74 protein-coding genes and 1 pseudogene are annotated in these 89630 nt (G+C 46.8%); 37 read left to right on the forward strand and 38 right to left on the reverse strand.

Features of this window, described 5'->3' with window-relative positions; all coding sequences use genetic code 11:
• Nucleotides 1-8: 8 nt before the first annotated feature.
• The 5 genes and pseudogenes from AACV78_RS28730 to AACV78_RS11295 form a co-directional block, all read left to right on the forward strand.
• Nucleotides 9-929, forward strand: a pseudogene (locus AACV78_RS28730) (DUF4347 domain-containing protein); the annotation flags it as partial.
• 28 nt (nucleotides 930-957) lie between these two features.
• A complete protein-coding gene (locus tag AACV78_RS28735; RefSeq protein ID WP_228042189.1) occupies nucleotides 958-1473 on the forward strand; it encodes a pentapeptide repeat-containing protein in 516 nt (171 codons plus the stop codon).
• On the forward strand, nucleotides 1395-3203 hold the full coding sequence (locus tag AACV78_RS28740; protein WP_255513782.1) for a calcium-binding protein: 1809 nt from the start codon (nucleotides 1395-1397) through the stop codon (nucleotides 3201-3203). Before AACV78_RS28735 ends, AACV78_RS28740 begins: the two co-directional genes overlap by 79 nt.
• A gap of 532 nt (nucleotides 3204-3735) precedes the next feature.
• Complete coding sequence (locus tag AACV78_RS11290) at nucleotides 3736-4494, forward strand: AMIN domain-containing protein (protein WP_194008305.1); 759 nt, start codon at nucleotides 3736-3738, stop codon at nucleotides 4492-4494.
• Nucleotides 4460-4615: a hypothetical protein gene (locus AACV78_RS11295; protein ID WP_194008306.1), complete on the forward strand. Its 156-nt coding sequence runs from the start codon at nucleotides 4460-4462 to the stop codon at nucleotides 4613-4615. Before AACV78_RS11290 ends, AACV78_RS11295 begins: the two co-directional genes overlap by 35 nt.
• 193 nt (nucleotides 4616-4808) lie before the next feature.
• On the opposite strand, the gene AACV78_RS11300 is transcribed toward AACV78_RS11295, so the two are convergent.
• A complete protein-coding gene (locus AACV78_RS11300) occupies nucleotides 4809-5387 on the reverse strand; it encodes a DUF3172 domain-containing protein (protein WP_194008307.1) in 579 nt (192 codons plus the stop codon).
• A gap of 292 nt (nucleotides 5388-5679) precedes the next feature.
• Between AACV78_RS11300 and clpS the strand changes: the two genes are divergently transcribed.
• The gene (gene clpS / locus AACV78_RS11305; protein WP_194008308.1) at nucleotides 5680-5961 is read left to right on the forward strand and encodes an ATP-dependent Clp protease adapter ClpS; all 282 of its coding nucleotides are present in this window, start codon (nucleotides 5680-5682) and stop codon (nucleotides 5959-5961) included.
• A 356-nt stretch (nucleotides 5962-6317) separates the two neighbouring features.
• On the opposite strand, the gene AACV78_RS11310 is transcribed toward clpS, so the two are convergent.
• Both AACV78_RS11310 and AACV78_RS11315 read right to left on the reverse strand, forming a co-directional pair.
• A complete protein-coding gene (locus AACV78_RS11310) occupies nucleotides 6318-6650 on the reverse strand; it encodes an RNA-binding regulator (protein WP_194008309.1) in 333 nt (110 codons plus the stop codon).
• A gap of 279 nt (nucleotides 6651-6929) precedes the next feature.
• Nucleotides 6930-8213 (reverse strand): hypothetical protein, encoded by a 1284-nt coding sequence (locus AACV78_RS11315; RefSeq protein WP_194008310.1) that lies wholly within the window; start codon nucleotides 8211-8213, stop codon nucleotides 6930-6932.
• A gap of 922 nt (nucleotides 8214-9135) precedes the next feature.
• Here AACV78_RS11315 and AACV78_RS11320 point away from each other — a divergent pair.
• On the forward strand, nucleotides 9136-10518 hold the full coding sequence (locus AACV78_RS11320) for a UDP-N-acetylmuramoyl-tripeptide--D-alanyl-D-alanine ligase (RefSeq protein ID WP_194008369.1): 1383 nt from the start codon (nucleotides 9136-9138) through the stop codon (nucleotides 10516-10518).
• A 264-nt stretch (nucleotides 10519-10782) separates the two neighbouring features.
• On the opposite strand, the gene AACV78_RS11325 is transcribed toward AACV78_RS11320, so the two are convergent.
• The 7 genes from AACV78_RS11325 to cobA form a co-directional block, all read right to left on the reverse strand.
• The gene (locus AACV78_RS11325) at nucleotides 10783-11427 is read right to left on the reverse strand and encodes a Uma2 family endonuclease (RefSeq protein ID WP_194008311.1); all 645 of its coding nucleotides are present in this window, start codon (nucleotides 11425-11427) and stop codon (nucleotides 10783-10785) included.
• A 350-nt stretch (nucleotides 11428-11777) separates the two neighbouring features.
• Nucleotides 11778-13862: an elongation factor G gene (fusA, locus tag AACV78_RS11330; protein WP_194008312.1), complete on the reverse strand. Its 2085-nt coding sequence runs from the start codon at nucleotides 13860-13862 to the stop codon at nucleotides 11778-11780.
• Between the two features lie 553 nt (nucleotides 13863-14415).
• Nucleotides 14416-14994 (reverse strand): Uma2 family endonuclease, encoded by a 579-nt coding sequence (locus AACV78_RS11335; protein WP_194008313.1) that lies wholly within the window; start codon nucleotides 14992-14994, stop codon nucleotides 14416-14418.
• Nucleotides 14995-15081: 87 nt separating this feature from the next.
• Nucleotides 15082-16272: a tetratricopeptide repeat-containing S1 family peptidase gene (locus AACV78_RS11340; protein WP_194008314.1), complete on the reverse strand. Its 1191-nt coding sequence runs from the start codon at nucleotides 16270-16272 to the stop codon at nucleotides 15082-15084.
• Between the two features lie 224 nt (nucleotides 16273-16496).
• Complete coding sequence (locus tag AACV78_RS11345; protein WP_194008315.1) at nucleotides 16497-16889, reverse strand: type II toxin-antitoxin system death-on-curing family toxin; 393 nt, start codon at nucleotides 16887-16889, stop codon at nucleotides 16497-16499.
• On the reverse strand, nucleotides 16876-17067 hold the full coding sequence (locus AACV78_RS11350; RefSeq protein ID WP_194008316.1) for a DUF2281 domain-containing protein: 192 nt from the start codon (nucleotides 17065-17067) through the stop codon (nucleotides 16876-16878). Before AACV78_RS11350 ends, AACV78_RS11345 begins: the two co-directional genes overlap by 14 nt.
• 130 nt (nucleotides 17068-17197) lie before the next feature.
• On the reverse strand, nucleotides 17198-18766 hold the full coding sequence (gene cobA, locus AACV78_RS11355) for a uroporphyrinogen-III C-methyltransferase (protein ID WP_194008317.1): 1569 nt from the start codon (nucleotides 18764-18766) through the stop codon (nucleotides 17198-17200).
• A 286-nt stretch (nucleotides 18767-19052) separates the two neighbouring features.
• On the opposite strand from cobA, the gene AACV78_RS11360 reads away from it, so the two are divergent.
• Nucleotides 19053-22244 (forward strand): glycosyltransferase, encoded by a 3192-nt coding sequence (locus AACV78_RS11360; RefSeq protein ID WP_194008318.1) that lies wholly within the window; start codon nucleotides 19053-19055, stop codon nucleotides 22242-22244.
• Between the two features lie 73 nt (nucleotides 22245-22317).
• Here the strand turns inward: AACV78_RS11360 and AACV78_RS11365 are convergent, their stop codons facing one another.
• The 4 genes from AACV78_RS11365 to AACV78_RS11380 form a co-directional block, all read right to left on the reverse strand.
• Nucleotides 22318-32103, reverse strand: coding sequence for a tetratricopeptide repeat protein (locus AACV78_RS11365; RefSeq protein WP_194008319.1), 9786 nt, complete (start codon nucleotides 32101-32103; stop codon nucleotides 22318-22320).
• 207 nt (nucleotides 32104-32310) lie between these two features.
• Nucleotides 32311-33312 carry a homogentisate phytyltransferase gene (locus AACV78_RS11370; RefSeq protein WP_228042184.1) on the reverse strand — a complete coding sequence of 334 codons (1002 nt, stop codon included), beginning with the start codon at nucleotides 33310-33312 and terminating at the stop codon, nucleotides 32311-32313.
• A gap of 57 nt (nucleotides 33313-33369) precedes the next feature.
• Nucleotides 33370-33501: a hypothetical protein gene (locus AACV78_RS11375; protein ID WP_255512910.1), complete on the reverse strand. Its 132-nt coding sequence runs from the start codon at nucleotides 33499-33501 to the stop codon at nucleotides 33370-33372.
• Entirely contained in the window at nucleotides 33486-34439 is a 954-nt protein-coding gene (locus AACV78_RS11380; RefSeq protein WP_194008320.1) for a methyltransferase domain-containing protein, read from the reverse strand. Before AACV78_RS11380 ends, AACV78_RS11375 begins: the two co-directional genes overlap by 16 nt.
• Here AACV78_RS11380 and AACV78_RS11385 point away from each other — a divergent pair.
• From AACV78_RS11385 to AACV78_RS11395, 3 genes are all read left to right on the forward strand, one after another.
• Nucleotides 34433-34570: a hypothetical protein gene (locus AACV78_RS11385; protein ID WP_194008321.1), complete on the forward strand. Its 138-nt coding sequence runs from the start codon at nucleotides 34433-34435 to the stop codon at nucleotides 34568-34570. The genes AACV78_RS11380 and AACV78_RS11385 overlap by 7 nt on opposite strands.
• Nucleotides 34571-34676: 106 nt before the next feature.
• Complete coding sequence (locus tag AACV78_RS11390; RefSeq protein WP_194008322.1) at nucleotides 34677-36011, forward strand: TrkH family potassium uptake protein; 1335 nt, start codon at nucleotides 34677-34679, stop codon at nucleotides 36009-36011.
• Nucleotides 36012-36150: 139 nt separating this feature from the next.
• Nucleotides 36151-36846 carry an NAD-binding protein gene (locus AACV78_RS11395; protein WP_194008323.1) on the forward strand — a complete coding sequence of 232 codons (696 nt, stop codon included), beginning with the start codon at nucleotides 36151-36153 and terminating at the stop codon, nucleotides 36844-36846.
• 243 nt (nucleotides 36847-37089) lie between these two features.
• Here AACV78_RS11395 and AACV78_RS11400 read toward each other — a convergent pair whose 3' ends face one another.
• On the reverse strand, nucleotides 37090-37323 hold the full coding sequence (locus tag AACV78_RS11400) for a hypothetical protein (protein ID WP_194008324.1): 234 nt from the start codon (nucleotides 37321-37323) through the stop codon (nucleotides 37090-37092).
• 393 nt (nucleotides 37324-37716) lie between these two features.
• Between AACV78_RS11400 and AACV78_RS11405 the strand changes: the two genes are divergently transcribed.
• Entirely contained in the window at nucleotides 37717-38316 is a 600-nt protein-coding gene (locus AACV78_RS11405; RefSeq protein ID WP_194008371.1) for a sulfite oxidase-like oxidoreductase, read from the forward strand.
• Between the two features lie 90 nt (nucleotides 38317-38406).
• On the opposite strand, the gene AACV78_RS11410 is transcribed toward AACV78_RS11405, so the two are convergent.
• Complete coding sequence (locus tag AACV78_RS11410; RefSeq protein ID WP_194008325.1) at nucleotides 38407-38586, reverse strand: hypothetical protein; 180 nt, start codon at nucleotides 38584-38586, stop codon at nucleotides 38407-38409.
• A 357-nt stretch (nucleotides 38587-38943) separates the two neighbouring features.
• Here AACV78_RS11410 and AACV78_RS11415 point away from each other — a divergent pair, with 357 nt between their 5' ends.
• The 4 genes from AACV78_RS11415 to AACV78_RS11430 all read left to right on the forward strand — a co-directional run bounded on the left by AACV78_RS11415 (nucleotide 38944) and on the right by AACV78_RS11430 (nucleotide 43273).
• On the forward strand, nucleotides 38944-39636 hold the full coding sequence (locus AACV78_RS11415; protein ID WP_194008326.1) for a PEP-CTERM sorting domain-containing protein: 693 nt from the start codon (nucleotides 38944-38946) through the stop codon (nucleotides 39634-39636).
• Between the two features lie 554 nt (nucleotides 39637-40190).
• Nucleotides 40191-40802 (forward strand): DedA family protein, encoded by a 612-nt coding sequence (locus AACV78_RS11420; RefSeq protein WP_194008327.1) that lies wholly within the window; start codon nucleotides 40191-40193, stop codon nucleotides 40800-40802.
• 271 nt (nucleotides 40803-41073) lie between these two features.
• Entirely contained in the window at nucleotides 41074-42351 is a 1278-nt protein-coding gene (ahcY, locus tag AACV78_RS11425) for an adenosylhomocysteinase (protein WP_194008328.1), read from the forward strand.
• A gap of 307 nt (nucleotides 42352-42658) precedes the next feature.
• Nucleotides 42659-43273 carry a DedA family protein gene (locus tag AACV78_RS11430; protein ID WP_194008329.1) on the forward strand — a complete coding sequence of 205 codons (615 nt, stop codon included), beginning with the start codon at nucleotides 42659-42661 and terminating at the stop codon, nucleotides 43271-43273.
• A gap of 160 nt (nucleotides 43274-43433) precedes the next feature.
• Here AACV78_RS11430 and AACV78_RS11435 read toward each other — a convergent pair whose 3' ends face one another.
• Nucleotides 43434-43604 carry a hypothetical protein gene (locus AACV78_RS11435; protein WP_194008330.1) on the reverse strand — a complete coding sequence of 57 codons (171 nt, stop codon included), beginning with the start codon at nucleotides 43602-43604 and terminating at the stop codon, nucleotides 43434-43436.
• A gap of 21 nt (nucleotides 43605-43625) precedes the next feature.
• On the opposite strand from AACV78_RS11435, the gene AACV78_RS11440 reads away from it, so the two are divergent.
• Nucleotides 43626-45050 (forward strand): NADP-dependent isocitrate dehydrogenase, encoded by a 1425-nt coding sequence (locus tag AACV78_RS11440; protein WP_194008331.1) that lies wholly within the window; start codon nucleotides 43626-43628, stop codon nucleotides 45048-45050.
• Nucleotides 45051-45143: 93 nt separating this feature from the next.
• Here AACV78_RS11440 and AACV78_RS11445 read toward each other — a convergent pair whose 3' ends face one another.
• Nucleotides 45144-45752, reverse strand: coding sequence for a glutathione S-transferase N-terminal domain-containing protein (locus tag AACV78_RS11445; RefSeq protein ID WP_194008332.1), 609 nt, complete (start codon nucleotides 45750-45752; stop codon nucleotides 45144-45146).
• Nucleotides 45753-45821: 69 nt separating this feature from the next.
• Here AACV78_RS11445 and AACV78_RS11450 point away from each other — a divergent pair, with 69 nt between their 5' ends.
• From AACV78_RS11450 to AACV78_RS11470, 5 genes are all read left to right on the forward strand, one after another.
• Nucleotides 45822-46214 (forward strand): C6orf136 family protein, encoded by a 393-nt coding sequence (locus tag AACV78_RS11450; protein ID WP_194008333.1) that lies wholly within the window; start codon nucleotides 45822-45824, stop codon nucleotides 46212-46214.
• Nucleotides 46215-46291: 77 nt separating this feature from the next.
• On the forward strand, nucleotides 46292-46486 hold the full coding sequence (locus tag AACV78_RS11455; RefSeq protein WP_194008334.1) for a hypothetical protein: 195 nt from the start codon (nucleotides 46292-46294) through the stop codon (nucleotides 46484-46486).
• 137 nt (nucleotides 46487-46623) lie between these two features.
• On the forward strand, nucleotides 46624-48432 hold the full coding sequence (locus AACV78_RS11460; protein WP_194008335.1) for a mechanosensitive ion channel family protein: 1809 nt from the start codon (nucleotides 46624-46626) through the stop codon (nucleotides 48430-48432).
• 37 nt (nucleotides 48433-48469) lie between these two features.
• Nucleotides 48470-48610 (forward strand): hypothetical protein, encoded by a 141-nt coding sequence (locus tag AACV78_RS11465; protein WP_194008336.1) that lies wholly within the window; start codon nucleotides 48470-48472, stop codon nucleotides 48608-48610.
• A 77-nt stretch (nucleotides 48611-48687) separates the two neighbouring features.
• Complete coding sequence (locus tag AACV78_RS11470) at nucleotides 48688-49860, forward strand: TRC40/GET3/ArsA family transport-energizing ATPase (protein ID WP_106148286.1); 1173 nt, start codon at nucleotides 48688-48690, stop codon at nucleotides 49858-49860.
• A gap of 106 nt (nucleotides 49861-49966) precedes the next feature.
• Here AACV78_RS11470 and AACV78_RS11475 read toward each other — a convergent pair whose 3' ends face one another.
• The 8 genes from AACV78_RS11475 to AACV78_RS11510 form a co-directional block, all read right to left on the reverse strand.
• Complete coding sequence (locus AACV78_RS11475) at nucleotides 49967-50506, reverse strand: type II toxin-antitoxin system VapC family toxin (protein WP_194008337.1); 540 nt, start codon at nucleotides 50504-50506, stop codon at nucleotides 49967-49969.
• A 17-nt stretch (nucleotides 50507-50523) separates the two neighbouring features.
• Nucleotides 50524-50736 (reverse strand): hypothetical protein, encoded by a 213-nt coding sequence (locus AACV78_RS11480; protein WP_194008338.1) that lies wholly within the window; start codon nucleotides 50734-50736, stop codon nucleotides 50524-50526.
• 283 nt (nucleotides 50737-51019) lie between these two features.
• Nucleotides 51020-51640, reverse strand: coding sequence for a transglutaminase-like domain-containing protein (locus AACV78_RS11485; RefSeq protein ID WP_228042187.1), 621 nt, complete (start codon nucleotides 51638-51640; stop codon nucleotides 51020-51022).
• Between the two features lie 138 nt (nucleotides 51641-51778).
• Nucleotides 51779-52036 (reverse strand): BrnA antitoxin family protein, encoded by a 258-nt coding sequence (locus AACV78_RS11490; RefSeq protein WP_194008339.1) that lies wholly within the window; start codon nucleotides 52034-52036, stop codon nucleotides 51779-51781.
• 2 nt (nucleotides 52037-52038) lie between these two features.
• A complete protein-coding gene (locus tag AACV78_RS11495; protein WP_194008340.1) occupies nucleotides 52039-52305 on the reverse strand; it encodes a BrnT family toxin in 267 nt (88 codons plus the stop codon).
• A 90-nt stretch (nucleotides 52306-52395) separates the two neighbouring features.
• Nucleotides 52396-54732 (reverse strand): DNA phosphorothioation-associated putative methyltransferase, encoded by a 2337-nt coding sequence (locus tag AACV78_RS11500; RefSeq protein WP_194008341.1) that lies wholly within the window; start codon nucleotides 54730-54732, stop codon nucleotides 52396-52398.
• A 163-nt stretch (nucleotides 54733-54895) separates the two neighbouring features.
• Nucleotides 54896-58312, reverse strand: a complete 3417-nt coding sequence (locus AACV78_RS11505) for a response regulator (protein ID WP_194008342.1) — start codon at nucleotides 58310-58312, stop codon at nucleotides 54896-54898.
• 119 nt (nucleotides 58313-58431) lie between these two features.
• Nucleotides 58432-58860, reverse strand: a complete 429-nt coding sequence (locus tag AACV78_RS11510) for a response regulator (RefSeq protein ID WP_194008343.1) — start codon at nucleotides 58858-58860, stop codon at nucleotides 58432-58434.
• Nucleotides 58861-59392: 532 nt separating this feature from the next.
• Here AACV78_RS11510 and purC point away from each other — a divergent pair.
• The 3 genes from purC to lpxC all read left to right on the forward strand — a co-directional run bounded on the left by purC (nucleotide 59393) and on the right by lpxC (nucleotide 64205).
• Nucleotides 59393-60121, forward strand: coding sequence for a phosphoribosylaminoimidazolesuccinocarboxamide synthase (gene purC, locus AACV78_RS11515; protein ID WP_194008344.1), 729 nt, complete (start codon nucleotides 59393-59395; stop codon nucleotides 60119-60121).
• A gap of 496 nt (nucleotides 60122-60617) precedes the next feature.
• Entirely contained in the window at nucleotides 60618-63053 is a 2436-nt protein-coding gene (locus AACV78_RS11520; protein WP_194008345.1) for a BamA/TamA family outer membrane protein, read from the forward strand.
• 294 nt (nucleotides 63054-63347) lie between these two features.
• Nucleotides 63348-64205, forward strand: coding sequence for a UDP-3-O-acyl-N-acetylglucosamine deacetylase (lpxC, locus tag AACV78_RS11525; RefSeq protein WP_194008346.1), 858 nt, complete (start codon nucleotides 63348-63350; stop codon nucleotides 64203-64205).
• A gap of 93 nt (nucleotides 64206-64298) precedes the next feature.
• Here the strand turns inward: lpxC and AACV78_RS11530 are convergent, their stop codons facing one another.
• Nucleotides 64299-64436: a hypothetical protein gene (locus AACV78_RS11530; protein WP_194008347.1), complete on the reverse strand. Its 138-nt coding sequence runs from the start codon at nucleotides 64434-64436 to the stop codon at nucleotides 64299-64301.
• A gap of 46 nt (nucleotides 64437-64482) precedes the next feature.
• Here AACV78_RS11530 and fabZ point away from each other — a divergent pair, with 46 nt between their 5' ends.
• From fabZ to AACV78_RS11565, 7 genes are all read left to right on the forward strand, one after another.
• On the forward strand, nucleotides 64483-65004 hold the full coding sequence (gene fabZ / locus AACV78_RS11535; protein ID WP_194008348.1) for a 3-hydroxyacyl-ACP dehydratase FabZ: 522 nt from the start codon (nucleotides 64483-64485) through the stop codon (nucleotides 65002-65004).
• A gap of 179 nt (nucleotides 65005-65183) precedes the next feature.
• Complete coding sequence (gene lpxA / locus AACV78_RS11540; protein WP_194008349.1) at nucleotides 65184-65978, forward strand: acyl-ACP--UDP-N-acetylglucosamine O-acyltransferase; 795 nt, start codon at nucleotides 65184-65186, stop codon at nucleotides 65976-65978.
• Nucleotides 65979-66019: 41 nt separating this feature from the next.
• Nucleotides 66020-66622 (forward strand): Uma2 family endonuclease, encoded by a 603-nt coding sequence (locus AACV78_RS11545; protein ID WP_194008350.1) that lies wholly within the window; start codon nucleotides 66020-66022, stop codon nucleotides 66620-66622.
• A 21-nt stretch (nucleotides 66623-66643) separates the two neighbouring features.
• The gene (lpxB, locus tag AACV78_RS11550; protein ID WP_194008351.1) at nucleotides 66644-67816 is read left to right on the forward strand and encodes a lipid-A-disaccharide synthase; all 1173 of its coding nucleotides are present in this window, start codon (nucleotides 66644-66646) and stop codon (nucleotides 67814-67816) included.
• Nucleotides 67817-67839: 23 nt separating this feature from the next.
• Nucleotides 67840-69108 carry a DNA cytosine methyltransferase gene (locus tag AACV78_RS11555; RefSeq protein ID WP_194008352.1) on the forward strand — a complete coding sequence of 423 codons (1269 nt, stop codon included), beginning with the start codon at nucleotides 67840-67842 and terminating at the stop codon, nucleotides 69106-69108.
• 327 nt (nucleotides 69109-69435) lie between these two features.
• A complete protein-coding gene (locus tag AACV78_RS11560; protein WP_194008353.1) occupies nucleotides 69436-69780 on the forward strand; it encodes a BON domain-containing protein in 345 nt (114 codons plus the stop codon).
• A gap of 237 nt (nucleotides 69781-70017) precedes the next feature.
• Nucleotides 70018-70386, forward strand: a complete 369-nt coding sequence (locus AACV78_RS11565; protein WP_194008354.1) for a DUF4278 domain-containing protein — start codon at nucleotides 70018-70020, stop codon at nucleotides 70384-70386.
• A gap of 291 nt (nucleotides 70387-70677) precedes the next feature.
• Here AACV78_RS11565 and AACV78_RS11570 read toward each other — a convergent pair whose 3' ends face one another.
• The 3 genes from AACV78_RS11570 to AACV78_RS11580 all read right to left on the reverse strand — a co-directional run bounded on the left by AACV78_RS11570 (nucleotide 70678) and on the right by AACV78_RS11580 (nucleotide 76557).
• The gene (locus tag AACV78_RS11570; protein WP_194008355.1) at nucleotides 70678-71859 is read right to left on the reverse strand and encodes an RtcB family protein; all 1182 of its coding nucleotides are present in this window, start codon (nucleotides 71857-71859) and stop codon (nucleotides 70678-70680) included.
• A gap of 223 nt (nucleotides 71860-72082) precedes the next feature.
• A complete protein-coding gene (locus AACV78_RS11575) occupies nucleotides 72083-75295 on the reverse strand; it encodes an efflux RND transporter permease subunit (protein WP_194008356.1) in 3213 nt (1070 codons plus the stop codon).
• A gap of 659 nt (nucleotides 75296-75954) precedes the next feature.
• Complete coding sequence (locus AACV78_RS11580) at nucleotides 75955-76557, reverse strand: thioredoxin family protein (RefSeq protein ID WP_194008357.1); 603 nt, start codon at nucleotides 76555-76557, stop codon at nucleotides 75955-75957.
• 173 nt (nucleotides 76558-76730) lie between these two features.
• Here AACV78_RS11580 and AACV78_RS11585 point away from each other — a divergent pair, with 173 nt between their 5' ends.
• Nucleotides 76731-77135, forward strand: coding sequence for an NIL domain-containing protein (locus tag AACV78_RS11585; protein WP_193976335.1), 405 nt, complete (start codon nucleotides 76731-76733; stop codon nucleotides 77133-77135).
• Between the two features lie 195 nt (nucleotides 77136-77330).
• Complete coding sequence (locus AACV78_RS11590) at nucleotides 77331-77774, forward strand: hypothetical protein (RefSeq protein ID WP_194008358.1); 444 nt, start codon at nucleotides 77331-77333, stop codon at nucleotides 77772-77774.
• A gap of 865 nt (nucleotides 77775-78639) precedes the next feature.
• On the opposite strand, the gene AACV78_RS11595 is transcribed toward AACV78_RS11590, so the two are convergent.
• A complete protein-coding gene (locus tag AACV78_RS11595) occupies nucleotides 78640-79191 on the reverse strand; it encodes a shikimate kinase (protein WP_194008359.1) in 552 nt (183 codons plus the stop codon).
• A 28-nt stretch (nucleotides 79192-79219) separates the two neighbouring features.
• On the reverse strand, nucleotides 79220-80092 hold the full coding sequence (locus tag AACV78_RS11600; protein WP_194008360.1) for a LapA family protein: 873 nt from the start codon (nucleotides 80090-80092) through the stop codon (nucleotides 79220-79222).
• Between the two features lie 80 nt (nucleotides 80093-80172).
• Here AACV78_RS11600 and AACV78_RS11605 point away from each other — a divergent pair, with 80 nt between their 5' ends.
• A complete protein-coding gene (locus AACV78_RS11605) occupies nucleotides 80173-80334 on the forward strand; it encodes a hypothetical protein (RefSeq protein WP_339383588.1) in 162 nt (53 codons plus the stop codon).
• A 63-nt stretch (nucleotides 80335-80397) separates the two neighbouring features.
• Here the strand turns inward: AACV78_RS11605 and AACV78_RS11610 are convergent, their stop codons facing one another.
• The 3 genes from AACV78_RS11610 to AACV78_RS11620 all read right to left on the reverse strand — a co-directional run bounded on the left by AACV78_RS11610 (nucleotide 80398) and on the right by AACV78_RS11620 (nucleotide 83784).
• The gene (locus AACV78_RS11610) at nucleotides 80398-81024 is read right to left on the reverse strand and encodes a flavin prenyltransferase UbiX (RefSeq protein WP_194008362.1); all 627 of its coding nucleotides are present in this window, start codon (nucleotides 81022-81024) and stop codon (nucleotides 80398-80400) included.
• 212 nt (nucleotides 81025-81236) lie between these two features.
• Nucleotides 81237-81416 (reverse strand): hypothetical protein, encoded by a 180-nt coding sequence (locus AACV78_RS11615; protein WP_194008363.1) that lies wholly within the window; start codon nucleotides 81414-81416, stop codon nucleotides 81237-81239.
• Entirely contained in the window at nucleotides 81403-83784 is a 2382-nt protein-coding gene (locus AACV78_RS11620) for a ribonuclease R family protein (RefSeq protein WP_194008364.1), read from the reverse strand. Before AACV78_RS11620 ends, AACV78_RS11615 begins: the two co-directional genes overlap by 14 nt.
• 189 nt (nucleotides 83785-83973) lie before the next feature.
• Here AACV78_RS11620 and AACV78_RS11625 point away from each other — a divergent pair, with 189 nt between their 5' ends.
• Nucleotides 83974-84099: a hypothetical protein gene (locus AACV78_RS11625; protein ID WP_255513781.1), complete on the forward strand. Its 126-nt coding sequence runs from the start codon at nucleotides 83974-83976 to the stop codon at nucleotides 84097-84099.
• 550 nt (nucleotides 84100-84649) lie between these two features.
• Complete coding sequence (locus AACV78_RS11630; protein ID WP_194008365.1) at nucleotides 84650-85615, forward strand: hypothetical protein; 966 nt, start codon at nucleotides 84650-84652, stop codon at nucleotides 85613-85615.
• A gap of 386 nt (nucleotides 85616-86001) precedes the next feature.
• On the opposite strand, the gene clpP is transcribed toward AACV78_RS11630, so the two are convergent.
• The 3 genes from clpP to AACV78_RS11645 form a co-directional block, all read right to left on the reverse strand.
• Nucleotides 86002-86610: an ATP-dependent Clp endopeptidase proteolytic subunit ClpP gene (gene clpP / locus AACV78_RS11635; protein WP_194008366.1), complete on the reverse strand. Its 609-nt coding sequence runs from the start codon at nucleotides 86608-86610 to the stop codon at nucleotides 86002-86004.
• A gap of 246 nt (nucleotides 86611-86856) precedes the next feature.
• Nucleotides 86857-87867, reverse strand: a complete 1011-nt coding sequence (locus tag AACV78_RS11640) for a poly(ADP-ribose) glycohydrolase (RefSeq protein WP_194008367.1) — start codon at nucleotides 87865-87867, stop codon at nucleotides 86857-86859.
• A 529-nt stretch (nucleotides 87868-88396) separates the two neighbouring features.
• A complete protein-coding gene (locus AACV78_RS11645; RefSeq protein WP_194008368.1) occupies nucleotides 88397-89530 on the reverse strand; it encodes an acyltransferase family protein in 1134 nt (377 codons plus the stop codon).
• Nucleotides 89531-89630 lie beyond the last annotated feature (100 nt).

Genomic DNA, 89630 nt, shown 5'->3' on the forward strand with positions numbered 1-89630 from the left:
ATGTCACGGTGTCCGACGGCGCAACCTACAACGAAACCACAGGGACGATCGATTTCCCGATCCCGACTTTAGCCAGCGGCAGCAGCCAGAGCCGCACGATCAGATTTGTACCGCCACCGACGCTGACGAGCATCCTCAACGTGGTTTCGAGTACATCGGACACTACAGATCCCAACCCAACCAACAACAACGGCTCGGTCATCGCAGCGCCCGGTGAGCCGGGGGGGCAAGTCATTACGGCGATCGGTGCAGTCGCCGATATTGTCACCCAAAAGACTGCTCCGGCAACCATCGAGGCGGGCGATACGCTGATTTATACCATTACTACTAGCAACAACGGCCCTAGTACCGCGACCAACGTAGTCATCACCGACAGCCTGATTCCCGGCTTAAAAAATGTCACGGTGTCCGACGGCGCAACCTACAACGAAACCACAGGGACGATCGATTTCCCGATCCCGACTTTAGCCAGCGGCAGCAGCCAGAGCCGCACGATCAGATTTGTACCGCCACCGACGCTGACAAGCATCCTCAACGTGGTTTCGAGTACATCGGACACTACAGACCCCAACCCAACCAACAACAACGGCTCGGTCATCGCAGCGCCCGGTGAGCCGGGGGGGCAAGTCATTACGGCGATCGGTGCAGTCGCCGATCTGGTTACAGTCAAGGACGGCTTCACATCGGCTCAGGCAGGCAGTTTGGTGACATATACTATCACTACCTCCAACAATGGGCCGAATGCTGCGGAAAATGTAGTGATTACAGACAGCATCATTCCCGGTTTAAAGATAGTCACCGCATCCAATGACGGCACTTACGATCCAGTGACAGGGATTGTCACCTTCCCAATAATTCCCAGCTTGGCTAGCGGCAGCAACACCGATCGCCAGGTAACATTAGTCGTTCCAGAAACGGGCAGCATCAAAAATACCTCCAAGAGCCGATCGACCACTTTTGACCCAGAACAGACCAACAACAACGGTTCCGAGTCTAGGGCCACTGTCATCACCACCGTCCTGGCGGGGCCAATACCGACTCCGGGGACTCCGACTCCGGGGACTCCGACTCCGGGGACTCCGGGGACTCCAAACCCGAATCCGGGGACTCCGACTCCGGGGACTCCGGGGACTCCGACTCCGGGGACTCCGATTCCGATTCCGACTCCGATTCCGATTCCGATTCCGATTCCGGGCGAGCCGACTCAGACTCCGGGCGCACCTACTCCGGGCGAGCCGACTCAGACTCCGGGGATGCCGACTCCGGGCGAGCCGACTCCGGGCGAGCCGACTCAGACTCCGGGGATGCCGACTCCGGGCGAGCCGACTCCGGGGATGCCGACTCCGGGCGAGCCGACTCCGGGCGCACCGACTCCGGGGATGCCGACTCCGGGGATGCCGACTCCGACTCCTATTTTCGCTGGAGTTCCCGAACCAGATACCGGTTGCGGTTGCGAACCCTTGCCCCTGCTGAGGCCGATCGCATTTGTCCAACCCCAGCCTTCCCCAATACTCAACTTCGAGTCAAGCGCCTCCGCGCTCATTGACATCGAAAACACTGTCTTGGGGACTCCCGGAAACGATTATTTAACAGGAAACGACACTAACGAACTGTTTGTCTCCTTTGAGGGCAACGACACGCTTTTAGGCGAAGGTGGCTCCGATATCTTCTTTGGAGACCAACAGCAAGACTTCATCGCTGCTGGCAGAAACAACGATATCGTTTACGCGGGCAAAGAAAATGATGTGGTGTTCGGAGGCAAACAAGACGATCGCATATTTGGCGATCGCAATTCCGACACATTGTACGGCGATCGCGGTTCCGATACGATCGTCGGGGACAACGGCAACAACATCAACTTGACTGGTAACGACGGCGATCTGATTTTCGGCGGTTCTTCCAGCGACGCCATTGATGGCACTCAAGGTAACGACACTGTTTACGGGGGCAAAGACGCAGACACCGTTTACGGCGGCAAAGAAAACGACCTGATTTGGGGCGACAAGGGCCAGGACAGCCTCTACGGTGACAGCGGAGACGACTCTCTGTTCGGCGGAGTCCAAAACTCCCTAGACGGCGACCCGGAGGGGCAAGATTTTCTGGTTGGAGGCAACGGCCAGGACTTGCTCAACGGCCAAGAGGGCGACGATACTTTGCTAGGCGGTAACGGTCGGGATGTGGTATTTGGAGGAAAAGGGGGCGATCGCATTTTTGGCGAAACCGGCTCGGATACTCTCTATGGCAATAAAGGTTCTGATACGATCGTTGGCGACTATGGCAATCCCCAAGGCAGCATAAATGTTAGCGATGAAGGCGACTTAATTTTCGGCAACGACACCGGCGACATCATTGGTAGCGGTAGCGGTAACGACAGCATTTTTGCCGGCAAAGGTAACGATTTAGCTTACGGTGGCAAAGATAACGACATAATTTGGGGCGAACTCGGTGCTGATACCATTGTCGGCGACGAGGGAGACGATTCCCTTTACGGCGGCGCGGCAAACCAGTTAGTCACCGATGTCAACGGCCGCGACTTGTTGTTTGGGGGAAGTGGTAACGACTATCTCAACGGCGGCGAGAGTTCCGATTCTCTCGGCGGTGGTTTTGGCAACGATACCATTGAGGGCGGCAAGGATGACGATTTAGCCCACGGAGATGCCGGCAGCGACTTGATTTATGGCGATGACGGCAACGATATTTTGTGCGGCGATGATGGCAACGATACCATTTTTGGCGATCGGGGAGAAAACGAGCTAGGCCCGGTGGGTGCAAACGGTCAGCAAGACTGCATCAACGGCGGCAGTGGCGACGACCTTCTCTACGGCAATGAAGGGCAAGATGCCCTTAATGGCAGTGACGGTAACGACACGATTCATGGAGGGAAAGATAGCGACATTCTCAATGGAGGCGCAGGGGATGACTGGCTGTTTGGCGATGGGGGAGAGGATACTTTAATTGGAGGTAGCGGGAGCGATCGTTTTGTGTTAAATAGCAACAGCGGTATCGATACTGTCCTCAATTTTGAAGTAGGAACCGACAAGTTTGTCCTCGCCGACGGCTTAAGTTTTGAGTCTTTGGGAATCAACTCGCGCGATGCCAACGGTTATGTCCTGCAAGTTGCTGCCACTGGGGAGGTTTTGGCTAATGTTTTTGGGCCTAGCAATGCTATTACTGCTCTGGATTTTGTCACTCAACCCAGATAAAACAAAACTCGCAAAAGTTCGTAGCGTAGTAAGAACTTTAGTCCGCAATCCAATAGCGGATTAAGGTTCGAGCGTTCGGAATGCGAGTCCGCAATTCCCAAGCGAATCAAGGATCGAGCGTGAAGACTTTAGTCCGCAATTCCCAAGCGAATCAAGGATCGAGCCTGAAGACTAAAGTCCGCAGTTTAAGAACAAACTGAAGTCCTCACGCTCGATTTTTTTGTATTCCGGTCATCCACAGAATATGATATAATATTTGGTTTGAAAAATGTTGCTACATATAAATCAGAGGCAATATTTATGTAAAAAAACGACCCAGCCTTGTCCGGCGGGAGCTGTGCCCGTGAAAGATCGTTGGTTTACAATCAGCAATTGTAGGAACAGTTTTTCAAGCTTTGTATAACTTCCTATTCCCCAATTACCAATTACCAATTACCAATTAATGTTAAACTTTCAGCGTTAAACCGCGCTTGCTGTTAACAGTTCGATCGCCCGCAATATCTTTACTAAAAAAAATTATCCTTAAACCTACATGATACCCTCACTGTCAGGCTCTGTGTCGATCGCTGCAAATTTAGCCTGCGCCGCCGCCACCACAGTTGCGATCCTGCAAATAACACTCCAACCGGCCAATGCTTCTACAGTCACAAGTTGGAAATTCGATCCAGCCACAAATCAGCTAGAGATTACTCTCCCAGAGGGAACAACTCCCCTATATTCTCTGCTCAACCCGAATCAAATTGCTGTGGATTTGCCTAATACAGAGATCGGAGTGGACGCAACTCAACTATACCAAGGCACAGTGCGTTCTGTAGGCGTGACTCAACTTCGGGCCGGAACCACGAGAATTGTCCTAAATTTGGCTCCCGGAGCAGCTTTCAACGGCGAACAAATTCAATTCCAAAGAATCGGGGTAGAAAATCGCTGGGTGTTGCGTCCCTCTATCGAACCGGCTCAGCTCGTAAAAACTCCCGAAACTCAACTCCCGACTGCAATACCAGTACAGTCAAACCAGCCACCGACAGATTCTAACTCAACTGCTGCAACAGAGGTCGATCGCCCAGAATCTCCTGCTTCCCCGAATTTCCCTACCAATTCTGTACCGATACCAACTACAAATGACCAAATCCGACCGATAACAGTGCCTTTAGTGAGTGTTCGCCTCAATGAACGTTCGGGTGTACGACCTGCGGCTGTACCCAGTCTAAAACCTCAAATTTCGGCAATAGAAGCACCCCAAAAGCGGATACTTACCTTTGGGGAACCGCTTCCGGGCGATCGCCAAAGGTAAGCCGATGCGGGAACAGCCAGTAGCGGCTTTTCCCGCATCGGCTTACTGGCTGGAGCAGCCGCAGGTTTTACCACAACTTACGTCGCTGCTCCCCGTTCAGTTTTCGATCGTAAAAAAGTAAGAAGTTCGAGGGAAAAAGCCAAAAGAAACATCTTGCACCGCTGGTAAAAACTCTCTAAAAATCATCGGCGTCGATCCGCGCATCTGCCACCATCGGCGGTTTCTGTATCGATCAAATATTCAAGCAATTGCTCGTCGAGTGAAGAGAAAAATCTTCCCTTGACTCGACGAGCAAAAACCGCTATATCGGCAATTTAGAAATTTTGACCTTCAACCGCTGGAGCTATCGAACCCGGTTGGTTGAGGAACAGGTTTTTAGCGCCGTCGTTTTGATAGATACAGTTAATTTGCGGTTGACCTTCCAGGGGCCCTGTGAAGCCAAAGGTGTTCATCCGATTTTTGCACTCGCGCACTTGGTTTTGGTCGATCAGTTTTCTTTGTTCGAGAATTGCCCAGTTATTGGTTCGCAGGACGCATCCAGGGCGCATACTCGGCTGCGAAATGTAGACGTTAAAGGGGTTGAGGGTGAGGTAGACGCGCATATCTGTCACCATCGCGCTGGCTCCAAACTGCACGCAAAGTTCTGGGTTCGGGGCGCTGCGATCGATAAATTCGCGCGATGCTACGTTTTCTGGGCTAATTGTAGCTGTGGAGCTAAAGGCGATGCCAATCCCAATTCCTAGAATAAAAACGGCTGTTAAAATCCCTATGGTGGCAGAATTGAGGAAAGAAGGTTTGCCGGACTGAGGTTGACGCCGCGACTGTCCGCCCAATGAGCTGGTGTCTTCGTCTCGGAATGCGTCGTCTCTGTAGGAGTTAGGTTTGCGTTTCATATTATTTAGATTCTGTCTGTTCTGGGGACTCAACAGGTAGTAGTTTTTTATTTTTAACCGATCGGGCTTTTGTCATATTATGGCGTTAATAAGGTGGTGGCTACAGCCTGGGGACACTCCCGCTGCGTCTGGTGTTGGGTTCGCCGCGAGCGGGCGATCGCGAGTACCGCCTTGTCTGATTTTTCAGATTTCAATAAAATAGCTGAAAGTGGGATAGTCTTGCACGGGGGAAGAATCCGGCTCAAGATTATTCACAAATTTTAACATTTTACAAGTCAGGAGGTATAGATTAGTGTCTGTCGAAATTATTGAAAAGCGTTCTACAGTCCGCAAGCTTGCGCCGCGCTACCGGGTTTTGCTGCACAATGATGATTTCAATCCGATGGAATACGTGGTGCAGACTTTGATGGCGACTGTACCGAGTATGACTCAGCCACAGGCTGTGAATGTGATGATGGAAGCCCACACTAACGGGCGGGGACTTGTGATTGTTTGCGCTCTCGAACACGCGGAGTTTTACGCTGAAACGCTTAACAATCACGGATTGAGCAGCAGCATCGAACCTGACGATTAAAACAGTAGAGCCACTTGAAGGGCTTTGTCCGGCAGGTTTTTGACTCATACCCGATACGTTCATACCAAAAAGCCAAGGGTTAGGCCCCTGGCTTTTTGGTATATTACACTTCTTGCTCTCAATCGCAGACAAGATTGAATCATCTGCGTCGATCGATGTTGATCCGCTCGAAATCTGCGGTTAACCGGCTCGATCGAATATTTGTGCAAGAAATCTATTTAATGCGGTCGATCGGGAAACTTGAAGATTAGGGGTAGGGATCGACCAGACTGGAAGTGGTTCGGACGGTGGTTCGGACCTAGATCGGATCGATCGCCTGCTGCTATTCTCAAATCTCTACTCTCGATCTTAGGAAATTAATAACGTCCTCCGCCTCCGCCTCCGCCGCGAGAGAATTTTCCTGGGCCGCCACCGCCCCGGTTGCCGCCGCCCCGGCCGCCTTCATCTTCGCGGGGCTTAGCTTTGTTGACTTTGAGGTCGCGACCCATCCACTCAGCTCCGTCGAGAGCAGCAATCGCTGCATCTTCTTCTGCGTCTGTTGACATTTCTACAAAACCGAAGCCGCGGGGGCGACTGGTTTCCCTGTCGGTAGGTAGATGTACTCGCTTAACGGTTCCGTATTCGGCGAAGACGGTGGTGATGTCTTCTTGGGTAACTTGGTAGGATAAGTTACCGACGTATATCGACATGAGGAATAACTCCAAAAATTAGACAGTGCAAAGAGTTCAGTTTCGGAGAGTTCCCTGCCGATACAGAAGGGCAAGTTTTTAGACAATTCTGTAGCAATGAACAAAGCCTGCAACCGAATCTGATACACTTGGGATTTTAACACAGAATAGCTTCTTTTGAATAGCTTTCAGCAGTTAATTAGGTCTTGATAATTAAACGTAAAGTTTTTAGGGATTTAGAAGACGGGTTTCTCGCCCTGATGTTCGGTCAGTCGCCCGGACAGAAAGTTGTCGTACCTCCTACTGCAGGAAAGATACGTCCACTTTCCCAAAATTGGTACTCAAAGCTAGATTGAGGTTTTCTAGAGCTTTGACTAGCCACACTAGCCCTTCTCGCGTACAAAATTCGTAGTGGCCAAACAAAATTGCCAACCGCTTTTCTAGATAGGGCTTGACTTTGCCACAAATTAGCACGATTTTCAGCAGCAAACCTGTGGTTTGGGTGGCCCCGAGGTTTGAGATCAGGTCGATGAAGACAAAGTGGTTGGGCCGCGCAGGACTCTCTACTACTAAAAAGTTCAATAATTGGCTGCAAGTTCTGATCATTAAAAATTCGTTGAACTGGCGATCGTCGTTGTGGGGAAAGGTATTTTGTAGTTGCTTATACAGTTTTTCGTTAAATTGGCGTTGGCCGTAGCGATCGCCCGCCACAGAAGAAATCAGGTATTCGTACAAGTCGTCTTTAAAGGAGCCGTAGGTCTGGTTTGTGCTGGCGTTCGCCTTGAAGCGACCCGCTAGCTGTCTGTATGTATCAGCTCCTTCTACTTTTCCGACAAATTGCTTGAGAGCAAAGAACAGTTCCGGGTCGCTCAACAAGGTAGGGTTTTTTATAGTTTGTATATCTCTGCCGAAGGAAAGTGAGGTATGACGGCGCGCTACTTGGGCTTTTCTCACTTGGTGAGCGACGTATTGCGAGAGGTCGATTTCAAATTTCTGCTGCTTTTGGGCTTGGATGGTTTTAATGATTTTCTGCTGTTCGTAGGTGCTGTCGTCGCTGAGGAGGCAGTGTTTGTAGAGGTAAGGATACCGGGGAATTAAGGTTCCCAGGGCTAGGGTGGCGGGGGTTTTGGTGTTGCTGCTGTCTTCGTTGTTGTGGGTGATGACTTGGGCTAAGCGTTTGAGGGTTAGGTACTGTTCGCTTTGGGTAAATTGATTTACTAATTGGGGGATCGAGTGAGAAACCCGCGATCGACTGTATTTAGTTAATATTCTGGGGGCTTCCTCAAACACAGCGATCAATTCGGGGATGGCTGCTTGCTTGCTGGGGTATGTTTGCCAGCGGTTGATCGGAATATGGCAGCAGCGGTTGAGGATGTACTTAAATTCTTGTTGGGCGTATTTTGAGGCTGCTATTTTTTCGAGTGCTTCGACGACGGCGCGATCGGGATATCCGATACCGTGGATAAACAAAGTACGAAATCGGCTGATGAGTTCGGCCGGCTGCTCTACTTGTACCAACTCTAGCAAGTGGTTGTAAAGTAACTGTTTTTCTTCTTCGTGGCTTTGTCTGTTGTAGTCGTTCACCGTGGATTAACCCTCCGAGGATTTGATACGAGCTTGCAGCGCCCTGGGCACAGATGAATTTTGGCAGAGTCGAGCACCACAATTGAGCCAACCTAGCTTTTCCTCGGACGGGGCGCGAGGGGCGAAAGCGGTCAGCACAGACAGTCGATCAATGTTCTTTGCTTAATTAAACTATTTACCAACACCAGCATTACATGAATTGTTGACAATCAGCAAGGCCTAAAATCACCATATTTTTTGTAAAGTGTTGGTAAAAATGCGGGAGCATCTCAGTTTTGTATTTATAGTGCGAGCTTAATATTTCCCACGGCGGATATATCCGCAAGCTAGGCGGGACAGCACGGCGTGAAAACAAGACTTTTTGCAAACGCGAGATGCTCCCTAAAAATGTGGGTTGGTTCGAGCGGATTTATGGGTAAGCGGAGGATTTAGTATGAGAATTTTTACTGTCAGATCGTGTCCGGTAGATTACCAGAATAAAAACGGATCTGTGTGGAATGCAAGTCCGCAACAAGCTGGCCTTACATCCACACGTATATTTACTTATTGCGGTCGATCGACCGTAGATATCAATCCTAATCGGCCGCCCTCTGTAATAAGGTTTATCTCAATTGTCTATGGTGATTGAGGGGAAGAGGGGGAGAGAAATCCTTCGACTTCGCGATCGGGTAAAGAGAGAGGGGAGAAGATTTTTGATCGATCGTCAAAATATACAATTTAAAGGCAGTACAGCTTACCCTTTTCGATTGGGGCATTAGGGATGTTGCATTAAAAAATTGGAAATGACTGATAACTGCTAGGGTTGAGATCAGGGACTCGATCGGTTGAATTCTTTGATTGAAGCTGGTTTGAGTTGAATTTGAGGTCAAGCGAGGTAGGATTAACTGTGAAAATAATTATTTGAAATGTGAGTGCTGCTAATATGGTCTGTCGCGTAAGTATCGCCCGACTTGCTGAAATTTTAAATGTACCTTTACCTGCCGTGTCTGAGGACATTTTGACAGTTGTAGGGACAGGTATTGCCACGGATACGCGCACTCTTGAGGGTGGCGAAGTATTTTTGGCGCTGCGGGGAGACAATTTTGACGGGCATAAATTTGTGGCTAAAGCCCGGGATTTGGGGGCGATTGCGGCGGTGGTCGATCGCGATTGGCAAGAAGAAATTGCTAATTTTCCGCTGTTGCGCGTTGACGATACTTTAAAAGCTTACCAGACGATCGCCCGTTGGTGGCGCGACCAGTTCAGTATACCTATAGTTGCTGTTACAGGTTCTGTCGGTAAAACTACTGCTAAAGAGTTAATTGCGGCAGTTTTATCAACCAGGGGAAATGTACTTAAAACTCAATATAACTACAACAATGAAATTGGAGTCCCAAAAACTCTATTGGAGCTTTCGCCGTCACACAATTATGCTGTAATTGAAATGGGAATGCGCGGGCGGGGCGAAATTGCCCTGCTATCGCAAATTGCGCGTCCTACTGTGGCGGTAATTACTAACACTGGAACGGCGCATATCGGGCGACTGGGTTCGGAAGATGCGATCGCAATCGCTAAGTGCGAACTGTTAGCCGAAATGCCTGCTGATAGCATTGCTATTCTCAATCACGATTCTGACAGATTAATCCCAACTGCGGCGCTTTTTTGGCATGGAAAAACTTTAACCTACGGTTTAGAAGGCGGGGAATTGTGCGGGGAATTGCTAGGTAATGATACCATTTCTGTAGAAGGTATGCAACTGCCGCTGCCGCTAGCTGGACGGCACAATGCTGTAAATTATTTGGCTGCTTTGGCTGTAGCAAAAGTGTTAGATATTGATTGGGAAGTGTTACAGCAAGGTTTGTCGGTGGAGTTACCGGATGGAAGGGCGCGCCGCTACGATTTACCCGATGATATTGTGATTCTTGACGAGACTTACAATGCTGGTTTGGAGTCGATGTTAGCGGCTTTGAGGTTGTTAGCGGATACTCCGGGAAAGCGCCGGATTGCGGTGTTGGGTACGATGAAGGAATTGGGCGACAGGGCGATCGAATTTCACCGACAAGTGGGAAAAGCGGCGCGAGATTTAAAGCTTGATGCTTTGTTTGTGTTTGCGGATTTTGAGGAAGCGGCGGCGATGGCTGCGGGTGCGGCTGGTTTGCCTTTTGTGGAGGTTGGAGATATTACGGCGCAAAATGGGCGGGAAGATTTAGCAAAGCAGTTGTTGGGATTTGTGGAAAAGGGCGATCGTATTTTATTTAAAGCTTCTCATTCGGTGGGATTGAATCGAGTTGTGGAGAAGTTTCGCGCGGAACTTGCTGGCGAATAAATGTTAATTTGGTTCGAGCGCAATTTTTGTAAGGGCGGGTTCACCAACAATACCTACCAATAATTGACAATCCCAAAAACCCGCCCCGACCGGGATATTATGGTTAATTGGTCGGACATGATATCATGTCCGCTGGAGCGATCGCAATCAAATAGGTTCGCAGTCAAAACTAAAGTCCTCATAAAAATTTGAGGACTGAAGTTATCACTACAAATTTATGTGTTACCCAACAGCTTCTTATACCAAAAGTACGATCGCCCTGCTTCACTCTCCTGACTGAATTTGACTCCTCACCCACTCCCGGAACAACCGCAGCAAAGCCTTTTCTTTTGTAGTCTTTTTCAGTTCCAAAAACCTGAGCATTTCAGACTTCGACAGAAAAGGAAAGGTTGGAGAAACCTCGCACTCTGCGTATTCATTGCCTTCTAACTGATAGATGATTAAACGCTTGCCATCGTAGCGCCAAACTTCAGGTACGCCCAAACTTGCGTAAAGTTCGAGACGATCGATCGAACTGCTGGTAATGTCAATTTCAATAGCTAAATCTGGTGGTGGGTCTTCATTGAGATCGATTTGTTCTTTATTCCAGACAACATCTTCATTCTGAATGTAGTAACATTTATCAGGTTCTAACCCTCGTGCCAAATCTTGGCGCTTGCAGGTTAGTGAACCCATGCTGCAAATGTCAAGATTTAATTCATCGGTTAGAAGTTCCACAAAGTTTCCTAACAGTTCTCCAGATTTTTCGTGGGGTGCTGATGGAGTCATAATTTCTAAATTTCCGCGATCGTAAGTCAGGCGAATTCCCGGCTGTTCGGCGAGTTCGTTTACCAGAGATTCATAAGTCTGCCAACTAATATTTTTCAGCAGAAATCCGGCTTTTGGGGTTTGAATCAGGGTGGCTGTCATGGCTACCTGCCTGGGTCTTAAATTATTAGTTGTATTTTAGCAAATATAAATTTTCGATCGATCGCGAAACCGCAGATTAACGCAAATCAACGCAGATAATTTTAACTGTTTTGGACGCACCAAGATAGCCAGAAACCGGGTTTTTAGCTAATCTCGTCGCTGTGGCGAAGGATGTGAAAAAAAACAGGTTTCTGGCTCCTGGCGAGTAAATCAAAGAAACCGGGTTTTTAGCCAATCTCGTCGCTGTGGCGAAGGATGTGGAAAAAACCCGGTTTCTGGCTATCTTTTCGTGGAGTGCGATCGATCTATTCGTAGGCGCAAGCCGGGGCGAAGCCATCGCACTTAATACACTACTTCGCAGCTTGACGCTCTTTTGCCGCCTTGATCACTTCTTCCGCGATGTTGCTTGGACAAGGAGAATAGTGGGAGAACGACATGGAGAATTGTCCGCGCCCAGATGTCATGGTACGCAAGTCGCTAATGTAGCCAAACATTTCGCTCAACGGCACATCTGCCTTGATCCGCGCTCCTGTCTGACTTGTCTCCTGAGCTTTCATCATCCCGCGGCGGCGGTTGAGGTCGCCGATTACGTCGCCCATGTAATCATCTGGAGTGAATACATCGACATTCATAATCGGTTCCAGCAACTGAGGGCCTGCTTTGGGGATTGATTGACGATAGGCTGCTTTGGCAGCAATTTCAAAGGCCATCGCTGAAGAGTCAACCGGGTGGAAACCTCCATCCAGCAAGGTGAATTTCAAGTCTAAGCAAGGGAATCCAGCTAAGACGCCTTTATCGACGCAGCTTTCAAAGCCTTTTTCGACTGCCGGCCAATATTCTCTCGGTACACTACCACCAGTCACTTTTGACTCGAATATGAAGCCACTTCCAGGCTCACCAGGCTCGATCACGTAGCCGATTTTGGCGAATTGACCGGAACCACCTGATTGCTTTTTGTGGGTGTAATCGTCTTCGAGGCGCTTGGTAATCGACTCGCGGTAGGCTACTTGCGGTTCGCCAACTTCTACTTCGACGCCGTGGGTGCGCTTGAGAATGTCTACTTTGATGTCGAGGTGTAACTCGCCCATCCCTTTGAGAATCATTTCGCCGCTTTCTTGATCCGTCACCATGTGGAAGGATGGATCTTCTTGCACCATCTTGGTGAGGGCTGCTCCCATTTTTTCTTCGCCGCCTTTCACCTTCGGTCTGACCGAAATCGAAATAACGGGATCGGGGAATACCATCGGCTCTAGGGTGGCGGGATTTTTGGGGTCGCAGAGGGTGTGTCCGGTGCGGACGTTTTTCATGCCGACGATTGCCACAATGTCGCCTGCTTGCGCGGATTCAATTTCTTCGCGAGAGTTGGCGTGCATTTCTACCAAACGGCTGATGCGCTCGGTTTTGCCTGTGGCGGTGTTGAGTACGGTGTCGCCTTTAGACAGCTTACCGGAGTACAGGCGCGTGAAGGTTAGAGCACCGTAGCGATCGTCCATGATCTTAAACGCCAGTGCCCGCAACGGTCTGTCTGGATCGACGATCGCAAACTCGCCGGTTTCTTCGCCATCGAGATCGACTTCTGGCTGCGGTGCAACTTCCATCGGGTTTGGCAGATAGTCAACCACGGCATCCAGTACCAACTGCACGCCTTTGTTTTTAAACGATGAGCCGCAGTAGGTGGGGAAAAATGCCCGATCGCGAGTACCTTTGCGAATACAGCGCTTGAGGTCGTCAATACTCGGTTCGTTGCCTTCGAGATATTGTTCCATCAGAGCGTCGTCTTGCTCGACGGCGAGTTCGATCAACTGTTCGCGATATTTCTCGACATCATCGACCATATCGGCCGGAACTTCCTCGATTGTGTAGTTCAGCGGGTCGCCGGAGTCATCCCAGATCCAGGCTTTGCGGGTCAGCAAATCGACTACGCCGCAAAACTTTTCTTCGATGCCGATCGGCAATACCATCACCATCGGTTTAGCTGCGAGGATTGTATCTACTTGCTTGACAACGCGGTAAAAATCTGCGCCGGTGCGATCGAGCTTGTTGATGTAGACGACGCGAGCGACTTTGGAATCGTTAGCGTAGCGCCAGTTTGTTTCCGATTGCGGTTCAACTCCACCGGAACCGCAGAATACACCGATGCCACCATCGAGCACTTTCAGGGAACGGTAAACCTCGATCGTGAAATCGACGTGTCCGGGGGTATCGATGACGTTGAGTTGATGGTTGTTCCAGAAGCAAGTGGTAGCAGCGGATTGAATCGTAATACCGCGCTCTTGTTCCTGTTCCATGAAGTCAGTCGTCGCCGCGCCGTCGTGAACTTCACCTGTTTTGTGGATTTTGCCTGTCAGTTTCAGGATTCTTTCAGTTGTGGTGGTCTTGCCAGCATCTACGTGGGCGAAGATGCCGATATTTCGATAAAGAGTGAGATCTTTCATAATTACTGTTGAGATTAAATGCGACGAACCGTCGGCGACCACCTGCAAGCGTGACAAGCGAGGAATCAATGTTGCCTTTGGGGCCATTACAGGCTAGATTTCTTTTCCCCTGTTTCTGGCATACCTATCTTAATTTTGACACTTTTGAGTCATTCCTGCGAAGCATTCTTGGGTGATTGACTGCTGGCCGGACTTTGACGCGGGTGATTCTTGACAGTTTGACGGGATGCGCTACCAGAGTGGCGTTACCTTCCCTCGCTGTCTGCAAGCGATTCGCGGGAGAGCATCTGTGTTTGGCATGGATAGTGCTTGCTGGTAGTGCTCTGAAAAAAAAATACGGTAGTGGTGCATATAGCCTTTCTCAAAAAGGGGAGGTACAGGTTTAGGTTTTAGATACTTCGACTCCCTTCGACTCCCTTCGACTTCGCTGTTCGGGCAAGACGCTGGCTCACAAGTCGCGATCGTACAAGTTTTAGATTTTAGATTGGGGGATTGAGGGATTGATGGCTCTATCGATTGATGCCTCATCTTTATGCTCTATCGTTAAATTATACTAATTCCAAATCTTTTGCAAATTGAGAACAAAACCCGGCAAAACATCTTCCCCAGAAAGGGTTTGAGGAGATTGCAATATTTCTACACTTCTACCGAGGCGGTAAATTTCAACTTCCCGTTTTTTGCGGTTAATCAACCAACCCAAACGGCAGCCGTTTTCTATATATTCTTGCATTTTTTCTTGAGTCTTTTTCAAGCTGTCGCTGGGCGATACTAATTCAATGACAAAATCGGGACAAAGCGGGATAAATTTTTCTCTTTGTTCGGGTGTTAAAGCTTGCCAGCGAGATTTTTCTACCCAAGAAGCATCGGGAGAGCGATCGGCTTTGTTGGGCAGGGTAAATCCTGTGGAGGAATCAAACACTTCGCCGAGTTCGGTTTGTTCGTTCCAAATTCCCACCTGTAAGTTAAGTTTTGAGTTGCGTTTACCTGTTTCTCCTCCGGTTGGCGGCATGGCGATTAATTCTCCGTTGGCGCTGCGTTCTAATTTTAAATCGGGGTTTAATTCGCACAGTTGGTAGAACTGTTCGGAAGTTAGTTTGATTATGGAGTTGAGGTTTAAGGTGATAGCAGTCATTATTATTTACCTGCTGTTTGTATAAACTTGATTAAGAATTAAAAATGAAACATCCCATTTTTAATTCTTAATTCTTAACTTCTAATTTTACTGCAATTGTTTGATTCTGTTGAGCGCATCTTGATAGGCGCTGGTTCTCCCGCCTTGTTTGTAAAGTTCTGCTGCTTTTTGAAAGTCGGCAATTGCTTTTGGTTTGTCTTCTGTTTCCAGGTAAGCTAAAGCTCGGTTGTAGTAAGCGTCGGCAAAACCGGGATTGGCTGCGATCGCCTGCGTGTATGCTTCAATAGCAGTGGAACCGCGCGTGGTTTCGGATTGGGGCAAGCCGGAAGTGATGAAAGTGCGGGCATTACCGATATTAAAATACAATTCTGGGGTATATTTTGGCTTGAAAGCCAGTGCTCTGTTGAAATCGGCGATCGCCTCCCAAGCATCTCCTTGATCTAACCGCGAAAGTCCTCGAAAATAATAGGCTTGGGCATCTTGCGGATTGGCGGTGGATACCGGGCCGGTAGTTGCGGGAGTATTGTCTACTTTCAACTCAGATTTGTTCATTCCCGCCGCCACTAACTTCGCGATAAATGTATTGATGGGAACTGCTGCATTAAATCCGGTTTTGATCGGGGCGACTTCGCCGGAACTGGTTTGGGCAAAACCGAATTCGCCTTGTCCGTGCAAACCGATGACTCGGGCTTCGGAGTCGAAAACTGGCCCGCCGCTCATACCGCTCCAAGTTACTGCCTGATACCGCAAATTGTAACCTTCGGGGCGGTTGTGCGGGCGGCTGGTCACGAGTCCGGGAGAGAGTTCTGGTTCTCTTTCTGCGCCGAAGAGTCCGCCCGTAGCGGGATAGCCGTAAACGTAGATTTGACTGCCGATGACGGCTAGATCGGAATCTGCGATCGTCGCGACTGGATATTCTTCGGGACTTTCAAATTTGACTACTGCTAAATCTGGATCTGTGGCTGCTGTTTGCAAGCGGGTGACTGCGGTTGCTTGATAGTTTTTGCCGATCGAGGTGCGAACGGTATATTTAACGTCTGCTTTTTCTACAACGTGGTTGACTGTTAAAACTGTGTAAGTTTTGCCTGTTTTGGCAATAATTACGCCTGAACCGTCTCCTAGGGAACTGTTAATTTGTACTGTCAGCGGCCCGGCAATGTTGGCGACTTCTTGGGCTGTTTTGGCGATCGCGGGCTGGCTGATGACTATGGTTAAGGCTGCGGTAGTTCCTGCTAGCACGCTGCTTAAGGTGTCGAAACGAGAAAAATATTTATTCATGGTATTGGGAATTTGTAGTTGGGTAGCGGGAGTTGGTGGCGGTTGGCGATTTTTGTTTTTTTGTTTTTAGTTGGATTAGTGGGTTGACGCTCGTGCGATCGGCTTTGTTCTTTAGTGATAATTTTACTCGCTTTTTTGTTCCGCAATTCCCCGATTTCGGCCCCGGACACGCCTTTGCCGTTTCCCTACAGATGCTAGCTGGCGCACGATGCCCATCCTACTTATTAAAACGCAACAATACATGACTCAAACTCAGTGCTTAGTTCTTCTTTCGTCATTGTTCCCCGTGCGACTTCCATGACCAAATTATATGCTCGATCGTCCGTTAAATTTAGAGCGCAACCATTCAATCGCAAAAAGGTATCTGCCACAGCAAAAGCCGTTCTCTTATTGCCGTCCATAAATGGATGATTCATCGCTAGATGGTAGAGATAGGCGGCAGCTTGTTCGCTAATTGTTGGATGCAAAAGTTGACCGCCAAAAGTTGCTTGAGGTTGAGCCAAAGCTGACTCTAACAAGCCTTCATCTCTAACCCCGGAAGTGCCACCAAAGCTAGAAATTTGGTCTTCATGAAGTTCTAGGACTTCATCTATCGAGATAAATCTAGGAGTTTGCAAGACGACGGTAAACCTCCTCTCGTTCTTTTTTAGATGCTAAGTAAGCATTCCAAACATCACTTTTTTCTGACTTTACAGGGTGTTTTGCCTTGAGGGCTAGTACAAAATCCAGAACTTCTTTCAACATGGGTTCTGGTACTCGATCGAGTTCTTGAAGAAGTTGGTCTTTTGCGCTCATGTTTCCTCCTAGTTATTTTATTATTTTACAACCCGCAGATTAGATAATCAATGGCTGAGTAAAACTCGGCGGTTGAAACTGCGTCTATACAAACGAATTCAGCCTCCGCCGACTGCAGGTTAGAGCAAACTTACAAAGTTTGATATTTTGTGGCCCATTGGACGATCGCCTCAGTCAGCCCGTCTAACGTATATTCTGTGGCTTCTACGTCTACTTTACCCAATAATTTCAGGCAGCTTTTGGACGTTTCTGGCCCGATCGAGGCGATGCAAACATTTTCTAACCAATCCTCAGATAAAGACAATTCTGGGTTTTTATCTATGAGATTGCAAAAGTTATGCACGGTTTTGGAACTGGCAAAGGTTATGATATTTACGGCTTGATTTTGAAGTGCTGCTAGGGCGATCGGAGCGATTGTTTCGGGACAGCAAGATTGGTAAGCTGGTACTTCGATTACTTGCGCTCCTTTGGCGGTGAATTCTTTGACTAAAACTTCTCTGCCGCCGCTTTCTACTCTGGGAAATAGAATCTTGCAGTTTTGCAAGTTATCGGGGAAGTTTTCTATTAGGGAGTCGGCGACGAAGTTGGGGGGAATAAAGTCTGGTTGTAGAGAGTGCGATCGCAAACTTTCTGCTGTTTTTTTGCCTACTACTGCGATTTTAATGCCAGACAAGCTGCGCGCGTCTTTGCCTTTTGCTTGCAATCTTTCAAAAAACCAGTCTACAGCGTTGTGGGATGTGAGAATTAACCAATGAAAGCTTGACAATTGTGCGATCGCCCTGTCTAATGGTTCCCAAGTGGACGGCGCGCTAATTACCAAGGCGGGCATTTCGATCGCGCGGGCTCCTAGTTGCTGGAGTCGATCGCTAAATTGATTGGACTGGGAAGCTGCGCGGGTGACTAAAATCGTTTTTCCGGCTAGCTGCTGGCTGTTGTTAGAAATGACTGGTGTAACGCTCATGTTTGTGTTTTCCGATCCGATTAAATATTCGCGCAATCTGACTACTTCTCCAATGACGATCGCGCAAGGCGATAGAGATTGACCTGCTGTTTGCTGTACGATGTTGAACAGAGTTCCGATCCAGATTTTCTGTTCGGGGCGGCTGCAATCTCGGATAATGGCGATCGGTGTTTCGGGCGATCGCCCGTGTTTTTGCAATTGCCAAATTATCTCGCTTAAATTGCGTCCTCCCATCAATATTACCAAAGTTTCAATCCGCACTAATGCTTCCCATTCTAAAGCATCTGTTTCGTGGGCGCTCATCACTGCAAAACAGCGGCTCATCACCGGATCTGTGAGGGGAATTCCTGCTAGCATTGGTGCGGCTAATGCGGATGAAATTCCGGGTACTACTTCAAACTCGCAGCCTGCTGTTATCAATGCTTGAATTTCGGAACTGGAGCGACCAAAAATAAACGGATCGCCGCTTTTGAGGCGCACTACTTGTTTGCCTAACTTGCACTGTTCTACCAGCAAGCGGTTGATTTCTTGCTGCTGGGTGGAAGGTTTTCCGCCACGTTTCCCAACTTCGATTTTCCGACAAGTTACGGGGATTAATTCGAGTTGTGGGATGTCGATGAGAGCGTCGTAGATTAAAACTTCGGCTTGGGATAGCAGTTTGTGCGATCGCACTGTCATCAAGTCACAATCTCCGGGCCCCGCGCCGACTAGATAAACTTTTCCTTTTGGGTTTTTCATAAGTCATCCTCGATAGTATAATTTAAGTCATTAGTCATTAGTCATTAGTCATTAGTCATTAGTCATTAGTCATCTTGCCCGCTCGCGAAGTCGAAGGGTAGTCATTAGTCATGTTTTGCTGTCCTCCCCGAGCTTTCCGTCCAACGTTATCAGGAAAAAGGAAGAAGGAAGAAGGAGCAACCATCAAATAACAAATAACAAATAACAAATAACTAATGCCCAATGCCCTGTTTGACCAATGCCCAATTCCCTGTTTGGCTAATTCCTAACCAAAAATCCTATATTTATGCAGATTATCATCATCACGGCCGCCGATGCAAATTACTTTGAGCTGGTGCGAGGCACTATTTTATCGGTGCGGGAAAAATCAGAGGGTGCAAATGTGGCGATCGGCTTTTTCGATCTCGGCTGCACTTCCCAACAGTTGCAGTGGCTGGAAACACAAGTTAATATCATTAAAAAACCCGATTGGGACTTTGACTTTCCCGGCAGAAATGAAGCTCCAGAACATTTAAAAGGATTATTAGTTAGACCTTGTTTGCGAAAATACTTTCCCAATTTTGATATATACCTTTGGATAGATGCGGATGCTTGGGTTCAAGACTGGAGAGCAATTAATTTGTTAGTTGAAGGAGCCTCGCGCCGGGGACTGGCAATTGTTCCCGAAGTTCACAGGGCGAGCTTGCAGCAGTACGGACAACTTCCTCAATTTTGGTCGTGGGTTTATCAACAATATGAAGCTAACTTTGGTGAAAAAATTGCTAAGAAATTCTACAGTTATCCGATATTAAATGCCGGAGTTTTTGCACTACGAAAAGATGCTTTACACTGGGAAGCCTGGGCTGATAAACTCCATCAAGGATTGCAAAAATCCGGCTGTGTCATGACAGATCAATTTGCCCTCAACCTCGCTGTTTACAGTGGCGAATTGTTCAATCTCACTGAAATGCTGCCAGCTTGGTGCAATTGGATATTCAACGGTTTGCCCGTCTGGGACAAGCAGCGAGCCTGTTTTGTGGAGCCGTACTTGCCGCACGGGGCGATCGGCATTTTGCATTTAGCGGGACGCCAGCAGTTTGACCGAGTACAATTGACTGCAACTGACGGCGACCTACTGGAAATCAGCGTCCGTTACCAATCTAAAAAACAGCAAAAAATGACAGAAAAACCACCTGTAATCAGCACAAATAATGTATTACATCGCGCCGATTACGTCTCCCCAGGTTTCCAAATAATTAGACCAGACTGCTATTTCCCTAATATGATTTTGACCGATCCAAATACGAGTGACTGGCCTTATTTACGCCGGGAAATTCCGCATAATTGGTATGCAGACAAGCGCTATCCATTCATCGGATTTTTGAATCGCGACGAAGCACACATCCTTTACAATACAGCCCTGCAATTTTCGGGTAAAAAAGCTTTAGAAATAGGTTGCTGGCTGGGATGGTCTGCCTGTCATTTAGCCCTAGCAGGAGTTGAATTAGATGTCGTCGATCCGCTGTTAGAAAGAGACGACATCAGACAAAGCGTCATAGATTCAATTCAAGGAGCTCTCAATGCGTCGGGAGTTCAAACTACCGTCGAGCTAATACCCGGTTACAGCCCCCAACGAGTAGAAGAATTTGCCACTCAATTCAACCGCCAATGGTCGTTAATTTTTATTGACGGAGAACACGGAGGTGATGGGCCATTAAATGATGCAATTGCTTGCGAAAAATTGGCAGAAAAAGATGCAATAATTTTATTTCATGACTTAGCTGCTCCCGATGTGGCTAAAGGTTTAGATTACTTGAAACAAAAGGGATGGCATACTCTAATTTATCAAACAATGCAAATTATGGGTGCTGCTTGGCGGGGCAATGTCGAGCCTGCAAAACATCAACCAGATCCCAATATTTCCTGGGAGTTGCCAGCACATTTGCAAGGCTATGATGTTAGTGGAAATTCTCAAATCTCCACCGAAATTATTCAAAATCAACCGTCATTTTATACAAGAAGTTTTTACGAATTAATCGGACAAGGTACTCGTAGTTCAGCTCAAGAAATTATTGCTTTATTGTTAGAATTGATGCAACCAGTCAAGCCACAAAGTGTTGTAGATGTTGGTTGCGGTACGGGAAGCTGGTTAGCCACTTGTCAAAAGTTGGGAATTGCTGACTGTTTGGGAATAGATGGCGATTATGTCGATCGCACTCTGTTAGAAATTCCCTTAAATCAGTTCAAGTCTTACGACTTAAAGCAACCGCTGCAAGTAGAAAGAAAATTTGACTTGGCAATTTCTCTGGAAGTTGCGGAACACTTACCCAGTACCTGTGCAGAAAACTTGGTTAATTCTCTAACTAAACTAGCACCGATAATTCTGTTTTCGGCGGCAATACCATTTCAAGGCGGTGTCGAACACGTTAACGAACAGTGGCCGCAATATTGGGCTTATTACTTTCAACAAAACGGTTTTGCAGTCATTGACTGCTTGAGAAAAAAAATATGGAACAATGAAAAAGTCGAGCCTTGGTATGCTCAGAATATCTTAGTTTTTGTGAAAGAAGAACACTTGTCGAGATATCCGAGGTTAGTGAAGGAGTATCAAAATACCGATCTGAATCAATTGGCGATCGTTCATCCAAAGATTTATTTTGACAGCTTACAAGTGGCTAGAAATTCTAGCGAGAATTCACACTCAAACCATCCACAAAGTGTAAAGCAAGTCGCAGCTTCGCCGCAGCTTGCAAGTCAACCTTTGATATCTGTGATTATTCCCTGTTACAATCAATCTCATTTTTTACCGCAAGCAGTAACTAGCGTTATCAACCAAACTTACAAAAATTGGGAAATAATCATTATCAATGATGGCAGTTTAGATACTACTAGCACAGTCGCCAAACAATTGATAGCAGCCAATCCCCAGTATCAAATTAGGCTAATAGAACAAGCTAATCAAGGGATATCAATAGCTAGAAATACTGGCATATCGGCCGGCAACGGCGAATACATAATGCCCTTAGATGCCGATGATATTTTAGCTCCCAATGCCTTGATTTGTCTTTTAGAAATATGTCTAAAATCACAAGTACCTTGCATAGCATTTGGTTCTTATCAACTTTTTGGCGGCAATGAAAATCACACCATACCCAGTTATGATTTATATTCACCAAAAAACATCAAACAATCTAATATGATTTGCACGTCTTCATTGTATCACAAATCAGTTTGGAATTTGGTCAACGGTTACAAAGCAGAGATGAAAGAAGGTTATGAGGATTGGGAATTTTGGGTTAATTGTCACAAACATAGTATTCCTTTTTGGGGAACGAGAGAAATAGTTCTTAATTATCGTCACGTTCATGGTTCTAGAAATCAAAAAGCTCAACCATACCATGATAAATTGGTAGCACAAATTGTTTCTTACAATCCAGAACTATACGATATTGAAAGTGTAAATAGTGCTAACAAACTATTGGATTCAAGGGTAAATTAATCTTTTTTATAAAAACTAAAGTCTTTACTACGAACAATTTTCCGAAAGTTTGTAGTCAGGACTTTAGTGTTGTCTACATATCAGCAATTACATCCAAAAAACGCTTAACTTGTTTTTCCCAAGTCCAATCAAGCATAAAATTAGCGGCAGCTAAACCGCGATTTTTTGCTTCTGTGTGATTAGTATAAACTTGCTCCAAAGCATCGACTACTTCTGCAACATCCGACTCTCCCCAACCTTCTACACCGGGAAAATGAGCTGTCGGTTTAACTCGTCCCTGATGCGATAAAGGATAGCAAATATTGCTGTAAATCAAGTCTAAATGGCCAGTATTTGCTGATAAAATAGTCGGAATTCCGCAGGCCATACTTTCCATTGCGACTAAATTAGTGCCGCCTTCGCAGCGGTTGGTGAAAACAGCGCAGTCGGCTTCTCGCAAAATTTGTCCTGAGAGGTGATTGGGAATTAAGCCGATGTCGATAAAAGATTCAACTGGCAAACCGTTGGCTGCTAACCATTGGGAAATTCCTAAACTTCCGTCGCGGTTGATGTTGGGAAATCCCGCAACGTTTCCGGTTTGTTCCATTCCCAGCATATATTGAGGCCAAAAGTTGTGCCACGCTGTTAGTAACAGCGCTTCTGGATGCGAGGCGCGAAATTGTTTGAATGCGGCAATTACTATGTCTTGGCCTTTGCGATATTCTAGTTTGCCGCCGGAGAAAATGACGAAGCGATCGCCAAATAGATTAGATTTGGGTGCAGGATGGAAAATTGTCGGGTCAATTCCTTGATTTACCATCGCCACATTTGTTAAGCCGCAGCTTCGCAAAACATCGGCATTCCAGTTAGAACCGGCGACAATCGCGCTATATTTTTTGGCTTTTTCTAGTGCTTCTGCTGTGATTCGCGTGTCTTCAAAAAAGATGACTCCTACTTGACAATCGCTGGTAATTTGATTCTCAACTCCCGACGAAACTAAATTATTTCCCAAACCGTAAAGTACGGGAAAGTTGCAAGCAATTTGTTTGTCAGAATTCGCGGTTACTAATTCCTGAAAATCTTTCTGTTTTTCTATTACGGGCAATAACAGCGATTTGTGCAGCGGATTGATTGACTCTGAGGTGATGGATGGCGGTGCTAAAAGTGCTACTTTCCAGGCGGGATTTCGCAGCAGTTGCAGTGTTAAATTCATGCCGTAAATTCCCCAGCCGCTGGTGATGCTGAGCGGCCAACTGATGCCAATTCCTGTTATTTGTGGCCGGGTTTCTGGTGGGAGATTTTGAGGAATTAGCAGGGGCGGTGTGTTGGTTTCCTGCCCTTGGGAAGTATAAATTAGCTGTTCTAGGGCTGCTTTTACCCGATCGCCCACACCATCCCAATCACCCGGTTTTTCCGGGCGAAACAACCGCACAGTGGGATACCAAGGGCTGTCTTCGCGATCGAGCATCCACCGCCAATCCGGCATAAAAGACAGCAAAATCCACACCGGTTTCCCCAACGCCCCGGCTAAATGCGCCACAGCAGTATCGACGCAAATTACTAAATCCAGTTGGGAAATAATCGCTGCAGTGTCGGCAAAATCAATGCAATGTTTGCTCAAATCTTGAACTTGCTGTTGATTTAATAAAGCGTAATCCTTCGCTGGCAAATCTTTTTGCAGGCTGTAAAAACTCGCTCCCGGAACATCTAAAAACCTTGCAAAATTGCTCAACTTACACGAGCGATCGTTGTTTTTGCGGTGCAGCGGGCCGCCCGCCCACACAATACCTACTTTTAGTTTATTGTTCGGCTCTAAGAAAAATTTACCATCCTCTGGCGGAGCTAAATAAGGAATATTTACAGGTATATTTTCCAAAGTTGTTCCCAGAATTCTGGGCAAACTCATTAGCGGCGTTTGTACTTGAAAATCCACCATATCTTGCGGCTTTGTTACTACAAGATCGATTCCGGCAACTTTTTCAAACAAACGCTTCAGCGACAGATGACAAGCCACAATAACTTTGCCACCTTTTTGCTTAACTAAAGGCGCGTAGCGGATAAAATGAATGGTGTCGCCCAAACCTTGTTCGGGGTGCAACAATATTGTTTTTCCCTGCAAATCTGAACCGTCCCAAAGCGGTTGATCGAAATATCTGGGTTCCAATTCTTGAGTTTGCCAGCGCGATTCGTATTCGGCAAAACCGCGCTCGAAATTTCCAGTTAAGAGCAAAGCTAAGGCTAGTCTCAAACGCCAATTTGGCGAGTTGGGACGTAATTGAATTGCTTTATTGTAGAATTCGATCGCCTCTGCGACTTTTCCCTCTTCCGCGAGGGCACAACCCAAGTACAAGTTTGTTTCGCTGAGATTGGGATTAATTGCTAGGGCTTGTTTGTAGTGCGAAATAGCCTCAACTATTTGCCCGTTTTCCTGTTCGATCTCGCCTAAATAACTGTGGGCTGCGGCGTGGTTGGGCGAGGCGGCAATTACTTGTTTGTAGCGAGCCGCGGCTTCGGCTTTTTTCCCTTGTTTTTGCAAGGCATTTGCTATGTGATAATCGACATCGATTGCTGTCAGTTTGCAATCGGAGGTGAGACTAGGCTGTGGCGAAGAATCCCTCGCAACAGCCGAGGATGTTGTTAACTCTTGCAAAGCTGCTTTTACGCGATCGAATACTTCCTCCCAATCGCCCGGTTTTTGCTGGCGAAACAGCCGCGCCGTCGGATACCAAGGGCTGTCTTCGCGCTGCAACATCCACCGCCAATCCGGCGCAAAACACAGCAAAATCCATACCGGTTTGCCCAAAGCACCGGCTAAATGCGCCACAGCAGTATCAACAGAAATTACTAAATCTAGTTGCGATACCACCGCCGCAGTATCGGCAAAATCGTTCAAATTGTCGCTCAAATCGATCGCGGAAGTTTGAGTCAACAAAGTACGATCGCCCGCCGATAATTTTTTCTGAAGACTGTAAAAAGTTACGCCCGGAATATCTAACAATTTCAGAAAATAGCTTAAATCACTCGATCGCACAAAATCCTTCAAATGTTCCGAACTTCCCGCCCACACAATTCCCACTTTCAAATTGCGATTCCCTACGGGATAGCTGCGCTTCACGGAGTTTAGGGAAAATTGCCAATTCGGCGGCGCTGCTAAATAAGGAACATTTGCCGGTATATTTTCTAAATTTGTTCCCAGAATGTGCGGCAAACTCATCAGCGGTGCTTGCACTTGAAAATCGGACAATTCGTCCATCCGCACCGCCACTTGTTCGATGCCAGGAATCTGCTTGAATAAACGCTGGAGTTCTTGATAGCAAGAAAGGATTACTTTGCCGCCTTTTTGCTGCACGATTGCCGCGTAGCGCACAAACTGAATTGCGTCACCCAAACCTTGTTCGCAGCGAATCAAAATAGTTTTAGAATGCAAATCTGAACCGTCCCAAATCGGCCGATCGAAATTCAACCACTGCGTTTTTTTTGCCCCATCGGTTTGCCAGCGCCATTCGTACTCGGCAAAACCGCGAAGCAAGTCACCTGTTAACAGCAGCGCCAAGGATAAATTGAAGTGAGCTTTAGCACAATTTTTATCAAAACTAATAGCTCGATTGTAACATGAAATTGCCCGATCTACCTCGTTCTTGGCTTCTAAAACCGTGCCTAAATTGTTGAGCGCTTCTACGTGATTGGGCTGCAAAGATATTGCAGTTTCTAAACTCACCAAAGCTAGTTCGTATTGGCGTGTTTCTAAGAATAAATTTCCCAGGTGATAATGCCCTGCGGCGCTGTCAGGTTCTATCTCAATTGACAGACAATAAAGACGTTTAGCTTCTTCTAGCTGATTTGTTGCTTGCATGGCCGCGCCCAAATTTACGATGGCCGGCACGTAATTGGCATTGATGGAAAGTGCTTGATTAAAACAGGCGATCGCACTTGACAACTCGCCCTGCTGCTGGAGTATCGCGCCGAGATTGTTGAGGGCTTTGACGTAAAGGGGATTTAGGGCGATCGCCTTTTGGAAACAAGATATAGCATCGTCTATACGGCCCTGAGTTTGCAGCAAAATACCAAAGTTATTTTGCGATAGAGCGCAGTTAGGGTCGATTTCGATTGCGCGCTGATAATATGTTGCAGCCCCTGTTAAATTGCCTGTTTGGTGCAGCGTTACCGCTAAATTGGTGGCTACCTCTACCGAATTTGGCTGCAAAACTAAAGCATTTTCAAAACACGTAATCGCCTCAATAAATTTTCCTTGCGACTTCAGCAGATTTCCCAGATCGAACTGTTGCTTAGCCAAGTCAATATTTAGCTGAATTTCTATTACTCCTCGTTCTTCCTGATGGTGAGCAACTCTTTCTCGGAGCGCCAAACCAACCACTTCTAAAACTCCTTCCCAATCTTGTGCTGTTGACTGGCGAAACAAGCGCGCCGTCGGATACCAAGGGCTGTCTTCCCGTTCCAACATCCACCGCCAATCCGGCACAAAACACAGCAAAATCCACAGGGGTTTGCCCAAAGCACCGGCCAAGTGCGCCACAGAAGTATCCACCGAAATTACTAAATCAAGAGCAGATATTGCGGCTGCTGTATCGGCAAAGTCGTGCAAATAAGAGCTTAAATCTGTCATAGGCATTTGCTCTAATAAAGCACGTTCTTCTGCTGTTACTTCCTTTTGCAAACTGTAAAAATCTGCTCCGGGAATATCTAATATTTTGGCCAACAAATTGAGCGGAAACGAGCGCACTTTATTTTGTGAATTGTTAGTATTGCCGCACCAGACAATCCCTACTTTTAAATTAGTAGTTTGCTTGAAAGTAAATTCCCCGCCGGGAGGCGGAGCTAAATAAGGAACCTGGGCGGGTATATTTTCTAAGGTTGTTCCCAAAAGGTGCGGCAAACTCATGAGGTGCGCGCGAACTTGAAAATCCGGCGCTGCTTCTGGACTAATTATCAACTGATCGATTCCCGCAACTCCTGCAAACAATCGGTGCAAGTGCGGCAAACACCAAACAATTACCCGACCGCCTTTTTGCTTGACTAATTCTGCGTAGCGGATAAATTGAATTGCATCGCCCAAACCCTGTTCCGGGCAAAGCAAAATTGTTTTTCCATCCAAATCTTTGCCGTCCCAAATCGGTTGGAGAAAGTTGTATTGCGGGAACTGTTTTTTTTCAACTACCAGCCGCGATTCGTACTCTGCAAAACCGCGCTGAAAATCTCCCGCCAGCAGCAATGCTAAAGCTAAATTTAGGTGAGATTCGGGGTTGGCAATATTGAATTCAACTGCTCGATCGTAATAGGTGACAGCATCTGCAAATTGTCCGCTTTGGTGCAGAATGTTTCCCAAACCGTTGAGGGAATTGAGATAACCGGGTTTGAGTTCGATCGCCCGATTGTAACAATCCATCGCCTCCGTCATTTTTCCCGCTTCCTCAAAAGCTTTAGCGAGATTGTTCAAAGCTTCGGGAAAGTCGGGTTTCAGGCTCAAAGCTTGCTGATAGCAGGCGATCGCATCTTGAATTTTACCTTGTTTGTGCAGGACAATTGCCAGATTGCAGCGAGCGCCCGCACTGGCTGGATATTTTTGAATCGCTTGCTGGCAAAAGGCTAGAGCCTCATCTAACCGATCTTGGTTTGACAGCCAATTCCCAAAAGCCAGATCGGTTGCTGCCAAATCGGGTTCCAGCGCCAGAGCTCGTTCGTAATAGGCGATCGCATCTGCAACTCGGCCCTGCCGGATCGAGGCGTATGCTAAGTTGTGCAAAGCGTCGAAATAATTGGGATCGAGCTCGATCGCCCTTTCGTAATTCGCGATCGCGCGATCGTAATCCGCGCCCGCTTCCTCCCCTTGTTTCTCCAAAGCAATTCCCAAATTTAAATAAGCCGCCGCGCAATCAGAATTTACTTGAATCGCTTGCTGATAAAGCTTTACAGCCTCATTCACATTCCCTTCTTCTTCCCGCAGCAGCCCCAAATTAATCATCGCTTCAGCGCAATTCGGGTTCAAAGACAGCGCCCGCTGGTATTGTGCGATCGCCTCTGCATTTTCCCCTGCTTCCGCCAGGGCGCTGCCCAAATTGCTGGCAGTTTCCGCCAAATTCCCGTCGATTGCTAGCGCTTGTTGGTAGTGCGCGATCGCCTCTGTCAAGCGCCCGACGTGCTGTTTGACAACGCCTAAATTGCTGTGGGCGGCGGCGTAATTTGGATCGATCGCGATCGCCCGCTCGTAACATTCGATCGCACCGCCAAAATTGCGCTGCACCTGCAAATTTCGGCCAGAGCGAAACTCTGCATCCGCCGCCGCCAAAGGCACGTAGGCTGGGGAAACCAGGCGGCCCAGAGATTGCGCCACCAGAGCGAAAACCGACGCCCAATCGCCCCTGCTGGGCTGGCGAAACAGCCGCGCCGTCGGATACCAAGGACTGTCTTCGCGCTCCAGCAGCCACCGCCAATCCGGCGAAAACGCCAGCAAAATCCACACCGGTTTGCCCAAAGCGCCCGCCAAATGGGCGACAGCGGTATCGACGGCTATCACTAAATCCAATTCGGCGATCGCAGCAGCAGTATCGGCCAAATCCCCAAAATGCGAGCTCAAATCGACGATTGGAGTTCGATCCAACAGCGCGCGATCGACCTCGGAAACCTCTTTCTGCAAGCTGTAAAAACTTACCCCCGCCACGTCCAAAAGCGGCAGAAACTGACTTAAACTGCAAGAACGCTGCATATTTTTGCGGTGTTTGGGATTCCCCGCCCAGACAATCCCAACTTTCAAATTGCGATCGGGCAAAAGCCCAAATTTAGCACCCGCATTCCCAGATAAATAAGCAGTATTTGCCGGGATTGTTTCCACCGTTGTACCCAGAACATAGGGCAAACTTAACATCGGCACTTGCACGTCAAATTCCGGCAGTGGCTCGCCTCTAACTATTAGCAAATCAATCCCTTCAACCGTTGCAAACAAACGTTGCAATTGCGGATAACAACCAACAATGACCCTACCGCCTTTATTTTTGACGATCGCAGCGTAGCGCACAAACTGAATCGAATCGCCCAAACCTTGTTCGGCGTGCAGCAAAATAGTCTTTCCCTGCAAATCGGAACCATCCCACAGCGGCCGGTATTCTCTCGCCGCCACTGTATTTCCCGGCCCAGCCAAAAAACAGGAATGACCGATTTTAAATTCATTAATTTTCCAGCGCCACTCGTACTCCGCCAGACCATTTTCCAAATCTCCCGCCAACAGCAAAGCCAAGGACAAATTGAGGTGAGCGCTAGCATGATCTGGATTCAAAACAATCGCCCGTTTGTAGCAGGCGATCGCCTCTTCTACCGCGCCTTTTTCCAGAAAAGTCCTGCCTAAATTGTTAATAGCTTCCACAAAATCCGGCAGCAATTCGAGAGCTTTGTGATAATATTCTAGGGCATCTTCTAAATTGCCTTGTTCTTGCAAAACTGTTGCCAGATTGTTGTAAGCTTCCCAACTGTGCGGCTGAATTTCCAGCGCCCGCCGATAGAGGTGAACCGCCTCTAAAAGTTCGCCTTTTTCTTGCAGCGCCACCGCTAAATTTATCAGTGCGGGTACGAAATCAGGATCGGCGACTAGAGCTTGTTCGTAATGTGCGATCGCCTCTGCGACTTGACCTTGTTCCTCAAAAATTTTTGCCAAATTGTAAGCTGTTTGAGGAATATTTGGATCGAGGGCTAAAGCTTCTCGGTAATGCGGAATAGCTGCATCTAACTCGCCATTTTCTTGTTTGAGAAAACCATAATTAATCCGGGCTTGCACGCAATTTGGAGCGAGAAATATGATTTGTTCGTAAAGGGCGATCGCCTCTTGCTTGTCGCCTGTTTCCATCAACTTTTCGGCTTGCTGCAACATATCCTCTAAAACAACCGAATTTTCCCCATTAGCCGCCCTAGTAATAGATGTTTCAATTGGCGGCATTTGCTCGATTGCTACGCGGTTGGCCAGCGCTTCGCCCGCTGTCAAAAATATTTTTTGGCTATCCTCAACCAAGCTAGCATTTGTCATTTCCAGCGCTGCAGCACCGACTGTCTTTGCGATGGACAAATTTTTAGTATTATCCTCGGAATAAGTAGCAGAATTGGCGATCGCCAACAAACTCAAAGCCGCCTGCACATCCTGAACCAATTCTCCCCAACCTTGCGGCTGACTTTGACGAAAAAGCCTAGCAGTTGGATACCAAGGATTGTCTTCGCGATCCAGCAGCCAGCGCCAGTCAGGTGCAAAAGAAAGCAGCACCCAAACCGGTTTTCCCAAAGCACCCGCCAAGTGCGCCACAGAAGTATCGACACTAATCACCAAATCCAGTTGAGATATAGCAGAAGCCGTATCAGCCAAGTCGTTTAGGTGCGGGCTTAAATCCGGCACCAAGTGGTGATTGAGCAAAGTGCGATCGCTCTCGGACAAGTTTTTTTGTAAACTATAAAAAGCGATTCCCGCCACATCAAAAAACGGAATAAAATCGCTCAAACTGCAAGAGCGCTGATTGTCTTTCCGCCTGGTTGGATTCCCCGCCCAAACAATCCCCACCTTCAAATTTGCATCAGAAGCCAGCGCAAATTTGCACTCCGCAGGCGGAGTCAAATAAGGAACATTTGCCGGGATTGTTTCCAGAGTTGTCCCCAAAATTCTGGGCAAACTCATCAGCGGTGCGTGAAAGTCAAATACTGGTAAACCCTCAAAACTAACTGATAAATATTCAATGCCGGCAACAGTCGCAAACAACCGCATCAGTTCCCGATAGCAAGCCACCATAACTTTAGCGCCTCGGCTGCGAAGAATCGGCGCGTAGCGAATAAACTGAATCGAATCGCCCAAGCCTTGTTCGACGTGCAGTAAAATAGTTTTTCCCTGCAAATCCGAACCATCCCAAAGCGGCTGTTGAAATTGCCTCGGCGGTAGTTGCGGAGTGCGCCACCGCCATTCGTATTCAGCAAAACCGCGCTGATAATCTCCGAACAACAGCAAAGTTAAACTAAATTCGAGGTGTGCGGTGGCGTTGTCTGGCTGTAATTCCAAGGCTCGACGGTGACAATAAAAAGCTTCTTGAAAATTGCCTAAATCCACCAATGCGTGTCCGAGGTTGTTAATAGCATCCACGAAGTCAGGCTTTAAGCTTAATGCTTGTCGGTAGTGGTCTATGGCTGCTTTTGTATTGCCTTGTTCGTGGTAAAATGCTCCGATATTATTTTGCGCGTCGGGATTTTGCGGTTCTATTTCTAAAGCTTGCTGGTAGCAGTTGAGAGCTTCGGTTAATTTATTTTGTTGCTGCAAAACTCTGCCCAAGCCTAGCAGAGAATATGTCAATTTAGAATTTATTTGTAAGGCGTGCAAATAACAGGTTGCTGCATCGTCGAATTTATTTTTTTCTGTAAAAATTTTACCTAAATTGTGGGCGGCTTCTACCAGGTTTGGGTCGAGTTTAAGCGCTGCTTGGTAATAGACAATTGCCGCGTCTGTTTCGCCTAATTGCTGTTTGAGCCAGCCCAATTTATTGCAGGAGAGTGCGGAATTTGGCTGTATTTTGATAACTTGTTCGTAACTGGCGATCGCCCTTTGATATTCGCCAACATCCATCAAAACATGAGCTTTATTTAAATGTGCTTCTACAAAATCCGGGTTTTGGGCGATCGCGCGATCGTAAAAATCGATCGCCTCAGCAACTTTTCCCTGCTGTCTCAGCGCTATTCCCAACAAACAAAGCACGTTTGCTGACTCCGGCTCGACTTCTACGATTTGCCGGTACAAATTTTCAGCTTCTAACAAACGCCCCGCTTGGTGATGTTCCCAAGCTCTTTTCAAACAGTCTTCAGCACTCTGTTTAACGGCAGATTTTTGCAGTTTTTTCTTAGAAGCCATAGTTATCTTTGTTGTTTGGGAGTTCGCTAACTTGTAATTACCAACTGATTCTAATTTGTTAACTATTCCTTCCTTTCTTCTTCCCTCAACATTGTTAAATCCTTTAAATTTATTAAAGTGATTACAAAATCGGTTCTGAAATGACCTCCCTTAAATCCGTTACATCCGTTACATCCGCTACAAAAGAAGCGGACGTACTTCCTTCATTTACCCTAACAAACAAGCTGCTGGAAAAATCAAATATTCTAAGAAAAACAACTTCCAGATAAACTGATAAAAATCCGCAATTTCTTTTTGCTCGTCTAAATCAACTTTCGCGCTCCAAAACCACATCAAACCCAAAGCCGTCAAATGAGAAACTGCCAAAAATATTAAATTAACATTAGACAAAACAATGACTCCCGCCACAGTCGCGCCCAAATAGCAAACTGTCAACACCCAGCGAGACAAATTAAAGACGGCCGGCTTGCCCAGCTCAATCGTAAACGTAGTAATATTGTATTGCTTGTCGCCTTCCATATCGGGGATATCTTTGAAAATGGCGATCGCAAAAGTAAACACCACCACAAACACCGTCAGCACCCAAACTTCCGCAGGAATCGCAAAAGACACACTATCCAAACTCCAGCCCGAAAAAGCGCTTTTCGCCCTTCCCAAACCCAACACCCAATTAAAGTGTAAAAATAACCCTAGATTTACGATCGCCCCCCGCACCGTAAAAATGCACAGCGCCGCCCAAAAAGGAAACCGTTTCAGCCGAATTGGGGGCAGAGAATAAGCAGTCCCGATCGCCAAACTAACGCCAACTGTAGCCAGCAAAAACGGCCCTTGCAAAACAGCAATCAAAATTGCTAGAATTCCCGTTACAGCTACAATTAATTCCCCAGTTTTTTGAGAAAATGCTCCAGAGGCGATCGGCAAATACGGCTTATTGATTTTATCAATTTCAACATCTTCTAACTGGTTCAATCCCACAATATAAATATTGCCGCAAATGCAAGCCAACCAAGCACAAGCAAGGGGCAAAAATATCGGATTCACAAACAGTTGTGCGCTTTGGGCGATCGCGTACAAAGCCAGCACGCTCAACGTAGTCCCCACAATCGTATGCGGTCGAGAAAACTCCCAAAATGCCCTCACCCAGCTTTGCGGAGCCGAGCCATCTTTATCTTTATCAATCCAAGACTTATCAATCGAATCGTTGCCCATAAATCCCACACCCGCACCAGAAATAATATTAAGTAAAGTGGAAATTATCCACCTTACTTAATTGAACTTACAGCCAGAAATATCATCGACCAAACCCTCTTCCCTCTTCCTTCTTCCTCCTTCCTTCTTCCTTCTTCCTTCTTCCCTCTTCCTTCTTCCTTCTTCCTTATGATTTATTTTACAGCACAAATCAGTCCGAAACGAATCAATCCGCTCTGATATCCCCGGCTCATCAATCCGAGAGCAAGTGCAGCTTGAACAGTTGTCCAACCGCTTGTCAGCAAACCCCAAATTGCGCTCGGAGTCAATGCAGAATCGATCACCACATCCCAAAACGGAGCAACTGCTTTTGACCAATCAGCGCTGCGAATATTTGTAAAAGGCAAACTGCGGACAATTTCCTCATATTCCGGCAAAGAAATCACGTAAGGTAAAGCATAAACCCGGTAAATTTCTGCCAACTCCTTTCTTTCTGCATCAGTTAATTCTCCCGCCGTTTCTCCCACCGGGCGGTGACACCAAGTTGCCAAAATCAAAGTTCCTCCCGGCTTGAGCACGCGACAGCATTCCTGCAAAAACTTAATTTTGTCGGGCATATGTTCGCCGCTTTCGAGGGACCAAACTAAGTCGAAGGACTCGTCAGGAAAAGGCATATTCAAAGCATCTGCTACTAAAAAGTTAACATTGCTTTCGAGTCCTGCAATTTTAGCGCGTTCAGTCGCTCGGTTGGCCTGTACCGGACTCAGGGTGATGCCGGTGGCCTTCACGCTAGCGCCCGTTTTGTTTTGTTCGGTCGATCGCCCAAAATCTCGATCGACCCCACCATCCGACTGTAAATTATTTTGGGCGATCGAACTAAACTTTTCAGTCAAATAAAGCGTGCTACCGCCGATTCCGCAACCGACATCTAAAATGCGGTAAGGTTCGCAGAGTGCCTTCTCTGAGGGTACTCCAGCCCAGCCCAGCAGTTCTTCGATCAAATCTATCTGAGCCTGTCGGCGCTCTTTTTTCAAATTGCCATCCGCGCCGTAGTAACCGTGGTGCATATGTTCGCCCCACACCTGTTCCCACAAACCGCTAGAAGCGTCGTAGAGTTCCTGAATTTGCTGGTAAAGTGTTGATGTCATTGCCAGATCGCAAGTTATTAAAGGAATTCTACCGTTATTTTCCCGATGTTGTCATGGAATGTGACGATTTGGTGCGATCGGTCGATCGGCATTCCCCAGACCGAGATATCCTTATTTATACCCCTGGATAGATTTGTCGGTTTCCTCTCAAATCGAAAAATCTCAAATCGATTTGTCGATTCCCTCTAAAATCTAAAATCTAAAATCTAAAATCTAAAATCTAAAATCTAAAATCGAATGACTGTCTCGCGAACCATTTGCTTGGGCTTTCTCGCCGTCATCGCCGCAGGTGCTCTACTACTGATGATGCCTTTTTCCACAATCGATGGAACTTGGAACAATCCCATCACAGCACTCTTCACCTCGACTTCCGCTGTTTGCGTCACAGGCTTGTCGGTTGTGGATGTCGGAAAACATTACTCTTTTTGGGGACAACTGTGCCTACTTTTGCTCGTGCAAATAGGAGGCTTGGGCTACATGACAGCCACCACTTTCTTGCTGCTGTTATTAGGCCGCCGCTTTGGCTTAAAAGACAAAATTGCCCTGCAACAATCTCTTGACAAATCCGGGCTAGCCGGCGTAGTGCAACTCGTGCAGTCAATTCTAGCAACAACCGTTTTGTTTGAATTAACTGGAGTCTTTTTGCTGATGTCGGTTTTCGTCCCAGAATACGGATTCAAAGAAGGTCTGTGGGCTGCCATATTTCACAGCGTTAATGCCTTTAACAATGCCGGCTTTAGCCTCTACTCAGATAGTTTTACCCGCTACGTCAGTTCGCCTGTGCTTAACTTGACAATCGGCAGTTTGATCGTATTTGGAGGAATCGGCTATCAAGTAATTATGGAAATGTACCTGTGGCTGCGCGCTCGCTTCAACAAAAGCCCGGTATGTACAGTTTTTTCCCTAAACTTCAAAGTTGTCACCAGTACAACTGTTGTCCTTTTATTTTTAGGAACGCTAATCTTTTTGGTGCTGGAATACAACAACCAAGCAACTTTAGGCCCTCTCAACATTTTTCAAAAGGTAATGGCAGCTTGGTTTCAATCTGTTACTTCCCGCACGGCGGGATTTAATACAATTAACTTCGGCGAAATGAGCGACGCAGCGCTATTTATGACGATCGCCCTAATGTTTGTCGGTGCCAGTCCCGGCAGCACCGGGGGCGGCATCAAAACCACAACTTTTAGGATCTTGTTTAGCTGTACCGCAGCAGTTCTCGAAGGCCAGGAAGATGTGCAGTGCTATCAGCGTCAAATCCCGCCAGCAATGATTTTGAAAACAATTAGTGTAGTCTTCGGTTCCCTGTTAGTCGCCTTCACCTCTGCAATTTTAATTCAGCTAGCCAATCCCGAACTCGACTTTATTAAAGTTTTGTTTGAAGCCGTGTCAGCTTTTGCCACTGTCGGTCTTTCCACAGGGATTACAGCTAAGATTTCATTGATCGGCAAGTTGGTTTTGATTGCTACAATGTACATAGGTCGGGTTGGCGTGTTGCTGTTGATGAGTGCCGCTGTCGGCGACCCCAAACCCAGAGCTTTTAAATATGTTGAGGAAAGTTTGTTAGTTGGATAAAAAATTCTGCCTTATTGCTGATAATCTAAACAATGGGTGACAACCCAAATCAACTTTTACTATTTAGTCACAAATCAAAAGGAGGCGGCGCTGTCTTTGCTACAATTTAAAAAGCAAGACTTTCAGCGCTGGATATTGAGTGAACCTGTCATCTTTGAATTTTTTTAGCGGTTTGCGCGTCGAAAACAAGCAGTTTGCAGTTATTGGTTTGGGACGCTTTGGCAAAGCTGTGTGTTCGACCCTGCATGACTTGGGTTACGAAGTCCTCGCGGTTGACACCGACGAAAAAAAAGTAGCTCAAGCTTTGAACGATCGTATAGCTGCTCACGTTTTACAGTTAGATTCTACTGAGCCTAGCGCTCTTAGGGGAGCAGGTATATTTGAATTTGAAACGGTGATTGTGGCGATCGGCAATTACCTAGCAGAAAGCATTACCACCACCCTAAATCTTAAGGAAGGCGGGGTAAGTCACGTAATAGCCAAAGCTTCCTCGGAAACTCACTTGAAAATTTTGAAAAAAGTCGGCGCAGATCATGTGGTTTTTCCAGAACGAGAAATGGGCCACTCTTTGGCCCGAATTCTTACAAAACCCAGCATTTTAGAACGCTTTGATCTCGACCCAGATCACAGCATAGTTGAATTGCTCGTTCCAGAAAAGTTTGACGGTAAAACAATTTCGGATTTGGAACTCCGGCGCAGGTATGGTTTGAACTTGCTAGCAGTCGGTCGCACCGACAAGTTCGAGATCAATCCGCAGCCGAGCCAACGTTTGAGCAAGGGCGAGGTGATGGTAGTAATTGGTTCTAATAAAGATATCAATCGCTTACCAATTTAACAGCTCGCCATTTTACTCGCTCAATATGTAGTAGGATGCTTGTGGCGCACGTTATATTGTCTCCGCTCGAACCACAAGCTTTATCTTCTAATTTTTAACCGAAATATCTAAATTGAATTTCACCAATTTTGGGGTTGTTTCTTTCGTTGCGACCCTGTAAAAATATAGTGAAAATTTCAACTACCAAGTAGCAGCACCCGACAATAGAGCTTCGGCAAATCTAAAAGCCGTCGCCCTAAAAATTCAGCCTGCATTCAAAATATTTTGCAGGTAAGCTCTAGCCACAATCAGCACCGCCACAACTAAAGCGAGTTTAATAGGCCAAGGACACACCGCCACCAACCAAATTAACGAACACACTCCAACAATTGCAGCTAGCGGAGCCGGAATCCCGTCTAGCGTTCTGTTGTCAGTCCCGGCAGTCACCCACCAAGCAATCAAGCAGATAGTCAACGGAATCAAGCAACTTACGAGCATGGTTTTTACCTCATCTATTTTTGATATTTGAAATATGAGCCCATTGTAACGATACATCAAATTTTAGGCAAGGCACCATTAATTGCGATACAATTTAAGGTTAAAGAATTAATAAGCAAAAACAAGATTTTTTTAATTTTTAGCCAAAGATCTATCTAAAGGCAGATTTAAGTGGGAATCAGGTAAAATAGGCGTATTTTTAAGTGTGAATAAGTAGTCATGAATTATGATGGGCCCTGATTTGCATATAGCTTTTCAAGCTCTTATCTGAGGTAATATCCGGCATAGGGCATAGGGCATAGGGCATAGGACATAGGGCATAGGGTAGAGCTCACTTTGTTGAGAACCGCTATATACTGAGGATTGCAGTCAGTTACTGTAGAGCGCCAATCAATGCAAGGCAAATTTTTTCGCAAGCCAGAACCAGAAAACAGCGATCGCGTCCCTCCGGGCCAATACCTCGCCAACGGCTTTCCCGTGCTGACTTACGGGGATACACCCTCCGTCAGCATTGAGAGTTGGGAATTTAAAGTTTGGGGATTGGTAAAACCAAAAACCTTCACTTGGTCAGACTTCCAGGCCATGCCCCAAAGCAACTTTACTGCCGATTTTCACTGCGTCACCCGGTGGTCAAAACTCGATGTGCAGTGGACTGGAGTCAAAGTCACAGATTTTATGAACTATGTAGAAGTCGATCGCTCGGCTATGTACGTCCTCGAACACTGCTACGGCGACTACACCACCAACATTGCGATCGCCGACTTGATCCGAGAAGAAAACTTTTTCGCCCACACCGTCTTCGGCGAACCCCTGTCCCCAGACCACGGCGGCCCGATGCGGCTGGTAGTCCCCCACCTCTACGCCTGGAAAAGCGCGAAATGGATTAACGGCCTAGAGTTTACAGAAGCCGAACAACTCGGGTTTTGGGAACGCAACGGCTACCACCGCAGGGGCGAACCTTGGGCCGAGGAACGCTACAGCGGTTTGTTTTGATGCGGTCGAACGCAATTAGGCCTTCCCCAGACTTTCTACATATGATATTTGTTGAGAGGGAATTCGCTTTTTGACCGCTTAAAGCTGCATTCATCTCCTCTCGATCGCACCTTTGGGCTTTCTCACGGCCCCGAAACCCTTGAATTGAAGCAAAATACGTAAACTAGGGCGATCGTAGCTTGTACGTAATTTGCCCGATCGATCGACTACTTGCACTCCCCTACACAAGTCCCAAAACAACAAAGATTCCCAGTTTATGGTTAATACCAAGCTTTTTCAACTCTCCGTTGGCGCGCGTCTCCCCGTGTTTATACGTAAGTGTTAGTTGTCGATCGCCCGGACGGTGACTAAAATAAAAAATCAGCATAAACCAGACCCAAATAAAATTGGCAGTGCCACGCCTCCCTGCTTGCTACAGCACGGTTTCAAGCCACAATAGTTATAATTATTTTGTGTGCTTTTAAGGATCGCTCCCCCAGAATGCCAATCGGACAGACAGCATTTGTGAAGGATGTGTAAAGCCTTCATAAAGAGTCTGTCAAAATTAACCTCAAGTGTCAAAAACACCAAAAAGTATTGCATAATAAATATATTGAAGTAGTCGCACAAGGCAAAAGGAATCAGATTATGAATACCAAAATTTTATCCGCCCTAACAGCTACCGCAGCCGTCACAGCTATGTTGGGCGCAGCAGCTCCAGCTCATGCCTTCTCCTTTGGCACCAACGGCATCAGCTTCACCGAAGATACAAATGTCACATTTAACTTCCTAGAATCTCACGGTGCGTATACCTCCTCTTTGGGAATCTACGAAGTAAACAAGTCGGTGGCATCTCTAGTCAGCACGCTGTTCTCGGAAACTAAATCCTCAGACAACGGTGACTCTAACGAATGGAGAGGAACCTCTGGCAATACAGTCGCTTCAGGCCCCGTAACGTTCCAATTCCTGGCAAATAAAGTTTACACTTTGGGACTCAGCAGCCTCTACAATGGCGCTAGCGCGGGCACTGTCTACTCAACCTCTTCCTTGAACGGCGGGAGCCAGCAAGCCGTGTTTGGCGGACAGTCACTTTTGGGCGCACTCGACAAAGACACAACGAATGTCTTCAAAGCTGCTAAAAATTACAAAAACGGAGCCAGTTCTCTGTTGAACGGCGCAACCATCGGCTTTGACGATGCCGGTAACGGTAACGACAAAGACTTCCAAGACTTCACCGTGAGCGCAACAGTTCCCGAACCCATGACAATGACTGGTTTGGCTCTAGGCTTGGGCGGATTAATTGCAGCACGCCGTCGCCGCGCTAGCAAAGCAGCTTCCTAATTGTGTTTCAACGGGGACGACCGACTACATTCCGTTTAACAAGCAATCATATAACCGGCAGGCGCGCTGATAGGAAATCGGCTCGCCTTTTGCTTGAATGAAGAATAGAAATGGAAGTCGTCAAGCGTGAAGTCGGAAAAAAGAGGATTTTTGCCACTCTCCCACTCTCCCAATCTCCCAACTCAAAATTCAACATTCAAAACTCAATCGTCCTCAAGTGTTCGATCGAACTGAGATGTTGCACCTGTGGCAAAAACCGGGTTTCTGACCGAAGATATAGCATCAAAGCCTATATCTCTCGTTCAGAAACCCGGTTTTTATAAGTTTATTGAGAATGGTGTACGATATAGCCTTTCAAGCGAAAAATGAGGTACTATCCGGCATAGGGCATACCTCACGACGCTTGAATCGCCACCGCCGCCCTAGTTTTTGTCCGGCGCACCGGTGCTTCGGGAGGGTGCAATAGCCGATAACTATATCGAAAGAATCAATTATCTACTGTTTATATAATCGAGCGGACATGATATTAGTTAATTCCCCGGAAAAACAAAAAAATGAATTTTGATTTGCAGCAACTGATTAAAACCTTTGGTTATTTGGGAATTTGGGGTATTGTGTTCGCCGAATCTGGATTGCTGTTCGGTTTTTTTCTGCCGGGAGACAGCTTGTTGTTTGCTGCTGGAATTGTAGCGTCCGGGCCCAACTCTCTGAATATTTGGACGCTAATTTTTGGGTGTTTTGTCTGCGCTGTGGCTGGCGATAATGTTGGCTATGCAACCGGACACCGTTGGGGTCGCCGCTTATTTAATAAGGAAGATTCGTGGCTGTTTAAAAAAGAATATTTAGAAAAAACCGAAAATTTTTACGAAAAACACGGTCAAAAAGCAGTTGTACTGGCGAGATTTACGCCAATTGTCCGCACTTTTGCCCCGATAGTGGCGGGAGTGGCGGCAATGAAATACAAAACTTTTATGTTTTATAACCTGATCGGTGGGTTTTTGTGGACGGTGGGGTTAACGCTGATGGGTTTCTATTTGGGAAAGATGATTCCTCCTGAGAGAGTTGATGAATATTTACTGCCGATTGTTTGCGGAATAATTGTACTTTCTTTTGTGCCTTCAATTATTCATATAGTCCAAGAACGCCGCGCTGACAAAAAAGATTGACTCCGCCCTAGACCGAAATTGTCTGCAAAATTTAGATATCTCAGATCCATCTGTGGAGTAAATCTCTGATTATTCAATTTTTTAATCTAAAATTGACTGACTCTGCTGTGCTGGTGAACCCCGGCTACGATCGCAAATTGGTCGATCGAATACAATCAAAATTTAAGATTAGCAGCGTGCAGGGCGATCGAATAAAATCCTAGCACTTGCCCGCAGATAGGTAAATCTGCTAAAACTAACAGAGTTTGATGATTTCTGGAAAATAACATACATGGTAGCTACATCCGTCAAGATTAAACACGAAGTAAAAGACTTGTCCCTCGCCCCCTTGGGGAAGCAACGCATCGAGTGGGCCGGCCGGGAAATGCCAGTTTTGCGGCAAATTCAAGAACGCTTCGCTAAAGAAAAGCCCTTCGCAGGCATCCGTATTTCAGCTTGCTGCCACGTAACGACAGAAACAGCCCATTTGGCGATCGCCCTGAAAATGGGCGGCGCAGACGCTGTACTTATCGCTAGCAACCCCTTAAGCACCCAAGATGACGTAGCCGCTTGCTTAGTTGAAGACTACGGCATTTCCGTCTTCGCCCTCAGAGGAGAAGACGCGGCTACCTACGAACGGCACGTTAACACAGCCCTCGACCACCGCCCCAACATTATCATCGACGACGGTAGCGACGTAGTAGCAGCCCTGATCCAGCACCGCCCGAACCAAATTGCCGACTTGATCGGAACCACCGAAGAAACCACCACCGGCATCGTGCGCCTGCGGGCCATGTTGAAAGACGGCGTGCTGACTTTCCCCGCCATGAACGTCAACGACGCAGACACCAAGCACTTCTTCGACAACCGCTACGGCACCGGTCAATCTACCCTAGATGGCATTATCCGGGCTACCAACATCTTGTTGGCCGGCAAAAATATTGTGGTTGCAGGTTACGGCTGGTGCGGCAAAGGCACGGCACTGCGCGCCCGCGGCATGGGCGCTAACGTAATTGTCACCGAAATCGATCCGATTCGGGCGATCGAAGCAGTGATGGACGGTTTCCGCGTCATGCCAATGGACGAAGCAGCACAAGTCGGCGATATCTTCATCACCGTTACCGGCAACAAACACGTCATCCGTGCCGAACATTTCGACACCATGAAAGACGGCGCAATGGTTTGCAATTCCGGTCACTTTGACATTGAAATCGACCTCAAATCCCTCGGCACAAAAAGCACCGACGTGAAAACAGTTCGCTCTTTCACCCAAGAATACCGCCTCAACAATGGCAAGTCGATTATTGTCTTGGGCGAAGGCCGTTTGATTAACTTGGCAGCAGCCGAAGGACATCCCAGCGCCGTCATGGATATGAGCTTTGCTAACCAAGCTTTAGCCACTGAATATCTAGTCAAAAACCAAGGCAAGTTAGAAGCAGGAATTCATTCAATTCCTGTTGATGTTGACAAGGAAATTGCCCGTCTCAAATTGGAAGCAATGGGAATTCACATTGATACCTTGACAGCCGAGCAAATTGAGTACACCAACTCCTGGACTTCGGGAACTTAATCATAGCTCTTCGTTCCTAGGCCGAGCCTAGGAATGAATAGACGGAGGCTCTGCATCCCTGGTTCGCAGTCGAGGTAGAGCCTCTATATATGCGTTCCCAAGCAAAGCCTGGGAACGAGGAATTCATTGTTCATTCTTCCTGATGACTTCTTCCTGATAACTAATAACGTTCGCGAACTCTTAACCTCGCAAAACATGACGTTGGACGTTGGACGTTCTGGGACAGAAAAATATGACTAATGACCAATGACCAATGACCAATGACTAATGACTAATGACTGTACCTCTTACCAATTATTAAATCAAAATGGTTGAATGGATAACTAGCACAATGGAGTCGATGGGCTATCTGGGAATAGGCCTATTGATGTTTTTGGAAAACCTTTTCCCGCCCATACCCTCAGAATTGATTATGCCGCTGGCAGGATTCACCGCATTCAAGGGCGATATGCAGTTGTCACCGGCGATCGCAGCAGGTACGATCGGTACAATTCTGGGCGCGCTTCCCTGGTACTATGCGGGTAAATTATTGAGCGAAGAACGCTTGAGGGATTTAGCCGACAAATACGGCAAATGGATCGCAGTATCCGGCGCCGATATTGACAAAGCAAATAGATGGTTTACCAGACACGGCAACAAAGCCGTATTTTTGTGTCGCCTCGTACCGGGAGTTCGCACCCTGATTTCCCTGCCCGCTGGCATCAATAATATGCCTTTAATTCCTTTTTTACTATACTCAACAGGAGGCACTCTTTTATGGGTAAGTTTCCTGACTTTTGCCGGATATAAACTAGGGCAAAATTATACGCTGGTAGAGGAATATCTAGACCCGGTTTCCAAAATAGTTGTGGTGATTATTGTTATTTGGTTTATATTGTGGGTTGTCAAAAAGAATATGCAGAAGCAAAAATATCGCAAATAAACCCAGAACTCCTCAAAATAATCTGCGTTAATCTGCTATCATCTTCAGTCAAAAAAAATCACCGTTGTGATTTGCTTCAACGATGTCCCGAACAGTAGCGCTGAAAGATAGATGGGCATACTTGAGAGAAACTTCTGCTATTTTTGCTACTTTATTAAATTTAGTGGGAAATTGGCATCGCCAGCTTGTGACAGCCATCGCTTCTTCCTTCTTCCTTCTTCCTTCTTTCTTCTTTCTTCTTCCTTCTTCCTTCTTCCTTCTTCCTTCTTCCTTCTTCCTTCTTCCTTCTTCCTTCTTCCTTCTGGTATAATCGTGGCAAAATAGGGAACATTGGTATCCGCACTGTTAAGATATGTACGAAAAAATTGTAGCCCCGACAACTGGTTCTAAAATTACTTTCAAAGACGGTTTGCCGATCGTCCCCAACGACCCAATTATTCCCTTCATACGCGGCGACGGTACGGGCGTGGACTTGTGGCCAGCATCGCAGAAAGTCATGGATGCCGCAGTAGAACAGGCTTACGGCGGCCAGCGAAAAATTAACTGGTTCAAGATTTACGTAGGCGACGAAGCCTGCGATGTCTACGGTACATACCAATATTTGCCCCAAGATTCCCTAGACGCCATCAAAGAATACGGAGTCGCCATCAAAGGCCCGCTGACAACCCCAATCGGTGGCGGAATTCGATCGCTAAACGTAGCATTGCGGCAAATCTTTGACCTCTACGCCTGCGTGCGCCCCTGCAAATATTACGATGGAACCCCATCGCTGCACAAAACTCCCGAACTCCTAGATGTAATTATTTACCGGGAAAATACAGAAGATATTTACCTAGGAATTGAATGGGCAAAAGGCAGCGAAATCGGCAAAAAGTTGATTGAATACCTCAACAATGAATTAATTCCCGCAACACCCGAACACGGCAAAAAACAAATTCGCCTCGATTCGGGAATCGGCATTAAACCAATTAGCAAAAGCGGTTCCCAGCGTTTAGTGCGGCGGGCCATGACCCACGCTTTGCGGTTGCCAAAAGACAAGCAACAAGTAACCTTGGTGCACAAAGGCAACATCATGAAATACACCGAAGGAGCTTTCCGAGATTGGGGTTACGAACTAGCAACCACCGAATTTCGGAGCCAATGCGTGACAGAAAGAGAATCTTGGATTCTCAGCAACAAAGAACGCAATCCCGAGATTAGCTTAGAAGATAATTCCCGCCAAATCGATCCGGGATACGATGCCTTGACTCCCGAAAAACAAGCCAAAATCCGCCAAGAAGTTGCCGACGTTCTGTTTGCAATTTGGGACAGTCACGGTAACGGTAAGTGGCAAGAAAAAATCATGGTTAATGACAGAATTGCTGATAGTATTTTTCAGCAAATTCAAACCAGGCCAGGCGAATATTCGATTTTGGCAACCATGAATTTAAACGGCGATTACTTATCCGATGCGGCGGCTGCAATTGTCGGCGGATTGGGAATGGGCCCCGGCGCGAATATTGGCGATGAATGTGCAGTTTTTGAGGCGACTCACGGCACTGCACCGAAACACGCCGGTTTGGATAAAGTCAATCCCGGTTCCCTGATTTTGTCGGGGGTAATGATGTTAGAATATATGGGATGGCAGGAAGCAGCAGATTTAATTAAGAAGGGTTTGGGCGCGGCCATTTCTAACGGTGAAGTTACCTACGATTTGGCAAGGTTGATGGAACCACCTGTGCCGGAACTGAAGTGTTCTGAGTTTGCGGATGCGATTATTCACCATTTCGCGGATTAGGTTTTAAAGATTTTTTTAACCGCAGGTGAACGCGGACAAACTTAGATATAATTAATGATATCTTTGTTTGTCTGCGGTTAATCTTTTTGATTTTTACATCGCGGGGACAGCCATGCCGCGCTCAACTGCTGGGCGCTTCTGCAAGGTTTCTACCCAGCGTTTGAGGTGGGGGTGGTTGTCGAGGGTTAATCCTTGAAATTCGTAAATAGCAACCCAGGGATAAATAGCCATATCGGCAATTGAATATTCGCCGCAGATATATTCAAATTTTGCTAGTTGAGTGTCTAATACTCCGTAGAGTCGCAAGGTTTCTGTTTCGTAGCGTTGAATTGCATAGGGAATTTGTTCGGGTGCAAAGCGTTTGAAGTGGTTTAGCTGACCGAACATTGGGCCGACACTGGCCATTTGAAACATCAGCCACTCGATAACTTGAAAGTATTTTTCTTTTTCGGTGGGTAGAAATTTGCCGCTTTTTTCTGCTAGATAGATCAGGATGGCGCCGGACTCGAAGACGGTGATGCCGTTATCGCGATCGACTATTGCCGGAATTTTGCTGTTGGGGTTGATGGCGATAAACTCTGGGCTAAATTGGTCATTTTTTTTGATGTCGATGATGTGCGTGTTGTAGGGTAAACCTATTTCTTCGAGCATAATCGAGACTTTGCGTCCGTTGGGTGTCGTAAAAGTGTAGAGGTCGATCATAAATTGTCCGCCTTTTCTGTAGCAGGTATAAACTATATTATAATCATTTTAGGCAAATCACTAATCGTAATGGATATTATTCAAGTTATCACCGAGGACTACCGTAGATTTCCCAAAAATCAGACTTACAGCATTTATGCTAAAGATGTTTATTTTGAAGACCCTCTAAATCGATTTACAGGAGTCGATCGCTACCAAAAAATGCTGGGGTTTATGGGGACTTTTTTTCAACAAATTCAACTCGATTTGCACGATATTTCTCAGTCGGGAGATGCCATAGAAACTCGCTGGACTCTGAGTTGGATCGCACCGCTACCTTGGAAACCAAAAATGGCGATTAGCGGGAGAAGCGAACTGAATGTCAACAGCGACGGTTTAATCGTTTCCCACATTGATTACTGGAACTGTTCGCGCTTTGATGTTCTCAAACAACTGATATTTCCCGTCGCTACTCAAAAGTGACTGTCGCTTGCTGTGTTACCTTTGCTTGCTATGCACCAGGTAAAACCTTTTTTAATTTGCCCGATTAAAAGCGATAGATGATTGCCGATCGCGCGATCGCAGAATTTACCAGCCACTACTATGACAGCGCCTCAATTTCTCATCTAGTCAAACAGTCTTGGCTGCAGCGTTATAATGGCAGCTTTGGTGGCGAAACCGGCGATCGAACTCAACACTTTAGTCGATCGAGTCAGGGTTCACCACCATCATTTGCTCAATTCTTCTGGCTTTGAGCGATCGAACCTAAAGGCCACCCTGTTGCGCCATCATCCTTGGCTTAATGGCGACAGCGCAGATTGCGCCATCAACTGCATTCTGTAGCAATCAAACCTAGGTGAGACCTTGATACAAATATGCAATGTGTAGAAAAATGTCTTGCTTGAACTGGATAAATCTTAATTCTCGTCGAACTAATTACCTGTGGCGCAAAATTGCCTTGGCAATTGGTGCATTCATCTTCCTCTTGGGCGCGTCGATAGTGCCAGTGGTCGGACAACCCTCATCTCCAGAACCACAGCGATTATTCAATATTTATTCCGCCAACGATAGCACTAACTTTGTTGTCGGTGATGTTTATTTAGATGGTCGTTCAATATTTGCTTTGACAGCTCCTGCGCTCAACACCAAGCAGCAAGAAGCAATTTCTCTTTCACCCATTCAGCAAAGAGTAAAAGCCGTTACAAATCAGCTTCAAGGAATTGCCAATACCAACTTTGAACCGGGAAAATTAGAAGTCGATTACAGCGTAGACCAAACGAGTCAACTTCCAATTATTTCTGTTAATAAAAACTATTTGATGACCGTTACCACTGACGATGCTCGCCTGTACGGAGTCGAGCTAACCACTCACGCTCAAAACTTGACTCAAATTATTAAAAACGCCCTGCTTGCGTCTCAACGGGAGCATCAGCCAAAGTTTTTAGCAAAGCAGGCATTGCGAGCGGGCGGAGTCATCCTATTTATGCTCCTGCTCAGTCTGGGAATGCGCCTCAGACAGCGCTATATCAAAGCCCGTTATGCAGCAGTCTTAACACAAATCGAACAACTCAATGCTTCCCAAGAGCAAGTAGAAAATTTGTCTGAACAGGAGCAGGATGAAGCTGCAGCGATTGCTTGCAAACAGCAACAAAAAATTGCTCGGAAGCAGCGGCTCAAATTTTGGTATGAAGTGCGACAGCGGTTATTGCAACTCTGCCAGCTTGGCCTGTGGGGAGGCGGAATTTCATTTTGTTTGAGCCTGTTTCCACAGACTCGATGGCTGCAATCACTATTGCTGAAAAGTGTGAGCGTCACCTTACTCAACTTAATCTTAATTGGGGCTGCAACTTACCTAATACTTCGCATCAGCTTCGTTGTAATTGACCATTTTGTAGCAGCTCTCAGTCAGGGCCAATTCCTTCCAGACAGTGCATCAGTCCGCAGGATTCAGCGGCTAAAAACCTTTTCTGGCGTGATGAAGGGAGCTAGCGGTTTCTGTTGTATTGCTGCTGGCGGATTGACTGCTTTGTCAATTTTGGGTGTTAACATTGTGCCGCTTTTGGCAAGTGTGAGTATTTTTGGGTTGGCGATTTCTTTTGGCTCTCAAAGTCTTGTCAAAGACATGATTAACGGATTGTTTTTTCTTTTGGAGGATCAGTATGGCGTTGGCGATATAATCACTGCTAACAATGAAAGTGGAACCGTGGAAACAATGAACCTGCGGGTAACTCAATTACGGAACCAAGATGGCGATCTAATTAGTATTCCAAATGGCAGTATTACTATGGTAAAAAACCATACTAGCAGTTGGTCTCGTGTGAATTTAGGTATTGAGGTTGCTTATAATACCGATATTGACCGTGCGATCGCCGTAATTAAAAAAGCAGCGACTCAAATGAGTTTGGATTCTGAGTGGCAAGAATTAATATTAGAACCTCCCAAGGTACTGGGCGTTGATGCGTTTGGTGAAAATAGCATTACGATTCGCCTCTTGATTCAAACTCAACCCCTGAAAAAGTGGGAAGTCGGACGCGAGTTTCGCCGGCGATTGAAGCAGGTATTTGATGAAGAAAAAATTTCTATGCCATTCCCCCAGCAGTCCATCTGGTTTAAAAATTCGCTGCAAGATGTCTCAAAGGGCGATCGTAATTCCAATGGATCGCACGCTTTAGATGAAAAGTATGACCAAAAAATGCGATGAGTTCGCGATCGATTGACAACGATCGCATCGATTCCTAGTGCGGACTGAAGTCCGCACTACGAACCTGACGCGCGATCGCTCCATCGGACACGATTTAACTTTTATTTCTATTGACATCGCACCGATTTCGTGCTGTGTTGACAATTGGCTGTGTCCGGCGGGCGATCGACCAAATTGATTCCCCGGCTAAATTAATCTTCGTTACACAACGTTACAATATATAAGTAAAGAACTTTCAGGCGAGCTAAACAATCAATGCGCTTAATATTAATGACCGGAAAAGGCGGTGTCGGCAAAACCTCCGTAGCCGCTGCTACGGGCTTGCGATGCGCCGAATTGGGATACAAAACCCTAGTGCTGAGCACAGATCCCGCCCACTCCCTAGCCGACAGCTTCGACATGGAACTCGGACACGATGCTCGACTGGTCAAACCCAATTTGTGGGGAGCAGAATTGGACGCTCTCAGGGAATTAGAAGGCAATTGGGGAGCAGTCAAACGCTACATTACTCAAGTTTTGAAAGCGCAGGGACTTGAGGGCGTGCAAGCTGAAGAATTAGCCATTTTGCCGGGAATGGACGAAATATTTGGTTTAGTGCGGATGAAACGCCATTACGACGAGGGCATATATGATGTTTTAATTATCGATTCCGCCCCCACAGGTACAGCATTGCGACTGCTAAGTTTGCCGGAAGTTGGCGGCTGGTACATGAGAAAATTTTACAAGCCTTTGCAAGGTATATCTGTTGCCCTCAGACCTTTAGTTGAACCGTTTTTTAGACCACTTGCGGGCTTTTCTTTACCAGACAAAGAGGTGATGGATGCACCTTATGAATTTTACGAACAAATCGAAGCTTTGGAAAAAATTTTAACTGACAATACTGTAACTTCGGTCAGGTTAATTACTAATCCTGAAAAAATGGTAATTAAAGAATCTTTGCGGGCTCACGCCTATTTGAGTTTGTACAATGTTGCCACAGATTTAATTGTCGCCAACCGGATTATTCCTGAAGAAGTAACCGATCCATTTTTCAAGCGCTGGAAAGAGAACCAGCAGCAGTACAAGCAGGAAATTCACGAAAATTTTCGGCCGCTACCTGTAAAAGAAGTCCCGCTTTATTCCGAGGAAATGTGCGGTTTGCCGGCTTTGGAACGCTTGAAAGAAACGCTTTATGCAGATGAAGACCCAAGCAAGGTTTATTACACAGAAAATACGATTAGAATTGTGCAGGACAACAATCAATATGTTCTCGAACTGTATTTGCCGGGAATTGCTAAGGATCAAATTCAGTTGACGAAAACGGGAGATGAGTTGAATGTTCGGATTGGGAATCACCGCCGCAATATGGTTTTGCCGCAAGCTTTAGCCGCGCTGCAACCTTCCGGCGCGAAGATGGAGGATGATTATTTGAAGATTAAGTTTGCTTAACAAGACTTACCAAAAAAAATCCGGTTTATCCCTTGAGATGTTGAGGCATAAACCGGGTTTTTGACCCAACGTGTATAATTTCTGTAATACAGAAAAACGGACGATATCATTGATTGTAAGGGGCTGACCAGTCTTCTATTCGTAACTCTAAGACTTGTCCAAAATCTGACTTATTACGGGTGAGTAAGGTTGCGTTGTTGATTAGAGTAATGGCAGCAATTTTCAAATCCATATTTCCGAGACGGGGATACATTTTTCGCAGGCGTTGATGTTCCAAAGCAGCCGCACGATTAAAAGGAATAATCACGATAGATTGATAGTCGAGTGCAAGTTGCTGTAGTCCTTGATAATACCATTTTTCTAAAATCGTGCAACACTCTTCGACCCCCCCTAGCCCCCCCTTGTAAAGGGGGGGGACAAGAACACTGTTGCATTCTTTTTTAAAATTGGTATAAGCCAAGATTTGTTCATCTAATGTTCTTGCTTTGGACAGGAAATTGAGCCGTCCTCTAACTTGTTCTTCGTAGGTAATTACAGTCACTGCAACTTCCAGTTCTTCTATAACTGCCAGTCTTGCTAAGATTTGCTTTCCCTCTTGCCCATTGCGCTGGATGAAACTGAGATGGTCGGTGTCAAGAATATACATCGTAAGAAGGTATTGAGCTATTCAGCAGACTTACGCCATTCTTCTCCGAGGCGAAATGCTTCGTCAAAGGTAGGATCGTTTTCAAAACTACCCGCAACTTTTAGCCACCAAGGAGATTTTTTCTTAACAAATACAGATAGCATCTGTTTCATTTGTGCTAGTTCAGTTTCTAAAGTTGCAACTCGCGATTCGAGATGTTGAGATGGGTCTTCAATCTGTTGGGAGATCATATAATTTGTTACCAAGATAGAGTTATACGGCTATTGTAGCAATATCTTTGCGATCGCAAGCCTATCTACTCAATAGACCTTTTGCAAAAATAACTAAGACGGGCTTTCCGGCCCATCCCACAAGAATTATTTTTTATTGTGGGTGTCTCGCCTGCCCTATAAATTGATGAAAAGGACTTTTGCAAGAGGTCTATAGTGCCTAACTTAAACTGTATAAAAACATTGTAGCAAGATGTCTAACGCTTTGCGTCGGTTTTAGCCCTGTCGGTTTTTGAGGTATTTTTCATCGCGTTTGAAATAATAGTAACCCATAACTATTCGCGGACTCCAACGAAATGTCTGGGAGATTGCGAAGCAGATCGTCCCATGTATTCTGTCCTTGCAATGCTTCTATAACGACTGGAAGCGGCTCTGAGAATATGGCTGGAAAATCTGCTTCTTCAGGAAACTGAATCTTAAAAGCTAACTGTTCTTGAGGTGGAATGAATTGAGCGTTGACTCCTTCTTTGTTACCTCTGGCATCAACCCGATACCAACCAACTTCAGGTAAATGAATGGCATTGAAACCGTGCAATGAGTAAGGCGCACCTTTATCATCAATACTCAACCGCTGGTAACAAAGACCTGCTGGAATATCATTTGCTCTTAGTAACGCTGCTAACAAGTGACTTTTCGCATAGCAATAACCTGTTTTGTGCTGAAGAACATCTGAAGCTCGACAGGTAACAGGACTCATTTGATAGTCATAACTGTGACGAATTTCATCTCTAACCCACTCAAAACACGCTTTGGCGATCGCCCTTGGTGTCTGATGTCCCGATGCGATTTGTTTAGCACATCCCCTAATTTCGGGATGCTGCCAATCAATAACTTCACTCACTTTCAAGTATTCTTCCATTTCCATGACTATTAGTCCTCATACTTTTGTATGCAGTCGATTCTAGCCCTGTCGGTTTTTGAGGTATTGTTCATCGCGTCTGCATTCATAAAACAGTGACTTTCATAATGAGATACCGTGTCATGTTAGCCCTCTGCAAGCACTTCACTTTTCAATCCGCTGAAGTTCTTCTCGTACAACTCTTCGCAAAGTTTCTTCCAAAGGCTCAGAACTCTGCTGGATATGTTGACGCAACGCTTCATTAATCAAGGTGTGGTAATTCCCTCCATCTGCTAAATGAACTTGTTCGCGAAACCACGCTAAAACCTCATCATCTAACCAGATTGCGATCCGAGTTTTCTCAGGTAATGTTGGATCGATCGCCCCTCGCTTACCCTGACTAAAATCATACTCTGTTTCCATGACTATTCCTCCTCGTACTGCTGTCGCTCTTGCCTAGTCGCTTTGCGGGCAGAAATAAGTCGAATTTCATCACCCCGCAATGTGTAAACAACAACCAAAACTCTGGCAAAGCCATCCATGCCAATCGTGACGAATCGTTCTTCATCAAAACGCTCATCTGGAATTGTAATTGCCAGATCATCTGAGAAAACCGATACTGCATCAGCAAAGTCGATACCATGTTTGCGAAGATTGGCTGCTGCTTTCTCTGGATTCCATTGGTAAGTCATCTCAATTATAGTATGCACATCTGTACATACTACCAGGAAGAAAACACTTGTCACCTGTTCTCGTCCTACCAATGACCTTAGAACACCGTCCTATCTTAAAGATATAACTTCCTCTCCCTCTTCTTTCCCATCCTCTGCGCTCTCTGTTTCCTCTGCGGTTCCTTCACTCTTTCCCGCATTAACCTCAATTTTTTTATGCTGGCGTTCCGACGCATTTGTTTTCAGCATTTTCAACTTTTCCGGGTCAGCATCCGATCGCCAAAACAACTTATGACCCTTAATTCTCACGCAATTGTCCTCCAAACACTTCACCCATTCCCGATATTTCTTAACGACAGAACCATCAAAAATCCCTAACTTTGCCTCTTGGCGGGTGAGTTTCGCGAACTTTTCGTAATGCGGATAATTCGGATTGACAAAAGCTTCTTTTTTAACTAAAATTGGCGGATTGTACGCATCTGAATAGTCTTCGTAGCTGACAGAAAGGTCGCGTAAATGTATGTGCATAGACCTGTGGAGGACTGGATGCGGGTTAGTGTCAAAATCGGGATAAAATAAATAGGATATCTGCGGTTTTCGAGTGTGAAATTTGATGATTGTAGCACCGTCAAGCCTGCCAATTGTGCGGTTGGCGCAGCCTTCGTAAAGTCGCAGCAAAGGGTCAAGTTCTTCTAAACATGAGACGTGAACTGAAAGGGAACCGGGTTGTTTGTAGCCGATCGCGCTATCCTCGCAACAATCCGCCACAATATCAGCTTTGCCCAAACTGTATAGCATTAAATCTGCCAAAGTGCAAGCTTTTTGATAACTGTCAAACAAACCCTTAATGTCATTGCGGATTTGAACTGGAAGCCGGCGCATCGAAGGACGCACCGCGTCGCCATCCTGTAGGGAATCGCCCAAACGGTTGAGAGCGAGATATACTAGCAAATCCTGGCGGCGCTTGTCGGCGATTTTCTCCCAATCATCCGCATCCGTTGCTTGCAAAATCACCCTCCAAGCGCGGTTAAAACTGTGGAATTCCTGCTTAATTGGCGATTCTTCCGCTAATTCGTCTTTCACCGGAAGACGCCCCCGATCGCTCACAAAAGCCATCAAAGGAGCCAGTATTTCCGCATAATCCTCAAATCGCTTGACTTGCGATCGCACTCTGGGAGTCGATAAGCGCGATCGAAACCGAGAAGCCCGAAAACCCTCACCCGCCGTCGCATCCCGAAACACAAAATAAATCCCCAAAGCCACAGGAATCGCATCAACATTCAAAACTTGGTCAATATAAACCTTCAACTCTTGCTGTTCGTAATACTTCTGAAAAGTATTGCGAGAAGTAATCACCCCATCCCCATAAGCAATTTGACCGCGATCGCCATCATCAATCAAAACCTGAGCCGCCACAACCAATAAATTCTTAGTTAAATCCCAAGCATTCAGCAAAGCTTCTCGGCGTTCCCCCAAAGATTCAATCACATTAATTACATAACCAACATTCACAATATCAGCATGAATTCGCGGAGTTTCCGGCTGATAGTACGGGTCCCAACCCGCAGCCTCATAACCCTCTCCCGCAATATATTTAACATCGCCGCCATAGCCGCAACCGTAATCAAAAAAAGTCATCCCATCCACAAACAAATCCGATTCCAAAACCAAACGCACCGGCTTAGAAACAGAGTTTCGTACCATCGCAGCTTTGTGTCGCTCGATTTTGGGAATTGAAAGCTCGGTATTCTGCTGTTTCAAACGTTCGACAACAGCATGATCTTGAATTTCTACACCGCAATATCCCAAATATTTCAGCCAACCCTCGCGAGTCCCGATAACGCTAGTATTGTCAAGCAGTCCCCATCCTTCCTCGCAGCGAGTCAGTCGAGCAAACTTTTTGTAATTGGGATAATCCGCAGTTACAAAAGTTTCCTTGCGGTGCAAAACCGGGGGATTTTCGCTGTTGCTGTAATCAAAACATTTAACTTCGCCTGTTTCCAGATTAATTTGGATGCTGGTTTGCAAAGCAGGGTGAGCGTCTGTGTCGAAATCCGGGTAAAAAAGATAAGATATTTTAGGTTGCTGGAGTGAAAATTTAACTAAAGTTGCTTCATCAATGTTTTCGAGATTTTGTCTGGCACAATTTTCGTAAATTGCGAGGACAGGATTTAGCGCTGACAACGCAGAAACGTGAATGTAAAAAGCTGTCGGTAATTTTTTGCCAACTTTGCTTTCCCGACAGCAGCGAGCTACTTTTTCCACAATACAATTTACCGCAACTCCCCCGTTATCGGGCAGAGACTGGTAATGCAATTCCAGAGGTTCTGCTTCTGGTTCCTGCAACAAAATTTGTTGAGCAAAGGCCATCAAAGGTGTTAGCAGTTCTCGATCGTTTTCTAAGGGTTGGGTATCTAAAATAGGGTTGTTACTGATATCGTAGGTCATAGCTAAATTAATTGATTTTTTTTAATTAACCGCAGAGAACGCAGAGGATACAGAGTCAAGAAAGAAAGGATTTATTTCTTAGTCCGCTAGAAGTGGACTTGTTTTTTTAGGCTAGATTTCAATTGCTACTACGTTCGACTATGGACGATAGATTAACATAATTTTAACCAAATATTCGAGTTTCTACAAATTCTCGAACCCGTGCTAAATGACTAGACAAATTTACTAATATTTTTTGAACTACCTCAATAGTTGACAATTGAGCCGCTGCGGGTTCTGATTGAAAGCTTCGGGCATAATTCTCTAATTGTGCGGCTAAATCCGACATCAGAGCAACTCCCACATTTGCCGCAGTTCCTTTGAGACGGTGTGCTTGATATTCCACAGTTGGCCAATCTTTAGCTTCTACGGCTATTTTGGCAGCAGCGACATCAGCTTGCGCGTTTCCTACAAATGCTTGCAAAAGGCGATCGGGCAATTTAATATTAACTCGTCGGAGTTGCTCCAATCTGCTTTTGTCGAACAGTCCGTCACAGTCTCCGTGTTCCCAAGTTTGAAGCGCGATCGCCCTTGGTGCCGGCACAGCGGCCACCTCTACTTTTTGGGAGGTTTGTGTATAATATGTTACCGCTATCTCCGGTTCTGCCAAATTAATACTTTCAACTCCATACTTGTTTTTAAAATGAGTGTTTTGGGATTCATACTTGTTCAGTGCCGCCGCCAAAGCATCTAAATCTACAGGTTTGCTGAGATAATCATCCATCCCCGCCGCCAGACACTTTTCTCGTTCCCCCGGCATAGCGTGAGCTGTTAAAGCAAGTACAAAAGTATGCCGATCGCCCTTTTCTCGTTCCCTCAACTTTCTCGCCGTTGCGTAACCGTCAAGTACCGGCATTTGACAGTCCATCAACACTAGATCGTAGTTGTTTTGTGCCAACAAATCCAGCGCTTCTTGACCGTTGGCGGCGCAGTCAGCACGATAGCCTAAAGCTGCCAACTGTTCGACTATAACTTGTTGATTGATCGGGTGGTCTTCCGCCAGCAAAATTTTCAGCGATGAGGGCGAATTGGGAGTAACGTATTGAGAATTAGCTGCTGGAAAATTGCGACTATTAGCAGCCTCCAAGCTGTCAAACTCTCCCCTTTCCTTAACGGGGGCCAGCAAAGCCTCAAGCAAGCGGGAAGGCCGCACCGGCTCGATCAAATAGCCGTTAAAACCGACACTGCAAAGCGCTTCCGCTTTCGCCTGTTCCCGCAAAGCAGTCATGGCGATTAACGAGTCAACTGTTGAGAGCGATCGCACTTTCAAACCAAATTCCTCCGCATCCAAATCCGGCATTTGCAAATCCACAAGCACCGCATCGCAGCATTTTTCCCCTTCCCCCGAATCCTCAGAAATCCCGCCCAGAGCATTTTGCAACCAAGTCAAAGCATCAGCAGCCGTTTCTGCTTCATCGCAGCGAGCACCCCAACTTTGAGCGAGCGATCGTACCGCCGCCCTCCTCAAAGCGCTTCCAGATACTACTAACAGCTTCTTACCTGCAAGTTCGGGCAATTGAGGCTGAACTTGCAACTGTTTTTCCAAAGGTACAGCAAACCAAAAAGTCGAACCGCTATCTAGCAAACTGCGAACTCCAATGTCGCCTTCCATCATATCCACTAACTGCTTGCAAATCGCCAAACCCAAACCCGTACCGGCGTAAGGTCTAGTAGGAGAATCGTCTACCTGAGAAAAAGATTGGAACAGCTTTGTCTGCCCTTCCGGCGAAATTCCAATGCCAGTATCCCGGACTGAAAATAGCAATTTGATGTTTTCTTTGCCCTCTACCAGTTGCTTGCCCCGCTTGACAGCAACGTGAACGAAAACTTGACCGCCATCGGTAAATTTTATCGCATTCCCAGTCAAATTTAGCAAAATTTGCTTCAACCTGCCCGAGTCGCCCACCAACTTTCTCGGCACAGAACTATCAACTAAAATATTTAATTCAATATCTTTTTCATCTGCCAAAGGCGCTACCATTTCTATCACGGATTCAAGGCAGCTATCCAAATCAAAATCAGCTTTTTCCAGCCGCATTTCTCCAGCTTCAATCTTAGAAAAATCTAGGATGTCATTAATCACGCTCAGCAAATGTTCAGCACTGCGGTAAATAGTCTGAGCGCACTCGCGCGGTTTCGGTTCCAGAGGAGCCAGCAACAGCAATTGAGCCATCCCCAAAACCCCATTCATCGGAGTGCGAATTTCGTGACTCATGTTCGCCAAAAATTGCGATTTCACCCGGCTTGCTTCTAGGGCAGTTTCCCGCGCTTCCACCAATTCATTAATCTTGTCCGCTACCATCACCATTCCCCCCACTCTGCCGTCGGGATTGTACCAAGGATGAGCAGCCCAGCGCAAATACAAAACAGAGCCGTCTGCTCGTTCCCAAGCATCTTCGCTGACAGAAACTATCTCGCCTTTGAGCACTTCTTCATACATTACTTTCCAGCGATTTGGCGTATCGGGAAACACTTCGTAATGACTGAGATTAGTCAAAGACTGCCACTCCAAATTAAATTGAGTCAGCCATTTGTGAGAGTTAGCTAAATAGCGCATTTTTGTATCGAACATCGCCATTGCTACCGGCACGCAAGCAATAATTTGTTTCAATTGCTGCATTTCTATTTCTAGAGCATCTTCGGCTTGTTTGCGCTCGGTAATGTCGCTAATTATGCCGGCCATCCGCAATGCTTTTCCTTGCGAATTCCGCTGAGCTTTTCCCTGAGAAGTGCAGTAGCGGTAAGCACCGGATGAATGCAGCAGTCGGAATTCTACATTGTAGTCAATTCCTTGTTCTAAGTGCTCCCCGATCGCCCGAACGATGCCGTCCTTGTCCTCTGGGTGCAGGCGGCTGTACAGAGCATCCATCCTGCTGCCAAATTGATAGCGCGACAACCCGATCATTTCCAAAAGGCGATCGTTCCAATAAACATCATTTTTACTTAAATCCCAATCCCAAATTCCGTCATTTACTCCTTCTACAACTAACCTGTAGCGTTCCTCACTTTCCTTTAGTTTTTGACTCGTCAGAAGCGCCTTATATTCGGCGCTGTAAACGCGAAGTGCATTAAACAAACTGCGCGACAAACTATCTGGAGACATCTTGCCTTTAACGATATAGTCAGAAGCTCCAGCCTTCATCAATTCCACTGCAATTTGTTCATCGCCTTGACCTGTGAGGACAATTAAGGGGATTTTGATCCCAGCTTCCCGTATATCTTTCACTAAACTAAGTCCGTCTCCGTCCGGTAAGCCGTAGTCTAGGAATACACAGTCAAAGTTGCACTCAAATATTTGATTTAATAGCAGCGAATTTTCTGTCTCCTCAACGTCCCTTAAATGTAAGGATTGATTTTGTGTGGAGAGTTGCTCCGCCGCTGTGCTAGAATTTTTGCCGATCGAGAGTTTGGCGAGGGCCTCGGCACAATCTTCTGCTTCAGTAACTTCTGCCCAAACCCCAGCAGACTTTAGCGAACGTTTGACCCTCATCCGATCGACTTCATCGTCATCAACTATCAGAATTTTAATAAGCTTGTCCATAATAAGAGAATTAGGGATTAATCAGAAAAAGCTGTGGCATACAAAAACTAATAGAATAAATGCACCGCTAAAAAATTACAAAACCCACTTTGAAAGTTTTTTGTTAAATTTTCCATAATCTAGGGAATTTCGCTCAGCATCCAGTATCTGTTGAGGGTTCCCATAACTTCTACAAAATTAGAAAAAGTGACTGGTTTAAGAATATAGCCAGCTACATTCAAATTATAAGCTTCTACTTTATCTCTATCTTCATTAGAAGTTGTGAGGACGATTACAGGAATCGACCTCAGATTTTGATCTTGCCGCAATTCTCGTAAAAACTCAATGCCGTTCATTCTCGGCATATTCAAGTCCAGCAAAACCAACCTGCGCGTTTGAGGCATTACAGGTTCTATTTTTTCTTCTTGGCGTAATATAGCCAGAGCTTCTAGTCCGTTGGCAGCCATGTATAGGGGATTGACGATGTTATTTTTTTTGAACGCTCGCTGGACGTTCATCACATCTACTTCGTCATCTTCTACCAAAAGAATATGAATTTTTTTTTCCATAAATCAGTCTTTTTATAGATATGTTTTAACGACTATTGAGCGTTGGGAGTTTCCGTCGATTTTTGGATTGAAGATTTACCGGAAAAAATGGGTTTAAAGCCTCCCCGTTGTATGGTGCAAGGAAAAATTAATTTCCCTCGCTGACAATTTCCTGGCGCGCGCAATACCAATTTCATTAAGTAGCGTTACATCTCACCCCCCCAAGGCATCGGGGGGCTAGGACTTCATCTATAGCACATCTTTAAAAAAATGGTATAAGTCCGAGGTAATTGTTAATGGTTTGCTGTCAACCTTGATGCTGGCAACTGTTGAACCGTTTTTGGGTTCGGGCGCGGGGGATAGCGAACAAAGCCGGTCTAGTCTCTATTTTGCGCTGTCAAGAATCATTTATGGCTAGACCGATGGCAGTATCTATCCACAGAGGTACTCGCCTGTGAGGGGCGGGGGCGGGGCTGCCGAGAGCCAAACACTCGCCAATAATGCGCGATCGAGCTACTGTAAAATCTACAACTCATCTACATTATGAATCGCCATGTCAGCCGGACGCAAACTCTACGAAGGCAAAGCCAAAATCCTCTACTCCACCGAAGAGGGCGAAATTTTGCTGACCCACTTCAAAGACGACGCTACAGCCTTTAACGCCCAGAAACGCGGCAGCATTGTGGGGAAAGGCGAAATCAACTGCGCCGTATCCGCCCACCTGTTTCGGATGCTAGAAGCCAAAGGCATACGCACCCACTTCATAGACACGCCAGCGCCCAACCAAATGCGAGTCTGCCGCGTCCGCATCTTGCCCTTAGAAGTTGTAGTCAGAAACATTGCTGCCGGTAGTCTGTGCAAACAAACCGGAATTGCGATGGGTACAATTGTCAATCCGCCGCTGGTGGAATTTTATTACAAAAACGATGATTTGGGAGACCCCCTGCTGACCCAGGGCCGACTGCAGTTAATGCAGCTAGCCACCCCGGAACAAGTAGAACAACTAGAAATCGCCGCCCGCGAAATTAACGAAATACTCAAAGAATTTTTCACCCAGTGCGGCATCACGCTGGTAGACTTCAAACTAGAATTCGGCATCGACCAACATCAAAACCTGATTCTCGCCGACGAAATCAGTCCCGACACCTGCCGCCTGTGGGACAACGCAGAAACTGACCCCGACGCGCGCGTTATGGACAAAGACAGATTCCGCCGCGACTTGGGATCGGTAGAAACCGCTTACCAGCAAGTTCTCCAGCGGGTTCTAGCTCAGAAAGTTTAGAGCACTTAACAATGCGCTACAATTGCACAGTTTGTCGCCGTTGTGCTTTTGATGAATGTCAGCGGGATCGTCTCAGTTTTGATCTTGTATTAGTGTTGTCCCCGCTTGCTGTATATATAAGCAAGCAGACAAAAGCGGGGACAGCACTGCTACAACAGGTTTTTACTCTCATTGAGATGTTCCCGATGTAATTAGTCATTGACCAATGATTAATGACTAATGACCAATGACCAATGACTAATGACCAATGATTAATGATATCAAGTCCGATCGATTACCATCACAAAAACGGATCGCGCGTGCCGAATGCGAGTCCGCGACAAAGCAAGCGTATGCCAGGACGCACGCGCGAACCCTACTGATTGCGGTTAATCTACCAGACATGATATGACCAATGACCAATAACTAATAACTAATGACTAATGACTAATGACCAATGACTAATGACTAATGACTAATATCGTGTGTGTGTGATTGCCCAAAAGAGTGAACAAAAATGCGCTTATCTGCTGTATTGGTGGCAGTTCTTACTGTCTCAGCAACATTCGGATTATCAAATTCGGCAAGCGGTCAAACATCCTACTCTGAATCAGCAGAGGGGACTGTGGCGGCCGTTCCTCCGGTTGGGTCGATCGAATTACCCGATCGCCCAGTTCCAGAATTAACCCAAAATCCTTCTCAAAACCCCAAAAAAGCAGCTAAAAGCAGCTTTGCCGAAGACCTCAAAATAGTGGCGGCCCCTGCCAGAGGAGAAGACGACCGCGAACCACCAAACCGAGTCACAGACTCGCCATCCCCGGTTTCGCCCCAGCTTCAACTCAAACCCGAGCTAGCATCCAACCCATCCCCCGCCCCTAGCAGTCAAAACGCGCTGCAAGAGGTACAACCAGACAGCCAACTCCCCCCTTCGGAAGTGGCAGTAACGCCCGCCTGGGTCGCAGTAGAGCCTCGGAAACAGGACGGAGCGGGGACGATCGCCCAAAACCTACAAGTTTCTCCCAGAGCGACATCGGACGCATCCGGGGCGATCGGTCAAAACGCCCAAATTCCCAGACCCGCCCCCACCAGACCGCCGGCAAACACAGTTCCCACATTGCCCCCTGGCCCGGCACAATCGCAGCCCAGACCAACCCCAGCACCCGCCGAAGCGGCCGAACCGCAAGTGCTAGTTGCCGAAGTTACCGTCACCGGGGCAACGGGAGACCTAGAAACCGAGATTTACCGAGTCATCAGCACTCAACCGGGACGCACCACCAACCGCAGCCAACTGCAACAAGACATCAACGCCATTTTTGCCACGGGCTTTTTCAGAAACGTGCGGGCAGTACCGGAAGACACCCCGTTAGGCGTGCGAGTGACTTTTATCGTGCAGCCCAATCCAGTGCTGCAGAAAGTGACAATCACCGGCCAGCAAGTGCTGCCCCAAACCGTAGTTGACGAAAGCTTCGGCGATCAGTACGGCAAAATTCTCAACCTCCGCCGCTTTGAGGAGGGAGTCAAAAAAATTAATGCGTGGTATCAAGACAACGGCTATGTTTTGGGCCAAATCACAGATGCCCCGCAAGTAGCAGACGACGGTACAGTCACCTTGCAAGTGGCAGAAGGCCAGATCGAATCCGTTGATGTCCGTTTCCTGAACAAGGAAGGAGAACCAACCGATCCCACGGGTCAGCCGATTCGAGGCAACACCAAGCGTTTTGTCGTCACCCGCGAAGTAGAACTCAAGCCCGGAGATATCTTTAACCGCACCAAGGCGGAAAGGGATTTGAGGCGGGTGTTTGGTTTGGGGATTTTTGAAGACGTGCGGCTTGCTTTGGAACCGGGCACGACCGATCCGCGCAAGGCCAGAGTAATTGTCAACGTCATTGAAAAAAATACCGGTTCTCTGGCGGCGGGTGCGGGTTTGAGTTCCGCTACGGGTTTGTTCGGTACGGTGAGTTACCAGCAGCAAAATGTGTTCGGTAGAAACCAAAAATTGGGGGCTGAAGTACAAATTGGGGAACGGCAAACGCTGTTTGACCTGAGTTTTACCGATCCTTGGATTGCGGGCGATCCTTACCGGACTTCTTATACGATTAATGCTTTTAGAAGACGATCGATCAGCGTGATTTTTGACGGGGGAGAACGGGAAGTCAGATTGCCCAACAACGATCGACCCCGCATCGTCCGCACCGGTGCCGGCATCAATTTCACCCGTCCCCTGTCGCGCAATCCTTTTGCCGATTCTGAGTGGATTGCTTCACTCGGCTTGCAGTATCAGCGAGTCTCAATTACCGATCGCAAAGGCAGGCGCGAATCCGATGACGAACTCGGCAACCAGCTAAGTTTTAGCAATTCCGGCACCGACGACTTGACAACAATCCAAGCAGGTGCTGTGCGCGATCGGCGCAACGACCCCCTCCGCCCCACTAGCGGTTCCCTGCTCCGGTTTGGGATGGAACAATCCATTCCTGTAGGTTCCGGCAGCATCCTGTTCAACCGCCTGCGCGCCAGCTACAACTTTTACATACCAGTCAAGTACACCAACTTTACCCCCGGCCCTCAAACCCTGGCATTTAGTTTTAAAGGCGGCACCGTATTCGGAGATTTGCCTCCCTACGAAGCTTTTGCCTTGGGCGGTGCTAACTCGGTACGCGGATACGACGAAGGCGAAGTAGGAGCTGGCCGCAGTTTCCTAGAAGCCAGCGTTGAGTACCGTTTCCCGATTATTTCGTTTATCGGCGGAGCGCTATTTTTGGATGCTGGCACCGATTTGGGCACGGGCAAAGATGTCCCCGGCGACCCGGCCGGTGTCCGAGGAAAGCCCGGTAGCGGTTACGGTTACGGAATCGGCGTGCGGATTCAATCTCCGTTAGGGCCGATCCGGATCGACTACGGCATCAACGACACTGGCGGCAATCAAATTCACTTTGGGATTGGTGAGCGATTCTAATTAACGAAGAGTCATTAGTCAGTGGTCATTAGTCAGTGGTCATTAGTCATTAGTCATTAGTCATTGGTCATTGGTCATTGGTCATTAGTCATTAGTTAGGAGTAATCAGTAATGGGTGATTGGTAATCAGTAATGGGTAATTACTAATTCTCCCCGTCTCCCAATCTCCCCCTCTCCCCGTTTCCCCCTCTACTTTATTCCTTCTTCCTGATGACTACGGACTAATGACTACGGACTACTGACTACTAACTAATGACTACGGACTAATGACTACGGACTACTGACTACTAACTAATGACTCAAAGTACCTTAAAATCTGAATTTGAACTATCAGGAATTGGTTTGCACAGCGGCGAGCAAACTCGCGTCCGAGTTTTGCCTGCTGCTGTTGGAGAAGGTCGCTATTTTGTCAGAATTGACTTGTCGGCCGATCGCAGAATTCCTGCAAAAGTTGAGGCGGTTTGTCAGACTGCACTTTCTACTGAACTGGCAAATGCTGCGGGCGATCGAATTCGGACTGTAGAGCATTTATTAGGCGCTTTGGCGGGGATGGGAGCAGATAATGCTCGAATTGAGGTTGATGGCCCGGAACTGCCTTTGCTGGACGGTTCTGCAGAGGTTTGGGTAGAGGCGATCGCCCGTACCGGCTTAGTTTCTCAAGAATGCCAAGAATACCCCACTGCATCATTCGCCCTCGCCGAGCCGATTTGGGTGCGTCGCGGGGATGCTTTTGTGGCGGCTTTACCGTCGGCCCAAACTCGGTTTAGCTACGGAATTGATTTTGAGGAAGAGGCGATCGGCAATCAATGGTACAGTTGGTCGCCAGAGGTGGAAAGTTTTGCAACGGCGATCGCCCCAGCCCGTACTTTTGGACTTGCTCGCCAAGTTGACCAATTGCGACAAGCAGGTTTAATCAAAGGTGGTACCCTAGATAACGCCCTCGTTTGCGATCGATCCGGCTGGCTCAACCCGCCCTTGAGATTTGCCAACGAACCGGTGCGCCATAAAATCTTAGACTTAGTAGGCGACCTCAGTCTGCTGGGAACTTGGCCAAAAGCTCACTACTTGGCTTACAAAGCCAGTCACAACCTGCACGTCCAACTTGCTCAAACGCTGAAATCTCAAACTTTGGCGGTGCTAGAGACAAGTTAGAAAAGGTTCGAGCATTCGTCACAGTTACAATTCACAAACCAAGGTGCGAACCCTTGCGTTTATCTAGCAACTGCCAAGGCAGTTAGGACATTCTTAATTGCTGAATTCATTGCAGTGAATTGCTTCTCTGGCGACATAACTAAATCCTTCCTTCTTTCCATCTTCCATCTTCCATCTTCCATCTTCCATCTTCCATCTTCCATCTTCCATCTTCCATCTTCCATCTTCCATCTTCCATCTTCCTTACTCCCATACCACACTCAAAATTTTTCAAGTAATGTCCACGCTCACCGAAGTTAACACCCTCAACACTGCTAATTCTGAATCCGTTCCAGCCGAAAACGGTGAAGATTCTCCAGCGGTTAAATCTACTTTTACCCTCGAAGAAATTCAGAAAATATTGCCTCACCGCTATCCCCTGGCGCTGGTAGACAAGATTCTCGATTATGTGCCGGGATCGCGGGCTGTAGGAATTAAAAATGTCACTTTCAACGAACCGCATTTTCAAGGGCACTTTCCCGGAAGGCCGGTTATGCCTGGAGTATTAATTGTTGAAGCAATGGCTCAAGTTGGCGGTATTGTTCTGGCTCAGTTACCCGACATCGAACAAGGATTGTGGATGTTTACCGGGATTGATAAGGTCAAATTCCGGCGTCAGGTTGTACCGGGCGATCGCTTGCTGATGACTGTAGAATTGCTGTGGGTAAAACGCCGCCGCTTCGCAAAAATTCAAGCTCTAGCTGAAGTGGACGGACAAAAAGTTTGTGAAGGAGAATTGATGTTTTCGATGGTAGATTAAATTTGGGAATTGGGAATTGGGAATTGGGAATTGGGAATTGGCCAAACAGGGAATTGGGCATTGGGCATTGGTAATGACTAATCAGTAGCTAATAACAGCCAACAGCCAACAGCCAACAGCCAACAGCCAACAGCCAACAGTCAACAGACAACAGACAACGGACAACTAACAACTGAAAAATGCTTACTTTGATTCACCCAACTGCTGTGATTCATCCCCGCGCCGAACTGCACCCGACTGTAGAAGTGGGCGCTTATGCTGTAATTGGGGAAAGAGTGAAAATCGGGCCAGAGACTAAGATTGGCGCTCATGCAATTATCGATGGGCTAACAGAAATAGGTGCTAACAATCAAATTTTCCCCGGTGCGGCGATTGGCCTGGAACCTCAAGATTTGAAATATGAAGGTTCGCTGACTAGGGTAACAATTGGCGACAGCAATGTGATTCGGGAATACGTGACAATCAACCGCGCTACTGGAGCGGGAGAAAGCACCACAATTGGCGATCGTAATTTGTTGATGGCTTACGTTCACGTCGGTCACAATTGCGAACTCGGAGACCAGGTAATTATCGCCAATGCCGTAGCATTGGCCGGACACGTCAAAATCGAGTCTCAAGCCAGACTGAGCGGGGTTTTGGGCGTTCACCAGTTTGTCCGCATCGGCCGCTTGTCGATGGTGGGCGGCTTGAGCAGGATCGATCGAGATGTACCTCCTTATATGCTAGTCGAGGGAAATCCTTCGAGAGTGCGAGCAATCAACAAAATAGGCCTCGAACGCGCCGGTTTAACCCCCGAAGATTTGCTAGTTTTGAAGAAAACTTTTCGGATTTTATACCATTCTGGCTATACCCTAAATCAAGCTTTTGAACAGTTGGATTTGTTGCCAGAAAATCCTCATTTGCAACACCTGCGGAGATTTGTGCAGCAGTCTGTCAGCAAAGGGCGGCGCGGTTTGATTCCTGGTAAAAAGTGAATGGGCTAGAATAAATCTATCCACAGAGCGATGCTGGCCCTATGAATGTATATACTTCAGTCAAATCTACATTTCTTGAAACAGAACAAGATGGCTGCATCAGGTTATCAGATGTTAGCTGGGAGCAATTTGAAGCGATCGAATCAGCCTTTAAAGATATCGGCGGTGTAAAATTTTTCTATCTCGATCGCATCCTGCAACTTATGACTGTCTCCCCGGAACAGGAAATCATCAAAAAAACGCTCTGTATGCTGCTAGAAGCATACATGAGAGCAAGCGGGATTCGATTTTACGGCAAGGGCGGGCCGACTCTGGGTAACAGAGAGTTGGGAGGTAGAAAAGAGCCGGATGATTCCTATGATATAGGCGCGCCAAAAACAGTCCCAGATATTGCTATTGAAGTGGTAATTACCAGCGGCGGAATAGATACTTTAGAATTTTACAAACGATTGGGAGTTCGGGAAGTTTGGTTTTGGCAAAACAATCAGTTATCTCTATACTGTTTGAGAGGTAAAAATTACGAGCAAATTACCCGCAGTACATTTCTGCCAGACCTCGATTTAGAATTACTCCTGCGCTGTGCTAATATGCCAGATCAATATGATGCTGTGACTGAGTTGTTACAACAAATTTTACCCGTTTAAAATCAGAGTTTAATTGAAAATATGAAAATTTTTATCAGCACTGGTGAGGTTTCTGGCGATTTGCAAGGAGCTTTGTTAGTTGCTGCCTTAAAACGTCATGCTGTCGCCGCTGGTTTGGATATAGAAATAACAGCTTTGGGCGGGGGACGCATGGCGGAAGCTGGGGCTACTATTTTAGGCGATACTGTCAGTATTGGTTCTATGGGTCTTATAGAATCAGTGCCGTATATTTGGCCGACAATCCAAGTTCAGCAAAAAGCTAAACAATATCTAAAAAAATTTCCCCCGGATGTGGTTGTATTGATTGATTATTTGACTCCAAATCTCGGTATTGGTAGCTACATTCGCCGCTGTTTGCCAAATTTGCCCGTGGTTTGGTATATCGCACCTCAAGAATGGGTTTGGTCGATTTCTCCTCGCAATACAAATCTGATTGTCAGTATTGCCGATCGCATTTTGGCGATTTTCCCCGAGGAAGCTAGTTATTATCGGGAAAAAGGAGCCGAAGTGAGTTGGGTAGGTCATCCTTTGGTGGATAGAATTCAATCTGCGCCCTGTCGGGAAGCTGCCCGCAAAACTTTGGGAATTGGGCCGGAACAGGTGTCAGTGGCTCTAATTCCGGCTTCTAGAAAGCAGGAACTCAAGTACCTGATGCCGGTTATATTTGAGGCTGCTCGAATTATTCAAGCCCAATTGCCGGAGGTTCATTTTTGGATTCCGCTTGCTAACCCAGCTTTCGGCAGTAAAATAGCAGAGGCGATCGAGAATTACGGTTTGCGGGCTACTTTGTTGGAAAATCAAACTCTGGAACTTTTGGCGGCTGCCGATATGGCTATTACTAAATCTGGTACTGTTAATTTGGAGCTGGCTTTGCTCGATGTTCCGCAAGTTGTCGTCTACCGCGTCAGTCGGATTACGGCGATGATTGCTCGCCACGTACTGAAATTTTCGATTCCTTTTATGTCTCCGCCGAATTTGGTGGAAATGAAGCCGATCGTCCCGGAGTTGCTGCAAGACGATGCTACTGTGGAAAATATCGTCAAACACGCACTGGAATTGCTGCAAAATGCCGATCGACGCCAGGAAACAAAAGCGGGCTATCGCCAAATGCGCGAAAGTCTCGGAGATGTCGGCGCGTGCGATCGCGCGGCTGCCGAAATCATGAAAAATGTTAAATTAAATACAGCAAATTAAAGCAATTTTATAATTGAAATGTTATGTCAAGCAATCGGAAAAAGCGACCGATCGCTGTTGATTTATTTGCAGGCGCGGGCGGCATGACTCTCGGCTTTGAACAAGCAGGTTTTGATGTACTTGCTTCCGTCGAAATTGACCCAATTCACTGCGCTACACACGAGTTTAATTTCCCGATGTGTTCTATTTTGTGCAAAGATGTCGCACAGCTAACAGGAGCGGAAATTAGGAACAAATCTGCGATCGGCAAGCGGGAGATAGACGTAGTAATTAGCGGTTCGCCCTGTCAAGGATTCTCGCTGATGGGAAAGCGCGACGTGGATGACCCGCGAAATTCTCTGATTTTTCACTTTTTACGCTTAGTTTTGGAATTGAAACCAAAGTTTTTTGTCATGGAAAATGTGCCGGGAATTGTGGCCGGCCAACACAAGGAACTTCTGAATCTTTTAATTAGCTCTTTTGGGGAATCGGGATATCAAGTAGAAGAAAATTATCAAGTTCTTAATGCCGCTCACTACGGAGTGCCGCAAGCTCGCAAACGATTGTTTTTGATTGGGTGCAAAAAAGACTTTGAGCTGCCAAAATATCCTCAGCCAACTACTATGCTGCCGAAAAAGAAACTTCCCAAACGCTATAAAAAAATTAATTTACCTGCTGTTCCGACTGTTTGGGATGCGATTGGAGATTTGCCGGAAGTGGAAAAGTATAGCGAGTTGCTGCACCGAGATTGGGTAGTAGCAGAGTACGGAAATTGCAGCAGCGATTACGCGAGTTTTTTGCGCGGATTCGATGATTTTGAAAATGATTATGGTTACGATCGCCAGTACGATCGACAAATCCTCTCTTCGAGTCGGCGCACAAAACATTCTCTCGAATGTATGGAAAGATTTGCAGCCGCAGCCTACGGCGAAAAAGAGCCGATCAGCCGCTTTTACAAGCTGCACCCCGACGGAGTTTGCAACACTCTCAGGGCTGGAACCGACAGGGAGAGGGGCGCTTATACTTCGCCAAGGCCGATTCACCCGATCGTCCCTCGGTGCATTACAGTCAGAGAAGCTGCGCGGCTGCATTCCTATCCTGACTGGTTTAGATTTCACGTCACCAAATGGCACGGTTTCCGCCAAGTCGGAAATTCTGTACCGCCGCTATTAGCGAAAGCTGTAGCTGCACAGATTATTGGCGCTTTGGGCGTGAAAGCAATTAAGCCTAGTGTCAAGTTTCTAGTTGGAAATGATTCCTTGCTTAAACTAAATTGGTTGGAAGCGGAACAATATTATATGTCGAGTTTGTAGCGAGGACGAACAGCCTTGGCCCCGAACAATAGGATCTCAAGTTCGGCTAAATATAGCAATCCTCGCATCTGTTGTGTGATTTTTGTAGGGACAATCCCCCGTGAAGAGCTCCGATCCTTGGGGCTAGGCACTCTTAGCACTACCCATACATATTTTACGAACCATTTGAGCCAGCGCTATCAAAACCCGGATCTTCGAGCACTTACCAGATTTTGAAATTCTGCCGGGAAAAATTTTTGATAAATTTCGCTGAGTTTTGCAACAATTACGAGGTCTTTGGCAATTCTAGAGCTATCTTTGTAAAAAGTGTATTTTCAGGAGACTACTATGGGTTGGTTTAAAAGACTGTTCGGACTCGAAAAGCCTGCACCCCAGGCTGAACCGATGGCACAAGTAGTACAGCAAGCAGCCCAATCGCAATCCATCGCTCCTGCTAAAGTCGGCCCAGACGGAAATTTTGACGAAAGTGGCTTAGCGAAGCGGGTAGCTTTGGCTTTTGACGGCGATTCAGAAGTTGCTGATATCGAGACGGTGTGGGTTGCTCAGCTCAGCAGCACGGTTGTTCTCAAAGGTCAAGTTCCCAGTCAGGAAATTCTCGACAAGTTAGTGGCGATCGCCTCTGCAGAAGAGGGCGCGACAGCAGTCCAAACGGATCAAGTGACAGTCGGGTAGTTCTTCCCAACCGCAGCAGTTTTGCTCTTGATGTCCGTCGAAGGACTCAAAAGCTCGATTAAACCCGCTGTTGCGGGTTTTTTCCTGCTCTTTGGGTTTCACAATATTAATTTATGTAAATTAACGCATTTTTCTTAAAGAACCGTATAATTGAATACAGAAAGTAAAAAATTTTTACGTACAAAAATCCCACCAGACCTGACTGCTCTTTTTATCTGAATATAAGGATCGAAAAATATGCAACTCACTTATCGCGGCGCAAACTACGAATACGACATTTCCACAGTCGATATGATTGAAGGCCAAGCCGCAGGCAAATATAGGGGTCAAGACTGGAACTATCGGTATCCCAGACACATTCCCGTCCCCCAAAAATACGGGGGCGCAAACTCTAACACAAAGCAAGAGGTTCAAGCCCTGCGGGATGTCGCAGCAGCTAGCGCCATAGCGGCGGTTCAATCTTCCCCAACAGTTGCGGAAGTGGCGCAAGTCCAGCGGAGGCATATTTGCAGTATTCTCGATCGCCGACAGCAAGTAGCCAAAGCCAAAGGCGACGAAAGATTGATGCGCTTGCTAGAAATTGAGTGGAAGCAGATGGCTTGTTAGGAAATAGCCTCACAAAACAAAGCATTTGTCAACAGGAGGAAATCGAAAGCAACTTGATTTCCCCCATCTTCCCATACACAACTTTTCACCTAACTCAAGTACAAATCATATCGTTTCCCGTTGCATAGTAATAATAAAATCGAGTCAACAGTCAACAGTTAACAGTCAACAGTCAACAGTCAACAGTCAACAGTCAACAGTCAACTGTCAACTGTCAACAATCAACAGTCAACTGTCAACTGTCAACTGTCAACTGACGGCACAACCGGAATTGATATAAACCAATTTCTGTCACCCCTTAACGCAAACCACTTGCTTGAGAGTCGCCACAACCTCCACCAAATCCGACTGCTGACTCATCACTTCCTCAATGGACTTATAAGCCCCCGGAATTTCATCTAAAAATTGCTCATCTTTGCGACACTCAACCCCGTCAGTCTGCCGCACAAAATCATCAAGAGTAAATACATTTTTCGCCTTAGTGCGAGACATCAACCGCCCCGCACCGTGACTGCAACTGCAGTAACTTTCAACATTTCCCTTCCCTTTAACAATAAAAGACTTCGCCCCCATCGAACCCGGAATAATCCCGTAATCCTCAACATCCGCCCGCACAGCACCCTTGCGAGTAACATACACATCTTCCCCAAAATGCACCTCTTTTTCCGCATAATTGTGGTGGCAATTCACCTCTAATAACGGCTTAACAGATTTGCCGCCCCCGACGTGCTTTTCCACAATTCGCTTAAACCGATTCATCATCACATCGCGATTAAAACGAGCATAATCTTGCGCCCACTGCAAATCGTGCCAGTAAGCCGCAAACTCCGGCGTACCCGCCACAAAATAAGCCAAATCTTTGTCAGCCAGATTAATTTCTGCCAGTTTAGCTAAATCTTTCGCCGTCTCGATATGCTGCTGTGCGAGCAAATTCCCAATGCCGCGAGAACCGGAATGCAGCATCAGCCAAACAAAGTTTTCCGTATCAACGCAAACCTCAATAAAATGATTGCCGCCGCCCAGGGAACCTAACTGTTTTAAAGCTTTATTATCTTGGTGCTGCACGCCTTGATGAAGTTCCTTGAAATCGCTCCATTTCTGCCAGTTGGTGACAGATTTTTCCACTTCTTTGTTTTCAGCAAATCCGACGGGAATTGCTGCTTCGATATCGAGGCGAATTTGTTTGAGTTTGCCTTCTAATTTGTTGGCGGTGAAAGGCATTTTAATGGCAGCCATCCCGCAACCAATATCAACGCCCACAGCAGCCGGAACAATCGCTTCTTTTGTGGCAATTACTGAACCGACTAAAGCACCTTTTCCTAAATGTACGTCGGGCATTAGTGCTACGTGTTTGAATACAAAGGGCAAAGATGCGACATTGGCGGCCATCTTGGTTTCTTTTTCGCCCAGGGCGTGATTTGCCCAAGATAGCACGGGTTTTGGGGCTGATATTTCTAATTTTTCGTAGGGCATTTTGGTTGAGGTTTCTTTTGCCAGTTATTGCATACTACGTATTGTACTACAAAAAGTCTATGATGTCAAACGCACTAATTCTCGTAGGGTGTGTCAGTCGGGATTTTTTGGGGGAGTCAAAGAATATTGACCGATACTAAATCCGGGTTTGAGACTATCTTTATTTTTTAGTCGGCGCAGGCCGACATCGTTTGTGTAGACGCGGTTTCAACCGCTGGACATTTTACAAATTCGCATTCTTTCTTGCCGCCTTCTGCACGGGAATAGCAACCGCCTGCGGTTTCTTCTTCCCTGCAAACATCCCGAAGAAATCGTGCAGCAAAATGTAAAAACACGGAATGATAAACAGAGTCAGCAGCGTCGCCAGCGACAAACCGGAAAACACCACAACCCCCAAAGGTTGCAAAAACTCAGAACCTTCTCCAATTCCCAAAGCTAGGGGAAACAAACCCAAAACTGTGGTGATAGTTGTCATCAAAATTGGACGCAAACGTTGAGGTGCAGCCATGAGAATTGCCGTGGCGCGATCGACCTTTTCGTCTTCCAGAATTTGATTCGCCAATTCCACCATAATAATCGCATTATTTACCACAATTCCCACCAGCAAAATCGCCCCCAAAATCACCGTCGCGCCGATCGCAGTTTTAGTCACATACAGCCCCAAAATCCCCCCAGCCAAAGCCAGCGGCACCGTCAACATAATCACCAGCGGATCGACAAGCGAATTGTACTGCACCGCCATCACCACAAATACCAAAAACGCCGCCAACCCACCCAAAATCTTCAGCGAAGTTTGCAATTCCCGGTTAGTTTCCGCCGCCGAACTAGGAATCACCCGCACTCCCGGCGGCAATTTGATGTCCGCCAAAACAGCATTGACTTGTTTCAAAGCATCCCCCAAACTCGCACCCTTATTAATATTCCCAGCAATCAAGAAAACTTGGCGCTGGTTGAGTCTTTGAATTTCTCCCGGTGCTTTTCCCACCTCAATACTCGCCACGTCGCCCAAGCGGATGCGAGCATTATTCCTCGCAGTTAAAGGGATAAACTTGAGTTCAGAAATTGACTGGATAGAATTGCGATCGAACTGTACCCGCACATCAACCAAACGGTTTCCCCGCTGCAACTGCGTGGGAATAGCACCTTGAATTGCCGTCTGAATAGTTTCTCCAATTTGCCTCGCATTCAACCCGTAGATTTCCGCTTGTTCCCAATTGGGGCGAATCTGCACTTCCGGTTGCGGCGGATCGGTATCCGGGCGAAAGCTGGCTAACTTTACCTTCTCTTCCAAAGTTTCCAAAATGTCGCGGCCAGCTTCTAGCAATACCTGCTCATTTTCGCCCTGAAGCAGAACATCAACTTCCGCACCCCGCACGGGAGAATTAGTCAAAACCAAGCCCCGCACATTTTCAGGAATCAGTCGCAACCGAGTTCTTTTAGGAACCTTAACTTTCTTCAATTCTTGATTAACTCTTTCCACAAAAGCTAAGGTATTGCTGCCCGATTTTAGTGTAATATTACTGCCGCCGCGCAGCAAATTCTCGCTCGTATTAGTGCCAAACAACAGTCCGCCTACCGTAGTCAAAGTGTATTCAGTTTCAGGCTGACTGAGTAGAATTTGATCGACTTCCGCCATCACTTTTTGATTGGTTTCTAAATTAGTACCTGCGGGAAACAAAGCAAATAATCTCGCTTGACCGGTACTAATTTGAGGCAAGATTTCCTGGGGAATTTGACCGGCCATCTGCCAACTACCGCCGCCTAATATAACAATCGCCAGTACAACTACAATTAACCGCCACCGCACTATTCCCGATAAAAATTTCCCGTAACCGGCGGTAGCATTGGTAAAAGCTCGGTTGAACCCTTGCAGCAGCCAAAAGTTGTTTAAACCGCTGGATACCGGCAAGGCTAGCAGTCGAGAAGCCATCATCGGTACAACAGTCAATCCGACAATCAAAGACGCGGCGACGGAAAAAGTGATAGTGAGAATTAGCTCGTTAAACAGCAGGGAAACTAAGCCGCCGATCAGCAAAAATGGTAGTACCGCAACTAAGTTAGTAATAGTGGAGGCAAATAAAGCTGATTCTAATTCTTGGCTGCTATTTTCTGCTTGCTGGATCAACTGTTTTTTAGTCAATCGCTGGTTTTTATGATTGCTGGTTCCTTCGACAATATTTTCCAACATCACGATCGAGTTATCAACCACAATGCCCACACCGAGCGCCAAACCTCCTAAACTAAAGATATTCAGAGACAGGTGAAAAAGCCCCATCAGGATAATCGCCATTAAAGTTGCGAGGGGAATTGCCAAGACAATAATAAAAGTCTGGCGCAGGGAAGCGAGGAACAACAAAACTGATGCACCAGCTAAAGCAGCCCCAGTCAAACCTGAAAATATGACGTTGCTGATAGAATCTCGGATGAATTTAGACTCATCTGAAGTAGTGATGATTGTGGTACTTTCGGTAATCAATCCTGATTCTTTTAATTCTTCGAGTTTCTTTTTTATGCCATCTACGACTGTAATTGTGTTTGCGTCCGGCTGTTTTTGAATGCTGATTTTGACGGCGGGTTTTTGATTGAGAAATACTTTAACTCGTTCTTCTTCGGTCCCGTCAATTACTTTGGCAAAATCTCTCAAAAAAACTCGTTTGGGCGGAGTGGAACCAGATATTTGAAAGGAAATTTCTTGAATTTCTTTCGCATTCCGAAATCGTCCGACGGTACGGGTTAAAGGTTCCGCCGATTCTTGTCGCAGCCGCCCGCCGGATGTATCGAGATTGCGGGCTTCGAGGGCGTTTAAAACATCGGAAATACTAACGCCTAAAGATTGCAAGCGATTTAAATCAATATTTACTTGAATTTCTTCTTGTACGCCGCCGGCAACGTCAACTGATGCTACTCCGGGAATTACGTTTAATTCTCGGGATAATTCTTCGTCGGCAAATACGCGCAAATCAACTCCTTGCAGGGAGTTGGAAGTGAGGGCAAATTCGTAAACAGGCTGCTGGGAAGGGTCAGCTTTGAACAGCCGGGGGGCTTCCACATTGTCGGGAAGTCGGTTGCGGATGCGGTTGACGGCGGCGGTGGCATCGTTGAGGGCTTGGTCAATGTTGCCCCCAGGCTTGAAGAATAAATCGACGCTGACTTGTCCTTCGCGGGTGCGGGAGAAAATTTGGATGACTCCTTCGGTGGCGGAAAGTCCTTGTTCGAGGGGGCGGGTTACTTCGTCAACTGCAACTTCTGGGGAGATTCCGGGGGCGTCTAGGCGCACGCCGATGCGGGGATAGGTGATGGAGGGTAGCAAGTCAACGGGCAGTTGGGTGATGTAGAAAAGACCTACGATTATAATTGCCAGCGTCAGCATGAGGGTGCCGATGTGGCGGCGGATTGAGAGGCTGCTGATGCTGAATCCGGGTTTATCGGCGCTCATTTGATTTTAGGTTTTAGATTTGAATTTACTGCGTCATATCAATTCCGGTTGCACCTTCAGGTGACGGTTGACGGTTGACGGTTAAGAGGGCCCGCCCGCACCATCCACCGCCCCTACTGACTGTTGACTGTTGACTGTTGACTCGATTTTATTATTATTCCGATGCAACCGGAAACGATATCAGTCAGTCTGCGAAGGAATGAGTCGGGGGGATTGCAATCAAATTATTTGTATCGAGCTTTATTTTTGATCGGGAACGATCGAGTATTTAGACTTCGCATTTTGCAATTATAATAAATTTTAATAATTTCTCAATAAAATTTTTTAAATATTTCTTGAGAGGTAGTCGATCGCCCGCAATCAAGATTTGCTAAAGTTGCGATCGACTGTTTTATCCGAAAGCAGTTGCGATTTACCCTTGGGTGGGGGAGTGTCAAGACATTATTTGTCTCAGGCTGTGATTGTTGTTTTCAAACCCGCCCTTGTATGGTGCGTCGCTGCGAGATTTTCGAGCTTCCCAATCAGATTGTTGATGGATCCGCACCCTAGGGTATCTACTGCTGATGACTAATGGCTAATGACTGCGGACAACTAAGAGGGCGGGCACGGGGACACCGCCCCTACCAATTGACCAATGACTAATGACTAATGACTGCTAACTACTGCACTTGACTGCCGTGGGTGCGGGGGTCGGAGCTACTTGTTTTCACTGGCCCTGTGGGGGGAGTAAAATCAGAAACTTGACCTGTTGCTTTAGCGTGAGGCAGGGGTTTTCCGGCAATCAAAGCTTCTAAATTAGCTTCCATAATACTGCGCGGCATTTCGCCGATCGTTTCAGCAACTCTGCTGCCTTTATCATTCAAATAGACAAAGTGCGGTATGCCGTCTACTCGATATTTGGTGATTTCTGGTAGCCATTTAGTGTTGTCTACATTCAGCATGACAAAATTCATCGGTTCGGCATATTTGTCTTTGATTGTGCTCAAATCGCTTGCCATTGCCTGACAGCTACCGCACCAATCAGCATAAAATTCCATGAATGTTGGCTTGCCGTTTGTTAAGGCTGTTTCCAGCGGTACGGATGTTTTTGCCATTTCGGTGAGACTACTTGATGGCGCTTGAGTTCGCAATCCCAACAATACAGATACTGACAGGGCGATCGCTGCTAACACTATCAATAAGTTTCTGACGCGCGCGGCGGTGGTCATGTCGGAATTTTTTGGTTCGTTAGCAGCAGTTGAGTTTGGAGAATTGAGATTCATAAAATAAAGAGCGATGTTATTTTTATGTTTTTTTTAATAACCGCTTCAAATTTTACCACATTTTGAGATTCTCTGCTAAAATTGAGATAAAATTTGCCTGATACCAATAATTAAATTACGTGCGCTCAAACATAATATAAGAAAGATTGTGTTTGTAGATTACCGAGGTAAAAGTGAAAAAACGGGTAACGCTGACGTTTCCCCAACGATCGATCCAAATGCCTGTCACCTACCGACTGGCAAAGGATTTTAATGTTGCAGCCAACATTATCCGCGCTCAGGTGGCTCCGAATCAAGTGGGCAAACTGGTGCTAGAGTTATCGGGGGACATCGACCAACTAGAAGCGGCGATCGACTGGATGCGATCGCAAAATATCGGAGTTTCCCTCGCCAGCAGGGAAATCCTTATAGATGAAGATATCTGCGTTCACTGCGGCCTGTGCACCGGGGTATGCCCCACGCAAGCCTTGACCCTAGACCCAGAAAGCTTTAAACTAACCTTTGCTCGATCGCGCTGTATTGTTTGCGAACAGTGCATCCCTACTTGTCCGGTGCAAGCTATTTCTACTAACCTCTAGGGCGGCGGCGAACTTCTCGGTGCAAGTCGATAGCAGAATTGAAGAATTGAAGAATAAGAGATTTTCTTGCAGCTTGCGATGTGGAAACTTGAACTTTAGTCTAAAATTTGGGAACCGACCGTTAGTCCTGTCGGGGAGTTCCGTTTTTGGGCGGGGTCATCTTTTTTGCATGGTTTCCCTAATCTTTTCATCAACATGAAAAAAAACTATTCGCTTTCCCTAACCCTACTTTTTGTTACCTATTTCATTTTTGGCTGGAAATTATCTGAGTTTGATGTTCCCCCGCACCTGACTTGGTTTTTTGCCGTAGCCGCTGTTTTAGTGTTAGCTATCGCTTTGTCCTTCCCGCTCAAGAGCACAAAAAGATTTATTATGCGGTGGATTTCGAGTGATGCTGGAGCTTTTATTTCGATTATTGTAGGAGCTCTTTTGGCAGTTATAGTTTTCACTTGGCTGCACCTTTTTGTGACTGGTTTGATCTTAATTTCAGCAGGAGCTTTGGCAAGATTAGATATTCAATTGTTTGGCCACCACAGATGGCGGACTTTTGTGATATTAACTGCTGTTTCTATGAGTGGTTTGGGGTTGGGTGGGGGAATAGAATTTTTGGCAAAAACAGGCCAGATTGTATTACCTTAATCGGGAAGGGGAAATTCACCCAACCAAATTCTACAATTGGCAGCGGATATTTAGCCGAAAAATATGCGATCGCCCTTGAAGAAATATAGCTCTGGTTTTTTCCAAACCTTACCTCTGACCGATCGCCCCATCGGCGCAATTATAGCAGTTTTCCATCTTCGCGATGTTGTGTCCGGTCGCTTCGTAGTGCGGCGGAATGCGAGTCCGCACGCGCGATCAGTTTTTGTTACGATCGCAGATCGCCCTAGGATATCACCTACAGATTCTCTATGACCGATTTTTGCTCAATAAAAAAGCAGCTTTCGGGAGCTGCTCGTCAGAATGCATGAGGTATTATTTTTAGAATAGGACAAGTTGAAGTCGATCGAGTTCAGGTTACATTTTTTGATACGGGAAAATTGATGAGTGAATGGACGATCGTGAAATCGTCACATAGGAGGATAGCATTGATGCTAAATTTTCCGATAATTAGGTTAGCGTTTAACTGTCCTTGCGCCCTACAGCCCGACCGCGGTGGGGCCATTTTATTTTTTGGCACAACTCACACCATTTTAGCATTCAAGATTGATAGTGTGTGATGATATAAGGTTTTGAAGATTGCGAACAGTTGCATTCTTTTGGGAAACTCGTATTAATAACTGACTTTAAGCCATTAGATGAGTCTGCCATGAGTTTTTGCACAAAGTCTCCCATCACCACATCTTCAAGCCCCATAAAACTTAAGCCCCACATCCGCTCAAATCCGCTTTATTCCCAAACATTCTGCGGTTAAACGGACACAATCAGACAAAAATCAGTATTTTTACGGTATTCAAAAGTCCTCAGAAACCTGATTGTTTTCCCATAAACCAGGTTTCTGAATGTATCAATTGATATCGGGTTTTGTTTCGGGTTTGATAATTTTTTTGATTTCCTCGATCGCGCGACGGGCCACTTCTTCAGGCTTTTCGCCTCCACTGGTGGAAACTCGGACATCTGCTCCAGCGTAGAAACGCTCTCGTTCGTTGAAAATGTTTTGCAGCTTAGATTTGAGATCGCCCTCCCGCAGTAGGGGGCGAGTGATGTCCGATCGCAGTCGATCGCACAATCTATCTACAGGTACATCCAGCCACACCACTATACCGTAGTGCAAATGACCCCAATTTGTCGGTCGCGTCACAATGCCGCCGCCCGTAGCCACGATCGAATTTTTATAAGCAGACAATTCGGCGAGCACCTTAGCTTCTAATTCCCGAAAAGCCTCTTCCCCTTCGCGATCGAAAATCTCAGCAATTGACTGATTCGCAACTCGAACAATGAGCTCATCAGTATCAAAAAAACGGTATTTTAATTCCCTTGCTAAAATCCGCCCCACCGTCGTTTTTCCCGAACCCATCATCCCGACGAGATAGACATTAACCCCCCTCAACAAATCCACCGCACAAATCCTCCCTATTTTTATTTGACTATTTTTTCAAGTTAATCGGCCCGCCGCTGGGTGGCGAGTCCTCATCAAATACATCATCCTCATCCAATCCCCAATCCTCCTCTGATTCTGCACTAGGATTTTGAGGTAATTTCGCGTCACCCGATTGAAGTATGGTGTCTTGCGGTGGAACCACCACCCGATACTCCGCATCGTAGATAGACTCAGTTTTCCCCACCCCAGATTGATTCGGATCTCGATAGCCGTAAGAGTATACCGACCCAGCCCAAGACTGGCTTTTCGGTTCCTGTTTCGTTTCGTAATCCCTCGGATTTGCCCCTGCAACGTCATTTACCTGCGGTCGATCGGCAAAATCGCGATCGTCCCCCCAATCATCATCGCTGCCGTCAGAACCGGATTTTGAGCCATCAGAAACCCAATCATCCTCATCGTCTGTCGCCGGATAAGTCTCCGGTTGAGCGTAATCCTTCGCCCCAACTGGGTTCGGAGTTTCTTGCTGAAAAGTCCGGGCGCTGTAACCCGCCGGTGTCCCGTACTGAGTTTGATAGGAAGTTTGGCTATTTTCCGTATCAAAATCCGGGTCAATCTCCTGTTTTCTGGGAGGGGGAGGCGCGGCGTAAGCTGTTCTCCTGTCTGCTGAGACAGCATCACGGCTGGGAATGTCGCGGCCGGTGCGGTTTTCCCTTTGAGATAGGTAATTGGAAAAAGCCAGCATACCAGAAACAAATAAAGACGTGACAGCACCCGCCGCCATGCCGAGCAAAATCCAGATAGATAAAGGCAATGCGGGCGATCGAATTCCCAGAAATACCAGCGATAAAACCGGCTCCACATTTTGCAAGGCAAAAATAGTTAGCCCTACCACAATTACTAGCAATAATATAGGACGCATATCAATAATATTGGTTATTGGTTATTGGTTATTGGTTGTTGTTTAGTGGTTAGTGGTTGTTGGTTATTGGTTATTGGTTATTGGTTATTCGTTGTTGGTTAGTTGTTATTGGGAATTGGGAATTGGGAATTGGGAATTGGGAATTGGGAATTGGGAATTGGGAATTGGGAATTGGGAATTGGGAATTGGGAATTGGGAATTGGGGAATAACTAACGACTGTTGGATGTTGACTAACGACTAACAATTAACAACTAACAATTAACAACTAACTGTTGACTAATGACTAATGACTAATGACTACTGACTACTGACTCCCTTCTTCTTCCTTCCAGCGTTTGAGAGGAACGCAATCAATTCCTAACTGGTCTAAAGCGCGAGCCACTACAAAGTCTACCAAATCTTCAATAGTTTGAGGATTGTGATACCAAGCGGGAATCGCTGGCACAATTCTAGCCCCTGCTTCGGCTAAGGTAGTCAAATTTCGCAGGTGAATCAAGCTAAAAGGAGTTTCTCTAGGTACAAGTACCAATTTTCTCCCTTCCTTAAGCTGAACGTCGGCCGCTCTTTCGAGCAAATCCGAGCTCAATCCGGCCGCTAACTTGCCTAGTGTACTCATGCTACAGGGAATAATCATCATTCCTTGGGTGCGAAAGGAGCCGCTAGCAATATTAGCACCAACATCTTGCCACGGATGGCAGCGAAGTTTGCCAGAATTGGGGACTCCTGCTTTTTCCCGCCAGAATTCTTCTTGAAGTGTCGGTTCTGCGGGCATTCGGATGTTCTGTTCGCTTTGCCAAACCATGTAGGTAGATTTTGATGCTACCAGTTCCACGGCGCGATCGGCTTCCAAGAGATATTTTAATGTTCGCACCGCGTAAATCAGTCCCGATGCTCCAGTCACTCCTACAATTAGCGGGTAGTTATTTGTCATTATTTTTAAGGCATAAGTTTTAGGGCAGAAGCAAGCAGGAATAGAGAAGAAGTTTGTAGGGACACGGCAGTGCCGTGTCCTGATTCGTAGTAGGGACACGGCAATGCCCTGTCCTGATTCGTAGTGAATTGACCGGACTTTAGAGACTTGGGAAAAAAGAATAAGAAAGTCAGAAGTAATTGGCAAAAAAGAAATTAGAAAATCATCAGTAATTACTTTTTTATTATGACTAGCAAAAAAGTAATTTTCTTACCTTCTTCTTTCTTCCTTCTTCCTTCTTTCTTCTTCCTTCTTCCGACGGACTTACATCCGTTACATCCGTTAAATCCGCTACAAAAGAAGCGGACGTACTTCCTTCTTTCTTCTTCCTTCTTTCTTCTATTCCTCATCATCAAAAGCTTGACTACCGCCGCCAACAGCAACTAAATCAATTTGCTGGCGGTAGTAGTCAACGCTTTTGACTTGAACTTCTACCCGATCGCCCAAACGGTACTGATTGCGGTTTTTGCGACCAACTAGAGTTTGCTGGCGCGATCGATATTCATACCAATCATCCTTCAGCGAAGAAACGTGCACCAATCCTTCCACTCGCAACAGTTCGCTCTCCGGCGGCCGCACCTCAATTTCCACAAAGAAACCGTAAGACTGCACCCCTGTAATCAAACCCTGGAAAGTTTGACCGGTGCGCTCTTTCATCAATCCGGTTTTCTTCAACCCCTGCAAATCGCTTTCGGCATCTTCCGCAACCCTTTCGCGTTCCGTCAGATGTACCACCGCCGCTGCAAACTCTGTCTCAAATTCGTGGTGCAAATCTGGGGGGAGAACGTTCCAAGTAATTTGACCGTGACAGGAGGAATGGTGCAGGTTGACTTTTTCCTTAGCCCGAGTTGTGCGGCTGCTGCGGCCTTGCTCGAACACCGCTTGCAACACCCGCAGCACCAGCAAATCGGCGTAGCGGGAAAGCGGGGAAGTACAGCGCGTGTAACCGTCTTGCAGCGCTAAACCGAAGTGCGGCTTGGGAGTTGTGCTGTAAACAGCCGGCTTCATGGTGTCTTCCAGCAGGTAGGTGAGAACTCTTTCTGACTTGAGGTCGGCAAATTGCTGGGTAAATCGCTGGAAGTCCAAGGGCAGAACTTCTTCTTCGTTTTCGAGATACAGTTCGCCTCCGAGGTTGTTGGAGAGTTTGATGAACTCTTGAATGTCCGCAGGGTCTGGCATCGGCTGGACGCGATAGATTGCTGGGACTCCCAAGGCTTGCAGGTGGGTGGCGACAGCTTGGTTGGCGAGTACAACCAATTCGGAGACCGCCGACTGGGCGGGGGTAGCCGTTGTAAAAGCTCCTAATTCGCCTTCGTCGTCGAAGTGAGAGTTAGCATCCGGCAAATTTAGTTCAAAAGCTCCCCGCTGGAGTCTCGCCTGTCTGGCAGCCTGTGAAGCAGCCCTGATTTGATCTAGGAAAGGACGGAGGGCGGAGGATAAAGGGTTATCTTCGGCATCGGAGTCTGGTTCGATAATTGCTTGAGCTTGTTCGTAGCTGAGCTGGTAGTCAATATGAATGACGCTGGTTTGAATTTCGTATTCTGTGAGTTCTCCCGATTCGTCTAGGGTCAGCAGTATGCTGAAGGCCAGCCGTTCGGTGTCTGGTTGCAGCGAGCAGCGATCGTTGAGGATTTGCGGCTGTACGGGGATGATTTTTTCTCCGAGATGGGCGCTGGTGCCTCGTTTGCGGGCTTCGCGGTCTAGGGGGGTTTCTGGCTGCACGTACTCGGCTGCGTCGGCGATGTGGATTGCTACTTGCCAGCCGCCGGACTTGAGGGTTTCGATCGACAGTGCGCGTTCGATTGGCGGATCGCACAAAAATGAGGTCGGGTCGAATTCGTTTTCGATCTCGTTTTCGGCTGTTCCCTCGGAGAAATTTTCCTCTGGAACTTGAGGGGTTTCGTTTTGGGTGTTGGTTTCTCCTTCTTCGTTTTTGCTAAAGGTGACTGTCAGGCTGTTCCGCAAATCTAACCGTTTTTTGATGTCGGTTTTTTTGAGTTTGCTGGGCAAGTTTTCGGCTGCTTTGATGACGGCGGCGGGGAAGGAGCGCGGCAAGTCGTGTTTGCAGCATACGATGTCGAGGTCGTCTGCTGCTTCGGCGTCGGAACCGAGTACCTGTACTACTTTGCCGACTGGCCGATGGGTGCCGAGGGGGTAGCGTTTGACTTCGACGTGTACTAAATGGTCGATCGCCTCTTGGAGGTTTGTGCCGTTGGCGAGCAAGTCTAGTTCAAACAACAGGCGATCGTCCAGGGGAATTGCTCTGTAGCTGACGCGGCCGGTGGGGGTGGCGGTTTGCTTGACTCGCGCCAGTACCGAGGGGTTGGCGCGTTCGAGGATCAGCATGACTTCGCCTTCGGGCGATCGGCGGCGGCTGCCTTCTTTGATGATTTTGACTAATACTCGATCGCCATTCCAAGCTGTCGAGAGGTGACTTTCTCGCACGTAAACGTCTTCTGAGCCTTCGGCATCTTGAATTGCGAAACAAAATCCTTTGCTCGAACAGCGGAGTTTTGCTTCTACTACGTCGTCTTCAGCTACTCGGCGGTAGCGGCCTTTGTCTTTGACTAATATGCCAATTTTCTCTAGAGCTTCTAATGCGATTTGAAGTTTGAGTTGACTGGTGGCGTCGTTGCAATCGAGTTTTTTCTCTAATGCTTTGGGAGCCACTAATTTGTCTTCTGTAAAATTTGCCAGCAGTGCAGCGATAGAAAATTCCATGTAGCGATCGATCCTCTTGTTTCCAGCAATTAGTCTAAATTTTGGCGAAATCAGCCGCACCCTTTCTTACCCTCGCTGTGCCTGCTTCCCAACAAATGCGCGGGTTAGTAGGTGGAGATGCCAGCACAGTCGGTGCTACCTGCAGCCAGGGATTTTTTCAGATTTTTTCCCGACACCGGCAGTCGCTAATTGTCTGCTGTTTGTCTGCAACTGACCGATGGCGGTGCAGACAAAGGCCCCGCACCCTATTCCCCAATACAAGTTTTTAGCGTTGGTTCCTTGGCTTTTGGCTGGCAGCGCCTAATTCTTCGCTAATAAGTAGAAAGCCCCTGTCGGTTCTTAAAAGATGACTCGATGCTGAAAGCGACGGGTTGAGTCGGGGATGGGGAGATGGATTTGGAGAGGAGAAAATTTGCATTTGGGCCTCCTGCATTTTTCCGTCTGCCTTGTTCCTGCTTTCTTCTTGCTTTTGAAGTGCCTTTTGCCTTTTGCTAAAGCCAAAGATTTTACTGGCGATCGGGCAAAATTGCTAGTTGCTTACCGCAAGAAATGCCCTGTTTTTTGCAAGCGCTCTGTCCTTGCGGACAGAGGTACAACCAGCGGGTCTGGAGCAATCTGTGCTGTAGAAAGTGCAAGGTACACAAAACCGGAGACTTTACTACTTTTGCTTAGTTGCTGTTTCATACCCGCTGCTTGCTAGCTTAAACGGCAGGATGTGGGATAGGGTTTAGTCGGGTGAAAGGTTGCGCTGATGATTCACCTTTTATTTATTGTATGTTGAATAGGTGCTTTCAGAAAATTGTTTTCTGTGGGTTGTACTAAACTGAAGTCATCAGCCCCCTTCTGGTTTCGGGGTCAAAAAATTATGTTTGCTCAATTTCGCGCCCTTTATCCCACTGGACAGTTAATCTGTGAGTTGCTGACTATTCATCACGGTAAGTTTGTGGTTCGCTGTCTGGTTCAGGTTGACGGTAAAACTCTCGCTACGGGTATGTCGGCTGCTGAGTCTGTTGAGGGTGCTGAAGACCGCGCCCGATCGCGGGCGATCGCCGTCCTCGGATTTTCCGAACCCGCTGCTGTTGTTGCCGTTTCGCCTGCGCCCGTGCCACCTCCGCCGACCCTTGGTGCGGAGGCGGAGGTGCCGGTGCCAGTGCCGCCTCCGCCGACCGTTGCTGCTGCGCCTGGGCCGGCCCTTGCTCCTCTTCCTGTTTTAGAAATGCCTGTTGCCGAAAAAGTTGACATACCACATCAAAGCAATTTTGTCAATACTGAATCTAAATTAAATGCAGAGCCGATCGCACCTGTAGCGGAACCGGAACCGCCTGCGGTCGATCGAGTTCCGGCGGCTGGATTTGTACCGAAGCAGATAGACTCGGATGCTTGGCTTTCTTCCAGCTACGGGGAACCGATGGACGAACTGTCGGTAGCGCCGGCCCAAATCAGCGAACTGTCGCAGGGTGCTGCTGAAATTAGGGAATTGCAACCGATCGCAGTGGGAATTCCCAGTGATGCGATCGAGGACGATTCTGATACGATCGCCAACATAGACGGCATCCTCAAACGCCAGCGATGGAATAAAACAACGGAAACCGACTGTCTCCAACAACTTTATGACAAGTCGTCGCAAAGAGAGCTTTCTAGCGAACAGTTGGCAGATTTCCTAGAATATCTGGAAATTTACAGCAGAACCACTGACGAAATCAAGCGGTTAAGCTGGACTGCCAGCCAAGGAAAAGATTATCTCAAACAAGCTTATGAGAAAGCAGCGCGGCATTTATTAAACCCAGAACAACTGCTCGATTTCCTGCAATATCTCGAATCTTTACCCTAGGAATTCGGAAACTAAACAAGGCGCTGGAGGCTATTAGATTAAAGAAACCGGGTTTTTTACAGATATTAAGGTTGAGAACCAAAGATTTGGGTAAAAAACCCGGTTTCGACGCACCCTTTTATCCAGGATTAAAGAAACCGGGTTTTTTACAGATATTAAGGTTGAGAACCAAAGATTTGGGTAAAAAACCCGGTTTCGACGCACCCGTTTATCCAGGATTAAAGAAACCGGGTTTTTTACAGATATTAAGGTTGAGAACCAAAGATTCGGGTAAAAAACCCGGTTTCGACGCACCCGTTTATCCATTAAAGAGGTACTTTTGAACGTTAAAAATTAAAAATCAAAAATGCAGAATATTTTCCCATTTTTGATTTTTAACTTGCAAGTTACACCACAGCGGCGATCGGGCGGCTGGCCGAAGGACGGCGATCGATCACTTGATCCACCAAACCGTAGTCCTTAGCTTCATCGGCGGACATGAAGAAATCCCGTTCCGTATCTTCTTCAATGCGCGAAAGCGGCTGACCGGTATGATCTGCCAAAAACTGATTCAGGCGCTGTTTGTGATACAAAATCTCTTTTGCCTGAATTTCAATATCCGTTGCTTGTCCTTGAGCTCCACCGAGAGGTTGGTGGATCATGATCCGGGAGTGAGGCAAACTCATCCGCTTGCCTTTAGCGCCGGCACTCAACAGAAAAGCGCCCATGCTGGCTGCCAAACCGAGACAAATGGTGCAAATGTCGGGGCGGATGTGGTTCATTGTGTCAAAAATGCCCATACCTGCTGATACCGAACCCCCAGGGGAGTTGATATAGAGGTAAATGTCTTTCTCTGGATCTTCTGCGTCTAAAAATAGCAATTGGGCAACGATCAAGTTGGCTAAGTCGGAGTCAACCTGTTGGCCCAAGAAGATGATGCGATCGCGCAGGAGTCGCGAGTAAATGTCAAAGGCGCGTTCGCCGCGACCGGATTGTTCTATAACTGTTGGGATCATTGACGCCAGCCTGCCTATTACGTATCTTTTTTTTATTTTAGCGATTTGGGTTCCTTTATAGCGAGCGGTTGAGAGGGGGGCGATCTAGAAATCGGCAAAATCCTTGACCTGGGCGGGGTTGAGGCGCGATCGAGTCCCTAGTCGAAACTTGAACGGGTGGGATTTCCTCACTCTCAGGAAAAAGTGTAGCTGCGTATTGCAAAGAAAAGGTTGTTACTCCAGCTATAACTTGGCTCGAATATCCTCTTAGTTTCCATCGCTAAATCCCCACTGGAATTCCATCCTATGAATCTTTTCTACCAAATCTGAAACTTTAACCGGTGAATCATCAGGTACTAAATCCCGATCGAGTATTTGTTGAGCAGTTGCCAAATCCTGACTTCCCGTAGTATCGCTGGTATGAAAGACTAGACGATTCACTTGACTGAGACGAGCGGACAACAGTTGCAAAAGAGCCATCAAGACACGATTACCACCGTAAGCTCCGCATCCCCAGAAGCCTGTATGAATAATCAAAGTTGGTGTTTGAGCCGACTCTAACTGTGACTCAATTCGTGCTGCATAAAATCCAGTGAATGCTGTTTTAAGAATGTATTCAATTTGTGCAATGCTATAAGAACCCTCGCCATAGGAAGGAGCTTCTATCGCAATGATGTTTGTAATTGTAGGCGGGTTTAGAGGTTTTGTCGCTTGTGCGATCGCATCTGATGTCGCTCGTCCAAAGTTATTGCCGTAAAGACCAAAAGGTCGCCCCTGTCCTGAATTGCGATCGGTAGCGATCGCACACCTCCGTTCCACCCCACGAATCAGGATCGGGGTGGGTTGTTGACTCTCCACTGTTAATGGCTTAATGTTGGAATCTAGTAAAGCTTCTCGCAGTGAACTGAGTGCTGGATGTTCAGCTACCTGCATTTCGTCTTGGGCAAATAGCGAACCACCATAAGCACAAAAAAGATCGTAATGAGCAAAATTGAGATACCACTCCATCTCAGTGCTATCTTGGGATGGCTCGTACCCAAAGTATGCCTTTCGCTCAGAAATATCTGTCTGATGTTCCAGAGGAGAAAGATATTCTGGAAAAGGCATTGCGTACCATCGGGAAAATGCTAATTGACCCCGATGAGTGCATCCAGGCGGACAACAAATATCATAAACTATCTGCTTGTTAGGGTCGTAAAATTTGGGTGGGTGAGAATTCATCAAAGCCTGCGTATCAAATGTCTGGCGACAGATCAAGCTATCTAAAAAGTCGTTCATGGCTCTCTCCCTTACAACATTGAAACATTTTTTTCCAACGTTAACCGCCCAAGTCGGTTGATGTCAAGATCGACTAGCTATTATAGCCTTTCTCAAAAAGGTGAGGTACAGGCTTAGATTTTAGATTTTAGATTTTAGAGTGGGGGATTGAAGGATTGCGGGATCTATCGATCTATACCTAATCGAGAGTGAGAAATGCTATAGATATAGCAATCCTAAATCATTATCACGTGCGGCGAACATAAATGTGATTTCCCCAAAATCCATCCTCCGGGACACTCAAGATGCCGTGTCCGGGAGACGGCTTAGCCTTAGTCCCTACAGACAATCATTTAGGATTGCTATACCCGACTTCTTGGGGCATTCGGGTATCTGGGGTATCTGGTTATTCTGTTTTTTTAGGTAGGCTTATATCGTTTCCGGTTGCATCGGAATAATAAAATCGAGTCAACACTCAACAGTCAACAGTCAACACTCAACAATTCCGGTATGAGTGCAACCGGAATTGATATTACTTATTTTTGACTACTCAAATTTTAATCTGCCAACCTCGGCGGTACATTCCATACAAAATCAACCACCAACACAATACCGCTGTCACGGCAAATGCTAGAGAACCGTTCAGCAGCCCGGCCCACGGCACAAACCAGTTTTCATAAATCCAAGTGTAAGTGGTTGGAGCAGTTTTGCCGCTACCAATATGAGTTTTCAACAATATTCTGGCGACAATCCCGGAAGCAACAAACAGGAAAATAGCATTCACTCCCATGATTTCAAACGGCCGCCCCCATTTCCAATTCCGCACTTCTATTGTTTCGTAGCAAGCTGCTAGCAATAGCAACGCCCAACCTGCGGTAAAAACTACATAGGAACTCGTCCACAGTTGTTTGTTTATCGGAAATAAAAATCCCCACAAATGGCCGATAATCACGCAACTGAGGCCGCAGATTGCTAAGTTGATACTGGTGCGGGTTTTAATTGGCTGCACGCGCAACCATTCCCCTGTAAAGTAGCCGATGAGGACTGTTACAACTGCGGGTAATGTGCTCAACAATCCTTCAGGATCGAAGGGGCCGCCTTTGTACAGGTGTTGGCTGCCGAGAATTAGCCGATCGATATATCCACCTAAATTTCCTTCTGGCGTGAGTTCGCCGGCGCTGTACCCCCCTACAGCAAATACGGTTAATGCGCCCCAATAGCCCAAAAGCACCGCAACAGCGAGCAGTTTTTGATTGCGGGGGGAAAGGTTGAGAATGGCGATCGCACTGATGAAATATGCTAAGCCGATGCGCTGCAATACTCCCATGATGCGGATTTTACCGAAGTTTTCCACTGGGGCGCTGTTGAGAAGTACGTCAAGGGCGATCGAAGATGTATTTAGCAGTAATCCTAATATAAATAAAATCGCCGCGCGGCGCGCAATTCGCCAATAGATATTTGTTTCTATTTTTGTAGTAGTTTCAGTATATTTTGACAGCGAGAAAGACATCGCGCAGCCCACGATGAACAGGAAAAACGGAAATACCAAGTCTGTGGGCGTGCAGCCGTGCCATTCTGCGTGATCTAACGGCGGATACACCTGTTCCCAACTACCGGGGTTGTTGACTAGAATCATCGAGGCGATCGCAATTCCGCGAAAAACATCAAGGGATTTTAAGCGCATAAATTAAGTTATTTGTTCACCGTTCACGGTTCACTGTTGACTGTTGATTGTTGACTGTTCACAATCTTAGCTGATGCCCAACGCCCCATGCCCCATGCCC

It is taken from the genome of Tychonema sp. LEGE 07196 (assembly GCF_963890365.1).
Lineage (GTDB): Bacteria > Cyanobacteriota > Cyanobacteriia > Cyanobacteriales > Microcoleaceae > Microcoleus.

Coding starts and splice junctions, on each gene's coding strand:
- AACV78_RS28740 (WP_255513782.1), top strand. CDS start 1,395: ATGCCGACTCCGACTCCTATTTTCGCTGGAGTTCCCGAACCAGATACC.
- AACV78_RS11290 (WP_194008305.1), top strand. CDS start 3,736: ATGATACCCTCACTGTCAGGCTCTGTGTCGATCGCTGCAAATTTAGCC.
- AACV78_RS11300 (WP_194008307.1), bottom strand. CDS start 5,387: ATGAAACGCAAACCTAACTCCTACAGAGACGACGCATTCCGAGACGAA.
- AACV78_RS11310 (WP_194008309.1), bottom strand. CDS start 6,650: ATGTCGATATACGTCGGTAACTTATCCTACCAAGTTACCCAAGAAGAC.
- AACV78_RS11320 (WP_194008369.1), top strand. CDS start 9,136: ATGGTCTGTCGCGTAAGTATCGCCCGACTTGCTGAAATTTTAAATGTA.
- AACV78_RS11325 (WP_194008311.1), bottom strand. CDS start 11,427: ATGACAGCCACCCTGATTCAAACCCCAAAAGCCGGATTTCTGCTGAAA.
- fusA (WP_194008312.1), bottom strand. CDS start 13,862: ATGAAAGATCTCACTCTTTATCGAAATATCGGCATCTTCGCCCACGTA.
- AACV78_RS11335 (WP_194008313.1), bottom strand. CDS start 14,994: ATGACTGCTATCACCTTAAACCTCAACTCCATAATCAAACTAACTTCC.
- AACV78_RS11340 (WP_194008314.1), bottom strand. CDS start 16,272: ATGAATAAATATTTTTCTCGTTTCGACACCTTAAGCAGCGTGCTAGCA.
- AACV78_RS11350 (WP_194008316.1), bottom strand. CDS start 17,067: ATGAGCGCAAAAGACCAACTTCTTCAAGAACTCGATCGAGTACCAGAA.
- cobA (WP_194008317.1), bottom strand. CDS start 18,766: ATGAAAAACCCAAAAGGAAAAGTTTATCTAGTCGGCGCGGGGCCCGGA.
- AACV78_RS11360 (WP_194008318.1), top strand. CDS start 19,053: ATGCAGATTATCATCATCACGGCCGCCGATGCAAATTACTTTGAGCTG.
- AACV78_RS11365 (WP_194008319.1), bottom strand. CDS start 32,103: ATGGCTTCTAAGAAAAAACTGCAAAAATCTGCCGTTAAACAGAGTGCT.
- AACV78_RS11370 (WP_228042184.1), bottom strand. CDS start 33,312: ATGGGCAACGATTCGATTGATAAGTCTTGGATTGATAAAGATAAAGAT.
- AACV78_RS11385 (WP_194008321.1), top strand. CDS start 34,433: ATGTCATTGCCAGATCGCAAGTTATTAAAGGAATTCTACCGTTATTTT.
- AACV78_RS11380 (WP_194008320.1), bottom strand. CDS start 34,439: ATGACATCAACACTTTACCAGCAAATTCAGGAACTCTACGACGCTTCT.
- AACV78_RS11390 (WP_194008322.1), top strand. CDS start 34,677: ATGACTGTCTCGCGAACCATTTGCTTGGGCTTTCTCGCCGTCATCGCC.
- AACV78_RS11400 (WP_194008324.1), bottom strand. CDS start 37,323: ATGCTCGTAAGTTGCTTGATTCCGTTGACTATCTGCTTGATTGCTTGG.
- AACV78_RS11405 (WP_194008371.1), top strand. CDS start 37,717: ATGCAAGGCAAATTTTTTCGCAAGCCAGAACCAGAAAACAGCGATCGC.
- AACV78_RS11415 (WP_194008326.1), top strand. CDS start 38,944: ATGAATACCAAAATTTTATCCGCCCTAACAGCTACCGCAGCCGTCACA.
- AACV78_RS11420 (WP_194008327.1), top strand. CDS start 40,191: ATGAATTTTGATTTGCAGCAACTGATTAAAACCTTTGGTTATTTGGGA.
- ahcY (WP_194008328.1), top strand. CDS start 41,074: ATGGTAGCTACATCCGTCAAGATTAAACACGAAGTAAAAGACTTGTCC.
- AACV78_RS11430 (WP_194008329.1), top strand. CDS start 42,659: ATGGTTGAATGGATAACTAGCACAATGGAGTCGATGGGCTATCTGGGA.
- AACV78_RS11435 (WP_194008330.1), bottom strand. CDS start 43,604: ATGTTCCCTATTTTGCCACGATTATACCAGAAGGAAGAAGGAAGAAGG.
- AACV78_RS11440 (WP_194008331.1), top strand. CDS start 43,626: ATGTACGAAAAAATTGTAGCCCCGACAACTGGTTCTAAAATTACTTTC.
- AACV78_RS11445 (WP_194008332.1), bottom strand. CDS start 45,752: ATGATCGACCTCTACACTTTTACGACACCCAACGGACGCAAAGTCTCG.
- AACV78_RS11450 (WP_194008333.1), top strand. CDS start 45,822: ATGGATATTATTCAAGTTATCACCGAGGACTACCGTAGATTTCCCAAA.
- AACV78_RS11455 (WP_194008334.1), top strand. CDS start 46,292: ATGATTGCCGATCGCGCGATCGCAGAATTTACCAGCCACTACTATGAC.
- AACV78_RS11460 (WP_194008335.1), top strand. CDS start 46,624: ATGTCTTGCTTGAACTGGATAAATCTTAATTCTCGTCGAACTAATTAC.
- AACV78_RS11470 (WP_106148286.1), top strand. CDS start 48,688: ATGCGCTTAATATTAATGACCGGAAAAGGCGGTGTCGGCAAAACCTCC.
- AACV78_RS11475 (WP_194008337.1), bottom strand. CDS start 50,506: ATGTATATTCTTGACACCGACCATCTCAGTTTCATCCAGCGCAATGGG.
- AACV78_RS11480 (WP_194008338.1), bottom strand. CDS start 50,736: ATGATCTCCCAACAGATTGAAGACCCATCTCAACATCTCGAATCGCGA.
- AACV78_RS11485 (WP_228042187.1), bottom strand. CDS start 51,640: ATGGAAATGGAAGAATACTTGAAAGTGAGTGAAGTTATTGATTGGCAG.
- AACV78_RS11490 (WP_194008339.1), bottom strand. CDS start 52,036: ATGGAAACAGAGTATGATTTTAGTCAGGGTAAGCGAGGGGCGATCGAT.
- AACV78_RS11495 (WP_194008340.1), bottom strand. CDS start 52,305: ATGACTTACCAATGGAATCCAGAGAAAGCAGCAGCCAATCTTCGCAAA.
- AACV78_RS11500 (WP_194008341.1), bottom strand. CDS start 54,732: ATGACCTACGATATCAGTAACAACCCTATTTTAGATACCCAACCCTTA.
- AACV78_RS11505 (WP_194008342.1), bottom strand. CDS start 58,312: ATGGACAAGCTTATTAAAATTCTGATAGTTGATGACGATGAAGTCGAT.
- AACV78_RS11510 (WP_194008343.1), bottom strand. CDS start 58,860: ATGGAAAAAAAAATTCATATTCTTTTGGTAGAAGATGACGAAGTAGAT.
- purC (WP_194008344.1), top strand. CDS start 59,393: ATGTCAGCCGGACGCAAACTCTACGAAGGCAAAGCCAAAATCCTCTAC.
- AACV78_RS11520 (WP_194008345.1), top strand. CDS start 60,618: ATGCGCTTATCTGCTGTATTGGTGGCAGTTCTTACTGTCTCAGCAACA.
- lpxC (WP_194008346.1), top strand. CDS start 63,348: ATGACTCAAAGTACCTTAAAATCTGAATTTGAACTATCAGGAATTGGT.
- AACV78_RS11530 (WP_194008347.1), bottom strand. CDS start 64,436: ATGGAAGATGGAAGATGGAAGATGGAAGATGGAAGATGGAAGATGGAA.
- fabZ (WP_194008348.1), top strand. CDS start 64,483: ATGTCCACGCTCACCGAAGTTAACACCCTCAACACTGCTAATTCTGAA.
- lpxA (WP_194008349.1), top strand. CDS start 65,184: ATGCTTACTTTGATTCACCCAACTGCTGTGATTCATCCCCGCGCCGAA.
- AACV78_RS11545 (WP_194008350.1), top strand. CDS start 66,020: ATGAATGTATATACTTCAGTCAAATCTACATTTCTTGAAACAGAACAA.
- lpxB (WP_194008351.1), top strand. CDS start 66,644: ATGAAAATTTTTATCAGCACTGGTGAGGTTTCTGGCGATTTGCAAGGA.
- AACV78_RS11555 (WP_194008352.1), top strand. CDS start 67,840: ATGTCAAGCAATCGGAAAAAGCGACCGATCGCTGTTGATTTATTTGCA.
- AACV78_RS11560 (WP_194008353.1), top strand. CDS start 69,436: ATGGGTTGGTTTAAAAGACTGTTCGGACTCGAAAAGCCTGCACCCCAG.
- AACV78_RS11565 (WP_194008354.1), top strand. CDS start 70,018: ATGCAACTCACTTATCGCGGCGCAAACTACGAATACGACATTTCCACA.
- AACV78_RS11570 (WP_194008355.1), bottom strand. CDS start 71,859: ATGCCCTACGAAAAATTAGAAATATCAGCCCCAAAACCCGTGCTATCT.
- AACV78_RS11575 (WP_194008356.1), bottom strand. CDS start 75,295: ATGAGCGCCGATAAACCCGGATTCAGCATCAGCAGCCTCTCAATCCGC.
- AACV78_RS11580 (WP_194008357.1), bottom strand. CDS start 76,557: ATGAATCTCAATTCTCCAAACTCAACTGCTGCTAACGAACCAAAAAAT.
- AACV78_RS11590 (WP_194008358.1), top strand. CDS start 77,331: ATGAAAAAAAACTATTCGCTTTCCCTAACCCTACTTTTTGTTACCTAT.
- AACV78_RS11600 (WP_194008360.1), bottom strand. CDS start 80,092: ATGCGTCCTATATTATTGCTAGTAATTGTGGTAGGGCTAACTATTTTT.
- AACV78_RS11610 (WP_194008362.1), bottom strand. CDS start 81,024: ATGACAAATAACTACCCGCTAATTGTAGGAGTGACTGGAGCATCGGGA.
- AACV78_RS11615 (WP_194008363.1), bottom strand. CDS start 81,416: ATGATGAGGAATAGAAGAAAGAAGGAAGAAGAAAGAAGGAAGTACGTC.
- AACV78_RS11620 (WP_194008364.1), bottom strand. CDS start 83,784: ATGGAATTTTCTATCGCTGCACTGCTGGCAAATTTTACAGAAGACAAA.
- AACV78_RS11630 (WP_194008365.1), top strand. CDS start 84,650: ATGTTTGCTCAATTTCGCGCCCTTTATCCCACTGGACAGTTAATCTGT.
- clpP (WP_194008366.1), bottom strand. CDS start 86,610: ATGATCCCAACAGTTATAGAACAATCCGGTCGCGGCGAACGCGCCTTT.
- AACV78_RS11640 (WP_194008367.1), bottom strand. CDS start 87,867: ATGAACGACTTTTTAGATAGCTTGATCTGTCGCCAGACATTTGATACG.
- AACV78_RS11645 (WP_194008368.1), bottom strand. CDS start 89,530: ATGCGCTTAAAATCCCTTGATGTTTTTCGCGGAATTGCGATCGCCTCG.